The organism is Streptomyces viridifaciens (assembly GCF_001888885.2).
Taxonomy (GTDB): domain Bacteria; phylum Actinomycetota; class Actinomycetes; order Streptomycetales; family Streptomycetaceae; genus Kitasatospora; species Kitasatospora aureofaciens.
Window position 1 is genome coordinate 6,158,365 of sequence record NZ_CP090841.1, and the last position, 112,066, is coordinate 6,270,430.

At 72.6% G+C, this 112,066-nt stretch carries 106 protein-coding genes, 1 pseudogene and 1 riboswitch (2 of these 108 running past the window's edge); of the genes and pseudogenes, 64 read left to right on the forward strand and 43 right to left on the reverse strand.

Annotated features, from left to right (window positions below; translation table 11 throughout):
• Positions 1-28: the 5' end (the start) of an alpha/beta hydrolase gene (locus BOQ63_RS34955; protein ID WP_150476226.1), read on the reverse strand. The gene continues 1,676 nt to the left of window position 1, outside the view; the window shows 28 of its 1,704 coding nt (coding positions 1-28); its start codon is at positions 26-28; its stop codon lies beyond the left edge, outside the window.
• Positions 29-31: 3 nt separating this feature from the next.
• Positions 32-439, reverse strand: coding sequence for a hypothetical protein (locus tag BOQ63_RS34960; RefSeq protein WP_141763880.1), 408 nt, complete (start codon positions 437-439; stop codon positions 32-34).
• A 286-nt stretch (positions 440-725) separates the two neighbouring features.
• On the opposite strand from BOQ63_RS34960, the gene BOQ63_RS34965 reads away from it, so the two are divergent.
• From BOQ63_RS34965 to BOQ63_RS34975, 3 genes are all read left to right on the forward strand, one after another.
• On the forward strand, positions 726-1,136 hold the full coding sequence (locus BOQ63_RS34965) for a DUF6153 family protein (protein WP_072655584.1): 411 nt from the start codon (positions 726-728) through the stop codon (positions 1,134-1,136).
• Positions 1,137-1,222: 86 nt separating this feature from the next.
• Complete coding sequence (locus BOQ63_RS34970) at positions 1,223-2,818, forward strand: multicopper oxidase family protein (protein WP_072655585.1); 1,596 nt, start codon at positions 1,223-1,225, stop codon at positions 2,816-2,818.
• A gap of 315 nt (positions 2,819-3,133) precedes the next feature.
• Complete coding sequence (locus BOQ63_RS34975) at positions 3,134-5,074, forward strand: APC family permease (protein ID WP_223886124.1); 1,941 nt, start codon at positions 3,134-3,136, stop codon at positions 5,072-5,074.
• A 328-nt stretch (positions 5,075-5,402) separates the two neighbouring features.
• Here BOQ63_RS34975 and BOQ63_RS34980 read toward each other — a convergent pair whose 3' ends face one another.
• Positions 5,403-6,059, reverse strand: coding sequence for a LysM peptidoglycan-binding domain-containing protein (locus BOQ63_RS34980; protein WP_030552565.1), 657 nt, complete (start codon positions 6,057-6,059; stop codon positions 5,403-5,405).
• 223 nt (positions 6,060-6,282) lie between these two features.
• On the opposite strand from BOQ63_RS34980, the gene BOQ63_RS34985 reads away from it, so the two are divergent.
• The 3 genes from BOQ63_RS34985 (at position 6,283) to BOQ63_RS34995 (ending at position 9,274) form a co-directional block, all read left to right on the forward strand.
• A complete protein-coding gene (locus BOQ63_RS34985; RefSeq protein WP_072655586.1) occupies positions 6,283-7,158 on the forward strand; it encodes an S-methyl-5'-thioadenosine phosphorylase in 876 nt (291 codons plus the stop codon).
• Positions 7,159-7,276: 118 nt separating this feature from the next.
• Positions 7,277-8,869: a purple acid phosphatase family protein gene (locus BOQ63_RS34990; protein WP_072655587.1), complete on the forward strand. Its 1,593-nt coding sequence runs from the start codon at positions 7,277-7,279 to the stop codon at positions 8,867-8,869.
• 171 nt (positions 8,870-9,040) lie between these two features.
• Positions 9,041-9,274: a hypothetical protein gene (locus BOQ63_RS34995; protein ID WP_030552559.1), complete on the forward strand. Its 234-nt coding sequence runs from the start codon at positions 9,041-9,043 to the stop codon at positions 9,272-9,274.
• 68 nt (positions 9,275-9,342) lie between these two features.
• Here the strand turns inward: BOQ63_RS34995 and BOQ63_RS35000 are convergent, their stop codons facing one another.
• Both BOQ63_RS35000 and BOQ63_RS35005 read right to left on the reverse strand, forming a co-directional pair.
• Complete coding sequence (locus BOQ63_RS35000) at positions 9,343-9,852, reverse strand: hypothetical protein (RefSeq protein ID WP_143174825.1); 510 nt, start codon at positions 9,850-9,852, stop codon at positions 9,343-9,345.
• Positions 9,853-10,139: 287 nt separating this feature from the next.
• Positions 10,140-10,466 carry a hypothetical protein gene (locus BOQ63_RS35005; protein WP_072655589.1) on the reverse strand — a complete coding sequence of 109 codons (327 nt, stop codon included), beginning with the start codon at positions 10,464-10,466 and terminating at the stop codon, positions 10,140-10,142.
• A 159-nt stretch (positions 10,467-10,625) separates the two neighbouring features.
• Here BOQ63_RS35005 and BOQ63_RS35010 point away from each other — a divergent pair, with 159 nt between their 5' ends.
• Together BOQ63_RS35010 and BOQ63_RS35015 are read left to right on the forward strand one after the other, a co-directional pair.
• Positions 10,626-11,477 carry a helix-turn-helix domain-containing protein gene (locus BOQ63_RS35010; RefSeq protein ID WP_030279998.1) on the forward strand — a complete coding sequence of 284 codons (852 nt, stop codon included), beginning with the start codon at positions 10,626-10,628 and terminating at the stop codon, positions 11,475-11,477.
• Positions 11,478-11,490: 13 nt separating this feature from the next.
• Positions 11,491-11,688, forward strand: coding sequence for a DUF397 domain-containing protein (locus BOQ63_RS35015; protein ID WP_030552550.1), 198 nt, complete (start codon positions 11,491-11,493; stop codon positions 11,686-11,688).
• Here the strand turns inward: BOQ63_RS35015 and BOQ63_RS35020 are convergent.
• Positions 11,632-12,921: an MFS transporter gene (locus tag BOQ63_RS35020; protein WP_072655590.1), complete on the reverse strand. Its 1,290-nt coding sequence runs from the start codon at positions 12,919-12,921 to the stop codon at positions 11,632-11,634. The two genes, BOQ63_RS35015 and BOQ63_RS35020, sit on opposite strands and share 57 nt — an antisense overlap.
• Between BOQ63_RS35020 and BOQ63_RS35025 the strand changes: the two genes are divergently transcribed.
• Complete coding sequence (locus tag BOQ63_RS35025; protein WP_072655591.1) at positions 12,920-13,831, forward strand: phosphorothioated DNA-binding restriction endonuclease; 912 nt, start codon at positions 12,920-12,922, stop codon at positions 13,829-13,831. The two genes, BOQ63_RS35020 and BOQ63_RS35025, sit on opposite strands and share 2 nt — an antisense overlap.
• A gap of 57 nt (positions 13,832-13,888) precedes the next feature.
• Here the strand turns inward: BOQ63_RS35025 and BOQ63_RS35030 are convergent, their stop codons facing one another.
• Positions 13,889-14,431: a hypothetical protein gene (locus BOQ63_RS35030; protein ID WP_072655592.1), complete on the reverse strand. Its 543-nt coding sequence runs from the start codon at positions 14,429-14,431 to the stop codon at positions 13,889-13,891.
• Positions 14,432-14,448: 17 nt separating this feature from the next.
• On the reverse strand, positions 14,449-16,200 hold the full coding sequence (locus BOQ63_RS35035) for an alpha/beta hydrolase (RefSeq protein WP_150476227.1): 1,752 nt from the start codon (positions 16,198-16,200) through the stop codon (positions 14,449-14,451).
• Positions 16,201-16,459: 259 nt separating this feature from the next.
• On the opposite strand from BOQ63_RS35035, the gene BOQ63_RS35040 reads away from it, so the two are divergent.
• Positions 16,460-17,092 (forward strand): ClpP family protease, encoded by a 633-nt coding sequence (locus tag BOQ63_RS35040; protein WP_030279992.1) that lies wholly within the window; start codon positions 16,460-16,462, stop codon positions 17,090-17,092.
• Position 17,093: 1 nt separating this feature from the next.
• Complete coding sequence (locus BOQ63_RS35045) at positions 17,094-17,696, forward strand: ClpP family protease (RefSeq protein WP_030279990.1); 603 nt, start codon at positions 17,094-17,096, stop codon at positions 17,694-17,696.
• 52 nt (positions 17,697-17,748) lie between these two features.
• Here the strand turns inward: BOQ63_RS35045 and BOQ63_RS35050 are convergent, their stop codons facing one another.
• The 3 genes from BOQ63_RS35050 to BOQ63_RS35060 form a co-directional block, all read right to left on the reverse strand.
• The gene (locus BOQ63_RS35050; protein WP_030279987.1) at positions 17,749-18,162 is read right to left on the reverse strand and encodes a helix-turn-helix domain-containing protein; all 414 of its coding nucleotides are present in this window, start codon (positions 18,160-18,162) and stop codon (positions 17,749-17,751) included.
• Positions 18,163-18,253: 91 nt separating this feature from the next.
• Positions 18,254-19,069 (reverse strand): hypothetical protein, encoded by an 816-nt coding sequence (locus BOQ63_RS35055; RefSeq protein ID WP_150476228.1) that lies wholly within the window; start codon positions 19,067-19,069, stop codon positions 18,254-18,256.
• Between the two features lie 92 nt (positions 19,070-19,161).
• A complete protein-coding gene (locus BOQ63_RS35060) occupies positions 19,162-21,417 on the reverse strand; it encodes an MMPL family transporter (protein WP_150476229.1) in 2,256 nt (751 codons plus the stop codon).
• Positions 21,418-21,547: 130 nt separating this feature from the next.
• On the opposite strand from BOQ63_RS35060, the gene BOQ63_RS35065 reads away from it, so the two are divergent.
• Positions 21,548-22,183: a TetR/AcrR family transcriptional regulator gene (locus BOQ63_RS35065; protein WP_072655596.1), complete on the forward strand. Its 636-nt coding sequence runs from the start codon at positions 21,548-21,550 to the stop codon at positions 22,181-22,183.
• 162 nt (positions 22,184-22,345) lie between these two features.
• On the opposite strand, the gene BOQ63_RS35070 is transcribed toward BOQ63_RS35065, so the two are convergent.
• The gene (locus BOQ63_RS35070; protein WP_072655597.1) at positions 22,346-22,948 is read right to left on the reverse strand and encodes a TetR/AcrR family transcriptional regulator; all 603 of its coding nucleotides are present in this window, start codon (positions 22,946-22,948) and stop codon (positions 22,346-22,348) included.
• Between the two features lie 57 nt (positions 22,949-23,005).
• Between BOQ63_RS35070 and BOQ63_RS35075 the strand changes: the two genes are divergently transcribed.
• Both BOQ63_RS35075 and BOQ63_RS35080 read left to right on the forward strand, forming a co-directional pair.
• Positions 23,006-23,923 (forward strand): alpha/beta fold hydrolase, encoded by a 918-nt coding sequence (locus BOQ63_RS35075; RefSeq protein ID WP_072655598.1) that lies wholly within the window; start codon positions 23,006-23,008, stop codon positions 23,921-23,923.
• Between the two features lie 151 nt (positions 23,924-24,074).
• Entirely contained in the window at positions 24,075-26,141 is a 2,067-nt protein-coding gene (locus BOQ63_RS35080) for a phosphocholine-specific phospholipase C (RefSeq protein WP_030279974.1), read from the forward strand.
• Between the two features lie 45 nt (positions 26,142-26,186).
• Here BOQ63_RS35080 and BOQ63_RS35085 read toward each other — a convergent pair whose 3' ends face one another.
• Positions 26,187-26,660, reverse strand: coding sequence for an SLATT domain-containing protein (locus BOQ63_RS35085; protein WP_072655599.1), 474 nt, complete (start codon positions 26,658-26,660; stop codon positions 26,187-26,189).
• Between the two features lie 71 nt (positions 26,661-26,731).
• On the opposite strand from BOQ63_RS35085, the gene BOQ63_RS35090 reads away from it, so the two are divergent.
• Complete coding sequence (locus BOQ63_RS35090) at positions 26,732-27,160, forward strand: hypothetical protein (protein ID WP_072655600.1); 429 nt, start codon at positions 26,732-26,734, stop codon at positions 27,158-27,160.
• Positions 27,161-27,414: 254 nt separating this feature from the next.
• On the forward strand, positions 27,415-29,424 hold the full coding sequence (locus tag BOQ63_RS35095; RefSeq protein WP_072655601.1) for an Ig domain-containing protein: 2,010 nt from the start codon (positions 27,415-27,417) through the stop codon (positions 29,422-29,424).
• A gap of 60 nt (positions 29,425-29,484) precedes the next feature.
• On the opposite strand, the gene BOQ63_RS35100 is transcribed toward BOQ63_RS35095, so the two are convergent.
• Complete coding sequence (locus tag BOQ63_RS35100) at positions 29,485-29,943, reverse strand: hypothetical protein (protein ID WP_050366913.1); 459 nt, start codon at positions 29,941-29,943, stop codon at positions 29,485-29,487.
• Between the two features lie 534 nt (positions 29,944-30,477).
• Here BOQ63_RS35100 and BOQ63_RS35105 point away from each other — a divergent pair.
• Entirely contained in the window at positions 30,478-31,662 is a 1,185-nt protein-coding gene (locus tag BOQ63_RS35105) for an alpha/beta hydrolase (RefSeq protein ID WP_072655602.1), read from the forward strand.
• A gap of 9 nt (positions 31,663-31,671) precedes the next feature.
• Here BOQ63_RS35105 and BOQ63_RS35110 read toward each other — a convergent pair whose 3' ends face one another.
• Positions 31,672-32,217 (reverse strand): universal stress protein, encoded by a 546-nt coding sequence (locus BOQ63_RS35110; RefSeq protein WP_157846528.1) that lies wholly within the window; start codon positions 32,215-32,217, stop codon positions 31,672-31,674.
• A 429-nt stretch (positions 32,218-32,646) separates the two neighbouring features.
• Between BOQ63_RS35110 and BOQ63_RS35115 the strand changes: the two genes are divergently transcribed.
• Together BOQ63_RS35115 and lysA are read left to right on the forward strand one after the other, a co-directional pair.
• Entirely contained in the window at positions 32,647-32,814 is a 168-nt protein-coding gene (locus tag BOQ63_RS35115) for a hypothetical protein (protein WP_167395817.1), read from the forward strand.
• Between the two features lie 30 nt (positions 32,815-32,844).
• A complete protein-coding gene (gene lysA / locus BOQ63_RS35120; protein ID WP_078958617.1) occupies positions 32,845-34,242 on the forward strand; it encodes a diaminopimelate decarboxylase in 1,398 nt (465 codons plus the stop codon).
• A gap of 226 nt (positions 34,243-34,468) precedes the next feature.
• Here lysA and BOQ63_RS35125 read toward each other — a convergent pair whose 3' ends face one another.
• On the reverse strand, positions 34,469-35,977 hold the full coding sequence (locus tag BOQ63_RS35125) for an extracellular catalytic domain type 1 short-chain-length polyhydroxyalkanoate depolymerase (RefSeq protein WP_150476231.1): 1,509 nt from the start codon (positions 35,975-35,977) through the stop codon (positions 34,469-34,471).
• A 217-nt stretch (positions 35,978-36,194) separates the two neighbouring features.
• Complete coding sequence (locus tag BOQ63_RS35130) at positions 36,195-37,691, reverse strand: S53 family peptidase (RefSeq protein ID WP_143174827.1); 1,497 nt, start codon at positions 37,689-37,691, stop codon at positions 36,195-36,197.
• A 497-nt stretch (positions 37,692-38,188) separates the two neighbouring features.
• Here BOQ63_RS35130 and BOQ63_RS35135 point away from each other — a divergent pair, with 497 nt between their 5' ends.
• From BOQ63_RS35135 to BOQ63_RS35155, 5 genes are all read left to right on the forward strand, one after another.
• Positions 38,189-39,532 (forward strand): extracellular solute-binding protein, encoded by a 1,344-nt coding sequence (locus tag BOQ63_RS35135; RefSeq protein WP_030279956.1) that lies wholly within the window; start codon positions 38,189-38,191, stop codon positions 39,530-39,532.
• Positions 39,529-40,470, forward strand: coding sequence for a carbohydrate ABC transporter permease (locus BOQ63_RS35140; RefSeq protein ID WP_030279954.1), 942 nt, complete (start codon positions 39,529-39,531; stop codon positions 40,468-40,470). The genes BOQ63_RS35135 and BOQ63_RS35140 overlap by 4 nt, the downstream gene beginning before the upstream one ends.
• A complete protein-coding gene (locus tag BOQ63_RS35145) occupies positions 40,467-41,294 on the forward strand; it encodes a carbohydrate ABC transporter permease (RefSeq protein WP_030279952.1) in 828 nt (275 codons plus the stop codon). Before BOQ63_RS35140 ends, BOQ63_RS35145 begins: the two co-directional genes overlap by 4 nt.
• 5 nt (positions 41,295-41,299) lie before the next feature.
• On the forward strand, positions 41,300-43,042 hold the full coding sequence (locus tag BOQ63_RS35150; protein WP_046386889.1) for a glycoside hydrolase family 36 protein: 1,743 nt from the start codon (positions 41,300-41,302) through the stop codon (positions 43,040-43,042).
• Between the two features lie 87 nt (positions 43,043-43,129).
• The gene (locus BOQ63_RS35155) at positions 43,130-44,212 is read left to right on the forward strand and encodes a LacI family DNA-binding transcriptional regulator (protein ID WP_046386890.1); all 1,083 of its coding nucleotides are present in this window, start codon (positions 43,130-43,132) and stop codon (positions 44,210-44,212) included.
• Between the two features lie 37 nt (positions 44,213-44,249).
• Here the strand turns inward: BOQ63_RS35155 and BOQ63_RS35160 are convergent, their stop codons facing one another.
• On the reverse strand, positions 44,250-44,912 hold the full coding sequence (locus BOQ63_RS35160) for an NADPH-dependent F420 reductase (RefSeq protein ID WP_030279946.1): 663 nt from the start codon (positions 44,910-44,912) through the stop codon (positions 44,250-44,252).
• Positions 44,913-45,132: 220 nt separating this feature from the next.
• Between BOQ63_RS35160 and BOQ63_RS35165 the strand changes: the two are divergent.
• The 6 genes and pseudogenes from BOQ63_RS35165 to BOQ63_RS35190 all read left to right on the forward strand — a co-directional run.
• A pseudogene (locus tag BOQ63_RS35165) lies at positions 45,133-45,288 on the forward strand (hypothetical protein); the annotation flags it as partial.
• Positions 45,266-45,544, forward strand: coding sequence for an SDR family oxidoreductase (locus tag BOQ63_RS35170; protein WP_318299388.1), 279 nt, complete (start codon positions 45,266-45,268; stop codon positions 45,542-45,544). The pseudogene BOQ63_RS35165 and the gene BOQ63_RS35170, both read left to right, overlap by 23 nt.
• Positions 45,545-45,696: 152 nt before the next feature.
• Positions 45,697-46,491 carry a helix-turn-helix domain-containing protein gene (locus BOQ63_RS35175; RefSeq protein WP_223886125.1) on the forward strand — a complete coding sequence of 265 codons (795 nt, stop codon included), beginning with the start codon at positions 45,697-45,699 and terminating at the stop codon, positions 46,489-46,491.
• 23 nt (positions 46,492-46,514) lie between these two features.
• A complete protein-coding gene (locus BOQ63_RS35180; RefSeq protein ID WP_143174828.1) occupies positions 46,515-46,763 on the forward strand; it encodes a hypothetical protein in 249 nt (82 codons plus the stop codon).
• A 29-nt stretch (positions 46,764-46,792) separates the two neighbouring features.
• Positions 46,793-47,212: a hypothetical protein gene (locus BOQ63_RS35185; RefSeq protein WP_072655608.1), complete on the forward strand. Its 420-nt coding sequence runs from the start codon at positions 46,793-46,795 to the stop codon at positions 47,210-47,212.
• Positions 47,209-47,466 (forward strand): hypothetical protein, encoded by a 258-nt coding sequence (locus BOQ63_RS35190; protein WP_030279941.1) that lies wholly within the window; start codon positions 47,209-47,211, stop codon positions 47,464-47,466. Before BOQ63_RS35185 ends, BOQ63_RS35190 begins: the two co-directional genes overlap by 4 nt.
• Positions 47,467-47,522: 56 nt before the next feature.
• Here BOQ63_RS35190 and BOQ63_RS35195 read toward each other — a convergent pair whose 3' ends face one another.
• Positions 47,523-48,143 carry an L-threonylcarbamoyladenylate synthase gene (locus BOQ63_RS35195; RefSeq protein WP_030552509.1) on the reverse strand — a complete coding sequence of 207 codons (621 nt, stop codon included), beginning with the start codon at positions 48,141-48,143 and terminating at the stop codon, positions 47,523-47,525.
• 94 nt (positions 48,144-48,237) lie between these two features.
• Here BOQ63_RS35195 and BOQ63_RS35200 point away from each other — a divergent pair, with 94 nt between their 5' ends.
• Complete coding sequence (locus BOQ63_RS35200; protein WP_030279939.1) at positions 48,238-48,459, forward strand: hypothetical protein; 222 nt, start codon at positions 48,238-48,240, stop codon at positions 48,457-48,459.
• A 214-nt stretch (positions 48,460-48,673) separates the two neighbouring features.
• Entirely contained in the window at positions 48,674-50,170 is a 1,497-nt protein-coding gene (locus BOQ63_RS35205) for an IMP dehydrogenase (RefSeq protein ID WP_030279937.1), read from the forward strand.
• A gap of 86 nt (positions 50,171-50,256) precedes the next feature.
• Here the strand turns inward: BOQ63_RS35205 and BOQ63_RS35210 are convergent, their stop codons facing one another.
• The gene (locus BOQ63_RS35210; protein ID WP_030279935.1) at positions 50,257-50,907 is read right to left on the reverse strand and encodes an HAD family hydrolase; all 651 of its coding nucleotides are present in this window, start codon (positions 50,905-50,907) and stop codon (positions 50,257-50,259) included.
• A 90-nt stretch (positions 50,908-50,997) separates the two neighbouring features.
• Here BOQ63_RS35210 and BOQ63_RS35215 point away from each other — a divergent pair, with 90 nt between their 5' ends.
• The 11 genes from BOQ63_RS35215 to BOQ63_RS35265 all read left to right on the forward strand — a co-directional run bounded on the left by BOQ63_RS35215 (position 50,998) and on the right by BOQ63_RS35265 (position 61,929).
• Entirely contained in the window at positions 50,998-51,141 is a 144-nt protein-coding gene (locus BOQ63_RS35215) for a hypothetical protein (protein WP_157846525.1), read from the forward strand.
• 372 nt (positions 51,142-51,513) lie between these two features.
• A complete protein-coding gene (locus BOQ63_RS35220; protein WP_046386169.1) occupies positions 51,514-52,044 on the forward strand; it encodes an adenine phosphoribosyltransferase in 531 nt (176 codons plus the stop codon).
• Positions 52,045-52,055: 11 nt separating this feature from the next.
• Positions 52,056-52,349 carry an acyl carrier protein gene (locus BOQ63_RS35225; protein ID WP_167395818.1) on the forward strand — a complete coding sequence of 98 codons (294 nt, stop codon included), beginning with the start codon at positions 52,056-52,058 and terminating at the stop codon, positions 52,347-52,349.
• Positions 52,346-53,572 (forward strand): cytochrome P450, encoded by a 1,227-nt coding sequence (locus BOQ63_RS35230; RefSeq protein WP_030279929.1) that lies wholly within the window; start codon positions 52,346-52,348, stop codon positions 53,570-53,572. Before BOQ63_RS35225 ends, BOQ63_RS35230 begins: the two co-directional genes overlap by 4 nt.
• A gap of 35 nt (positions 53,573-53,607) precedes the next feature.
• Positions 53,608-55,035: an amino acid adenylation domain-containing protein gene (locus BOQ63_RS35235; RefSeq protein WP_167395819.1), complete on the forward strand. Its 1,428-nt coding sequence runs from the start codon at positions 53,608-53,610 to the stop codon at positions 55,033-55,035.
• Between the two features lie 19 nt (positions 55,036-55,054).
• Positions 55,055-55,843, forward strand: coding sequence for a thioesterase II family protein (locus tag BOQ63_RS35240; protein WP_078867101.1), 789 nt, complete (start codon positions 55,055-55,057; stop codon positions 55,841-55,843).
• Entirely contained in the window at positions 55,840-56,874 is a 1,035-nt protein-coding gene (locus BOQ63_RS35245; protein ID WP_072655611.1) for a threonine aldolase family protein, read from the forward strand. The genes BOQ63_RS35240 and BOQ63_RS35245 overlap by 4 nt, the downstream gene beginning before the upstream one ends.
• Before the next feature lie 22 nt (positions 56,875-56,896).
• Complete coding sequence (locus BOQ63_RS35250; protein ID WP_079183884.1) at positions 56,897-58,057, forward strand: MFS transporter; 1,161 nt, start codon at positions 56,897-56,899, stop codon at positions 58,055-58,057.
• 240 nt (positions 58,058-58,297) lie between these two features.
• Positions 58,298-58,858: a hemerythrin domain-containing protein gene (locus BOQ63_RS35255; protein WP_030279918.1), complete on the forward strand. Its 561-nt coding sequence runs from the start codon at positions 58,298-58,300 to the stop codon at positions 58,856-58,858.
• Between the two features lie 193 nt (positions 58,859-59,051).
• Entirely contained in the window at positions 59,052-59,567 is a 516-nt protein-coding gene (locus BOQ63_RS35260) for a hypothetical protein (protein ID WP_030279916.1), read from the forward strand.
• Between the two features lie 313 nt (positions 59,568-59,880).
• On the forward strand, positions 59,881-61,929 hold the full coding sequence (locus tag BOQ63_RS35265; protein ID WP_079184135.1) for a SpoIIE family protein phosphatase: 2,049 nt from the start codon (positions 59,881-59,883) through the stop codon (positions 61,927-61,929).
• Between the two features lie 63 nt (positions 61,930-61,992).
• Here BOQ63_RS35265 and BOQ63_RS35270 read toward each other — a convergent pair whose 3' ends face one another.
• Entirely contained in the window at positions 61,993-62,406 is a 414-nt protein-coding gene (locus tag BOQ63_RS35270; protein WP_030279912.1) for a Fur family transcriptional regulator, read from the reverse strand.
• A 211-nt stretch (positions 62,407-62,617) separates the two neighbouring features.
• Between BOQ63_RS35270 and katG the strand changes: the two genes are divergently transcribed.
• Positions 62,618-64,834, forward strand: a complete 2,217-nt coding sequence (katG, locus tag BOQ63_RS35275) for a catalase/peroxidase HPI (protein ID WP_030279910.1) — start codon at positions 62,618-62,620, stop codon at positions 64,832-64,834.
• Positions 64,835-64,897: 63 nt separating this feature from the next.
• Here the strand turns inward: katG and BOQ63_RS35280 are convergent, their stop codons facing one another.
• Positions 64,898-65,602, reverse strand: coding sequence for a response regulator transcription factor (locus BOQ63_RS35280; protein WP_030279908.1), 705 nt, complete (start codon positions 65,600-65,602; stop codon positions 64,898-64,900).
• Positions 65,599-66,852 (reverse strand): sensor histidine kinase, encoded by a 1,254-nt coding sequence (locus tag BOQ63_RS35285; protein ID WP_063738002.1) that lies wholly within the window; start codon positions 66,850-66,852, stop codon positions 65,599-65,601. Before BOQ63_RS35285 ends, BOQ63_RS35280 begins: the two co-directional genes overlap by 4 nt.
• A gap of 440 nt (positions 66,853-67,292) precedes the next feature.
• Between BOQ63_RS35285 and BOQ63_RS35290 the strand changes: the two genes are divergently transcribed.
• A complete protein-coding gene (locus tag BOQ63_RS35290) occupies positions 67,293-67,970 on the forward strand; it encodes an ABC transporter permease (protein ID WP_072655614.1) in 678 nt (225 codons plus the stop codon).
• A 59-nt stretch (positions 67,971-68,029) separates the two neighbouring features.
• Here the strand turns inward: BOQ63_RS35290 and BOQ63_RS35295 are convergent, their stop codons facing one another.
• Positions 68,030-68,521: a hypothetical protein gene (locus BOQ63_RS35295; protein ID WP_072655615.1), complete on the reverse strand. Its 492-nt coding sequence runs from the start codon at positions 68,519-68,521 to the stop codon at positions 68,030-68,032.
• A gap of 336 nt (positions 68,522-68,857) precedes the next feature.
• Between BOQ63_RS35295 and BOQ63_RS35300 the strand changes: the two genes are divergently transcribed.
• Together BOQ63_RS35300 and BOQ63_RS35305 are read left to right on the forward strand one after the other, a co-directional pair.
• The gene (locus BOQ63_RS35300) at positions 68,858-69,037 is read left to right on the forward strand and encodes a hypothetical protein (RefSeq protein ID WP_030279901.1); all 180 of its coding nucleotides are present in this window, start codon (positions 68,858-68,860) and stop codon (positions 69,035-69,037) included.
• A 110-nt stretch (positions 69,038-69,147) separates the two neighbouring features.
• Positions 69,148-72,351 (forward strand): type 2 lanthipeptide synthetase LanM family protein, encoded by a 3,204-nt coding sequence (locus BOQ63_RS35305; protein ID WP_150476232.1) that lies wholly within the window; start codon positions 69,148-69,150, stop codon positions 72,349-72,351.
• A 75-nt stretch (positions 72,352-72,426) separates the two neighbouring features.
• Here the strand turns inward: BOQ63_RS35305 and tsaD are convergent, their stop codons facing one another.
• The gene (gene tsaD / locus BOQ63_RS35310) at positions 72,427-73,506 is read right to left on the reverse strand and encodes a tRNA (adenosine(37)-N6)-threonylcarbamoyltransferase complex transferase subunit TsaD (RefSeq protein ID WP_435821419.1); all 1,080 of its coding nucleotides are present in this window, start codon (positions 73,504-73,506) and stop codon (positions 72,427-72,429) included.
• Between the two features lie 172 nt (positions 73,507-73,678).
• Between tsaD and BOQ63_RS35315 the strand changes: the two genes are divergently transcribed.
• Together BOQ63_RS35315 and BOQ63_RS35320 are read left to right on the forward strand one after the other, a co-directional pair.
• Positions 73,679-74,281, forward strand: coding sequence for a superoxide dismutase (locus BOQ63_RS35315; RefSeq protein WP_030279897.1), 603 nt, complete (start codon positions 73,679-73,681; stop codon positions 74,279-74,281).
• Between the two features lie 269 nt (positions 74,282-74,550).
• A complete protein-coding gene (locus tag BOQ63_RS35320) occupies positions 74,551-75,600 on the forward strand; it encodes a glycosyltransferase family 2 protein (protein ID WP_030279895.1) in 1,050 nt (349 codons plus the stop codon).
• Between the two features lie 11 nt (positions 75,601-75,611).
• Here BOQ63_RS35320 and BOQ63_RS35325 read toward each other — a convergent pair whose 3' ends face one another.
• From BOQ63_RS35325 to BOQ63_RS35340, 4 genes are all read right to left on the reverse strand, one after another.
• Positions 75,612-76,472: a 5-oxoprolinase subunit C family protein gene (locus BOQ63_RS35325; protein ID WP_030279893.1), complete on the reverse strand. Its 861-nt coding sequence runs from the start codon at positions 76,470-76,472 to the stop codon at positions 75,612-75,614.
• 68 nt (positions 76,473-76,540) lie between these two features.
• Positions 76,541-77,164: a 5-oxoprolinase subunit B family protein gene (locus BOQ63_RS35330; protein ID WP_030279890.1), complete on the reverse strand. Its 624-nt coding sequence runs from the start codon at positions 77,162-77,164 to the stop codon at positions 76,541-76,543.
• Positions 77,165-77,204: 40 nt separating this feature from the next.
• Complete coding sequence (locus tag BOQ63_RS35335; RefSeq protein ID WP_030279889.1) at positions 77,205-77,978, reverse strand: LamB/YcsF family protein; 774 nt, start codon at positions 77,976-77,978, stop codon at positions 77,205-77,207.
• Positions 77,975-78,724 carry a GntR family transcriptional regulator gene (locus BOQ63_RS35340; protein ID WP_063737997.1) on the reverse strand — a complete coding sequence of 250 codons (750 nt, stop codon included), beginning with the start codon at positions 78,722-78,724 and terminating at the stop codon, positions 77,975-77,977. The genes BOQ63_RS35335 and BOQ63_RS35340 overlap by 4 nt, the downstream gene beginning before the upstream one ends.
• 157 nt (positions 78,725-78,881) lie before the next feature.
• On the opposite strand from BOQ63_RS35340, the gene BOQ63_RS35345 reads away from it, so the two are divergent.
• The 5 genes from BOQ63_RS35345 to BOQ63_RS35365 all read left to right on the forward strand — a co-directional run bounded on the left by BOQ63_RS35345 (position 78,882) and on the right by BOQ63_RS35365 (position 82,133).
• Positions 78,882-79,601, forward strand: a complete 720-nt coding sequence (locus BOQ63_RS35345) for a DUF969 domain-containing protein (protein WP_030279885.1) — start codon at positions 78,882-78,884, stop codon at positions 79,599-79,601.
• Positions 79,598-80,572, forward strand: a complete 975-nt coding sequence (locus BOQ63_RS35350) for a DUF979 domain-containing protein (RefSeq protein WP_030279883.1) — start codon at positions 79,598-79,600, stop codon at positions 80,570-80,572. Before BOQ63_RS35345 ends, BOQ63_RS35350 begins: the two co-directional genes overlap by 4 nt.
• A gap of 22 nt (positions 80,573-80,594) precedes the next feature.
• Positions 80,595-81,239 carry a pyroglutamyl-peptidase I gene (gene pcp / locus BOQ63_RS35355; RefSeq protein WP_072655617.1) on the forward strand — a complete coding sequence of 215 codons (645 nt, stop codon included), beginning with the start codon at positions 80,595-80,597 and terminating at the stop codon, positions 81,237-81,239.
• A 218-nt stretch (positions 81,240-81,457) separates the two neighbouring features.
• Positions 81,458-81,610 (forward strand): hypothetical protein, encoded by a 153-nt coding sequence (locus BOQ63_RS35360; protein WP_167395820.1) that lies wholly within the window; start codon positions 81,458-81,460, stop codon positions 81,608-81,610.
• 310 nt (positions 81,611-81,920) lie between these two features.
• A complete protein-coding gene (locus tag BOQ63_RS35365; RefSeq protein WP_030279880.1) occupies positions 81,921-82,133 on the forward strand; it encodes a hypothetical protein in 213 nt (70 codons plus the stop codon).
• A gap of 296 nt (positions 82,134-82,429) precedes the next feature.
• Here BOQ63_RS35365 and meaB read toward each other — a convergent pair whose 3' ends face one another.
• Genes meaB through BOQ63_RS35380 form a run of 3 tightly spaced genes read right to left on the reverse strand, consistent with a single transcriptional unit; the run spans position 82,430 to position 87,501 of the window.
• On the reverse strand, positions 82,430-83,422 hold the full coding sequence (gene meaB, locus BOQ63_RS35370) for a methylmalonyl Co-A mutase-associated GTPase MeaB (RefSeq protein ID WP_033347238.1): 993 nt from the start codon (positions 83,420-83,422) through the stop codon (positions 82,430-82,432).
• A gap of 12 nt (positions 83,423-83,434) precedes the next feature.
• Positions 83,435-85,636 carry a methylmalonyl-CoA mutase gene (scpA, locus tag BOQ63_RS35375; RefSeq protein ID WP_030279876.1) on the reverse strand — a complete coding sequence of 734 codons (2,202 nt, stop codon included), beginning with the start codon at positions 85,634-85,636 and terminating at the stop codon, positions 83,435-83,437.
• Positions 85,633-87,501: a methylmalonyl-CoA mutase subunit beta gene (locus BOQ63_RS35380; RefSeq protein ID WP_072655618.1), complete on the reverse strand. Its 1,869-nt coding sequence runs from the start codon at positions 87,499-87,501 to the stop codon at positions 85,633-85,635. Before BOQ63_RS35380 ends, scpA begins: the two co-directional genes overlap by 4 nt.
• A 356-nt stretch (positions 87,502-87,857) precedes the next feature.
• On the opposite strand from BOQ63_RS35380, the gene BOQ63_RS35385 reads away from it, so the two are divergent.
• Positions 87,858-88,928, forward strand: a complete 1,071-nt coding sequence (locus tag BOQ63_RS35385; protein ID WP_030279872.1) for a C40 family peptidase — start codon at positions 87,858-87,860, stop codon at positions 88,926-88,928.
• Between the two features lie 240 nt (positions 88,929-89,168).
• Here BOQ63_RS35385 and BOQ63_RS35390 read toward each other — a convergent pair whose 3' ends face one another.
• The 4 genes from BOQ63_RS35390 to BOQ63_RS35405 form a co-directional block, all read right to left on the reverse strand.
• The gene (locus BOQ63_RS35390; protein WP_030279870.1) at positions 89,169-90,071 is read right to left on the reverse strand and encodes a M56 family metallopeptidase; all 903 of its coding nucleotides are present in this window, start codon (positions 90,069-90,071) and stop codon (positions 89,169-89,171) included.
• Positions 90,068-90,403: a BlaI/MecI/CopY family transcriptional regulator gene (locus tag BOQ63_RS35395; RefSeq protein ID WP_030279869.1), complete on the reverse strand. Its 336-nt coding sequence runs from the start codon at positions 90,401-90,403 to the stop codon at positions 90,068-90,070. The genes BOQ63_RS35390 and BOQ63_RS35395 overlap by 4 nt, the downstream gene beginning before the upstream one ends.
• A 234-nt stretch (positions 90,404-90,637) precedes the next feature.
• Positions 90,638-93,379 (reverse strand): FtsX-like permease family protein, encoded by a 2,742-nt coding sequence (locus tag BOQ63_RS35400; RefSeq protein WP_150476233.1) that lies wholly within the window; start codon positions 93,377-93,379, stop codon positions 90,638-90,640.
• Entirely contained in the window at positions 93,376-94,137 is a 762-nt protein-coding gene (locus BOQ63_RS35405; RefSeq protein ID WP_370863334.1) for an ABC transporter ATP-binding protein, read from the reverse strand. Before BOQ63_RS35405 ends, BOQ63_RS35400 begins: the two co-directional genes overlap by 4 nt.
• 177 nt (positions 94,138-94,314) lie before the next feature.
• Positions 94,315-94,491: riboswitch (M-box (ykoK) riboswitch) on the forward strand.
• A 358-nt stretch (positions 94,492-94,849) separates the two neighbouring features.
• On the opposite strand from BOQ63_RS35405, the gene BOQ63_RS35410 reads away from it, so the two are divergent.
• The 3 genes from BOQ63_RS35410 (at position 94,850) to BOQ63_RS35420 (ending at position 98,164) form a co-directional block, all read left to right on the forward strand.
• Positions 94,850-96,517, forward strand: coding sequence for an NRAMP family divalent metal transporter (locus BOQ63_RS35410; protein WP_030279866.1), 1,668 nt, complete (start codon positions 94,850-94,852; stop codon positions 96,515-96,517).
• Positions 96,518-96,638: 121 nt separating this feature from the next.
• Positions 96,639-97,373, forward strand: coding sequence for an MgtC/SapB family protein (locus BOQ63_RS35415; protein ID WP_030279865.1), 735 nt, complete (start codon positions 96,639-96,641; stop codon positions 97,371-97,373).
• Positions 97,374-97,486: 113 nt separating this feature from the next.
• A complete protein-coding gene (locus tag BOQ63_RS35420) occupies positions 97,487-98,164 on the forward strand; it encodes a YoaK family protein (RefSeq protein WP_072655624.1) in 678 nt (225 codons plus the stop codon).
• Positions 98,165-98,167: 3 nt separating this feature from the next.
• Here BOQ63_RS35420 and BOQ63_RS35425 read toward each other — a convergent pair whose 3' ends face one another.
• On the reverse strand, positions 98,168-98,824 hold the full coding sequence (locus BOQ63_RS35425) for an Rv1733c family protein (protein WP_141763883.1): 657 nt from the start codon (positions 98,822-98,824) through the stop codon (positions 98,168-98,170).
• Positions 98,825-99,185: 361 nt separating this feature from the next.
• Here BOQ63_RS35425 and BOQ63_RS35430 point away from each other — a divergent pair, with 361 nt between their 5' ends.
• From BOQ63_RS35430 to BOQ63_RS35440, 3 genes are read left to right on the forward strand one after another with little or no spacing between them, the layout of a single operon-like run.
• Complete coding sequence (locus BOQ63_RS35430) at positions 99,186-99,710, forward strand: PadR family transcriptional regulator (protein WP_030279862.1); 525 nt, start codon at positions 99,186-99,188, stop codon at positions 99,708-99,710.
• Positions 99,707-100,393: an ABC transporter ATP-binding protein gene (locus tag BOQ63_RS35435; RefSeq protein WP_030279861.1), complete on the forward strand. Its 687-nt coding sequence runs from the start codon at positions 99,707-99,709 to the stop codon at positions 100,391-100,393. The genes BOQ63_RS35430 and BOQ63_RS35435 overlap by 4 nt, the downstream gene beginning before the upstream one ends.
• Complete coding sequence (locus tag BOQ63_RS35440) at positions 100,390-102,624, forward strand: FtsX-like permease family protein (protein WP_072655625.1); 2,235 nt, start codon at positions 100,390-100,392, stop codon at positions 102,622-102,624. Before BOQ63_RS35435 ends, BOQ63_RS35440 begins: the two co-directional genes overlap by 4 nt.
• Before the next feature lie 45 nt (positions 102,625-102,669).
• Here BOQ63_RS35440 and BOQ63_RS35445 read toward each other — a convergent pair whose 3' ends face one another.
• Positions 102,670-103,122 carry a nucleotide triphosphate diphosphatase NUDT15 gene (locus BOQ63_RS35445; protein ID WP_046385422.1) on the reverse strand — a complete coding sequence of 151 codons (453 nt, stop codon included), beginning with the start codon at positions 103,120-103,122 and terminating at the stop codon, positions 102,670-102,672.
• Positions 103,123-103,146: 24 nt separating this feature from the next.
• On the reverse strand, positions 103,147-104,640 hold the full coding sequence (locus BOQ63_RS35450) for an SDR family NAD(P)-dependent oxidoreductase (protein ID WP_094742915.1): 1,494 nt from the start codon (positions 104,638-104,640) through the stop codon (positions 103,147-103,149).
• Between the two features lie 305 nt (positions 104,641-104,945).
• On the opposite strand from BOQ63_RS35450, the gene BOQ63_RS35455 reads away from it, so the two are divergent.
• The gene (locus BOQ63_RS35455) at positions 104,946-106,385 is read left to right on the forward strand and encodes a GuaB1 family IMP dehydrogenase-related protein (RefSeq protein ID WP_030279857.1); all 1,440 of its coding nucleotides are present in this window, start codon (positions 104,946-104,948) and stop codon (positions 106,383-106,385) included.
• Here the strand turns inward: BOQ63_RS35455 and BOQ63_RS35460 are convergent.
• Positions 106,346-107,176 carry a DUF5995 family protein gene (locus BOQ63_RS35460; protein WP_063737998.1) on the reverse strand — a complete coding sequence of 277 codons (831 nt, stop codon included), beginning with the start codon at positions 107,174-107,176 and terminating at the stop codon, positions 106,346-106,348. The two genes, BOQ63_RS35455 and BOQ63_RS35460, sit on opposite strands and share 40 nt — an antisense overlap.
• A gap of 275 nt (positions 107,177-107,451) precedes the next feature.
• Between BOQ63_RS35460 and BOQ63_RS35465 the strand changes: the two genes are divergently transcribed.
• Positions 107,452-108,231: a poly-gamma-glutamate hydrolase family protein gene (locus tag BOQ63_RS35465; RefSeq protein ID WP_051746632.1), complete on the forward strand. Its 780-nt coding sequence runs from the start codon at positions 107,452-107,454 to the stop codon at positions 108,229-108,231.
• A 27-nt stretch (positions 108,232-108,258) separates the two neighbouring features.
• Here BOQ63_RS35465 and BOQ63_RS35470 read toward each other — a convergent pair whose 3' ends face one another.
• On the reverse strand, positions 108,259-108,648 hold the full coding sequence (locus BOQ63_RS35470) for a DUF3224 domain-containing protein (protein WP_030279854.1): 390 nt from the start codon (positions 108,646-108,648) through the stop codon (positions 108,259-108,261).
• A 134-nt stretch (positions 108,649-108,782) separates the two neighbouring features.
• On the reverse strand, positions 108,783-109,874 hold the full coding sequence (locus BOQ63_RS35475; RefSeq protein WP_072655626.1) for a PP2C family protein-serine/threonine phosphatase: 1,092 nt from the start codon (positions 109,872-109,874) through the stop codon (positions 108,783-108,785).
• A gap of 108 nt (positions 109,875-109,982) precedes the next feature.
• Here BOQ63_RS35475 and BOQ63_RS35480 point away from each other — a divergent pair, with 108 nt between their 5' ends.
• The gene (locus BOQ63_RS35480) at positions 109,983-110,933 is read left to right on the forward strand and encodes a pseudouridine synthase (protein ID WP_072655627.1); all 951 of its coding nucleotides are present in this window, start codon (positions 109,983-109,985) and stop codon (positions 110,931-110,933) included.
• A 270-nt stretch (positions 110,934-111,203) separates the two neighbouring features.
• On the opposite strand, the gene BOQ63_RS35485 is transcribed toward BOQ63_RS35480, so the two are convergent.
• Positions 111,204-112,066, reverse strand: partial view of a multicopper oxidase family protein gene (locus BOQ63_RS35485; protein WP_030279851.1) — the 3' portion only. It continues 607 nt past the right edge of the window; 863 of the gene's 1,470 nt are visible here — the last part of the coding sequence; its start codon lies beyond the right edge, outside the window; the stop codon is at positions 111,204-111,206.

Consider the following 112,066-nt stretch of genomic DNA (forward strand, 5'->3'; position numbering starts at 1 on the left):
CGGCGTCGTGGAGGGTCTTGATGTCCATCGCTTACTCGGCCGCCTTCGCGCTGCGCGGCTTCACCGGACCGGGCGTGAAGTCGGTGCCGAAGGGGTCCGGTTCCGACCCGTTCGCGGCGGGCGCGCTCGGGTTCTTCATGCTGTTGTGGGCGTTCTGCTCGGCCTGCCGGTAGTAGGTGGCCGAGGTGCCGAGCTTGGTGCCCACGTCACCCATGTCGGTTCCGAGCTTGTCCAGCAGGGTCTTCCAGTTGGTGCCGCAGTTCTGGATGGCGCCGGCGGTGAGCCAGCCCTTCAGCCCCCCGGCGGCCTGGTTGCACGGGTCGCTGATCTTCGAGGTCTCACCCGGTATCAGGCCGCCGATGTGCTGCGCGCTCTGCCCGCAGCCGTCCAACTCGCCCGGCTTGACCTTGAACTCCAAGCCCGCGTCAGGATCTGCCATTTTCTTTCGTTCCCCCGTTGGATCCGGACCGGTAGGTCGCTCAGTCGGTCCGTAGTGATCAAAAACTGACGCGCATGCTAGCCGATCGCTCAGGCGCAACACGGGGAATGCGGACCGGCCGGATGCGGAGGGGCCGCACCGGCAGGAAGGTGCGGCCCCGAACGGGATGCCGGCTCAGGTGGGCGGGGTGCGGTCGGACCAGACACAGGGGAAAAGACCTCCAGGTGGGAGGTCGGATACCCTGTAGGGGTAAGCGGAGGATCGAGGCGGGCGCGGGAGGCGGGTCATGGCGCAGCAGCGCTCGTACGGTTCGTCGCCGGCGCGGCTGGTGATCCTCGCGGCCCTGTTGTTCGGGATCGTGGCGATGCACACGCTCGGCCACCCGGGCAGGGGGCACGGCGGGCACGGCCCGCAGTTGACGGCTGGGCAGCCGATGGCGGGGCACCATGCGGTGGCCGCCGGGTCGGCGCACGCGACCGTGGACCCCGTCGCCGCGGAGGGCATGGACCCGATGGCGGTCTGCCTCGCCGTGCTGGTCGGCTGGACGCTGGTGCTCCTGCTGGTCGGGGCGCTGCTGCGCCGCAGTGGTGACGCCGCCGCCGAGCTGCGGGCGCGGTTGCTGCGGGCCGTTCGGGCGCAGCCGCCGCCCGGGGGCGGGCGGATACTCCTCGGCAGACTTTCGGTGCTGCGTCAGTAGGCGCGCGTCCGCCGTCCCGTGCCCGAGTACGGGGCGGCCGACGCGATGTCCTGCACGCCCACACCACCGCACGAGGTGCACCCGTCATGCGCACACCCACCCGTCGTACCGTCCTGGTCTCCGCGCTCGCCACCGCCGGGACCGGAATGCTCGCCGCCTGCTCCAACGACGCCGGCCCGGACCCGATGAAGGGCATGGACCACTCGGCCGTGAACCACGGGCCGACCGGCCAGGCCATCGCGCCCGCCGGCTTCGTCTCCCCGAACGGCCCCGAGGTCGCGGCCGCCGAGGCCAGGCGCAGGCCCGGCCCCGAGCGCAAGGTCGCGCTCACCGCCACCGAAACCACCCTCGACCTCGGTGGACGCACCGTCCGCAGCTGGGCGTACGGCGACCGCCTGCCCGGTCAGGAGGTCCGCGCCACCCTCGGCGACACGCTCGCCCTCACCCTCGCCAACCACCTGCCCCAGCCCACCTCGCTGCACTGGCACGGCCTCGCGCTGCGCAACGACATGGACGGCGTGCCGGGCGTCACCCAGGAGGCGGTCCGGCCCGGCGCCTCCTTCGACCACCGCTTCGCGCTCTCCCACCCCGGCACCTACTGGCTCCACCCGCACTCCGGCGTCCAGCAGGACCGGGGCCTGTACGCGCCGCTGATCGTCGAGGACCCGAAGGAGCCCCTGCGCTACGACCGGGAGTGGGTCGTCGTCCTGGACGACTGGCTGGACGGGGTCGACGGCAGCACCCCGGACGCCGTGCTCGCCGAACTCGCCAAGGGCATGGGCGGGATGGACCACTCCTCGCACGGCATGCCCGGGATGGACATGGGAGGCGGCACGCCCACGCCGGCCACCGGCCCCTCCCGGATGCTGATGGGCGCCACGAGCCCGCTGCTCGGCGGCGACGCGGGCGACGTCGCCCACCCCTTCCACCTGGTCAACGGCCGCCTGCCGAGCGCCCCCGAGACCTTCACCGCCAAGCCCGGCGACCGGATCCGGATCCGGCTGGTCAACGCGGGCGGCGACACCGCCTACCGGGTCGCCCTCGGCGGCCACGAGCTGACCGTCACCCACACCGACGGCTTCCCGGTCGAACAGGCCACCACCCAGGCGCTGTTGCTCGGCATGGGCGAGCGCTACGACGTGCTGGTCACCGTCAAGGACGGCGTCTTCCCGCTCACCGCCCTCGCCGAGGGCAAGAACGCCGCCGCGCTGGCCGTACTGCGCACCGGCGGCGGCGCCGCGCCCGACGCCTCGGTGCGCCCGGCCGAGCTGGACGGCCGGCTGCTCACCGCCGGGCAGCTGAAGGCCGACGCGAGCGTGCGGCTGCCCGCCAAGGCGCCGGACCGCACCGTCCGGCTGGAGCTCACCGGCGGCATGGCGAAGGCCGACTGGGCGTTCAACGGCCGCAGGTACGACCCGGCGCAGCGCTACCCGGTCGCGGCGGGCGAGCGGGTGCGGCTGGAGTTCCGCAACAGCACGAGCATGTGGCACCCCGTCCACCTGCACGGGCACAGCTTCGCGCTCGGCGCCGACGGCCCGCGCAAGGACACCGCGATCGTGCTGCCGGGCACGACCCTGGCGGTCGACTTCGACGCCGACAACCCGGGGCTGTGGATGGTGCACTGCCACAACGTGTACCACTCCGAGACCGGCATGATGACCGTTCTCGGTTACCAGGCGTAACCCCGTCCGGGATCCGAGACGCCGGGGCGGCGGGACTCCCCGTCGCCCCGGCGCGGGCCCGCCCGGTGCCCGCCCCGCGCCCGGCCGCACCGCGGTACCCGCCCCGACCTGCGCATCCATGACGTTTTCTTAACGCGGGCCGATGACGTGTCCTTAACGCCCGTCGCATAGCCTGGCGCACTGCCGTCGCCCGACGGCGCTTTTACGGGGTCTTTAAACAAGAGGTGCAAGGTGGTTTCGTCGGGTTCGACGGAGACGACGACGGAGGACCCGTCGTCGGCGCGAATACGGCTCCGCAGCTGGCTCCTGGAGGACATGTCCCCGGAGAAGGCCGCAGCCAGGAAGGCCGAGGCGGAGCGGGCGCAGCAGGGCGGTGAGGAGCCGGGGGACTCCGCCGCCGACGCTGGTCACGCTGCGCACACGGGCCAGCCGTGGTGGCGCGTGATGTGCCTCACCGGCCTGGACTACTTCTCGACGCTCGGCTACCAGCCGGGCATCGCCGCCCTCGCGGCCGGCCTGCTGTCGCCGATCGCCACGATCGTGCTGGTGCTCGTCACCCTGCTGGGCGCGCTGCCCGTCTACCGGCGGGTGGCCCAGGAGAGCCCGCGCGGCGAGGGCTCGATCGCGATGCTGGAGCGGCTGCTGTCGTTCTGGAAGGGCAAGCTGTTCGTCCTCGCCCTGCTCGGCTTCGCGGCGACGGACTTCATCATCACGATCACGCTCTCGGCCGCCGACGCCAGCGCCCACCTGGTCGAGAACCCGCACCTCACCAGCGTCCTCGGCGGCAAGCAGATGCTGATCACGCTGATCCTGGTCGCCCTGCTCGGCGCGGTCTTCCTCAAGGGCTTCAGCGAGGCGATCGGCCTGGCCGTGGGGCTGGTCGGGGTCTACCTGGCGCTCAACGTGGTGGTCGTCGCGGTCGGCATCTGGAAGATCATCCAGGCGCCGCACGTCGTCACCGACTGGTCCAGCGCCCTGACCGCCCAGCACGGCAACATCTTCGTGATGATCGGCGTCTCGCTCGTCGTCTTCCCCAAGCTCGCGCTCGGCATGTCCGGCTTCGAGACCGGCGTCGCCGTGATGCCGCACATCAAGGGCGACGCCGACGACACCGAGGCGAACCCGGTCGGCCGGATCCGCGGCACCCGCAAGCTGCTCACCACCGCCGCCGTGATCATGAGCACCTTCCTGATCGCGACCAGCTTCATCTGCACCCTGCTCATCCCGGCCCAGGAGTTCGAGAGCGGTGGCCAGGCCAACGGCCGCGCCCTGGCCTACCTGGCGCACGAGTACCTGGGCGGCGCCTTCGGCAGCGTCTACGACCTGTCGACCATCGCCATCCTGTGGTTCGCCGGCGCCTCCGCCATGGCGGGCATGCTCAACCTGCTGCCCCGCTACCTGCCGCGCTACGGCATGGCCCCGCACTGGGCCCGCGCCGTGCGCCCGATGGTGATCGTCCTGACCGTCGTCGGCTTCCTGATCACCTGGCTGTTCGACGCCAACGTCGACGCCCAGGGCGGGGCCTACGCCACCGGCGTACTGGTCCTGATCAGCTCGGCGGCCATCGCCGTCACCATCGCCGCCTACAAGAAGCGCCAGCGCGGCTGGACCGTCGGCTTCGGGGTCATCGCCGCGGTCTTCCTGTACACCACCGTGGTGAACACCATGGAGCGCCCGGACGGCGTCAAGATCGGTGCCTGCTTCATCGCCGGCATCATCCTGGTCTCGCTGCTCTCCCGCCTGAAGCGCGCCTTCGAGCTGCGCGTCACGGAGGTCGTGCTGGACGAGACGGCGGAGCGCTTCATCCGCGACTACGCCCACCGGCCGCTGCGCCTGATCGCCAACGAGCCGACCAACCGCGACAACGCCGAGTACCGCGACAAGATCCGGCAGATCCGCGCCGACAACGACATCCCCGGCGAGGACGACCTGGTCTTCGTCGAGGTGACGGTCCGCGACGCGTCGGACTTCGAGTCCGAGCTGACCGTGCGCGGCGAGGTGCTGCACGGCCGGTACCGGGTGCTCACCCTGGAGAGCTCCAGCATCCCGAACGCGATCGCCGCCCTGGCGCTCACCGTCCGGGACCGCACCGGGCAGCGGCCGCACCTGTACTTCGAGTGGACCGAAGGCAACCCCTTCGCCCAGTTCCTGCGGTTCTTCCTGTTCGGGCAGGGCGAGGTCGCCCCGGTCACCCGTGAGGTGCTCCGCGAGGCGGAGCCGGACCGGACCAAGCGTCCGCGCGTCCACGTCGGCTGAGCCGCGCGTCCGTCCGACGCCCCGGCCCGTCCGGTCCACCAGGACCGGGCGGGCCGTCGACGTTCCGGTAGGTGCTCATAGAGTGCGGTCGGATCATCAGAACGCCGGACGGCGCGAGAGAGGGCCCAGCCCGCACGAGTACCGCACCCGAGCACTACGACCGTCTCCTCGCCCGGGCCGGGCGTACGCCCGGCCGTGGTGCGGCGGGGCGCGGGGCGCCATGAGGACGCCGCCCACGCCGGACGGGGCACGGCGTGGGCGGCGAGTTCGGGTGTCCCGGCGGGCCGCTGCCGGGCGGGTGCCGGGCGGGTGCCGAGCTGGGCCGGGGTCAGGAGGGCAGGCGCAGCACCAGGCCCGGCTGGATGAGGTCCGGGTCGTCGCCGATCGTGGAGCGGTTGAGGGCGTAGAGCGCGGGCCAGCCGCCGGGGATGTTCAGGGCCGCGGCGAGCCCGTCCAGGGTGTCGTCCTCCCGGACGGTCCACCGGCCGTCCCCGCGGGCCGGGCCGGCGGCGGGCGGCGGCAGGACGCTGTCGCGCTCGTGGTCGCGGTTGGCGGCCTCCTGGTCGGGCCCGCTCCCCTGGCCGCGGGCGGCGCCGTGGCCGTGGCCGTCGAGGGCGCGGGAGCCGCAGACCGGCCAGGGGGAGAGGCCGCGGCGCTCGGCCAGGTGCTGGGCGACGGCCATCTGCTCCTCGCGGCCGGCCAGGTCGGCGCGCGGGGCGTAGGCCAGGCCGCCGTTGTCCCGCCAGGTGGGCTGGTCGAACTGGAGGCCGCCGTAGTAGCCGTTGCCGGAGTTGATGTGCCAGTTGCCGCTGCTCTCGCAGGCCGCCACGCGCTCCCAGTCGTACCGGCCGCCGTCCCTCCCGCCGGGGTCGGTTCCGCTGTCGCCGCCCGGGGGTGCGGCGTGGGCCGCGGGTGCGGCGAGGGCGACAGCGAGGGCGCAGAGCGCGGTCGGGACGACGCTGCGGAGACAGGCGGTGGAAGGCATGGGCGGCTCTCAGGTCCGGGGACAGGGCGTGCGCCGCCCGGAGGAGGCGCGTTCCCACCCAGGCACGCCGAGTGGGGCGCGCGGCCGCCGACACGTCGGAGAGGTCACCCGGCCGGCGGTCACGGACCACCCCGGCGGCCCGCGGCCATCCGGCCGTCACCCCCTCCGCGCTCGGCTCCTAGAGTGGCCGGGACCGCCTCTCGACGAAGGGTGTGAACGGGCGATGACGATCGATCAGGGAACGGCACGGGCCGAACTGGGCGTGATCGGCGGCTCGGGGCTGTACGCGCTGCTGGACGAGGTGACCGAGGTGCGGGTCGACACGCCGTACGGGCCGCCCAGCGACGCGCTGTTCGTGGGTGAGGCGGCCGGCCGCCGGGTCGCGTTCCTGCCCCGGCACGGGCGTGGTCACGGGCTGCCGCCGCACCGGATCAACTACCGGGCCAACCTGTGGGCGCTGCACTCCCTCGGCGTGCGGCAGGTGCTGGGCCCGTGCGCGGTGGGCGGGTTGAGGGAGGAGTACGGGCCGGGCACGCTGCTGGTGCCCGACCAGTTCGTGGACCGCACCGCGGGCCGGGTGCAGACCTACTACGACGGGCAGCCGCTGCCGGACGGCTCGGTGCCCGGAGTGGTGCACGTGCCGATGGCCGACCCGTACTGTCCGGCCGGTCGGCGGGCCGTGCTGGAGGCGGCGCGCGAGTCGGCCTGGGAGCCGGTGGACGGCGGGGCGCTGGTGGTGATCGAGGGCCCGCGCTTCTCCACCCGGGCGGAGTCCCGCTGGTTCACCGCCAACGGCTGGTCCGCGGTCGGCATGACCGGGCACCCGGAGGCCGTGCTGGCGCGCGAACTCGGCCTCTGCTACACCTCGTCGGCGCTGGTCACGGACCACGACGCCGGGGTGGAGGCCGGGGACGGGGTGACCCACGCCGAGGTGCTGGAGGTCTTCGCGGGCAACGTCGGCCGGCTGCGCACGGTGCTCTTCAAGGCGCTGGAGCGGCTGCCCGCCGAGCGGGACTGCGTCTGCTCGCACGCCCTCGACGGAGTGGCCACCGGACTGCCGGGGGTGGGGGAGGGCCTGCCGGGGGTGGCCGCCCGCTGACTCCGGGCTCGGACCAGCGTTCAGCTTCCGTTCCCCGCGCGCACGTTCGAACGTGGTTCGGACGTACCGTCCGGCTGGGAACCTCCTCGGCGTTTCCCGAAGCCCAGGAGGTTCCGGCATGGTGGCACAACCCTCGCGTAGAACGATCCTTCGGACGGGTACGGCGGTCGGCGCGCTGACCGCCCTGCCCGCGTCCACCCTGCTGTGGACCCAGCCGGCCGTCGCCGGCACCCCCGGACCGGAGCAGATCCACCTCCAGTGGGGCAACGAGCCTTCCCGGGAGATGACCGTCTCCTGGGCGACGGCCGCCTCCGTCAGCCGCCCCAGGGTGCGGATCGGCACCCCGCGCGGCGGCGCGGACCGCAGCGTCGACGCGTCCAGCCGCAGCTACGTCGACGGGCTCAACAAGGTCGAGACGTACACCCACCACGCCCGCCTGAACGGGCTGCGCCCCGACACCACCTACGTCTACGAGGTGCTGCACGACGGTGCCCGGCCGGTGCGCGGGACCTTCCGCACCGCCCCCGCCCGCGGCCGCGCCGCCTTCCGGTTCACCAGCTTCGGCGACCTCGGCACCGGCGACAACGTGTTCAAGAAGTCGTCCGTCCACGGCGCAGCCGCCGTCCGCCAGGTCGAGCAGTTCGGCCCGCTGTTCCACCTGCTCAACGGCGACCTCGCGTACGCCAACAACAACGAGCAGCTCCAGCCGCAGGCCTGGAACGCGTTCATGAACAACATGGCCAAGTCGGCCGCCAACCGCCCCTGGATGCCCGCGCCCGGCAACCACGAGGTCGAGGCAGGGGGAGGCGACCTCGGGTACGCCTCCTACCTGACCCGCTTCGAACTGCCCGACAACGGCACCCGCGACCACTGCGGCAACTGGTACAGCTTCCAGATCGGCTCCGTGCTGTTCGCCAGCCTGGACGGCAACGAGATCGCCGTCGAGGACGACGCCAGCCTCGACCCGGCCACCGGCCGGTCCATCTACATCAGCGACTACAGCGAGGGCGCCCAACTCCGTTGGCTGGAACGGGTGCTGTCGCGCGCCCGGGCCGGACGGTCGGTCGACTGGATCGTCGTCAACCTGCACCAGTTCGCGATGTCCTCCTCCGCAGCCAGCCACGGCGGCGACATGGGCATCCGCGAGAAGCTGCTGCCACTGCTCGACCGCTACTCCGTCGACCTCGTCCTGGCCGGGCACGACCACGACTACGAGCGCACCCACCCCGTCCGCGGCACCGAACCCGGCGGCCTGCTCACCCCGGCCGTCGTCGACGACGACCTCCGGCAGATCGACACCTCCCAGGGCACCGTCCACCTCATCCTGGGCGGCGGCGGCACCGCAGGGCACGACGACGTCTACCTCCCGGCCGACGGCGACGGCGTCCGCGAGGCCTCCGTCCGCACCCAGCGCCTCACCTTCAAGGCCGACCCGGACGCCAAGGAGAAGGCCCACTGGTCCGCCGTCACCGACCCCGACACCACCCACCCCTACGGCGTCGCCGTCTTCGACGTCGACCCGGGGCTCGCCCCGGGCGGCCGCACCACCATCACCGTCTCCTACTACCACTCCGTCCCGGCCACCGCCGCGAACCCGCTTCCGACGCCGGTGCTGTACGACCGTTTCACCCTCTACCGCGACCGCAGCGACGGCTGGGACGAGGACGACGAGGACTCCGACTCCCGGGGCGAGCGCGCCGCCGCCCGGTAGCCGCACCTGTCGGGCAGGGCCGCCGCGCCGTCTCGGCGCGGCGGCCGCCATACAGCTGCCATGAACCACGCGTCCCACCCGGTCGTCCGGCACGCACCCTTTCCGTTCCCGGACGGTCGGTTTCCACCCGATCTGGGCGCCGTGGTGCAGCGGACCGTCGCGGAGGGGCGCATGCCGGCCCTCGTCGTGATCCATGACGGCGAGGGCGACTGGCTGATCGGGGACGGCGTGAACGATCCGAACCTCCCCGGCTCCAGCGACGTGTACTGCATCGCCTGCACGACGGAGAACGATCCCTCCCTCTCCGAGCTGGCCGGCCTCCCGCCGGGTTTCGCCGCCTTCCGGGACGGGCCGGGGCTGCCCTGGACCGTCGAACCGTTCAGTTACGAAGGCGAGCAGGGGTAGCGGTCGCGTTCAAGCCTGCGCAGGAAGCCGGTCCGGCCGACTTCCTGCGCGGAGGACCGGGAGCCCTTTCATCTGCCGGTGGCCCGGACGTAGACGTCGCCCGCACCCTCCACGTCGGAAGGCCGCATCACCACGAAGATCTGCCGCCCGGCCTGCCCTACCGGTAGCAGCAGGCCCTCGGCCGGCTCGTCGCCGGGCAGCGCCGCGCGCAGGTCCTGCGGCAGCGGGGCGACGGAGCCGGGCTTCGGCAGGTCGTAGGTGTGGAGGAAGTCGTCGATGTTGGCGGAGTCGCCGCCGGCTATCCCGAAGTGCAGGTAGGCGACCGGCGACCCGTCGGCTGCCCGGGACAGCGCAGCGGCCGTTGGGATGTAGTACCGCCCCTTGCCGGGGTGCTGCTTGTAGTGCAGTCCCGCCAGCCGCTCCGCGCGGTCGTAGTCGGTCTCGGGCCGGTCGAAGGACCGGCGCATTTCGACCACGCCCCACCACACGCACCCCACCGTGACCAGCACGCAGGCCGTGAGGAAGACCCCCAGGAGCCAACGCGTCCACGCCCTGCCATCCGTAGTGCCGGGCGCCACGTCAGAGCTTCCTGTTCCTGGTCCTGCTGGCGCCCCCCATGTCGAATTCCCGGGCCAGACCGGTTCGGTGGAGGCGCTGGGGCGCCGATATGTAGCCACCCACCCCATGCCTCCCCGTGCTTGGGCTCGCTCTTGGTCCTCACACTGACGAGTGAACAGACAGGGGCGCAGTCGATCCGGGAAAGGCAGGTGGACCGCGAGCTGAGTGATGCCGAGTGCCGGCGTGTGAGTCATCGTCTGCGCAGAAAGTCGGACTGGTCGACTTCCTGCGCAGAGGGGACGGGTTGTCAGGCGGCCGCGGGGCGGTCGATGGCGGCGGCGTCCGGCTGGGCGAGCCAGACCAGGCGCGCGGTGATGCCGGGCTGGTTGGTGAAGTGGCGCAGGGCGCGCTCGGGGGAGGGGAGGGTCATGCGGGCCCGCCCGTCGAGGCTGATCACGTGCGTCGGCCCGGCGTGGTCGGCGAGCCCCCAGGCCGCGACCCAGCCGTCGGCATCCGCGTGGCCCTCGTCGCACACCTGGACGACGGCGAACAGCCGGGGAGCGGTGTCGAGGACGAGCCCGCACAGCTCCTGGTCGAACGGGATGCGGGGGTTTGGCGAGGGCGCAGCAGTCATGGAAGTCTCCTACGTACACGGGAGTTGAGCGCCACAGCGAGGAGGACCTGACGCAGGATCAAAGTAGCCAGTCGGTAGTATGTAGTCCACCGCTCTTGGGTAATTCATGGCACTGCCACTCCATAGAGTGAATGGCGAGCAGGGAAAGGGGACAAGCGGATGCCGCCCAGCAAGATCCCGCCGAGCATCCGGCAGCGGCGACTCGGCACGGAGCTGCGCCGGCTGCGCGAGCAGGCTGGGCTGTCGGTCACGCGGGCCGGGGAGTTGCACGGTACTCAGCAGTCCCGGATCAGCAACATCGAATCCGGCGGATACCCGGTGAGCGCGGACCGGGTGCGGAGCCTGGCGCGTCTCTACGGCTGCGCGGATGAGGCCCTGATCGAGGCGCTGACCCGCATGACCGGTGGCCGCACCCGGGGCTGGTGGGACGAGTACCGCGAGATCCTCCCGGCCGGGGCGCTCGACCTGGCGGAGGTCGAGCACCATGCGCAATCGATGCGGATCGCCACGGTGATTCACATCCCCGGCCTGCTTCAGACACCTGAGCACGCTCGTGCACTCTTCCGGGATGTGGTCCCTCCCTTGTCGCCACCCGAAGTGGAGCACCTTGTCTCTCATCGCATCAAGCGCCAGGCGGTGCTGTACAGGGAACAGCCGATCCCGCTGTCGGCCGTCGTCCATGAGACCGCCCTGCGGATGGGATTCGGAGGCCCGGACGTTGTCCGGGATCAGCTGGAATACCTGCTGACCGTGAGCGAGTACCCGCACATCGACCTGCGCGTGATCCCGTTCGGCACCGGCAGCTTCCCGAGTTCCGGTGCTGGGGTCGTGTACTTCGCCGCCGAAGTCGCGCGGTTGGACAGTGTGCAGGTCGACGGCGACCGGTTCGAGTTCATTGACACCGAGCCGCAGCTGATCAAGTATCGAGCCGTGTTGGACCGGTTGGAGGCGAGCGCGCTCAAGCCTGACGCTTCCCGCGACCTCATCCGCCGGATCGCCCAGAGCATTTGAGACGGGAACAATCGTGGCCGATCAGAGCTGGCAGAAATCCTCTTTCAGCGGCGACACCGCCAACTGCATCTACCTTGCCGAAGCGTCCGGCGATGGCATCAGGATTCGTGAGAGTGATGCCCCCGGCATCATCATCTCGACCTCACTCGACGTGCTACGTGCCCTGCTGCTCGGCGTCAAGGCGGGGGAGTTCGACCACCTGACGACCTAGCCGGGTGCGCTCGGCCCAGGCGGCCACCGGGGGGCCTGCTGCGCCCACGGCCGCGAACAGGGCGCCGAGGAGGAGCCAGCCGGTGTGTCCGAGGGCGAGTACCGCCCCGGTGAGGATCAGTGGGGCGAGGGCCTGGCCCGCATTGAAGCCGATGCCGAGGAAGCCCTGGTACTGGCCCTGCGCGTGGTCGGGGGCAAGTCCGTACCCGAGCGCGTAGCCGCCGGAGGACTCCCACACCTCTCCGACGCTGTGGATGCACACCGCGAGCACCGTGAGCACCGGTGCGACCCACGCGGGGACATCGGTGGTGAGCGCCATCAGCGGGCAGCTGAGCAGGAACAGGAGCCCCGCGAGGCGGAACGCACGGCCACCCTGCTGCGGGGTCTCCACCTTCGATCCGAGCCTGCTCTGCAGCAGCACGCACACCCCGCTGTTGATCGCGTACACCGCCGCCACCGTCCAGCGGGGAGCATCGGTGTGCGTGCTGAGCCAGATCGGCAGGAGCAAAGAGATGACCTGGTACTGCAGGCCCATCGCACTGTAGAGCGCCACGAAGGTGACGTACGGCCGGTCGGCCAGAACGGACCACTGGCGGTGTTCTGTCGGCCGGGGCAGGGGTCGGTAGTTGGGAACGCCCAGGAACGCGATCAGTGCGGCCCCGGCGAAGCTGGCGGCGTTGGCGAGGATCAGTCCGGTGTAGGCGGGGCGGGTGTTGATCTGGAGGGCGACGGCCGCGCCCAGAGTCCCCACGACCACACCGAGGTTGACGAAGGTGCGCAGCCGGGCCCGGAAGGCGGCCGGGCGCTCGCCGCCGACCCGTGCGACGAGCGCACCGCCCGCCGCGCCGGCGGCGGTGGCGGCGAGCCGGTCCAGGGTGGCGACGAGGGTGAACGCGAGCCAGCTGTCGATGAGGACGAAGGCTGCCATGGTGACCGTCTGCACGACGAGGGCCGACAGCCAGACCGTGCGCGGCCCGTACCGGTCGGCCAGGTTCCCCGCCGGTAGGCCGGCCGCCAGGCCGCAGAGGCCGGCGACCGTCAGCCCCGCTCCCACCTGGGTGGCGGGCAGGTGCACGACCAGCGTGAAGTACAGGACGGCCGCGGTGTTGAAGAGGCCGTTCCCGACCCTGCTGACGAAACTGGCGGTGATCAGGGCCAGTTGGGGACGGGAATCCGCACTTCTCCTCAACATGATGATCAGGCTAACAAGGGCCGCCACTACGCTGGCCGGCATGGACTGGCTGGATCGGGTGGCAGGGCTGAGGCGTTGGACGAACAACGGCGTCCGCGCGCCGCACAAACCGCTGTTGCTGCTCTACGCCCTGGGCAGCTACCAGCGGGACGCGGACGGGGAGTTGCGCTACAGCGTGGTCGAGGAAGAGCTGAAGCGGCTGCTCGTCGAGTACGGGCCGTCGCACGCGACCACACCCGCGTACCCGTTCCACCACCTGGTCAGCGACGGCGTCTGGGAGGTCCGCACCGACCGGGGACCGGGGAGCCCCGGCACCGGCATCGGGCTGCTGCGGTCGAGCGGGGCCACCGGGCGGCTCGCGGCCGAGTTGCGGGCAGCGCTCCGCCGGGAGCCGGCGCTGCTGGGCCGGATGGCCCGGGTGCTGCTGGACGCCCACTTCCCGCCCTCGCTGCACGACGACCTCTGCGAGGCCGTCGGCCTCGATCTGGAGGAGGCCGGGACCGAAATCGCGCGGGGTGCGGCCCGGCGGCAGCGGGACCGGCGGATGCGTGAACTGATACTCACCGCCTACGAGTTCCAGTGCGCGTTCTGCGGCTACGACGGCGCCCTCGGCGCGAGCACGGTCGGTCTGGAGGCCGCCCACGTGCGCTGGTGGTCGCACGACGGGCCGGACGCGGTCGACAACGGGCTGTGCCTGTGCTCGCTGCACCACAAGCTCTTCGACAAGGGCGTGCTGGGGGTGGGGGAGGGGCACCGGATCCTGGTCTCCCAACGGTTCGTCGGCCGCAGCGAGGCCAGCCGCCAGCACGTGCTCGCGCTCGCCGGACGGACCGTCATCGGTCCACAGCCAGGCAATCCGCCGGTCGCGGACCGCCATCGAGAGTGGCACGTCCGGGAGGTGTTCCACGGCGCCCCGCGTGAATCAGCGCAGTGCCGGGCAACGGTCGGTTAGCGGGGAGACCGCCGGCCCACCCGACCCGATTTCCCTGGCCGGGCGGGCTCAGCGGTGTCAGTGCGACCAGTAGGGGTCGTCGACCGTCGCGCACTGGTCGGCGTAGTTCAACGGTCCACGGAGGAACCCGCCGTTGCCGTTGTTATCGGTGGTGTCGGTGACATCGGTCAGGGTGGCTCGGACCTTGGCGCAGCCGTTCACACCCACGGCGAACCAGAGGGTGAACCCCGAGCCCCTCACTTCCACCGCGCCCTCGTTGCGCTCGACCGGGTAGCCCTTGCCTGTCCAGAGCGCCTGGACGAGGTCGAGCGGCTCCTGACCCCGCCTGGAGGCGATCCGGACTCGGGCCGCCTGTTCGGCGATCATCTCCGTGCGACCCGTCTTCCTGCACCCGGACGTTCCGCAGAACCCGGTCAGGTCGGGGTTGCTCTCGAACTTCGACTCGGCCCACTGGAGCCCCGGGTGGAAGACCCCAGCGACATCGGCGAGTTCGCCCTCGACCCGGTGCTGTGCCTGCTCGACCGGAATGGTGGGTTCCTTCTGCTCCGGCCAGGCGAGCCAGCCGATGAGCAGGGCCAGCACGACCCCCGGCACGGTCACGCGCCATGTTGGGGCCCTCACCGCGGGTCCTGCCGGGTGATCGCGTTCCCGTGGCCGCTCACGATCTTCCCGATGTTGGGGAGCGAGTCGCCGCCCGCGCCGTGCTTCCCGAAGTAGTCGTCGTGGGAGTCGGTGATGGTCCCGTCCGCCACCGAGAAGCGCTGCCCGCCGAAGTCCTCGCTGGCCGGGTCCGTGCCGAACCACGCCTGCTTGCCCGGGTGATTGATCTGCTCGTAGATCAACTCGCCCAAACCGCCGAGCATCCCGGGACTCGGCGCGTTGGCCACAGGGTCGTTCTTGGCAGCGCCGACGTACACGTGATCAGCGCCGACCCCGAGTTGCGACGCCTTGTCCACCCCGACGCCTGGGCTGCCGACCAGGATGATGTCGTCAGCGGCCAAGCCTCCTGGGTGCTGGGTCGCCTGTCCAACCACCAAGGATCCATAACTGTGCCCCTGCGCGGTCATGTGCGCCGGCGCCCCCTCGTGGGTGGCTCGGAGCCCGGCGAGGAACTTGTTGTAGTCAGCCCCGCCCGCGACCGCCCGGTCCTTGGCGGCAACGGAATCACCGTCCAGCTGCGGGGCGTCGTACCCCAACCAGAACACGGACGCGACGCTCGGCGTCTCATTCTTCCCCGCGCTGCTCACCGCGGAATCGTAGATGCGCTTCGCGGTCATGGCGTCGCCGCCTCCGACGCCCGCCATGGTGCTGTTCAGCCCGGGTACCAGGGACGAGACGTTGCGCGCCTTGTCCGGGTCACCCCAGGACACGATCGCACGGCCCTGCCCCTGATCACCGATCCCCAGCAACAGCAGCGGCGGGTCGGAGTTCGGCCCGCCCAGACCACCGTCCTTCTTGCCGTCGAGCCGGTCCTGAATGGACTGGAAGCCGTCGAGCTTCTCCTTCAGGGCGTCGTGCTTGGCCTTCCACTTTTCGTACTCGGGGTTCGTGACGGGCTCGCCCTTGACGTACCCCAGGTACTGCTTGGGCGCGGGACCGAGGTCGTTGAGCTGTCGATTGCGGTCCTGGATTAGGTTCTTCAGGTTGGTCCGGTTGGCATCGTTGCGGGCGGCGGCGGGGATGCCGTCGAGGTTGCCGATCTGGTCGGGGTGGTTGAGGATCATCCGGTGCTGCTGCTCGTCGGTCAGGCCGTTCCACCAGGCCTTGACGCTGTTCGGGTCGGTGCCGGCGGCGGGGACCTGCTCCAGCGCGTTGGCGGCGTCGGTGTCGGCCTTGGCGGTGGCGGAGTCCAGGCCGGTGCCGTTGCTCGCGTTGGTGGCGAGGTGGCCGAGCCTGGTGTTGATGGTCTGGTCGGCGTGGTCGGCCTCGTTGAGGGCGGCGGTGATCCGGGCCTGGATCTGCTTGGCCTGGTTCTCGGCGTCGTTGCCCGCGAAGTTCGGGGAGTTGGGGTCCTTGTCCCAGGTGATCCCGCCGTCGGCGGCGACGGTGAGTTTGTGGGTCTTGGCGTCGTCGAGGGCGCTGATCAGGTGGGCCTGGGCGGCGGCGAAGCCGTCGTAGGCGTCCTGGAGGGCGCGGCTGACCAGCCCCAGTTCCTGTTTGGCGGACTGGAGTTCGGTGCCCAGGTTCGAGATCCGGGTGTTGGCGTGCCCGGCGGCCGTCCCGGTCCACTCGGAGTGGCCCAGCCGGTCGACGACGTCGTGCTGCCAGGACTCGATGTGCTGGCCGAAGGCGGTGGCCAGGGTGTCGAAGGCGCTCTTCGCGGTGGAGATGCCGATGATGTCGGCGTCGTGGAGGGTCTTGATGTCCATCGCCTACTCGGTCCCCCGCCGGCAGCGCCCGGTCGTCGCCGACGTCGCATCAGTGCTCGTCATGTTCGTCCCCCCTGTTCGGCCCCGGCGGACTGCTCGGTTCCGTGATCATTCGTCCGAAAATAGTAATGGACTATGAATTGGGGTCGGGGGGCTCTGCCCGTGGCGAATCTGCGGCGGGCAGAGAAGACCGCCAGGACGCCCGATCGGGGGTGAGAGTGGGGTCGACGGCATCTTCGCCTCGACCAGGAGGGACCAGATGAAACCATTCGACGCGCCCCGCGCGGAGCAGGGCGACACTCCGCCCAGCGCCTTCGACGACCACCTCGCGGCGCAGCTGCTCGCGCAGCGGATCGTGCTGCTCGGCACGCAGGTCGACGACGTGTCGGCGAACCGGGTGTGCGCGCAGCTGTTGCTGCTGTCGGCTGAGGACCCGCGCAGCGACATCGGCCTGTACATCAACAGCCCGGGCGGGTCGGTCACGGCCGGGCTCGCGATCTACGACACCATGCGGCTGATCCCGAACGACGTGTCCACGCTGGCCATGGGGTTCGCGGCCAGCATGGGGCAGTTCCTGCTCACCGTGGGGGCGCGCGGCAAGCGGTTCGCGCTGCCGAACGCGCGGATCATGATGCACCAGCCATCGGCGGGCATCGGCGGGACGGCCGCGGACATCGAGATCCAGGCGGAGAACCTGGAGTTCACCAAGCGGTCCATCGAGCGGATCACCGCCGAGCACACCGGACAGAGCGAGGAGACGATCCGGCGGGACGGCGACCGGGACCGCTGGTTCACGGCGGAGCAGGCCGTGGAGTACGGGCTGGTGGACCGGGTGGTGGAGTCGGTGGCCGACATTCGTCCGGCCACCTCGCGTCGACGGATGGGGTTGTGACATGGGGTCCTACACGGTTCCGTACGTCATCGAGAGGACCGCGAAGGGCGAGCGGACGTACGACGTCTTCAGCCGGCTGCTGAACGAGCGGATCATCTTCCTCGGCACCGAGATCGACGACGGCGTCGCCAACGTGGTCATCGCGCAGCTGCTGCACCTGGAGTCGGAGAACCCGGAGCGGGAGATCTCGATCTACCTCAACTCGCCCGGTGGATCGTTCACTTCGCTGATGGCGATCTACGACACGATGACCTTCGTGCAGGCGCCGATCTCCACCTTCTGCGTCGGCCAGGCGGCCTCCACGGCGGCGGTGCTGCTGGCGGGCGGCGATCCCGGGCGGCGGTTCGTGCTCCAGCACGCGCGGGTGCTGCTCGGCCAGCCGGCCAGCGGCGGGCGGCGGGGGATGGTCTCCGACCTCAGTCTCGCGGCCAAGGAGATGGTCCGGATCCGCTCCCAGGTGGAGGAGGTGCTGTCCCGGCACACCGGGCACGACGTGGCGACGCTGCGCGCGGACATGGACCGGGAGAAGGTGCTCACCGCCGAGGAAGCCGTCGCGTACGGGCTGGCGGACGAGGTGCTGAGCCGGCGGCTCGCGTTCGCCTGACCCGAGCACGGTGGGCCGGTACCACGGGGGTGTACCGGCCCACCGGTGTCGGTCAGGCGGCCAGGCAGAGGCCGTTGGTCCGTGCTGACGGTGCCGACCGGCGGTGGGCCGACCGGCTGCGGGTGCTGTGCCGGACCAGTTCGTCCTGGGCGAGGGAGAGCAGGTCGCCGAGTCCGAGCCCGAGGGCCTTGGCGGCGGCCGCGAGCACCTCGGAGGAGGCCTCCTTGCGGCCCCGCTCCAGCTCGGACAGGTACGGCATCGAGATCCGGGCCTCCTCCGCGACGTCCTTCAACGTGCGCTCCTGGGCGAGCCGTTCGCGCCGCAGGACGTCACCTATGAGGTCGCGCCAGAGGGGTTCCTTCGGCGCGGGTGCCTGGGGCGTACCGTTCGTCCCACCGGAACCGGGCGGCGAGGTCTGCGGACGCAGCGGAATGACGCGGGCTTCGTTCGGCGCTTGAGTGCTCACCCCTTCAGCCTAGGGATTCGGGGCGCCGGGGGAAGGGCGCGGCGTTCTGCCGTGGGAGAAGCCGTGCGGACGAGCCGCAGATGTCGTGCCGTCAGCGTCGTCGGCCGAGGCGCAACGCGACGCCGCCAGCGGCGATCAGCGCTGCTGCGGCGACGCCGGCGGCGGTCAGGAGGCCGTCGTCGCTGCCGGTGGCGGCCAGCGTCGGAGCTGAGGTGGCCGGCGTCGTCGTGGCCGGGGTCCGCGGGGTGGCCCGCGGTGAGGCGGTCGGTGCGCCCGGGACCGGCGTGGGGGCCGGCGCGGTGGTGACCGGCGCGGTGGCGGACGTCGGCGTGGGCGTGGGTGTGGCAGCGGACGTGGGCGTCGGGGCGGGGGTCGTGGGACTGCCGGTGGGCGTCGGGGCGCAGGCGGTGCCGCCGTTCCAGGAGGCGATCACCAGGCCGGAGAACGGCTCGTCCGGGTAGTGCGGCAGCGGGTGGTCGCTGTCGCTCCCGTCGTACTTCTCGCCGACCGAGTAGAGGGCCAACTCGCCGTAGCACCGCGGCAGGTGGCCGGTGACGTCGAGGGTGTCCCGGTAGTGCTCGCGGGTGAGGGTCGTGGTCGCCCAGCCGAGGAAGGTCTGCTGACCGGAGGTGGCCCAGGTCGTGCCCTGCGTCGCGTACGAGCCCAGCGAGACGTGGTAGTCGCAGCCCGCGGTGGGCACCCCGGCCAGCCGGACCTGGACGCTGCCGGACTCGGCCGGCATGGTGGCGTCGTTCGTCCAGTGCGCGCCGCCGTCGACGGAGTACTGGACCGGGGCGCGCCCGCAGTCGGGCTCGGCGTGGGCGGCGGGCGCCGCGAGGGCGGTGACCCCGACGGTCAGGCCGACGGCCGTGAGCATCGGAAGACCGCGGCGGACGTGGCTGTGCATGGGGACGTGCTCCTGATGGGTGGTTCGGGTGTGAGCGTGGGTGTGGGTTCGGGAGTGGGTTCGAGGCGGGCGGGGCTCGGGATCCGCGGGGCTCACCGGGTCTGGAGCACGGGAGCCGGCTCGCCGGACTCGCCGGGCTGCGGGGTGTGGCCGTCGCCCTCGATGTCGACGTGGGGGAGTAGGCGGTCGAGCCAGCGGGGCAGCCACCAGTTGCCGTCGCCGAGCAGGACCATGGTGGCGGGGACGAGCAGGCCGCGGACGACGGTGGCGTCCAGGGCGACGGCGCTCGCCAGGCCGATGCCGAACATCTTGACGACGGGGTCGTCGGAGAGCAGGTAGCTGAGGAAGACGGCGACCATGATCAGGGCCGCCGAGCTGATGATCCGTCCGGTACCGCTGAGGCCCGCGACCACGGCGCGGCGGTTGTCCCGCTCCCGCAGGAAGCCCTCGCGCACGGCGCTGAGCAGGAAGACCTCGTAGTCCATGGACAGGCCGAAGAGCACGGCGAACATCAGCAGGGGCACGTACCCGGGGATCGGGACGGCGCCGTCCAGGCCGATCAGCCGGGCGCCCGTGCCGTGCTGGAAGACCGCGGTGAGCACGCCGTAGGCGGCGGCCACCGACACCAGGTTCATCACGGCGGCCTTCACGGCGACGACGGGCGAGCGGAAGGCCAGGAGCAGGAGCAGTCCGGCGACGGTCAGGACGAAGCCGACGACGACCGGCATGCGCTGGGCGATCCGCGCGTTGAGGTCCGCCTGGGCGGCCGGGGTGCCGCCGACGTGCAGCTGCTGGCCGGTCCCGGCGGTGGCCCGGGGCAGTACGTCCGCGCGCAGGCGGTGGACGAGAGCGGTGGTGGCGGGGTCGGACGGCGACGTGGTGGGGGTGACCTGCCAGCGGACGGTGCGTCCGTCGGTGGCGAGCGCGGGCGGGCTGACGGAGGCGACGCCCTCGGCTCCGCGCAGTGCGGTGGTCACGGCCGCCAGGCGCGGGTCGGTGGGGCCGGCGGCGGGCACGGCGGTGTTCCCCGCACCTGGCTGGGCGGTGTTCCCCGGGGCCGGCTGGGCGGGGGAGGGCAGGACGTCGACGACCTGGAGCACGCCGTTGGAACCCGGGCCGAAGGCCGCGGCCATCCGGTCGTACGAGGTGCGGCTCATGCTGCCGGAAGCCTTGCTCCCGGCGTCCAGCTGGCCCAGGTGGAGGTGCGCCGCAGGGACGGCGAGGGCACCGAGCAGGGCGAGGCCGGCCAGCAGCAGGGGCCAGGGCCTGGCCGCGACCAGGGCGGCGACCCGTCCCCAGCCGCGCGGGCGTCCGGCCGGGGCGGAGGCCGCGGACCCCTTGGGCGTCAGCCGGCCGCCCAGCAGCACCAGGGCCGCGGGCAGGAGCGTGAGGTTCACGCCCAGCGCCGTCACCACGGCGATCGCCGGGGCGAGGGCCAGCGCGTACAGCAGGGGAAGCCCGCCCAGCGCCAGCCCGGCGAGGGCCGCGACGACGGCGCTGCCGGCGAAGGCGACGGACTTGCCGGAGCCTGCGGTGGTGCGCACGGCCGCTTCCTCGATCCCGACCCCGGCGGCTCGCAGTTCCCGGAAGCGGGTGAGACCGAAGAGGGTGTAGTCGATGCCGACACCCAGCCCGATCATGGCGGCGATGGTCTCGCCGGCCTCGGGCACGTCCATCAGGTGGCCGACGAGGCCGAGGACGGGCAGGGCGATGCCGAGGCCGATCACTCCGGCGAGCAGCGGCAGTCCGGCGGCGAGGAGGCTGCCGAGGGAGAGGGTGAGGATCACCAGGGCGGTGCCGAGTCCGATGGCCTCGCTGCGGCCGGTGTTGCCCCGGTCGACCGCGGCGGCCAGGGAGCCGCCCGGGGTCACCTCGATGCCGGCGGCCGTGGCCGGCGCCGCCGCGGCGAGCACGGCGTCCGTCATCGACGGCGTCACGTCCCGCCCGGAGACGTCTAGTTCGACCGAGAGGTACGCGGTGTGGCCGTCGCTGCTCATGGCCGTGGCGCCGGCCGGGTCGTAGGGCGTGGTGACGGCGACCACGTGCGGCACCGCGGCGATGGCCGCCGCCGCGCCCCGGACCGCCGCGGCGGTGTCGGAGGCGGTCAGCGGGGCCGCGCCGGCCGGGGTGTGCAGCAGGACGGGCTGCTTGCCGGAGGCGGAGGCGGGAAACGCGCGGTCGGCGATGTCCCGTGCGGCCTGGCTGTCACTGCCGGGGATGGAGACGGCCTCGCTGGTGACGCGCCCGAACGTCGCGACGGCGCTGAGCGCGGCGGCCGCCAGCAGCAGCCAGGCGGCGATGACCCGCCTGGGTCTGCGGGCGCACCAGCGCCCCACAGTGGTGAACATCGGCGGTGGACAGCCCTTCCTCGCGCGGCGGGCAGGCTGCGGGCCCGCCCAAACTAGTTGCACTCACCGTGCAATGCGTACACTTGCACTCGCGGTGCAAGAATGTCAACGAGAGGGCGGAGGAGCCCACGTGAAGCGGACCGAAGCCGCCGTGCCCGTCACCGACGGGCGGACGGAACGCGGGCGGCAGACCCGCGAGAAGATCGCCGACGCGATGCTGTCGCTGATCGACGAGAACCAGGCGCACTTCCCCGCCGACAAGGTGGCCGAGCGGGCGGGGGTGTCGCGCCGGCTGGTGTTCCACCACTTCGCGGACATGGCCGAACTGGCCGAAGTCGCCGTCAATCGCCGCCTGGAGCAGCTCGCGGCCCAGATCAGGCCGCTTCCCACCGAAGGGCCGCGCGAGCTGCGGGTGGCCGCCCTCACGGAACAGCGGGCGCGCATCCTGGAGGGCGTCACCCCGGCCAGGCTGGCCGTCATGCGGCTGGAGAACCCGTCCCCGCGGATCCAGGAGGCAGTCCAGCAGATGCTGGACTTCGCCCGCCTGCGGCTCACCCAGATCTTCGCCGCGGAGCTCGACGCGCTGCCGGAGTCCGCACGTACGGACCTGCTCCACGGGCTGGATGCGGTGACCACGTGGAGCGCCTGGTACCACTGGCGCAGCGGCGGGCTGAGCACCGAGCAGGCGCGCCGCACCATGGCCGCCGCCGTGCACGCGCTCCTCGCCGGGGCAGGGGCAGGGGCGGGGGCCGAGGCCGGGGACTGAGTGGACGCCAGGGCCTGTATCTGAGCAGACCCGGCGTCCGTGGCTGCGCTGTCCGCAGGACCCGGCCACGAGCCGATGGCCGGAAGGCGTCGTGGCGGGGAGTGTGCCGCAACGGGCTCCGCCGTTGCCCGTCCGCCGTTCTCCTGGGGAGCCCGGTCGCCGTCAGTGGGGAAAGACCCGGCCGAGGTGGTAGTGGAGCACGGCGGTGGCCTCGTCCGCCGTGCGCTGGCCGAGCAGGACGCTCAGCCCGAGGCCGGCGGAGACGGCGAGCAGGACGACGGCCTCCTGACGGGCGTCCAGTCGGGGATCGGCGGTGCCGGCCCGCTGGGCGGCCGTCAGCTGGGTGGCCAGGAAGGCTTCCATCTCGTCGGGGGCGGCGAGGAAGGCCTGTCCGGCGAGCACGGGGTCGGTGACGGAGAGGACGGCGTACTCGGTGTAGATGAGGTGGAAGGCCCGGCTCTCCTCGTCGGTGGGGACACCTTCGAGCAGCACGGCCTCGACGATGCCGCGCGGGTCGGTGCCGACGCCCATGGCGCGGACGCGGCGCTGGACCCGCTCTCCCATACGGGCGGCCAGGCGGGTCATGGCGGCGAGGAGCAGCTGTTCCTTGGTGTCGAAGTAGTACTGGACCAGCCGCACCGAGACGCCCGCCTCGACCGCCACCGAGCGCATGGTGACGGAGTGCAGGCCGCTGCTCGCCGCCGAGCGGAGCAGGGCGTCGATGATGTGGGTACGCCGCTCCTCGTGATCCACCAGCTTCGGCATCGGGTTCCTTCCGGATGTTTTTGTGGTACAACCATACCATCAAATCCGGGAGGGATCATGACCAGGACCAGCGTCGGACACTTCACCAGCGAGGCGGCGAGGGCGAGGTTCCTCGACGCCTACGACCGGGCGATGGAGCTGTGGCCGGGCCCGCGCCGGGAGCTCGACGTCGAGACCGGCTACGGCACCGTCCACGTCCACCACTACGGCGCGACGACCGGCGAGCCGATCGTGCTGCTGCACGGCCACGCCGGGCACCCGTCCAACTGGTACCCGCAGATCGCCGCGCTCGGCGAACACCACCCCGTGTACGCGATCGACACCCTCGACGACCCCGGCCGCAGCGTGCAGCGGGCCGTCGCGGCCGGGTCGGCGGAGAACGCGGCCTGGCTCGGGGAGGTCCTCGCCGGGCTCGGACCGGACCGGATCCACCTGGTCGGCGTCTCGTACGGCGGCTGGCTGGCGCTCAACCAGGCCGTCCACGCGCCCGAACGGCTCGCCTCCGTCACCGCGCTGGACCCGGGCGGGATCGAGAAGGTGCCCGCGCGGTTCTACGCCCACATGATCGGTGGCCTGTTCGGGATGCTCGCCCCGCCGCCGCTGCGCCCGGCCGTCGGCCGGCTGCTGGCCAACCCGGCGCTCAGCGCGCCCCGGGAGATGATCGCGCCGCTGATGCTCGCGATGCGCAGCTACAAGCCGGGCAGCCGCCCGCCAGCCCGGCCGTTCACGGACGAGGAGTTGGCCTCCGTCCGGCTGCCCGCGCTGGTGCTGGTGGGCAGGCGCAGCGCGCTGCTGCGGCCACGGCAGGTGGTGGAGCGAGTGACGTCGCTGATCCCGGGCGTGCGCGCGGAGATCGTGGAACGGGCCGGGCACGGACTGAACCTGGAGCGGCCCGAGGTGGTGAACGCGCGGCTGCTGGAGTTCATCGGCGGCGTCGGGCAGGAGCCGCGGGAGCTGCCGCACGGCGGTCGGTGACCGGGCACGCCGGGCACACGGGCCGGGCCGCGGCCCGCCGCCCACGGCCCGTCCGGTATAACTTCTCAGCCACCCGGCTGCCGGGCGGTAGTCGTCCCGCTACCGAACGGTCGCAGGCGCTGGAGCTGTCCACACCTCCCGGAGGCCTCACGTGTCACCCGTCACCCGTCGCACCTTCCTCGGCTCGGCCGCCGCCCTCGGCGCGGCCATCGGCCTTGACACCGCCCTGCCCGGAGCGCTGTCCAGCGCGTCCGCCACCACGACGGGGACGATCCGCGACGTCAAGCACGTCGTGGTGCTGATGCAGGAGAACCGCAGCTTCGACCACTACTTCGGCACGCTGAAGGGCGTGCGCGGATTCGGCGACCGCACCGCCCTCCAGATCGCGGGCGGCACCAGCGTGTTCGAGCAGCCGAACGGCAGCGGGCGGCAGTACCCGTGGCAGCTCAGCAAGACCAGGACCTGGTGGTGGGGCGTCAGCGCCGAGCAGCTGGCGCAGTGCGACGGCTCGCTCGACCACTCGTGGTCCACCCAGCACAAGGCGTGGAACAACGGGAGGATGGACTCCTGGATCGCCGCCAAGGGCTCGGACCGGACCATGGGGTTCATGGCCCGCGAGGACATACCGTTCCACTACGCGCTGGCCGACGCCTACACCATCTGCGACGCGTACCACTGCTCGATCCTCTCGGCCACCGGCCCCAACCGCACCTACCTGTGGTCCGGCACGATCGACCCGGGCGCCACCGCGGGCGGCCCGGCCTACGACGGCGGCTCCGAGTCCGGCCTGCACTGGCAGACCTACGCGGAGACCCTGCAGAACGCGGGCGTCAGCTGGAAGGTCTACCAGAACGCCCACGACAACTTCGGCGACAACGGCCTCGCCTACTTCAACCAGTTCACCGGCGCGCCGAGTTCGAGCCCGCTCGCCCAGCGCGGCATGGGCTCCGTGCCCAGCACCGGCTCGACCCCGGACGACATCGCCGCCGCGATCAGGGCCGACGCGCTCGCCGGCACGCTGCCCCAGGTCTCCTGGGTGGTGGCCAGCCAGCTGTTCTCCGAGCACCCGGACAGCCCGCCGGAGAACGGCGCCCACTTCGTCAACCTGGTGATCCAGGCGCTGGCGGCCGACCCGGAGGTCTTCAACTCCACCGCCCTGTTCCTCAACTACGACGAGAACGACGGCTTCTTCGACCACGTGCCCCCGCCGGTCGCCCCGGCCGGCACCGCCGGGGAGTTCTGCAAGGGCACCAACATCGGCCTCGGCTTCCGCGTCCCGATGATCGTGGTCTCGCCGTGGACCCGCGGCGGCTGGGTCGACTCCCAGGTCTACGACCACACCAGCGTCATCCGCTTCCTGGAGACCTGGACGGCCGCCCTGGGCACCCCCGCCCGCTGCCCCAACATCAGCGACTGGCGCCGCCGGGTCTGCGGGGACCTCACCGGCGCCTTCGACTTCACCAGCCCGGTCTACGGCCTGCCCGCGCTGCCGGACACCAGCGCCACCCTCAGCCAGGCCGCCGCCAACGTGCAGATCAACCCGAGCCCCGGCACCAACGCCATGCCCACCCAGGAGCCCGGCACCAAGCCCGCCCGCGCGCTGCCCTACCAGCCCAACGCCTGGGTCGACCGGATCGAGACCGGCACCGACGGCCGGACCCGGCTCTGGATCGACCTGGCCAACCAGGGCCCGCAGGCCACCGCGTGGGCGCACTACTCGGTCCACGCCAACGCCTACCGCAGCGGCGGCCCCTGGCAGTACACCGTCGCCCCGTACGACGCCGCCACCGGCACCGACGGCAGCGCCCGCGACTCCTTCGACATCGGCGCGGGCTACGGCAACGGGCAGTACGACTTCACCGTGCTCGGCCCCAACCGCACCCTGCGCCGTTTCGCCGGGAACGCGACCGCGGCCGGCCGCACGGCGGAGGCCACCACCTCCTACGCGCCGGCGCCGGACACCGGTGACCCGGCGGTCTGGTTCACCATGACCAACAGCGGGACCAGCGCCGTCACCTTCACCATCACCGCGGGCAACTACCGTACGGGCAGCTGGACCTACCAGGTCGCCCCGGGCGCCACCGTGAAGGACTTCTTCAACGCCGTCACCATCGCGCAGGGCTGGTACGACTTCACGGTCACCGTCAGCAGTGACCCGGCCTGGATCCGCCGCGCCACCGGTCACATCGAGACGGGCTCCGCCAGCGTCACCGGCTGACCGGCCGACCGGCCTCCAGCCCGTCCGGGCCGGGGGCCGGGACGATCAGGCGCTGGACGACGGTACGGCTTCGCGGCGCTGCTCCAGCCACGTGCGGCTCAGGTCCTCCCAGACCGCCTGGTACCGGTCGAAGACGCCGTCGAGCTGGCGACGTGCCAGGTCGGCGGGGTCCGTCGACGCCACCAGGTACTCCAGGTCGTCGGCGAGCCGCCGGAAGCGGTACTGCGCCTCCTCCATCAGCACCCACCGGGAGCGCCAGTTGAAGAACGGCTCGGCGGCGGCCAGGGCCGTCACCAGGGCCACCAGCGCGAAGGCCAGATCCGTCCACCGGTGCAGGCCCAGCAGGATGGTGGAGGCGGCGGACAGCGCGAGCGTCAGCATCTTGATCACGGACGCGCGCCGACGGAACTTCTCCTTCTTCCCGCGGGCGTAGTCCTGACCCTGGCGGATCTTGTCCAGCAGGAGAGCAGCCGTCTCCGTCGGCGTGAGCCCCGCGCCCGGTCCAGTGTTCGGATGCACCTTGTCCCCTCGTCTTCTTCCCGTGGCGCGCCTTGAGCCGCGTGCGGGATCAACCAGACGGTAACCGAGGTGTGGCGTGCGGTTGCTTCCGGCCGGCCAGCACGTACGCGGCGCGGGCGGACGCCGACGCGGAGGCGCGGCTGCCGGTGGACGAGCCGTCACGGGAGCGGGTGTCGGGGTGGTGGGGCGTGCTGGGGGTGATCGTGCCGATCGTTGCGGTGGCGGCGGCGGTGGTGTTCCTGTTGCTCGGGTACGTGCTGGGGAACGCCCTGGTGGTGGCCGGCTGGGTGGCGGCCGCAGTGGGCGCGGTGTCGCTGCTGGTGGGCGGGGCGGGCCTGCTGGGGGCGGCGGCCCGGGGCCGAGGAGGAGGCGGACGGGCCGGGGGAGCTGGGGCGGGCCCGGGACGCGTGGCGGGCGGCGCTGGCCGAACGCGGGCTGGTGCCGTTCCTGGTGGCGCAGGCGAACATGCGGCAGGTGTGACGGGGCGGCTCGTCATGTGACGGGGCGGCTCGTCCGCGTGCGGAATGCCAAGGCGAAGCCGGGTCGGGTAAGGGGCGGTTAAAATCCGTGCCCCTGTGCGAGCTTGGGCCTTGTGTGCGCCAGTCAGTGAAATATCATATGGCGCATTGCACAGCGGTCCCGGCGAGATCCGGTTCCCATCCCCCGCCGCATCCGGTTGACGAGCTGTCAGCTCCGTACGCGTACCGCAATCCGTGCACCCTTCCCCCATGTCACGAGAGACGGAACCCGACCCGTGTTCAGATTCCGATCCCGCACCTCCCCACCCGGCCGACGCGCCCCGCGCACCGCGCTGGTGGCACTGGCCGCCGCCCTGGCCGGGGCCGCGCTCAGCAGTCCGCTGTCCGCGATGGCCGACTCCCACGCGCCGCGGGCCGCCACCGTCGCGGCCGAGCCGGGCACCCCGAAGACCGCCGCGGCCCCGCAGAAGGCCGGTCCGCGCCGGGCCAAGGCGGCCAGGACCGGCCCGGTCGCCACCGCGAACACCGGCGCCGCGAACGGCGGCGTCAAGAAGACGCCCCAGCTGGTGGACGGTGCCGACCCGGGCACCGGCGGCAAGGACGGCGACGGCAACGTCGCGAACCAGTACGACCTCCAGGTCACCTACAAGGGCGGCCAGGAGTCGACCGGTGTGGTGATCGGCGCACCGAAGGTCTACCTGGTGCTCTGGGGCTCCCAGTGGGGGACTCCGTCCACCAACGCGTCCGGCGACACCGTGGTGAGCGGCGACCCGGACCAGGCCGCCCCGTACCAGCAGGACTTCTTCAAGGGCCTCGGCAGCTCCGGGGACGGCTGGAGCGCCGTCCTGACCCAGTACTGCGAGGGCATCGCCGCCGGTTCCGTCCAGTGCCCGGCCGGCTCCGCGCACATCCCGTACCCGCAGCAGGGCAGCGTGCTCGCGGGCGTCTGGGTGGACAACGGCGCCCCCGCGCCGCAGGCCGCGACCGAGCCGCAGCTCGGCGCCGAGGCGCTGGCCGCCGCGAAACACTTCGGCAACCTGACCGAGGCGCAGAACCGCAACGTCCAGTACGTCATCGACTCGCCGCAGGGCACCGACCCGGACAAGTGGAAGGAACTGGGCTACTGCGCCTGGCACGACTTCCAGCGCTCACCGTACGGCCAGCTCGCCTACACCAACATGCCGTACCTGACGGACGTGGCCGGCTGCGGCACCAACTGGTTCGGTGAGAACACCCCGAGGGGCCGGCTGGACGGCTACGGGATCATCGGCGGCCACGAGTACGCGGAGACGGTGACCGACCCGAACACCCCGGGCGGCTGGACGGACGCCACCGGCCAGGAGATCGGCGACAAGTGCGCCTGGATCCCCAAGGGTTCCAACGGCGGGCTGTTCTTCGAGGACCTGGCGACGGGCAGCTTCCCGCTGCAGACCCTGTGGTCCAACGCCGACCACCTGTGCATGGCCTCGGACCCGGTGGTGGCCAGCCCGCCGGTATCGGTGAGCACGATGTGCGACCGGACCGACAAGGCCGGGCAGCCGTTGTCGATCCCGGCGGTGGGCGTGTCCAGCACCGGTGCCGCCCTCAGCTACAGCGCCACCGGGCTGCCGCAGGGGCTCTCGATCGACGCCAGGAGCGGGGTGATCTCCGGCACCGCGGCCGCGACCAACGGCTACCAGCGGATCAACGTGACGGCGACGGACCCGGCGGGCAGGACGGCGTCCAGCGGCTTCTGGGAGAGCGTCAGCGCCGGCGGCGGGTCGGGCTGCGGCGGGATCGAGCAGCTCATCGACCCCGGCTTCGAGAACGGCTCGGCGGACGTCAACCACACGGTGATGACGGACTCCTGGGGCCCGTCGGGGTACAACATCATCACCCCGTCCAGCCTGCACGCGCCGCACTCGGGCTCCTGGTACGCCTGGCTCGGCCAGAACACCGGGACGGACGACTCCATCACCACCTACCTGAACACCTACCCCGGCTACGGGCGGGCGACCTTCTCCTTCTGGCTCGACACCGAGTCGACCAACACCTCGGCCGCCGCGCCCGACACGCTGTCGCTGGTGGCGATCGACCAGTACACCGGGCAGCCGCTCGGCACGGTGAAGACCTGGACCAGCCAGAACGCGACCGGCGGCTACCAGTACCAGTCGGTGGACCTGTCCCCGTTCATCGGGCAGGTCGGCTGGGGGACCACCATCGGCCTCAAGCTGGTCTCCCACGAGACCGGCGCGACTCCGGGCACCGCGTTCCTGATCGACGACGCCTCGGCCCGCGAGAGCTGACCGAACGACCGGACTCCGGCCCCGGAACCGAACGGTGCGGTTCCGGGGCCGGAGTCGTTCCTAGCAGGTTCCGGTGTCCGGCCGGGCGGCGTCGACCAGCAGTTGGACGGCTTCGAGCGGGAGGCCGAGCCGGCGGGCGATCCAGGCGGCCGGGCGGCCGGCCCTGGCGAGCATCCAGGCCGAGTACAACTGGCCCAGCTGCGGCGCGTGTTCGGTGAGCAGCAGGGGGCGGACGGCCTCCATCGGGAAGCCCTCCAGTGCGCGGGCGCTGTACTCGCGCCCGTGGGGACCGGGCGGGGGCAGCGGGAGCGGGCGGCGGGCGTCCAGCCAGCGGCTGAACAGGACCGCTCCGACGACCAGCAGTCCGGAGCAGGAGACGCCGATCAGGGCGCCGCCGATGACCGGGCGGTCCTCCTCCTCGGCCAGGCCGAGGGCGACCTCCTCCAGGACGAGCAGGCCGAGGGCGGTGAGCAGCACCGCTGCCCGGCCGGGGCGAGGGAGGAGCCGGGACGTCGTCATGGGAAACCTCTTCCTCGGCGGGGATACCGGGGGGCTGGGGCGGGCGCGGCGACTCACCTTCCGTACAACGGCGGCGGGCGGACAGGGGCACGCCCGGACGGGCCGGACGGTGAAGGCTCACGCACCGGGTTGACGCGCCGTCAAAAACTCAACCAAGTGCGGGAGTTCTGTTAACGGGGGCCGAATTCCACCCTCGGACCTGTTGACAGCATAACCCGGTCATGTCAACTTCGACACGCTTGTCGAAGTTCGCCCGCGGAGCGGTCGACCGTCCGGCGGCTCCTGGAGGACCAACCGGCGCCGAGCCGGTACCGAAACGCACGGAGGTGCACTTCAGCACCGGCTCGGACGCGATCGACCCGCTCGGCGCCAAGTCGGTCGGCGCTGCGCGACCTCACCGGCATCCGCTTCACCGACCCCCCGTTCCTGCGCGACCAGGGGTGGCAGGCGCTGGAGGAACGGCGACGGCTACGGTGGGTGAGGTGCGTCGCTTCCCCGGCCGGTGGTCCACAGTGGTAGGGGAGGCGGGAACCGATGGGACTCACCAGTCACAAGCTGCTGGCGCTGGCGGCGCTGCTGGCGGTGTTCACGGTGCTCGGCACGCTCTGGGTCTGGCCGAAGCTCGCCGTCCGCAGCTGGCCGGCGATGTTCCTGCGGCTCGGCACCATCGCCGTCACCCAGCTGTCGCTGCTCGTCGTGTTCGGGCTCGCCGTCAACGACTACTTCGTCTTCTACAGCAGCTGGTCCGACCTGCTCGGGCACGAGCACGGCGCCGGTGTCATCCAGGGCGCCGGCGGAACCCCGAGGGCCACCACCCCGAGCGGCGGACCGGCGGCACCGAGCGGACCGGCGGCACCGACCGGACCGGCCGGGGTGCAGGTGCTCGGTACGGCCAAGATCACCGGCGCCGGGTCGGTCAGCCGGGACCCGGCCCGGATCGGCCGGCTCGACAGGGTCCGGCTGCCCGGCGGCACCACCGGCCTGAGCACCGACGGGTACGTCTACCTGCCCCCGCAGTACTTCCAGCCCGGCAACGAGACCGAACACTTCCCCGCCGTGCTGGTGATGACCGGCTTCCCCGGGGACGCCGCCAACCTGGTCACCAAACTGCGCTACCCGGCCACCGAACTCGACCTGCTGGACAAGGGCACGATGAAACCGACCGTCCTGGTCCTGATGCGGCCCTCGCCCAGCATGCCCCGGGACAGCGAGTGCGAGGATGTCCCGCACGGCCCTCAGGCGCAGACGTACTTCAGCACCGACGTGCCCGCCGACCTGCGCGCCGGCTACCGGGTGCTCGGCGGCGCCGGCAGCCTCGGCGTCATGGGCGACTCCACCGGCGGCTACTGCGCCGTCAAGCTCGGCATGGCGCACCCCGGCACCTTCCCGGCCGCGGTCTCGCTCTCCGGCTACTTCAAGGCCGCGGAGGACGTGACCACCGGCGACCTCTTCGGCGGCAGCCAACAGCGCCGGAGCGAGGCCGACCTCAACTGGCGCCTGACCCACCTGCCGGTGCCCGCACTCGCCGTCCTGCTCGCCGACAGCAAGCAGGACGGCCGCACGTACGCCGACTCCACCGCCTTCGCGGCGGCGGCCCGGCCGCCGCTGGTGGTGGCCCAGGCGACGGTGGGCACCGGCGGCCACAACTTCACCACCTGGGACCGGCTGATCCCGCCCTCGCTCAGCTGGCTCAGCGCCCGCCTGCCGGCTCCGGGATAGCCCGGTGGCTCAGCGGGCCAGCAGCGGCAGCGGTGCCCCCGTACGGGCGGGCAGCTCCAGTCGGGTCAGCAGCGCCGACGGCGAGACCTCGACCACCCGGCAGCCCGCCCGGTGCCGGCAGTACCGGGCCACCGACGTGCCACGCAGCCGGTCGAAGCGGCGCCGGGTGGGGGCGCCGAGGACCAGCAGGTCTTCCGGGCCGGTGACGGCGGCGACCAGGGCGGGCCCCGGCTCGGAGTTCACCACCAGCGGGCGGATGACCAGGCCGGACGGGTAACCGCCGTAGGCCTGCCCGAAGGCGACGTCCAGGCGCCGCCGGGCGGCGTGCTCCAGCTCGGACCGCGGGCGCAGCCCGTCCCGGTCGCCCACCGTCCAGGCGGCGACGGGCACCAGTACGGCCCCGTGCCGGGCCGCCTCGCCGACGGAGTGGTAGAGGGCGGCCAGGCTGCTCAGCGATCCGCTCAGACCGACGATCACCCTTGCGGCTCCGCTCGCGCTCCCGCTCGTGTTGCCGCTCGTGTTCCCGGTGGTGGTCGCGGTGGTGGTCCCGGTCATGACCGTTCGCCTCCGTCTCTCCGGTAGCTCACTCCGGTCGAGTCCTGCGGTTAGGTGCTCCTTGCTTCGGATGCCTCCAGTGAACCGCGGAACCATTCCGTCCGTACCGGTACTGACGTCACCATGACGCCGGTCACACGCTTCTTGACGGCTCCCTGACAGCCGCCGCCGGCGGACAGCCCACCACCGGATACCGCCGCGCCGTACGGCCGTTGACGCGGGCTCGGCGGCGAAGCGGCCGTTCCCGACAGCTCCCGGGCACGGCGGGCGATCGGCTCGAACGCCCGTTCCGGGGGGTGCGTCAGGAGGGTGTCAAGGTCGGCCACCGGGGCGTACGGCCTGCGTCAAGGGAGGGTGCGGTCGGTGAGCGGAGGGCTTCCACTGGTAGGTGCCCGGGCCGAGCGGCCCACCGTCCGAAGGGATCCCGCCGTGAACGACACCGCCCTCGCCGTCGAACCTCCGCTACGCCGGGTGGTCCGGCTCGTCGACCGTCCGGCCGAGCAGCCGGAACCCGGACTGCGGACCCCGGAGCCGGCCGCCGCCCACGACCGCAGCCGCCCGGCGCACTGCCGCATCGCGATGCAGTTCGAAGACTGACGCGGAGGACCGACCCGGAGGAGTGCCACCATGACCCAGCTCATCGCCCGTTCCGCCGCCTTCGCCCCCGGCCGTGCCTCCGCCCCTGCCCCCGCCCCAGCCCCCGGCCCTGCGTCCGCGACCGCCGACGTGCTCGGCGGCCCCTGGCCGGCCTCGGCGCGGCCAGGCCCGGGAGCCGACCTGCTGGTCGGCGGAGTGGGGCTGGCCGAGGCGGCCGAGCGGTTCGGCACCCCGCTGTACGTGCTGGACGAGGGCGAGGTGCGCAGCCGCGCGCGGGCCTACCGGCAGGCTCTGCCGCACGCCGAGGTGCTGTACGCGGCCAAGGCCTTCCTGTGCAGCGCGATGGCCGACTGGGTCGCGGAGGAGGGGCTCGGCCTGGACGTCTGCTCCTCCGGCGAACTGTGGCTCGCGGTCTCGGCGGGCTTCCCGGCCCAGCGCATCCTGCTGCACGGCAACGCCAAGTCCCCGGCGGAGCTGCGGCTGGCGCGCCGGCTGCGGGTCGGGCGGATCGTGATCGACGGCCCGGCGGAGATCGCCCGGCTGGCCGCGCTGGTGGCCGCCGACACCCCGCAGAAGGTGCTGGTCCGGGTCGTCCCCGGGATCGCCGCCGGGCACCATGCGGCGGTGCGGACCGGGGTCGGCGGGCAGAAGTTCGGCTTCCCGATCGAGGGCGGCGACGCGGCGGACGCGATCGCCCGGGTGCTGGACCAGCCAGGGCTGGAACTGGCCGGACTGCACTGCCACTTGGGCTCGCAGATCACCGAGGTGGAGCCGTACCTGCGGGCGCTGGACGCGCTGGTGCGGCTGCTGGCCCAGGTGCGCGAACGGCACGGTGTCGAGCTGCCCGAACTGGACCTCGGCGGCGGGCACGGGATCAAGTACCTGCCGTCCGATGCGGAGTTCGACCTCGCCGAGTTCGCGGTCCGGCTGACCGACCGGCTGGCCGTGCGCTGCGCGGAGGCCGGGCTGGAGGTGCCGCACCTGATCGTCGAGCCGGGCCGCGCGATCGCCGGACCGGCGGGAGTGGCGGTCTACCGGGTGCTGTCCGTCAAGCACGGCGCCGACGGCCACTGCTTCGCGGCGGTGGACGGCGGGATGGGCGACAACCCGCGCCCGGCCCTGTACGGATCGCAGTACAGCGTGCGGCTGGTGGGCCGGCGCTCGGACGCGGACGCGATGCGGGCCGACGTGGTCGGCCGCCACTGCGAGGCCGGGGACGTGCTGGTGAGGGACGCGGCCCTGCCCGCCGATCTGCGCCCGGGCGACCTGCTGGCGGTCCCGGCCGCAGGCGCGTACCAGCTGTCGATGGCCTCCGGCTACAACCTGGTCGGCCGCCCCGCCGTGGCGGCGGTACGCGACGGCCGCGCCCGCCTGCTGATCCGGAGGGAGACGGTGGAGGACTTCCGCCTGCGCGAAGTCGGCCGCTGAAACGACGGCCTGCGCCCTCACTCCCGATCTCCGTCAACCGCCCGGTGAGGACAAGGCCCGTGGCGGGTCCGACCCCGAACCGGCACCAGCTCCGGACCTTCCCCCGCGCGGGCCCTCCCGCCACCGAGCAGGGGCCGGACTCCCGACTGACCGCACCCCCGACGCCGCTGCGCGAGAAGTCGGCCGGTCCGACTTCTCGCGCGGTCCGGTCAACGGGTGAGGGCGCTCACGCCGGGCAGCCCGAGTCGGCGATCACGTAGTAGCCGGGGGAGGTCTCCTCCAGGGTGTGGGTGACGAGGAGGTTCCACAGGCCCATGTTCTGGCCGGAGCCGTTGGCGTACGTGTAGCCGCCGCTCTGGTGGGCCCGCCCGGCCAGGGTCTGGTGGTAGTTGTCGGTGGTGTAGCAGGCCGGTGCCCGGCCGCTGGTGGTGGCCCGGACGGCGGCGGAGCGGGCGCCGACGGTGCCGGAGGAGTCGACGGCCGCGACGGTGTAGTCGTACGGGGTGCCGGCGGTCAGGCCGGTGTCGGTGTAGGTGGTGCCGGTGACGGCCCCGGTGCCGGCCCTCGTGCCGCCCCGGTAGACCTCGTAGGAGGCCGCGCCGCCGACGGGGTTCCAGGAGAGCGAGACCGAGTCGGCCGTGGTACCGGTGACGGTGAGCCCGCTCGGGGCCGGGAGCCCGCTTCCGCTCACCGGGGTGGCGAGGCCCCAGAACTGGGCGGTGTAGTAGCTGGAGCAGATCGTGTTCAGGAAGTACGCGCCCGCCGTGCCGCACTGGTCGGGGCCGGAGCCCGGGGCGACGGCCAGGCCGTGGCCCATGCCGGACACGGAGTACAGCTCGACGGCCGGGTTGCCGTTACCGTCGTCGTAGGTGGTCAGGGTGGTGCCGCCGGGAAGGCTCCGGGTGGTGGACGGGGTCCGGCCGATGCCCCATACGTCGGTCCACTGGTCGCGCAGCTCGGTGCCGTTGACCGGCCGGACGGTGTAGTCGGCGGTGCCCTGCCAGATCGCCACCCGCGGCCACGGGCCGGTGTACCCCGGATCGGAACTGCGGACCTTGTCGCCCCACTGGGCCGGGGTGAGGTTCTGGCTGCCGTTCTGACAGCCGGACGCGGCGGCCTGGGTGCCGGCGCACTGGGCCGGGAGGCCCGAGTCGACGGCGCCGCCGGCGAACACGTCGGGGTAGTCGGCCAGCAGGTCGGCGGTCAGGCCGCCGCCCGCGGACAGGCCGGTGACGAACACCCGGCGCGAGTCCGAGCCGTAGAGCGACTCGGCCCTGCTCACCATCTGCACGACGGACGCGGCCTCGCCGTTGCCGCGGGTGTCCTTGGACGAGTCGAACCAGCTGAAACAGGACAGCGGGTTGTTGCCGGGGTCGGTCTGCGGGAGGACCACGGCGAAGCGGTACGCGTCCGCGTACTTCGGCCAGCCGGAGCCGGTGTAGTAGTCGTTCGCGCTCTGGCCGCAACCGTGCAGGGCGACCACCAGGGGTGCTCCGGTCGGCAGGCCGGCCGGGACGTAGGTGTACATCGCGAGGTTGCCGGGGTTAGAGCCGAAGTCGCTCACCTGCTGGTACGTCCCGCCGGTGGCGGTGGCGGTGGCGGTGGCGGTGGCGGTGGCGGCTGCGGCCGGGGCGGCGCCGAGCGCGGCGGGAATGCCGATGGCGGAAGCGAGGGCGAGGGTGAGGGCGAGCACGGCGCGGGCCACCAGGCTGCGCCTGCGTGCGGGTCGGTCCATGGCGGGGCTCCAGGGTGGGTGGGGGCGGAGACCGTGAGGTGAAGCATGAAGTGCCCGGTCGGGCCGGGGACATGGACCGGATCCCCACGCTTCGCCCCTGCGGCATGTGCCGCACCGCCACCGGTCGCGGCCGACTCCCCTGCCAACGACGTCGCCCCGCCGAGCAGCGGCTCGGCGGGGCGACGTCCTCAGTGCGACGTCCTCGAGGGTGTCGGGCTCACCCCGCGTGGGCCGCGCTGACCAGGTCGGGCAGCAGCTTCGCCGCGTTGGGCGTGCCGAGGCCGGTGATCGGGTCCCATCCGGTGGTGGCCGAGTAGCCGGGCACCGTGGGGTCGGTGGTGTTGTTGCCGAGGGTCACGTCGTCGAAGTCGGCCGCGTACGCGGCCGGGTCGGTGGCCAGCTTGTACAGGGCCGGGTTGATCTGGCCGAGGCCGCCGCCGTTGATCTGGTCCGCGATCGACACCAGGCCGGCCCACTGCGGGCAGGACAGCGAGGTGCCGCCGATGTCGTACCAGCCCGTGCTGCACGGCGTGGCACCGCACTTGAGGCCGGAGGAGCCGTCCGGCGGCAGCGACAGGTAGACCAGTGCGCCGGTGCCGGGCGAGGCCTGGAGGGCCACGTCCGGAACGCCGCGCTTGGCGCCGATCGCGGTGGAGCCGGCGGGCAGCGCCGACTGGTAGCCGGGCTTGTCGAAGACCTGGCTGAACCCGCCGCCCGATCCGCTCCAACCGACCTCGGCCGCACCGGCGTTGGTCCGGCAGGCGGCCGGGTTGTCGGTGCTGTCCACGGTCCGGCCGGCGGTCGCGCCGGGGTCGGTGCACAGGAAGGTGCCGCCGACGCCGGTCACCAGCGGGTCGGAGGCCGGCCACTCGACGGACGGGTAGGGGAGGGTCGAGCCGCCCGACTTCACCGGGGTCTTCACCGAGCCGGCCGTGCCGTTGTCGCCGGACGAGCCGAGCACCGTGACCCCGTTCAGCGCCGCCGACTTGAAGGCGTGCCGCAGCGGCTCGATCGACTGGCTGCTGGCGAACGCGCCCTCGGCGGAGGCGAAGGACTGGGAGATGACGTTCGCCAGGTGGTGGTCGACCACGTACTGCTCGGCGTTCATCAGAGCGGGCAGGCCCTGGACGCCGAGCGTCTCGGCGGTGGGGGTGCTGACCAGCAGGATGTTGGCGCCGGGGGCCATGGCGTGCGCCGTCTCGACGTCGAGCGCGACCTCCAGCGCCCAGGCGGCCTTGCTCTCCTGGCCGGTGCCCCGGCTGGTGGACGGCGGCGCGGTGGTGCCCGGGTCGCCCTGGACGTGCAGCTCGCTGAAGGTCGGCATGCCGGGCTGGCAGGCCACGCCCTCCTCGCCGCACATCGCGTTGACACCGAAGGCCTGGTCGAACACGTGCAGGTCGTGCGCCATGGTGTCGCTGCCGTACGAGTCGAAGATCGCGATCGTCTGGCCCCGGCCGTCGAAACCGTTGGCGTACAGCGGGCCCAGGTTGTAGGCGGCCCGGATGCCCTGCGGACTGAAGCAACGGCGGCCCGCCGACGCGCACTGCGCCGGGGTGGGGGGAGTGGTGCCGGTCGAGACCTGGCTGTAGTCGGCCACCGCGGGGTGCACCACCGGGTAGCCGACGGCGGCGGCACTGGTGACCGTCGGCACGGCGAGCGCGCCGGAGGCCGCGAGGGCCAGGCCGCTCACCCCTGCCAGGAGTGTTCGACGCATGCTTGGAGCCTTCAAGTGGTCCTCCACGAGGGTGGGTTGGGGGACAAAGGCCGGTACCCGGGCCGGATCGTGCGACACCGGGTACGCGAGGGGGCTCCGGGACACAAGGTCACGGCCGGGCGAGTGTAGGCGCGGGGCCGGCCCGGCCTCAATGGCTCGTCAGAAGTTCAGAACGATCTCTAACCCGCGCCTCGCAGCACGCCGGTACCTCGAACCCGTCCGAGCGAACGGCCGCCTGCCCCCTTCGTTTACGGCCCGTCAAACCTCCGAGTCCGCCGCGCTCGACCGAGCGACTCATAACGGAACGGTTGCGGAGACGGGGCTTCCGGGGCGGAGGGGTTGACGGGGTGGGGAGGGTGGGCGTTTGCTGGCTGCCGCTCGTGTGAACCTGTTGGGTTGTGGTCTATTTTGTGGGTTTGAACGTTCAAGCCGACGGCCTTCGAGCGCACTGCCCCTGCCCCGTCTTCGTCCGGCGCCATCCCATCAGGAGGAATGCAATGTCACACCTTTCCCGTCGCGACCTGCTCCGTGCCTCCGGAGCCGGACTGCTCGCGCTGGCCGCCGGTGGTGGCCTCGCGGCCTGTGGCGGCGCCGATCCGGGCGGGGGTTCGGGCGGGGACGCGGAGACCGGGACGGTCACCGTCTGGTCCTGGGCCACCGCCGCCGCCGCGCTGCGCGGAGTGGTCCCGGCGTTCGAGAAGGACAACCCCGGCATCAAGGTCGACGTCCAGGACATCGGCAACCCGGCCATCTGGGACAAGATCACCGTCGGTCTCGCGGCCGGCGGCCAGGGGCTCGGCGACGTGCTGCACATCGGCTGCGACTACCTGCCCGGCTACGTGGACAAGTTCCCCGGCGGCCTCGCCGACCTCTCGCAGTTCGGCGCGACGGCCCACCAGGACGCGTTCGCCAAGGGCCTGTGGCCGGTCGTCACCGGCGAGGACGGCCATGTCCACGCCCTGCCCTGGGAAGTCAACCCGCTCGGCTTCTTCTACCGCCAGGACTGCTTCGACAAGGCGGGCATCGACCCGACCACCCTCGCCACCTGGGACGACCTGATCGCCGTCGCCGACCGCTTCAAGGCCGCCAACCCCGGCATCTCCCTCATCGGCATCAACAAGGCCGCCAACCCCGACCCCGACCTCGACTTCCTGCAGTCCCTCATGCAGCTCCAGGGTGCCTTCTACTTCGACCTCCAGGGGAGGATCACCCTCGGTTCCGAGCCGGACGTCCGCGCCCTGGCCATCGTCCGGCGCCTGGACGCGGCCGGGCTGGTCGCCGACGCCCCCGGCGACCAGGGCTGGGCCACCCTGATGAAGGCGGGCAAGCTCGCCGTCGCCCCGATGCCCGCCTGGGCCGCGCACTACCTGGAGGCCAAGTTCCCCGGCCAGAGCGGCAACTGGCGCCTCGCCAAGCCCCCGGCCGTCACCCCCGGCGGCAAGCGCACCGCCCTGGTGAACTCCACCCACCTGGCCGTCTCGGCCTCCAGCCCGCGCCGCCGCGCCGCCTGGAAGTTCGTCGAGTACGCGCTCACCCGCCCGGCCTCCGTCAACGCCATGTTCGCCGCCGGCGGTGTCTTCCCCGCGCTCACCGCGGCCTACTCCGACCCGTTGTACTCCGCGCCCCGCCCGTACTTCGGCGGCCAGCCCGTCCTGAAGACCTTCGCGGACCTCGCCGTCGACGGCGGAGACCCGACCAACTACTCCGGCGACTACGCCCGCGCCCTCAAGGTCGTCGGCGACGCCCAGACCAAGGTCTTCCTCGAGTCCGGCGACCCGGCCGCCGTCCTCCAGGACGCCGCCGGGCGGCTCGCCCAGCAGACCGGACGCACGATCGCATGACGACCACCGCCACCGCCCCGGCCGTGACGCCGACCGCGAAACCCGCCAGGATGACCTTACGGACGAGCCGGAGCGCCCGCCGCCGCCGTGCCGCGCTGCCGTACCTGCTGCTCGCCCCGGCCCTGGTCACCTTCGGCGTGTTCAAGGCCTACCCGATCGTCGACTCCCTGCTGCTCTCCTTCACCACCGGCGCCGGCAGCGCCACCCGCGCCGCCGGACTCGCCAACTACCGCCGCCTGCTGGACGATCCGCTGTTCTGGACGGCCCTGCGCAACACCGCCGAGATCCTCGTCGTCCAGGTCCCGCTGATGCTGGCGCTCGCCCTGCTGACGGCCGTCGGCATCAACTCCGTCCTGGTGCGCTGGCGGGCGGTCTGGCGGCTGGGTGTCTTCATGCCCGCCGTCACCGGCCTGGTCGCCACCGGCGTGATGTTCGCCTTCCTGCTCAGGACGGACGACGGCGCGGTGAACCGGCTGCTGGAGACCGTCGGCCTGCCCGCCGTCGACTGGCTCGGCCAGCCGTTCTGGGCGCGGATGGCCGTCGTCCTGGTGCTCACCTGGCACTACACCGGCTACAACGCCGTCATCTACCTGGCCGGCCTCCAGGGCATCCCGAAGGACCTGTACGAGGCCGCGATGGTCGACGGCGCCGGACCGGTCCGCCGCTTCACCGCGATCACCGTTCCCGCGCTGCGCCCCGTCCTGCTGTTCACCGTCGTGCTGTCCACCATCGGCACGCTCCAACTCTTCGACGAGCCGTACGTGCTGACCGGCGGCGGCCCGGACAACGCGAGCCTGACCGTCTCCATGTACCTGTACCAGAACGGCTTCCGGTACTTCGACTTCGGCTACGCCTCCGCCATCGCCTACGCGCTCACGCTGCTGGTGTCGGTGCTCGGCGCGGTCCAGATGCGCCTGATGGGGGAGAAGGACCGATGAACCGCGTGAAGCTCCGCGGCTGGCCGCTGACCTTCCTCCTCGCCGGCCTCACCGGCCTCTCCGTCGCCCCCTTCTACTGGCTGCTGATCTCCACCACCCGCAAGGACACCGAGATCTTCGACTGGCCGCCGCACCTGCTGCCCGGCGGGGGTCTCGGCGCCAACCTGCACCGCCTCGACGAGAGGATCGGCCTGCTCCGGGCGATCGCCAACTCCCTGCTGGTGGCCGGGATCCAGACCGTCGGCGCGCTGGTCGTCGCCCTGCTGGCCGGCTACGCCTTCGCCAAGTTCCGCTTCCGCGGCCGCACCCTGCTGTTCGCGCTGCTGCTCTCCACCCTCGTGGTGCCCGAACAGGTCATGCTGGTACCGCTGTTCAAGATGATGACGAGCTTCGGCCTGCTCGACTCCTACCAGGCGATCATCCTGCCCGGACTGTGCGTGCCCTTCGCCGTCTTCCTGATGCGCCAGTCGCTGGCCGGCCTGCCGGACGAACTCCTGGACGCCGCGAGGGTCGACGGCGCGGGCGAGTTCCGGGTGCTGTGGAACGTCGTCGTCCCGGTCATGCGACCGGTGCTCGCCGCGCTCTCGATCTTCCTCTTCCTGGGCTCCTGGAACCAGTTCGTCTGGCCGCTGATCGCACTGCGCAGTCCGGACATGCACACCCTGCCGGTCGCCCTCGCGACGCTGTACGGCAACAAGGCCACCACCGACTACGGCGCGATCCTCTCCGGCACCGCCCTGTCCACCCTGCCGATGATGGTCCTCTTCCTGGTCCTCCAGCGGCAGTTCATCTCCGGCCTGCTGGCCGGCGCCACGAAAGGCTGAGCAGCATGACCGGGACCGACATCTGGGAGCCGCACGCCCCCGCCGCTGCCGGCGGCCTGCGCCCGTTGCACGCCGAGGGCCCGGACCTCGGGGCGAGCCTCGGGGCGAGCCTCGCAGCGAGCGGAGCGGCCACCGCCCGGCCGGTCGCGGACGGGGTGGTCGAGGTGACCGCGCGCGACGCCGGGCCGGTACGGATCGAGTGGCGGGTGCCCTGCGTGGACGCCACCGCCTTCTGGACCCCGGAGCCGCGCGGCACCGGCTGGCTGCCCGCCGCCTGGAGCGCGCCGCGCCGCACCGGCCTCGCCGCGGGCGCACCGATCGCCGCGCTGGTCGGCACCGGGGACGTCGCGCTGTGCGCCTTCGCCGCCGGGCGCCCCGACGTGCTGGCGGGGGCGGGAGTGGTCGAGGAGACCGGCGAGTTCCGGTTCTGGGCCCAGGCCGACGGCGAACTCACCGTACGGATCGACACCTCGGGGCGGCACTTCGCCCGCTGCCTGGCCGACCTCGCCGCCTGGTGGGGGGAGGGCCGAACCGTGGACATCCCCGACGCCGCCCGCCGGCCCGCCTACTCGACCTGGTACTCGATGCACCAGGACGTCACGCCGGAGCGCGTCGAGGCCCAGGCGGCGCTCGGCAAGGCGCTCGGCCTGGACGTGATCATCGTGGACGACGGCTGGATGACCGCCGACCGCACCCGCGGCTACGCCCACTGCGGCGACTGGGAGCCGGTGTCACTGCCCGACACCGCCGCCCACGTCGCCCGGGTGAACGGGCTCGGCGTGCGCTACCTGCTCTGGTACGCCCTGCCGTTCATCGGCAAGGACAGCGCCGCTTTCGGGAAGCTCGGCCGCCACGCCCTCGCCGACGCCGCCCACCTGGGCGCGGTCGTGGCCGACCCGCGCTACCCGGAGGTCCGCGACTTCCTCACCGACCGGCTCGCCCGGGCCGTCGAGGAGTGGGGCACGGACGGGCTCAAGGTCGACTTCGTCGACTGGTTCTCCCGCGGGCCGGCCCCCGCCGCCGGTCCCGAGGCGGACTGCGCGAGCGTGGACGAGGGCGTGCAGCGACTGCTCGCCGCCATCCGCCACCGGATCACCGCGGCGGACCCGCAGGCGATGGTCGAGTACCGCCAGCCGTACGTGAGCCCGGCGCTGTGGCCGTACGTCACCATGATCCGCGCCACCGACTGCCCGCTCGGCCCCCAGGAGAACCGGCAGCGGACGGTCGACCTGCGGCTCGCCGCCGGGCCCGTCCCGGTCCACTCCGACATGCTGATGTGGCACCCGGCCGAGCCGCCCGAGCAGATCGCCTGCCACCTGATCAACGTGCTGTTCTCGGTGCCGCAGGTCTCCGTCGACCTCGCCGCGCAGAGCCCGGCCCAGCGCGAGGCGATCGCCTTCTGGCTCGGCGTCTTCCGCACCCACCTGGACACCCTGCAGCTCGGCGAGCTGCGACCGTCCCGCCCGGACCTCGGATACCCGCTGGTGACGGCACTGGGCGGGGACACCGTCGCGGTCGCCCGGTACGCCGCCCTGCCGGTGGACGCCTCCGGCGACGGCTGGCGGACCCTGCTGGTGGCCAACGCCGACGCCGACCCGGACGTGCGGCTGACCGGCGGCAGCGGGACGGCCGTGGCGACCGTGCGGGACGCCAGGGGGCGTATCGTCCGCGAGGGCGAGGTCGAACTCGGCCTCGCCGCCCCGATCCCCGTGCCGCGCGGCGGTCTGCTGACGCTGCGCCGCGCCTGACCGTGCTGCTCCGATCGAGCCCTCCGCCCGGATCACACGCCTGACCGAGCAGCACGCCCGACCGAGCCGCACCGCCTGGAGGACCGCATGCCGCCCGAGGGAGCACACCGGCCGCGCCGCGGCGCCACCACCATCGAGGATGTCGCGAGAGCGGCCGGGGTCTCCAGGCAGACCGTGTCCAACGCGCTCAACGCCCCGCACCGGGTCCGCCCGGAGACGCTGGAGCGGGTGACCGCGATGATCCGTGAACTCGGCTACCAGCCCGACCAGTCGGCCCGCTCGCTGCGCAGCGGCGCCCGCCGCACCATCGGCTACCTCGCCCCGGCGGACGACCCCCACGACCCCAACCCGCTGATGGCCGGGTTCCTGGAGGCCCTGGTCGACGCCGCCGGGGAGCAGGGCTGGCGGGTGCTGCTGTTCCGCCGGGCCCGGGGCGCGGCGGACCCGACGGCCGCCATCGACGAACTGGTGGCGGCCCGCCAGGTGGACGGACTGGTGCTGGCGGACGTGCTCGCCGAGGACGCCCGGGTCGAGCACGTCGCCCGGCTCGGCGTACCGTTCGTCACCTTCGGGCGGACCGGGCCCGCGCAGCCGCAGCACTGGGTGGACATCGCCAACGACGCGGCGACGGCCGCCGTGGTGCGCCACCTCGCGGCGCTCGGCCACCGGCGGATCGGGTACCTCGGCGGCTCCGAGGACCTGCCGTGGATGGCGGCGCGCCGGGCGGGCTTCCTGGCCGAGTCGCGCCGGCTGGGGCTGGCCGCCGTCACCGCCCCCGGTCCGGAGGCGGCGGGCGTACGGGAGTTGCTGCGCGGGCCGGAGCCGCCGACGGCCGTCGCGGCGGGCAGCGACCTGCTGGCGCTGGACGTGTACGAGGCGGTGCGGGCGGAGGGACTGGCGGTCGGGCCGCGCGGGATCGCGGTCACCGGCTTCCACGACACTCCGCTCTGCCGCCATCTGCACCCGGCGCTGACCTCGGTGCGGCTGCCGCTGGGGGCGATCGCCGCCGCGCTGGTCGAGCGGCTGCTCGACCAGGTGCGCGGAGCCGGGCCGCCCCCGGCGGGGGTGGAACTGGCCGCCGAGCTGGTGGTGCGGGGGAGTACGGCCGGTCCCGCCGAGCCGCGCGCCCTCACCGCCGTACCGGCCGAGGGGGCGCGCCGACTCCGCTGACCGAGTCCCTGTCCGGGCGGATCCGCCGGACGGGGGCTCAGGCCCGGTGGGCCGCCGGGCGCTCCGGGGACGCCTCCGCGAGCGCCCGCTTCACGGCCTCGACCCCGGCGCGCAGCCCGTACACCGGGGTGGCCGGCTGCTGGCGCCAGGAATCGTCGATGCCGCCCGCGTCCACGGTGTCGAAGCCCAACTCGTCGACCAGTGCCCGCACGACCTGCTTCGCGGCCTCGTCGTCCGAGGCGACCGGTACGGCCAGCCGCTCCGGGTCACCCGCCGGGCGGGGCCGCTCCAGCAGGTCCTGCGCGTAGGTGCCGTTGAACACCTTGACCACCCGGTGGCCGAGGTGCTGCTCCGTCCAGCGGCTCTCCGTCAGCCCGCCGTCCTCGATCGCGTCGATCCGGCCGTCCCGCTCCTTGGGGTAGTAGTTGCCGGTGTCGATCACCGCCACGTCCTCGGCGGCGCCGTCGAGCAGCCCGGCGGGCAGGTCCGGCACGTTCTTCAGCGGCACCGTCACCACCACGACCTGCGCGCCCTTCGCCGCCTCGGTGGCCGTCACCGCCTTAGCGCCCGTCTCCTCCACGAGCGCCTTCAGCGACTCCGGACCGCGCGAGTTCGCCACCGAGACGTCGTGCCCGAGCGCGGTCAGACGCCGCGTCAGGTTGCCGCCGATGTTGCCCGCACCGATGATGCCGATCTTCATGGGAAAGCCCTCGCTGTTCGGGTGTGCTGCAAGCTCGTCGCCATGCCCCAACCCGGCGGTGAACGGATCTGTTCCCGACCCGTTCCCGAGGGTGGTCCCGGCGCACCCGGGGTCGGGCGGGGCCTGGTACCGTGCCGGCGCCCGCCGTGAGGGTGGGGCCATGAACGCCACCGATCCCACCTCCCACGCCACTGTCCTCGTCACCGGCGGCACCAGCGGCATGGGCCTCGCCACCGCCCGCCTCCTCCTCGCCTCCGGCGCCCGGGTCGTGATCACCGGCCGCGACGACGCCCGCCTGGCCCGTGCCGCCGAGGAACTCGCCGCCGGGGGCCGCGATGCCGCCGGGAGCCGCGATGCCGCCGAGCGACCCGAGGAGCGCCTGCTCACCGTCCGCGCCGACGTCACGATGCCCGCCGACCTCGCCCGCCTCGCCGACGTTCCACGCCGCCGTCCCCGACCCGGCCGACCACGAGCCGATCCGCGCCCAGGTCCCGCTCGGCCGGCTCGGGCGGCCCGAGGACGTCGCGGAGACCGTGGCGTTCCTGCTCTCCGAGCGGTCCTCGTACATCACCGGGCAGGACCTCGTGATCGACGGCGGCCTCGTCCCCGCCTTCCCGTCGCTCACCGGCTGAGGCCGCGGTCGTACCGGTACCCGGGTCCGTACCGGTACCCGTGCCCGTGCCCGTGCCTGGTCCTGCCGGGGCCAGGCACGGGGGCGCCCGACGGGTCAGAATCGTCTCCGTGAACCCGACCACCGCCCTCAGCGACTTCCTCCGCACCCGCCGTGCCGCCCTCCGGCCCGCCGGTCGACCTCCCCGACTACGGCGGCCGGCGCCGGGTCGCCGGCCTGCGCCGAGAGGAACTCGCCCACCTGGCCGGGGTCAGCGTCGACTACTACACCCGCCTCGAACAGGGCCGCGTCGGCAACCCCTCCGAAGCCGTCCTCGACGCCGTCGCCCGAGCCCTGCGCCTGGCCCCCGACGAGTCCGGCCACCTCCACCGCCTCGCCCGCCCGTCCGGCCGCGTGCGCCGCCGCCCCACCGCGCGCCAGCAGCCCCGCCCCTCCCTGCTGCGCCTGCTCGACCGACTCGACGGCACACCGGCCGTGGTGATGGGCCACCGGATGGACATCCTGGCCTGGAACCGGGCCGCGGCAGCCGTCTTCGGCGACTACGGAGCCCTCCCGCCCGAACACCGCAACATCGCCCGCATCACCTTCCTCGACCCGGCCTCCCGCGACCTCTTCGCCGACTGGTCCACCTGCGCCCGGGAGAACGTCGCCTTCCTCCACCTGGAGGCCGGCCGCCGCCCCGACGACCCCCGCCTCGCCGAGCTCATCGGCCAACTCTGCCTCGGCAGTCCGGAGTTCAACGCCTTCTGGGCCGAACACCCGGTCGCCGACAAGACCTCCGGCCGCAAACGCTTCCACCACCCCGTCGCCGGCCTCCTCGACCTCACCTACGACACCCTCCGCCCCGCCGACGACCCCGACCAGGCCCTCGTCACCTACACCGCCGACCCCGGCACCCCCTCCGACGACGCCCTCCGCCTGCTGCTCAACTTGTCGGCCAGTCGCTGAGGGCGCGTCCAATGGTGTCCATCATGGACGGCACCGCACTGCAGGACCTCGTCAACGGGCTCCCCGCCGCGTTCGCAACGGCCCCGCGCCGCACCGGCATCGACGCCTGCCCGTGCTGCAACGCGCCGGCCGGGATCGAGACCCTGCTCCGTACCCCGCGCGAGCGGCTGGGGCCGGACGAGCTGACGCACTACGCCACCTCGGCGCTGAGCACCGTCGGCTCGCCCGGCTACTTCCGCTACTTCGCCCCCGCATCCTCCAACTCGTTCTGACCGGCGAACTCACCGTCCCCGACCTGGAAGTGGTCGGCGTCAAGCTCGCCCGGGCCGGCTGGTACCACTGGCCGGAGGCCGGGTACCTGCGCCGGCTCCTGGACGCACTCTGGTCGGACGCCCTCCACAACGCCGAGGAGTGGTGGGACGCCGAGTCCGTCCTCTGTGCCCTCGCCGCCGCCGACCCGGACCGCACCGGTGACCGGCTAGCAGAATGGGCCCGCCTGGCGACCCCGACGGCCGTGGAGCGGCTGCACGAGCTCGCCCTCGCCGGGTGGCTCGAACCCTCGAACGCCTTCTGGGACAAACAGAGCTCCGCGTACCGTGCCCTCGCCGAATGGCTGCACGGCCCTGACCTCCAACTCGCCGTGGAAGCGGCCGTGTTCCGGACCGACGACCCCGCCCAACTCGAACAACTCTTCACCGTCCATGACATCCTGGCGCCATGACCCACGACATGGCGCCGCCGCTGCTCGCGGTCGCAGTACTCCTGCTCATCATCAAACTGGCCCGACAACGGCGAAACGGCAAGCCCTTACCGCTGGTGCCGCGCTCGGTCCCGGCACGGGTGACGGGCGTCGCCGTCCTCGCCCTGGTGGTGGTCTCGGGAGTGGCGGGCGGTCAGCCCTGGGACGCGTCGCTCGTCCCGGCCGTCTCGCTCGGCGGCCTGGCGGGGGCCTTCGTGGACCTCCGCCACCGCTGAGACCGGCGCCGCAGCCTCACCCGAGAGCCCTCACCCGACACCGCCCCCGTCAGCGCTCACTCGAAGCGTGCCGGGTCGCCCGCCCCGCGCCGGACGATCTCCGCCTCCCCGTCGGAGAAGTCGATCACCGTGGTCGGTTCGGTTCCGCATTCGCCGGAGTCCACCACGGCGTCCAGCACGTGGTCCAGCCGCTCCTTGATCTCCCACCCCTGGGTCATCGGCTCGTCCTCGCCGGGCAGGATCAGGGTGCTGGAGACCAGCGGCTCGCCGAGTTCGGCGAGCAGCGCCCGGGTGACGGCGTGGTCGGGGATCCGGACGCCCACCGTCTTCTTCTTCGGGTGCAGCAGCCGGCGCGGAACCTCCTTGGTGGCGGGGAGGATGAAGGTGTAGCTGCCCGGGGTCGCCGCCTTGACGGCCCGGAAGACGTAGTTGTCGAGCTGGACGAACTGCCCGAGCTGCGCGAAGTCCTCGCACATCAGGGTGAAGTGGTGCCGCTCGCCGAGGCGCCGGATCGAGCGGATCCGCTCCAGGCCCTCGTGGTTGTCCAGTCGGCAGCCCAGGGCGAAACAGGAGTCGGTCGGGTACGCGATGAGAGCCCCGGACCGGACGCTGTCGGCCACGGTGCTGATGGTGCGCGGCTGGGGGGACTCTGGGTGCACGTCGAAGTACTTCGCCATTGGCCGACCCTACGGGATGTCGGCCGCCGATCGCTGCAACCGTGACGCCCCGGGTTCTGGCGGGCCGCCGACTTGCCGCGTACGGTCGGTCGGCATGGGCTTCGACCAGGCGCGGGTGAACCGGATCTTCCGGCCGGAGACGTACGCTGAGGACGTGCCGTACGGGCTCTTCCGCGAGCTGCGGGCCGAGGCGCCGGACCGGTGGGTGGAGGAGCCGGCGCGCGGGGTCGGCCCCGAATATCCTGACCCTGGATCAACTGGCCTGCAGCGCGCCGTCCGGGTTCTCGCCCAGGGGCTGCTGTCGGGTGTCAGCTGACGATATGACGATGATTCGTCAACAGGGCGGGCAGTCGATAGGGTGCGGGATCAACTACCGCGCCTCACTTGTGAGATCCGGTCAGGATGCACGCCCTGGGGAGGCGGAGCTCCGCCACGCCCTTCCGCGCACCCGACCGGCCGAGCCATCGAACATGGGCGCGGGCTTCACGGTTGGGCCGACCGGCGCCGGCCGATGGGATCAGGAGGAATGCATGGCACAGATCATCGCCGAGGTGTCGCGGACGTTCAACGAGTATCTGCTCCTTCCGAATCGGACTCGAACCGATTGCAGGCCCGCGGCCGTCGATCTGCGTACGCCCCTGGTGCGGCACCGCGCGGGCGAGGCGTCGGCGATCGAGCTGCACGCCCCGTTCGCGTCGGCGATCATGCAGGCGGTCAGCTCTCCGGAGCTCGCGATCGCGCTCGCCCGCAACGGCGGTCTGAGCTTCATCCACCACAACCAGTCGATCGAGGAACAGGCAGCGGCCGTCCGGAAGGTGAAGAACTTCAAGGCCGGGTTCGTCACCAGTGACACGAACGTCCGGCCCGACGACAGCCTTCGCGACCTGGTCGGGCTCATGGGCCGAACCGGCCACAGCACCGCCGCCGTCACCCACGACGGGAGCGCCACCGGACGCCTGCTCGGACTCGTGACCTCGCGCGACTTCCATCCCCAGCGGCACGACCTCGAAGGACCTGTCAGTGGCCGGATGACCGCCGTCGGCGACCTGCCGCATGCCGGCGTCGACGTCACCCTCTCCGAGGCGAACGCGCGGCTGTGGGAGGAGCGACTGGACTGCCTTCCGGTGCTGGACGACGAGGGGCACCTGCAGCATCTGGTGTTCCGGTCCGACTACGCGGACAACAAGCGCTTCCCGAACCAGGTCGTGGACGCAGACAAGCGCCTGCGCGTGGGTGCGGGCGTCAACACCCACGACTACCGCGATCGTGTCCCGGCCTTGCTGGAGGCGGGCGCGGACGTCCTGTGCTTCGACTCGTCCGACGGCTACAGCGACTGGCAGGCCGAGGCACTGACCTGGACGAAGAAGCACTATCCGGAGATCCCGATCGGCGGCGGCAACGTGGTCGACGGCGAGGCGTTCACCTTCCTCGCCGAGGCCGGTGCCGACTTCGTGAAGATCGGGGTGGGCGGCGGATCCATCTGCATCACGCGCGATCAGAAGGGCATCGGCCGGGGCCAGGCGAGCGCCGTCCTCGACGTCGCCGCGGCCCGCGACGCCTTCCTCGAGCGCACCGGCGACTACGTGCCGCTCTGCTCGGACGGTGGTCTGGTGGAGGACTACCACGTGGCGCTGGCGCTGGCGATGGGTGCGGACTTCGTCATGATGGGGCGGTACTTCGCCCGGTTCGACCAGGCGCCCGGTGCGAAGATCCCCACCCGGGACGGTTTCGTCAAGGAGTACTGGGGCGAGGGCTCCAACCGTGCCCGGAACTGGCAGCGCTACGGCCAGGGCGGCCAGGGACTGGTCTTCGAGGAGGGTGTCGACGGCTACGTTCCCTATGCCGGCGATCTCAACGAGGGTCTGGCCACCACCATTGCGAAGATCAAGTCCACCATGGTCTCCTGTGGCTCGGTGACGCTGCCGGAGTTCCAGTCCTCGGCGCGACTGACCTTGGTGTCCGAGCAGAGCCTTCAGGAGAGTCACGCGAGCGTCGCCCTCCGGGACACCTCCGGGACGGTCGCCTGAGACCAGGCTCCGCGGGCCCGCCCGCGATGACCGGACCCGCAGGTGACGGGAGTCGATGACTCGATCACCTGCGGGTCCGGTCCGGTTCAAGCCGCGAGGTGGGTGTCGAGCCAGCCCGGGAATTCGGTCAGGTCGTTCAGTACGACATCGGCACCGGCCTCGCGCAGTTCGTCCGCGGTGTACGGCCCGGTGGCCACTGCCACCGCGAGTGCGCCGCCTGTCCGTGCCCCGGTGATGTCGCCGAGGTGGTCACCGACGTAGACGCTGGCACCCTGCTCCCGCAGAACGGAACCCTTGCGGTCGGCGAAGACCGAGCCGAAGACGTCGTCGACCTTGATGTCGAGCGCGGCGAGGTTCAGTCGGGCATTGGGCTCGAACTTGCCGGTGACGACGATCGGTCGACCTCCGTGCCGGTAGACGGCGGCGATCGCCTCGAGCGCACCGGGCAGCAACTTGCCCACCGGGGCGCCGTGTTCGGGGAACAGTGCCCGATACCGGTCGGCAGCCGCGTCCACCTGATCGGCGGGGAACCAGTAGGCCATCTCCTCCTCGATCGGCGGGCCGACGCGGGTGATCGCCAGGTCGCTGTCGATGGCGACCCCCGTCTCGGCCGCCACCATGTCCAGCACCGCCTTGATGCCCGGTCGGCCGTCGGCCAGCGTCATGTCGAGGTCGAAACCTATGGTCAGTGCCGGTGCGGGGGACGCATTGATCTCGGTCGTGTTCATGGCAGCCATGATCCAACCAACCTTTCTGCGAAGCAACCCTGAGGATCAGTCAGCAGCGCGGGCTACGGCGGTGGGCTGGGGCGGTGTGGAGCGGGCGCGGTGCCCGAGTTCCTGTCGGGCGCCGCGGGAGCGTCGTCGAACGGCCGACTCCGGCAAATCGGTCTCAACCCGGTGGTTCTGATGATTTCGACGCCAATGCTGGCACGGGCGGAGCTTTCCGACCCGACCGACCGTCAATTGTGAGTTCTCGGTGGATGAAAGTCCAAGCGATCTTGCCGAGGGGGCGCCTGCGATGTAGCTTCGTCCACAGCGTCATGGACACGTCCAGCTAGCGGTTCGGAGTCAACCGGGGGGCTGTGTTTGCCGATGAAGTTCTTGTGTTGAACGATGATCCGGCTGTTATGGCTGCGATCACGCTCGGGGGCCCCGGGCGCCGGAACGGTCCGTCCGAGTTTTCCGGCGCAGCCGAATCGGTTTCCCGGACAGGCGCATCGGCCACTGCGACACGGTGCCGGACTGTTACCGCACTATCGAAATCCGGAATTCCTTCAGGGTAGGCCTTTCCTGGCGCGCTCGTCAGGATCTTTCACTGCCGTGCGGCAGTAAGGAGGACTCATGAAAACCGGTCAACAGCGGGACGGCGAATCAAGGGTTCCAGTGTTCAAGGATTTCCGGGCTGGCGTTGCATTTCGCGACGTCATGCCGGTGCTGGCCAATCGAGACTCCTTCAGTTCGGCGCTCGAGGACCTCACAGAGTGGTCAACTCCGCTCACTCCGGACTACGTTGCCGGCATAGACGCGCGAGGTTTCATCCTCGGCGGGGCTTTGGCGGATCGCTTGGACTGCGGCTTCCTGGCCATTCGCAAAGAGGGGAAGCTGCCGGGCGAGACGGTGAGCCGGACATTCTCCGGTGAATACTCGACCGATCGGATCGAGGTTCGCAAGGATCTGGTGCAGCCCGGTTCCCGAGTCCTCATTCATGATGACATCGTTGCCACCGGAAACTCGGTGGCGGCCGCCGTGGAAATGCTCGAGGAGCTTGGTGCCACGGTGGTCGGAATCACCTGCCTGATCGAGAAGTCGTTCCTGAAGGGAAGGTCGCGGGTGAGCGTGCCACTCTTCTCGGTCTATTCGTTCGACGCGTAAGGGAGTTGCTCGTGGCAGTGGAAGCAGCACAGCAGACATCAGTGCAGGAGCGGCTCGCGCAGTTATGGACCGCCCGGCTGGAGATATCGCCGATCGGACTGGACGACGATTTCTTCGAGCTCGGTGGCGACTCGCTGACCGCAGCGGAACTGCAGGGCGATATCGACAAGGAATTCGGGGTGGAGGTTTCGGCCACGACCCTCTTCCTGTCGCCCACGATCACGGAGTTGACGCAGGTGATCGAGGAGGCCGTGGCGGCCGCTCCGTCCGGGACGATCGGCGCGCACCCGGGAGGCCGTCAGTGAGCACCGGTACGGCAAGAGACCTCACCGATCCCGGGCTCTACTCCCAGGGCGAACCACACGAGGTCTGGCGTCACCTTCGCGAACACGACCCGGTCCATTGGCAACCGAACTCCGGCCGTGGCGGCGGCTACTGGGTCGTCACCCGGTATGCCGATGTCGAGCGGGTGCTGCACGACTACTCCGCCTTCACCTCGGAACGAGGCACGCTGCTCAACCTGCTCGGCCGCGGTGACCCGGCAGCCGGGAAGCAACTGGCGGCGACCGACCCACCGCACCACGACCGAGCGCGGATCCCGCTCAAGCAGGCACTCGCCGTCAAGCCGCTCGCATCGTTCTCCGACCGGATCCAGGCCGGCATCCGTGACCTGCTCGCCCCCGGTGCCGACGGGCAGCCCTTCGACTTCGCGGTCGCGATGTCCCAGCTGCCGCTGGTCGCCCTCGGCCCCATCCTGGGGCTGCCCACCGAGGACTATCCGCGTCTCATCCGACTGGCCATGATGTCGACGGCGGAGGAGGATCCCGAGTTCCAGCTGCCGGGCGGAGTGGAGCCGACGCTGAAGCGCGGTCATCGTGAGATCTTCGCCTACTTCTCGGACCTGGTCCGGGCACGGCTGCGGAATCCCGGTGACGACCTGATCAGTGTGCTGGCCGAGACCGAAGTGGACGGCGAGCGCATCTCGACCGGTTCGGTGATCTCCAACTGCTACAGCATGCTGCTGGGTTCGGCCGGGACTCTGCCGCACGTCCCGATCGCCGCGATCGTCGAACTGGCCGGGAGCCCGACTTACGGGGACTGGGCCGCGCACCCGGAGCTGCTGGACTCCGGTATCGAGGAGGCCCTGCGCTGGGCCACGCCGGCCAGCAACTTCATGCGCTACGCACTCCACCCGGTCGAACTCTCCGGCGTGCCGATCGCGGAGGGCGACGCCGTGGTCGCCTACCTGGCCTCGGCCAACCGGGACGCCAAGGTCTTCCCCGATCCCGACGTGTTCGACATCCGGCGACGCCCCAACCGGCACCTCGCCTTCGGCGTCGGCCATCACTACTGCGTCGGCTCGCACCTCGCCCGGCTGGCCCTGCGCCTGCTGTTCACCGAACTGTTCGCGACGTTCTCCTCGATCGAGGTGGTCGGCGAGATCGAGCGGATGCACTCGACGTTCCTGGCCGGCTTCAAGCGGGTCCCAGTCGCAGGAGTACCCCGCAGGGCCACGGTGGAGGGCTGACTCAGATGACCCACTGGGTACCAGACCTGCCAGTCGTGCCACTCTACGCCCCGCCGCACATCCTCGACCTGATCGAGCCATTCCGGGCCCAGGGCACGGCAGTTGTCGACGGTGAGGGATCACTCGGCTACGCGGAGCTGGACGAGCGGTCCGCCGTGATCGCCACCGCGCTGCGGGCCGCTGGGGTGGAGCCGGACAGCCCGGTCGTCGTGCACGCGCGGCTGTCCCGTTGGGCGGTCGTCGGCATGCTCGGGGTGCTGCGTGCGGGAGCGCGATACGTCCCTGTGGACGCCGGGTTCCCGGTCGCCAGGCAGCGCTACATCGCGGAGGCGAGCGGCGCGAGGTTCTCGGTGTCGGAGCCTGGTCTGGGCATCCGGCTCGACAACCTCCGGACGGTGCAAGCCGATGCCGAGGGTTTCCGGGGTGAAACGGTCCGCGGCACCCTGGCGTACACCTGCTTCACCAGCGGGTCGACCGGGCGGCCGAAGGGCGTCACGATCTCCGCCTCCGCGCTGGCGGCCTCGACCGCGGCCAGACTCGAGTACTACCCCACGCCGGTCTCCACCTTCCTGCTCTGTTCGTCGATCTCGTTCGACAGTTCGGTCGCCGGCATCTACTGGACCCTGGCCTGCGGCGGCCGACTGGTCATCCCGAGCGACCGCCCGGCGGACCTGCTGGCGGTCGGCCGGGCCGCGCAGGAGTACCGCGCGTCGCACCTGCTCATGCTTCCGTCGCTCTACGACATCGCCCTGCGCGGTGGCCTCGCCGAGCGGGCCGGCGCGCTGTCGACGGTGATCGTCGCGGGGGAGGCATGCCCTCCGGACTTGGTCCAGCGGCACTTCGACGCGCTCCCCCGTACCCGGCTCTACAACGAATACGGTCCGACGGAGTGCACGGTGTGGAGCGCGGTCCATGAGTGCACCCGGGCGGATGCGGACCTTTCCGACGTACCCATCGGGCGCGCTGTTCCCGGGACCCGCCTCTACGTCCGGTCCGCCGATGGTGCCGCCGTACCGACCGGGGAACCCGGGGAGCTCCACATCGGCGGACCGGGCCTCGCCGAGCTCGGTTCGGACCTTTACCGCACGGGTGACATCGTGTCCGTCACCGCCGAGGCCGAACTGCGCTTCCACGGCCGGGCCGATCACCAGCTCAAGCTCGGTGGGATGCGCGTCGACCGCTCCGAAATCGAACAGGCACTGCGCACCCACCCGGACGTGGAGGCCGCCGCAGTCGGTGTCTGCAGCGTCCAGGGACGGAAGAAGCTGGTCGGCTTCGTGAGCCCGACGAACGGAGAAGTCGACCAGCGCACCCTCCGGGCGCACCTCATCGAGCGCCTGCCGGCCGTCGCCGTGCCGAGCCGCATCGTGCCGCTGTCCCGGCTTCCGGTGCTGCCCAACGGCAAGCTGGACCACGGTGCGATCGACCAACTGGCTTACGACGCAATGCCGCAGAAGAACTGACCGACCGAAGGAGGTGGCGATGACAGCCGCACCACCCCGATGGCTGATGTGCCGTCAGCGGCGAGCCGGCGCCGCCCTGCGCCTCTACTGCTTCCCGCACAGCGGTGGCTCGCCCGGTGAGTACCAGCGCTGGGCGGACCGGCTCCCCGCCGAGGTCGAGGTGTGGGGGGTCCAACTCCCGGGCCGCGGAAGCAGGATGCGCGAGTCGGCCATGACCGACATGCGAGAACTGGTCGGCGCGCTGACGGAACAGGCCGAGTTCTCGGGCCCGTACGCCTTCATCGGGCACAGTCTCGGTGCGATCGTCGCCTATGAGACAGCTGTCGCGCTGCGCGACCGCGGGCGCCCGGAGCCGCAGCAGCTCATCGTGTCCGTGAACGGCCCCCCGCACCTGCACCGCCCCGGACTGCCGCTCCACCTCCTCGACGGCGCCGACTTCGTCCCCCGGGTCGAGGAGCGGTACGGACCACTGCCGGAACTCGGGAGCGACGCGCGGATGCGTGAGCTGTACCTGGCCAACCTGCATGCGGACCTGACCATCGTCGCGACCTACCAGTATGTCCCGACAGCCCCGCTGAGCTGCCCCATCCTCGCTCTCGGCGCCACGGACGACTGGGAGGACGAAAGCCGGCTCGGCGAGTGGCGCCGGCACACCACGGGTCCGTCCGCCGTCCGGCTCTTTCCCGGCGGCCACTTCTACTTCCGAGACCACCCCGACCTCTTCTTCGACTGCCTCACGGACAGCCTGACCGCCCTCACCAAGGGCTCGGCCGTCCCCTCGGCACCCGATATCAAGGGAGCACCGTGACAGACCAGACCATCGATCTGCGGAGCGACACCGTCACCAAGCCCACTGCGGCCATGCGAGCCGCCATGGCCGCCGCCGAGGTCGGTGACGACACCCTCGGTGACGACCCCACGGTGATCCGGCTGGAACGGATGCTCGCCGACGCCTTCGGGTTCACCGGAGCACTGTTCCTGCCCAGCGGCGTCATGGCCAATCAGCTCGCGCTCCGTCTGCTGGTACCGCCGGGGCAGGAGCTGCTGGCTGACGCGGGTGCGCACTTCCTCCTCTACGAGGACGGGGGAGTCGCCTGGCACGGCGGGATCCTGACCCGGACGACGGTCTCCGACGACGGCCTCATCGACCCGGAGGTGCTCGCCCGGATGATCCGTCCGGCTACCGCCTACGGCAGCGGGACGCGGGCGGTGGCGGTGGAGAACACCCACAACGCGGCCGGCGGCGTGGTGTACCCCCTGGCCGCGCTGCGGGAGATCCGGCGGATCACCCGCGAGGCCGGGGTCGCGGTGCACTGCGACGGCGCCCGGCTCTGGAACGCCCATGTCGCCAGCGGCGTTTCCTTCGAGGCTTACGGAGCCTGTTTCGACACCCTGTCCCTCTGCGTCTCCAAGGGGCTCGGCGCGCCCGCCGGGACCGTGCTGCTCCTCGATGCCGACCGTCTGGAGGAGGCCCGGGTCATGCGGCACCGGATGGGCGGCTCCATGCGGCAGACCGGGATCCTGGCGGCCGCTGCCATCTACGCCTTCGAGCACAACATCGGGCGGATGGCCGAGGACCACTCGAACGCGGCCCTCATCGCCGGTCTGCTGCGCGACAGTGGACTGGAGGTTCGGGAACCCCAGACCAACCTCGTGTTCGTGGAGGTGCCCGATGCGGCCAAGGTGCAGGAGCTCTGCGCGACGGCCGGCGTGCGGGTCTCGGTCATGGGACCGCGGACGGTCCGGCTGGTGGCCCACTTGGACGTCGACAAGCATCAGTGCGAGCGGGCGGCGCTGACGGTAGCCAAGGCGGTCGCCCAACTGGCCACGAGCAGCTGAGTACGTGTAGGAAGATATTGAGATGTCATTCCGAGTGTGGCTGTCGGCCCGGTTCTTCCTCTTCTTCCTGACCTGGAGCTCCTACCTCTCCTACTGGGGGGTCTGGCTGCTCGCGTCAGGCTTCGGGCCAACAGAAGTGACCGCGATCATCACCGCCGGTCTGGTGTCACGCTCGATCTCCATAGCCGTCGTCTTCCCGATGCTCTGCCGAACGATCCCGCTTCGGAGACTGTCGCAACTGCTCGCCTGGACGGCGACGGCACTCAGCCCGCTCTACCTGACTTACCCTCAGTTCGGCTCCATGCTGGCCGTATCGGTTCTGGTCGGCATCAGCTATCCCCTGCTGATGCCGCTCAGCGAGACCCTGGCGACCATCGGCGCAGCGAACGGGCAGGTCGACTACGGGAGCGTCCGCTACTTCGGCTCGGCAGGGTTCCTCTTCGGTCTGTGCGTGTCCGGCGTGGTCGGGCGGTTGGCCGGCAGCGGCGCACTGGTCGGGGTGTTCGTCGTGGGCTGCCTGCTGCTCGCGGTGGCGGACGTGGTGAGCCCGGTCGGATTCCCGACGGTGACGACCGTGGCCAGTGGCGGCCGTGTTCGGCTGCTGCGCAACCGCGTCTACACCCTCGGCCTGGGCAGTTCCGTGCTGCTCCAGGGTGCGCACGCGGCGTACTACGCCTTCGGCGCCGAATACTTCAGCCGGCTCGGCGTGTCGAGCATCAACGTCAGCCTCATGCTGGCGCTGGCCGTCGGGTGCGAACTGCTCCTGTTCAAGTACGCGGGACCGCTGCTCGGCGGCTATCCGGTCCCTGTTCTCTTCGCGGCCGCCGCGGCGATCTCCGTTCTGCGCTGGGGTTTGCTCGCGGTACCGATGCCACTGGCCTTCGTGGTGCTCACGCAGACGCTCCACGCGGGCACCTTCGCGCTGACCCACCTCGCGCACGCGCGCTGTGTGCAGAGCCATGTCCCCGAGGACCTCTGGCCCAACGCCCAGGCGCTCTACGCCGGGCTGGCCATCGGCCTCGGGGTCGCCGCCGTCACCGCCGTCACCGGCCCGCTCTACACGGCCTCCCCGCATTGGGCGTTCCTGGCGATGGCGGTGGTCTGCCTGCCCTGCTTCCTGCTGGTCAGGTTGCAGGTCAAGGTGCTGCGCGACGAAGCGGCGGTTCCCGACAGCGTCTCGTGAACTACCCCGCGCGCCGACCAGGTCCGTCCGGGCGCCGTCGCCCGGTCAGCCAGACGTAGACCAGGTTCGGCGGTGGAGGACTCGGGCGGGTGCGCGGGCACTGCAGGCTGCGCGGCCGTGCCCCCGTGCGCGCGTCCGATCGGATGAGACCCGCCCAGCGCCGGGGCGCGGACCCGCCGGGCGGGGAACCCCTCCCGAACCCGGGCGGGAAGGGCCCGCCCGCGGACGCGTGGAGGCGACATGGGGCACGGCGGAAACGTGATCGACGAGTTGACGACCGACCACCGGGAGGTGGAGCGGATGTTCGGTCGCATCCAGGCGATGAGCGGCGGCGGACAGGAGCTGCGGGACCTCGTGGACGAGGTCACCATCGAGCTGGTGCGGCACTCGGTCGCCGAGGAGCAGTACCTCTACCCGGCGGTGCGCGAGCACGTCGAAGGCGGGGCGCGGCTCGCGGACAAGGAGATCGAGGAGCACAACCGGGTCGAGAAGCTCCTCAAGGAACTGGAGAAGACGAGGGCCGACGACCCGGAGATGACCTCGCTGCTGCGGCGGCTGATGGACGAGGTCGCCGCACACCTCCAGGACGAGGAGAACAACCTCTTCCCCATGCTGCGGCAGGCCTGTACGCCCGAGCAGCTGAACGATCTCGGGGACAAGATCCGCCGGGCCAAGGCCATGGCACCCACCCGCCCCCACCCGTCCACTCCCAGCACCCCGATGGCCAGCAAGCTGCTCGCACCGGGCGCAGGCCTGGTGGACCGGGCACGCGACTTCGTCACCGGGCGCGGCAAGTCCTGAGCTGGTCCCGACAGGCCCGGTGGGTGCGGACCCGGCAGCCGGCCTCCGCACCCACCCGGCCGGAAGTGACGGGCATCATGCCGTTGCCGGGCCGAGCCCGCCTACACTGGCGGCCACGAGCGGAGCAGTGCGGCTTCGCGCCGTAACTCGCGGAACCCGGCCGGGCAAGCGAGCTTGCCCCGAGGAGGACGCCCTGTCCGCCGATCTCACCCCCGTCATAGCCGCCGGCACCCGCTGGCTGCTGACCGCCTTCCCGCCGGCACCCGGCGCGTTCAGCCGGGCCCTGGCCGAGGCCCAGGCGGGCCAGGCCGTCACCCTCGCCGCCGTGCTGCGCTACCCCACCGACCTCGACGCGCAACTGCTGCACCTCCTGGGCCCGGGCGGCAGCGCCCGACTGGACTGGCTCACCGGCGCCGAACACGACCGGCCCGCCGAGGACACCGCCTGGCGGACCTGGGTGGACGAGACCGTCGTCAGCTGGGCGGCCTGCCTCCTGGCTGACCCCGCCCTCGTCCCACTCGCCCAGGCCGCCGCGGCCGCCGCGGGCGCCGGTGCGACCGGCGCCGTGACCCGCCTCCTGCGCCCCGGCGACCACGAGCACCAGGCGGCGCCCCTGCTGCGCCACCCCGACCTCCTCGAGCCGATCGCCGCCCTGCACCGGGAGATGCTGCTGCACCGGCTCCAGGAGGAGAACCTTCCCCTGCGGTAGACGGGACCCGATTCGACCGGCCCACGCCGGGGCCCCGTGCAGGAGGCCGGGGCTCGTCACGTTCGGCGGACCGCCTGGAGACCGCGCACGCGACAGCCCTTCCGGTAGCGCTGCGTGACCGTTTCGGTTCGGGGGGTCGAGGCTCCGCCGGTGGGCGGCTGCTGCTGGACTGGCGGGTTCGGGCCGGGGCGGGACGATGGAGTGAACCGACGCCGTCGTTGCAGCTGGGTGGGCGTCGGCGGGAGGAGGTGGCCGAGTGGACGCCGGGCACGCGACGCCGTCGGGTGCCGCCCAGCCGGGCCGGGATCCCGCGATGGAGCCGGGCGGGCTGCTGGACGTGCTGGGCGTCGCCGCGGTGGTGCTGGACGCGCAGGGGCGGATCGTGCTGTGGAGCCCGCAGGCCGAGGACCTGTTCGGCTACCGGGCGGCCGAGGCGCTGGGCCGTCCTGCCGCCCAGGTGCTGGTCGAGGAGCAGCACCTGGAGCTGGTGCTGTCGCTGTTCGCGAAGGTGATGCTCGGTGGCGGGGCGTGGGCCGGGGTCTTCCCGGTGCGGCACAAGGACGGGTCCACGCTGCTGGCCGAGTTCCGCAACATGCGCCTGGAGGACGAGCACGGCCAGTACTACGCGCTCGGCCTGGCCACCGACCAGGCCACACTGCGCCGCCTGGAACGGGACCTCGCACTGTCCCTGCGGCTGGTGGAGCAGTCCCCGATCGGGCTGTCGGTGATGGACACCGACCTGCGGTACGTCCTGATCAACCCGGCGCTGGAGCGCATCAACGGCATGTCGGCCGCCGAGTGCCTGGGCCGCACCGTCCGGGAGGCGCTGCCGTTCCTGGACGCCGACACGATCGAGGCGGCGATGCGGAAGGTGCTGGACACCGGCACCCCGCTGTTGAACCAGTTCACCACGGGCCGCACCCGTCTCGACCCCGGGACCGAACACGCCTGGTCCGTGTCCTTCTACCGCCTGGAGGATCCCGCCCACCGGGTGATCGGCGTCGCCGTCACGGTCATCGACGTCACCGAGCAGCACCGGGCCTCCACCGCCGCGGCAGCGGCCCGCCGACGCCTCACCGTCGTCGCCGAGGCGTCCGAACGCATCGGCACCACCCTGGACCTCGACACCACCACCCGCGAACTCGCCGACGTCCTCGTCCCGGAGTTCGCCGACATCGCCGCCGTCGACATCCTGGAAAGCGTCCTCACCGACACCCTGCCCCCGACCGGCACGGACGACCCGGTCCTGATCCGGGCCCTGGCCGTCAAAGCCGCCTATCCCACCCCCGCCGCCGACGCCGCCGACCCCGTCGGCGAGATAGCCAGTTACGACGCCACCCGTCTGATCACCCGCTGTGCCCGTACGGGTCGCCCGGTCCTGCTGGCCCACGTCACCGACCGTGACGTGCCGCGTATCGCCAAGGACGACCGGGCCGCCGAACTGCTGAGGCAGGCCCGGGTCCACTCCTACCTGGCCGTACCGCTGCGCGCCCGGGGTCAGGTGCTGGGCGCCCTCGACCTCAAACGCGCCCGCAACGACCAGCCCTTCGACCACGACGACCTGGTACTGGCCGGTGAACTCGCCGCCCGTGCCGCCGTCGCCATCGACAACGCCCGCTGGTACCAGCGCCAGCGGCACGCCGCCCTCGCCCTCCAGCGGCACCTGCTGCCCGGCTCGCCCCCGCAACCCCCCGGGCTGGAAGTCGCCTACCGCTACCAGCCGACGGCGAGCGTCGGCGAGGTCGGCGGCGACTGGTTCGACGTCATCCCCCTGGGCGACGACATGACGGCTCTGGTAGTCGGGGACGTCATGGGCAGCGGCATCAACGCCGCCGCCACCATGGGCCAACTCCGCACTGCGGCAAGGACACTGGCCGGTCTCGACCTGGCGCCGGCCGCCGTCCTCACCCAGCTCGACCGGATCGCCGCCGACCTCGGCGAGGTTATCGCCACCTGCGTCTACGCGGTGCACGACCCCCGTCGGCGCCGTGGCCGCATCGCCAGCGCCGGCCACCTCCCCCCGGTCCACACCCGCCCCGGGCGCCCCCCGGTCCTCCTCGAGCTACCCACCGGCGCGCCCCTCGGCGTCGGCGGCGTCACCTTCCGGGACGCCCCCCTCGACCTCGCGGTCGACGACGAACTGGTGCTCTACACGGACGGGTTGGTGGAGACCCGCGACCACGACATCGACACCCGCCTCGCGGCCCTCACCGACCTCCTCGGACGGCCCCGCCGCTCCCCGGAGGAGACCTGCGACCTCCTCCTCGGCGGCCTGCGCCACCGGAGCGGAAACGACGACATCGCCCTGCTCGTCGCCCGCGCCAGAGCTCTGCCGCGCGCGGACGGAACCGCGCGTTCGTGAGCGGAACCCGTCCCGGGCCCACCGCCGCAGCGCCTGGTCTCCGGCTTCCGGAACGGCGGGCGGTCAGCCCGCGCAGGCCGGGCAGAGCCCCCGGTAGGTGACCTCGGCCCCCGAAAGGGTGAAGCCGAAGCGCTGCTCGGCCGGGAGATCGGCGAGCGGATTGCCGACGGGGTGGACGTCGCGGATGGCGCCGCAGCCGGTGCAGACCAGGTGCTGGTGCGGCCGGTGGGCGTTGGGGTCGTAACGCTTGGCGCGCCCGTCCGTGGACACCTCGATGACCTCGCCGAGGGTGACCAGCTCGCCGAGGGTGTTGTAGACCGTCGCGCGGGAGATCTCCGGCAGGCGGTCGGCCGCGCGGGCGTGCACCTCGTCGGCGGTCAGGTGCACGTGCTCGCCGTCCAGGACCTCGGCCACGACACGCCGCTGGGAGGTGAGGCGCCAGCCGCGCTCGCGCAGTCGTTCCAGCAGGTCACTCATCACGGTTCACCTATTCAGGTCACGGGGAGGACCGGAGTTTACCAACCGGCGTCCGCTGCGGTCCGTTTCCCGACCGGATACGGGTTTGGTGTCGTTCTTGACTTGGATTCCGTCCATCGTAGGATCGGCTCCGGCGCTAGCCTGGGCAATAGCAGTAGGTGCCGTAGGTAGCAGAAAGACACCGTGATCCGCCTTGTAGGGAAGGATTCCCATGTCTGAGAACCACGATGCAACCGGCGTAGAGGCGAGCGCGGGCGGCTGCCCGGTCAACCACGGGCGCGCGCTCCACCCCACCCAGGGCGGCGGGAACCGCCAGTGGTGGCCGGAGCGGCTGAACCTGAAGATCCTCGCCAAGAACCCCGCCGTGGCCAACCCCTTCGGCGAGGCCTTCGACTACGCGAAGGCGTTCAACGCCCTCGACCTCCCGGCCGTCAAGCGGGACATCCAGGAGGTGCTCTCCACCTCGCAGCCCTGGTGGCCGGCCGACTTCGGCTACTACGGCCCCTTCATCATCCGCATGGCCTGGCACAGCGCCGGCACCTACCGGATCAGCGACGGCCGCGGCGGCGCCGACGGCGGTCAGCAGCGCTTCGCCCCGCTCAACAGCTGGCCCGACAACGCCAGCCTGGACAAGGCCCGCCGACTGCTCTGGCCGGTGAAGAAGAAGTACGGGCGCAGCATCTCCTGGGCCGACCTGATCGTGCTGGCCGGCAACGTCGCCCTGGAAGGCATGGGCTTCGAGACCTTCGGCTTCGGCGGCGGCAGGGTCGACGACTGGGAGCCGGACGAGGACGTCTACTGGGGCCCGGAGACCACCTGGCTGGGCGACGAGCGCTACACCGGCGACCGCGAGCTGGAGAGCCCGCTGGCGGCCGTCCAGATGGGCCTGATCTACGTCAACCCCGAAGGCCCCAACGGCAACCCGGACCCGATCGCCGCCGCCCGCGACATCCGCGAGACCTTCTACCGGATGGCGATGAACGACGAGGAGACCGTCGCGCTGATCGCCGGTGGCCACACCTTCGGCAAGACCCACGGAGCCGGCCCGGCGGACAACGTCGGCCCGGACCCGGAGGCCGCGCCGATGGAGCAGATGGGCCTCGGCTGGAAGAGCGGCTTCGGCACCGGCGTCGGCGGCGACGCGATCACCAGTGGCCTGGAGGGCATCTGGACCGCCACCCCGATCACCTGGGACAACAGCTTCTTCGAGACGCTGTTCGGCTACGAGTGGGAGCTCACCAAGAGCCCGGCCGGTGCCCACCAGTGGAAGCCGAAGGACGGCGCCGGCGAGGGCACCGTGCCGGACGCCCACGACCCGGACAAGCGGCACGTCCCGATCATGCTCACCACCGACCTGTCGCTGCGCTTCGACCCGGTGTACGAGCCGATCTCGCGGCGCTTCCTGGAGAACCCGGCGGAGTTCGCCGACGCCTTCGCCCGCGCCTGGTTCAAGCTGACCCACCGCGACATGGGCCCGGTGGTGCGCTACCTCGGCCCCGAGGTGCCGAGCGAGCAGCTGCTCTGGCAGGACCCGCTGCCGACCGTCTCGTACCAGCGAATCGACGCGGCGGACGTCGCCGACCTCAAGCGGCGGATCGCCGCCACCGGCCTCTCGGTCTCCGAGCTGGTCTCCACCGCCTGGGCCGCCGCCTCCTCCTACCGCAACAGTGACAAGCGCGGCGGCGCCAACGGTGGCCGGATCCGGCTGCAGCCGCAGGCTGGCTGGGAGGTCAACGAGCCGGACCGGCTGGCCGGCGTGCTGCGGGCCCTGGAGGGCGTGCAGCGGGACTTCAACGCGCAGGCGGGCGACAAGCAGGTCTCGCTGGCCGACCTGGTGGTGCTGGCCGGCGGCGTCGGCATCGAGCAGGCCGCCAAGGCGGGCGGCCTGGCCGTCGAGGTGCCGTTCGCGCCCGGCCGGGTGGACGCGCCGCAGGAGCTGACCGACACCGAGTCCTTCGCCGCGATGGAGCCCAGGGCGGACGGCTTCCGCAACTGGGTCGGCAAGGGAAACCGGCTGCCGGCCGAGTTCCTGCTGCTCGACAAGGCCAACCTGCTGGGCCTCAGCGCTCCCGAACTGACCGTACTGGTCGGCGGGTTGCGCGTGCTGGGCGCCAACTACCAGCAGTCCTCGTACGGCGTGCTCACCGAGACCCCGGGCGTGCTGACGAACGACTTCTTCGTCAACCTGCTGGACCTGGGTACCAGTTGGCGGTCCACCTCGGAGGACGCCCACACCTTCGAGGGCCGGGACGCCTCGGGCCAGGTCAAGTGGACCGGCACCCGGGCCGACCTGGTCTTCGGCTCCAACTCCGAACTGCGCGCCGTCGCCGAGGTGTACGCGGCCGACGACGCCAAGGAGAAGTTCGTGGAGGACTTCGTCGCGGCCTGGGTCAAGGTCATGAACGCGGACCGCTTCGACCTGGTGTGACGCTTCACCGGTGACCGGGAGCCCGGGGGTGCGGACCCCCGGGCTCCCGGTCGTCGTTGAGTCCTACGGCGTTCCTGGGCTTCCGGGCGTTCCGGGCGTCCCCGCGCTGACCAGGCCCGTCTCGTACGCCGCGACCACCACCTGGGCCCGGTCCCGCAGCCCCAACTTGCCCAGGATCCGCGCCACATGGGTCTTCACCGTCGCCTCGGACAGCTGCAGCCGGGCGGCCAGTTCGGCGTTGCTGAGGCCGCGGGCGAGCAGCGACATCACCTCCAGCTCGCGCGGGGTGAGGGTGGCCAGTTCCCGGTGCGGGGCGGCCGCGTGCGGGGCGGCCGGGCGGGCGAAGCGCTCGACCAGGCGGCGGGTGATCGCGGGAGCGAGCAGCGCGTCGCCGGTGCGGACCAGCCGGACGGCGGCGGCCAGGTGCTCCGGAGTGACGTCCTTGAGCAGGAAGCCGCTGGCCCCGGCGGCCATCGCGGCGTAGACGTAGTGGTCCAGGTCGAAGGTGGTCAGCATGATGATCCGGGGCGCGTTCTCCGGCCCACCGGCGAGGATCCGCCGGGTGGCCTCCAGCCCGTCCAGGCCGGGCATCCGGATGTCCATCAGCACCACGTCCGGTCTGCTCCGGCGGACGGCGGCGACGGCCTGCTCGCCGTCCTCGGCCTCGGCGACCACCTCGATGCCCTCGGACTCCAGGATCAGCCGGAACCCGATCCGGACCAGTGCCTGGTCGTCGGCGACCACCACGCGCAGGGGCTGCTCGTTCATCGACTCTCCAACGGTATCGAGGCCGTGACGCGGTAGCCGCCGCGCGGCCGGGGGCCGGTGTGCAGGGTGCCGCCGTAGACGGCGAGGCGTTCGCGCAGCCCGAGCAGGCCGCGCCCGTTGCCGGTGGCGGCCGCGCCGGTGGGGCGGCCGCCGGTGTCGGTGACCTCCACCCGCAGCCCGTCCGGGGCGTAGTCGACGGTCACCTCGGCGTCGGCACCGCCCGCGTGCTTGACGGTGTTGGTGAGCGCCTCCTGGACGACCCGGTAGGCAGCGAGTTCGACCCCGGGCGGGACCGCCCGGCGCTCCCCGCGCACGGTCAGCTCCACCGGCAGTCCGGCCCGGCGGACGCCGTCGACCAGGGCGTCCAGCCTTCCGAGGCCGGGCTGCGGGCTCAGGTCGGCGCTCGCCGCGGGATCGTCCCCGGTGTCCGAGTCCATGGTCAACAGGCCCATCACGTGCCGCAGTTCGGTCATCGCCGCCCGGCCGCCGGACTCCACCGCGGCCATCGCCTCCCGGGCCCGGTCCGGGGCGGTGTCCAGGATCTTGCGGGCGGCCCCGGCCTGGATCGTCATCATGCTCACGTTGTGGGTCACCACGTCGTGCAACTCCCGGGCGATGCGGGCCCGTTCGTGTTCCACCGCGCGCTGCAGCGCGGCCAGCCGGTCGCGTTCCAGAGCGGACAGCCGCTCCCGCCCCTCCTCCACCCGGCGGCGCCACATCCGCAGTTCGTAGGCGACCGCGAACACCGGCACCAGGACGAGCAGGGCGACCACCGAGTTCGGGAAGTGCGGCAGCAGGGCGTCGTCGAAGAGCACCGCCAGCGCGCCGGTGGCGGCCGACAGGCTCAGCAGGAGGGCGTTCGGATGGCGCCCGTACGCCGCCGCGCTGTAGGCGGCGACGATCACCACCACGCCCTCCCAGAACGCGATATCCGGGTGCTGCGACCGCACCAGCAGCGCGGCCGGCAGCACCGTCCACAGCGCGGCGAGCGGGTGGCGCCGACGCAGCACCAGCGGCAGCGGGACGAGCGGCACCAGTAGCAACAGCTCGTTCCAGGTGGTGCCGTGGGCGTCGTGGGTGCGGTGCGCGACGATGGCGTAGCGTCCGCAGGTGTACGAGAGGAACAGGGCCAGGGCCAGGTCGAAGGCCTGGCCGCGCCGGGTCGTCCGGGGCGGGGGAGCCGCACCCGGGCCGCTCCCCAGCCGGGTCGCTGCCGTGCGCAGCCGCTGCACCGTCGGGTGGTTGATCACCGGGACATTGTGGCGGTCGGCCCGCGCCCGGGACAGCCCCGCGGTCGGCGGCAACCGGTACACCGGGTGACTACATCGCAAGGATGACGCCGCGCCGGGTCCACCGGACGCGGTACGGAACCTGCCGCCGTCGGCGGACGCGGGGGTGCGCCGCCCGTCCGTACCTTCGTCGTCACCAGGCAGGAAGACCACGAGGAGCGGGGACATGAGCGGCGCGGACAAGGGCGGCGGGGACGTGAGCAGGGAACCGGTGATCGGGCTGAGCGGTGTGAGCCGGCACTACGAGGGCGCGCGGGCGGCACTGGACGGGGTGACGCTGAGCGTGCGGGCGGGGGAGTCGGTGGCCGTGCTCGGTTTTCGGCCGCTGGTACCGAGGCCCGGGCGAGGCCGTCGCGCCCAGCACCTTCCTGACCGAGGCCTCGGTCGGGCTCGGCGACCAGGTGACCTTCACGACCCACGGCCGGCCGGTCACCGTCCGGATCGTCGGAGAGGTCTTCGACCCCCACGTGCAGACCAACGAGCTGCTGACCGACGCCGCGACCTTCCCGTCCGGCACGGCCCCGGAGCCCGACACCTGGTTCGTCAAATTGAAGCCCGGCACCGACCACGCCGCCTACGCCACCGCCCTCGGCGGCGCGCTCGCCCCGCTGCACCTGGCCGCCGCGGCCGGGGCGGAACACGGCTCCAGCGACTCGATCACGGCCCTGAACTCGCTCACCGCCACCCTGACCGTGCTGCTGGTCGTGGTCGCCGGGCTCGGGGTGTTCAACACCGTCGTCCTGGAGATCCGCGAACGCACCCGGGACATGGGCGTCACCAAGGCGGTCGGCATGACCCCGGCGCAGACGGCGGGCGTGGTGCTGGCCTCGGTGCTGCTGGTCGGGGCGGTCGGCGGCACGATCGGCCTGCCGGTCGGACTGCTGCTTCACGGCCTGACGGTGCCCGCGATGGCCCACAGCGCCGGGCTGAACTTCCCGTCCTCCGCGCTGGACGTCTTCGGCACGCCGACGCTCATCCTGCTCGGCCTCGGCGGGGTGCTGATCGCCCTGCTCGGCGCCCTGCTCCCGGCCGTACGGGCGACGCGGGCGCGGACGGTGGACGCGCTACGGGCGGAGTGAGCCCGTAGCCGGTTCCGCGGGCAGGACGGACGGGCTCGGGTGGGCCTGCGCAGTGCGCCTCAGCGTTCCTCGGCCTTCTTCTCGGCCGCCCGGACCTGCTCGGTGAAGGTGTGCTCGTCGATCCGCTCGACCGCCGCCCCGTGCTTCGCGGCCAGCTCGTCCGCCGGGCCGGGTGAGGACTCCCGGACGTCCAGGGCGAGCAGCGCCCCGCCGTCCGGCACCCGGGGCGAGAGCACGATCATCGCGGCGCCGGCCTCCGTCGCGTACCGCTCCTCCGCCGCGTTGCCCAGCGCGGCGCCCGCGGCGAAGCCCAGCAGCATCCCGATCGGCCCGCCGAGCAGGCCCACCAGGCCGCCCAGCACTCCGGAGCCGACGGTGGCCACGCCGGCGCCCCGGGTGAAGGTGTCCCGCACCTCCAGCACACCGTCGGAGCTGCGCTCCAGAGCTGCCACCGCGTGCAGGCCCGGCAGGTGCTGGGCCTCGTCGAACGCGGATCGCCAGGCGGTGGTGTCGAGGAAGGTCAGCAGGACGAGGTTGCGCTGCTCGCTCATCGCACTCCGATCGGGCTGGGGGCGTTCGGCCTCCATCGTGACCCTCGGTGCGGGGCCCTGCCACAGGAGCGACCGGTTCAAACCAGGAACTCGGCCCCGCGCCCGCATTCCGGCCACGTGGGAGCACCGTCCGAACGATCGGACGGCGGTCGGAGGAGGGTCGGGACGAGGCTCTGCCTGGGCGAACGGCGGACGGGGCGGTCGGGCGGCCACTACTTCGACCCTGGCCGAAACAAGGACCGGTGGTGCGCATGCCTATGGTGTGCCGCGGGGAGGCGCTGCCAAGATCCGGAACCGGCACACCCGTGCCAGACCCGAACGCTTGGAGGAGGCAGCATGCAGCCCACGGCTGAGCAGGTTCGCGCACTCAAGGACGAGGACTTCCGGCTCACCCTCGGCCAGGGCCACCAGGTCCACCCGGCCGGGGAGCTCGCGGACGAGCTCTACGTCACCGCCGCAGTGCTGAACAGCACCTGTGACGGCTGGTCCAGCTGCGGTCGCGTCTGCAGCTACTGAGCCCGGGTGCGGCACGCGCTCCGGACCGGCCGTACGACCGGTCCGGAGCCCGTGCCGCACGTCGCCGAGCAAGCAGTGCAACCGTGCAACAAGAGAGGCGGCACCGCCCCGTGGCCGACGCGTCCGAACTCCTGCGGGCTGCCGCCCGAGCCGTCCCGCTGAACGCCCGCGGCCGGGTGCCGGAAGGGCTCGACCGGGAGGGTGCCGGCGACGAGGAGCGCGCCGAGCGCACCGACCGGGCCGCCCGTGCCGAGCGCGCCGACCGGAAACTGGAGCGCTGGCGGGCCCAGGCGCCGTTCGACCGCGCCGACTGGTTCGCCCGCCGCCTCGCGTCCGACGCCCTCGACCCGGACGCCGTGCACGCCCTCCTCGCCGAGCACCCCGACGCGCTCGCCGCCCGCCTGGGCACCCCGGCGTGGGCCGAGCGGCTCGCCGCCGCGTTCGACGGCCCGGCCACCCTGGACGTCCCAGAGGAGCACGACTTCGCCCGGCTCGTCGCCCCGCTGCTCGCCGCCGCCCGCGACCGCCTGTGCGCCGGACTCGCCGCGCTGGACGCACCGTCCCTCGGCACCCCCGAGGAACTGGCCGCGCTCGCCCTGCCCGCGCTCACCGCCACCGCCCACGGGATGGCCACCCGGACCGTCATCACCGAACTCCATGTTGCCCGGCTCAGCGGCGAGTTGACCGCCGGCACCCCCGAGCGGCGCTACCGCGACTTCCTCGACCGGCTCGCCCGACCCGAGCAGGCGCTCCGCCTCCTCGCCGAGTACCCGGTCCTGGCCCTGCGCCTCACCACCCTCGCCGAACAGTGGACGAGCACCACCCTCACCCTGTTCCGCCGCCTCGCCGCCGACCTGCCCGCCCTCGCCCGCACCTTCGCCGAGGACCGCCCGCTCGGCCGGCTCACCGAACTCGCCACCGGCCTCGGCGACCCGCACCGCGGCGGCGCCACGGTCAGCTCGCTGCGCTTCGAGCACGGCGTCCGACTCGTCTACAAGCCCCGGCCGCTCGGCGCCGAGACCCACTTCCAACAGCTCCTGCACTGGCTCAACCCCCAGCTGCGGCTGCCCCTGCGCGACCTCGCCCACCTGGCCGGCGACGGTTACGGCTGGGTCGCCCACGTCACCGCCGAACCGGCCGCGGACGAGCGGGAGTTGAGTGCCTTCTACCGCCGGGCCGGCGCCCTCGCCGCGCTGATGTACGTCCTCGACGCGGTCGACTGTCACGCCCAGAACCTGCTCGCCGTCCGGGACCAGCCCGTCCTGATCGACCTGGAGGCCCTCCTCCACCCCGATCTCCACGAGCCCGCCAAGGACCTGTCCGAATCCGAACGGCTCGCCCGCCACCAGGCCCGCCACTCGGTGCTGCGCTCCGGCCTCCTCCCGGAACGCATGTGGGACGAGGGCAACGGCGGCGCCGACATCTCCGCCCTCGGCTGGGACCCGGCCAACCTCCCGCCCCGCCCCGTGCCCGTCCTGGTCAACCAGGGCACGGACGAACTCCGGCTGGAGTACCGGCGGATGCCCGTCGAGGCGCCCGGCAGCCGGCCCGTCCCGGCCGGGCAGCCGCTGCGACCGGCCGACCACTTGGCGGAGCTGGAGGCCGGCTTCACCGAGGCCTACCGGCTGCTCGCCGCCGACAAACCGCAACTCCGCACGCTGCTCCACGCGTTCGCGGCCGACGAGACGCGACTGCTGCGCCGCGACACCTTCGAGTACCGCACCCTGCTCAACACCGCCTGCCATCCCGACCTGCTCCGCGACGCCCTCGACCAGGACCGCCACCTCGACCGGCTCTGGGCGCTGGTCGGCTGGGAGGAGCAGACGCTCGCCTTCGTCGAACACGAACGCGCCGACCTGTGGCGCGGCGACGTGCCCGTCTTCACCATCCGCCCCGACGGCGTCGACGCCCGCTCGTCCACCGGCGCACTGATCCCGGGCGTCACCGACCGGCCCGCCCTCGAACTCGCGCTCGCCAAGGCGGACTCCCTCGGAGAGGAGGACCTCGCCCGCCAACTCCAGCTGCTGCGGCTCTCGGTGACGACGGCGGACGGGGCGCGCGAGCCGGACCGGGCTGTTGTTCGCGCCTCGAGTGCACCCGTCACGCCGGGCGAGGACCCGGCCGGCCGCGCCCTCGCCAAGGCCGTCGAAGTCGGTGAACAACTGCTCCGCGAGGCCTACCGCGGCAACGCCGACCTCGCCTGGGCCGGCCCCAACTGGGCGCCGCCCGGCCGCTGGGCCCCCGCCGAACTCGGTCCCGACCTGTACAGCGGCACCGCGGGCATCACGCTCTTCCTCCACCAGCTCGCCCTGGCCACCGGCGACCGTTCGCACCACCGAGCCGCCCGTGCAGCCGAGCTGACGCTACGTCATCAGATCCGACGGCGGGTCGACCGGCTCGGCGGCGGACTGTCCGGCACCGGCGGGGTGCTCTACGCGCTCGCCCAGTTCACCGCCCACCACCCGGACGCCGAACTCGACTCCCTCGGCGCCCTCGTGCTCGACCGCGTCACCGCGGCCGCCGCCGAGGACACCCAGTACGACCTGCTCGCCGGAAGCGCCGGCACCATCGGCGGCCTGCTCGCCTGGGAGGCCGTCCGCCCCGGGCCCGCCGTCACCGACGCGCTGGCGGCCTGCGCCGAACGGCTCCTCCAGGCCGCCGCCCCGCACCCCGAAGGCGGCGCCGGCTGGCTGCCCGCCTCCCTCGCCGCGGCCGCGACCCGTCCCCTGGCCGGCTTCGCCCACGGCGCTTCCGGCATCGCCTGGGCCCTGGCCCGCGCCGGACACCGCCTCGGCGACCCCCGGCTTCCCCGACTCGCCCTCGCCGCCGTCGAGTACGAGCGAACGCTCTTCGACGCCACCGAGGCCAACTGGCGCGACGTCCGCGAGGACGGCGGCGCCCCCTCCTTCCCCGCGCTGTGGTGCCACGGCGCCTCGGGCATCGCCCTGGCCCGCACCACCCTCGCCGAACTCCTCCCCGAAGCGCGGAACGCTCTCCTCGCCGAACGCGACACCGCCCTCGGCACCGTCCTGCGGGAGGGCTTCGGCCACAACTCCTCACTCTGCCACGGCGACCTCGGCAACCTGGAAGCCCTCCACCAGGCCGGCAGCCCCTGGCGGACCGCTGCCCGTCAACAGGCGCACGCCGCCCTGGACGCCCTGGCCGACCGGGGCTGGGCCTGCGGCCTGCCACACGGGGTCCACAGCCCCTCCCTGATGGTCGGCCTGGCCGGCATCGGCCACGGCCTTCTCCGCCTCGCCGCCCCGGAGACCACCCCCGCCGTCCTCACCCTCGAATTCCCGAAGCAGCCGTGACCCCGCGACCCGTTCGCGCGAGCGCCGGCCCTGATGCCCCCACCACTGCGTCCGCCCTCACCTGGACGGCAGTGGCTACGACAACGGCGCCGGCACGGGTACGGGACTGAGCGCCGCGAACTCCAGCGGCGCGGACGGGTCCACCGACAGCCGGGCGGGCGCCGGCTCGGCCCCCGAGCGGACCAGCAGGTCGCCGATCGCCGCGACCATCGCGCCGTTGTCGGTGCACAGCCGCAGTGGCGGCACCCGTAGGGTGATCCCGGCCGCGGCGCAGCGCTGTTCGGCGAGCGCCCGCAGCCGGGAGTTGGCCGCGACGCCGCCGACCACCACCAGGGTGCCGATCCCGTGGTCGGTGCAGGCCCGTACCGCCTTGCGGGTCAGCACGTCCGCGACCGCCTCCTGCAGTGCGGCCGCCGCGTCCGGGACGTGCGGCTCGGGCTGGGCCTCGACCCAGCGGGCGGCGGCGGTCTTGAGGCCGGAGAAGGAGAAGGCGTACGGGTCGTCGCGCGGTCCGGTGAGCGGGCGCGGCAGACGTACCGCCGTCGGGTCGCCGGTGCGGGCGGCGCGGTCGATGGCCGGCCCGCCCGGGTAGGGGAGGCCCAGGATCCGGGCGACCTTGTCGAAGCACTCACCGGCCGCGTCGTCCAGGGTGTCGCCGAGGTGGAGGATCGGGTCCCGGGCGAGGTCGCGGACCAGCAGGAGCGAGGTGTGCCCACCGGAGACGATCAGCACGACGCAGGGGTCGGGCAGCGGCCCGCCGTCGAGGGTCGCGGCGGCGACGTGCCCGGCGAGGTGGTGCACCCCGTACAGCGGGACGCCGAGCGAGAAGGCGTAGGCCTTGGCGGCGGCGACCCCCACCTGCAGGGCCCCGGCCAGCCCCGGACCGGTCGTCACCGCGACGGCCCCGACGTCCGCCAGGGCCAGTCCGGCCCGGTCCAGGGCCACCCGGACCACCGGGGCCACCGCGTGCACGTGCGCCCGGGCGGCGATCTCCGGCACCACCCCGCCGTAGCGGGCGTGCTCGTCCATCGAGGACGCCACCGCCTGCCCGAGCAGCACACCGCCCCGGACCAGCCCCGCGCCGGTCTCGTCGCACGAGGACTCGATGCCCAGCACCACCACCGGCGCCCCGGAGGATCCCGGCGTCCCCGTCACTCCTGTCACGGTCACTCACCCTTATCGGCCATTACGCGTTCGGCTGATCATTGTGCCCGACGGCATGTGAGGAATAAGCAGGAGCCCATAGCTCGTTCCTGCAACCCATACGCAATAGTGTTGTCCCGGCACGATCGTCATCGCTCAACCCGCCGAAAGGAGCAGTGTCCTGATGGGCACCTACCAGCTTCCCGACCTGCCGTACGACTACTCCGCGCTCGAGCGGGCCATGTCCGCCGAGATCCTGGAGCTGCACCACTCCAAGCACCACGCCGCGTACGTGAAGGGCGCGAACGACACCCTGGAGCAGCTCGCCGAGGCGCGCGACAAGGAGCAGTTCGGCGGCCTGGTCGGGCTGCAGAAGACCTTCGCGTTCCACCTGTCCGGCCACGTGCTGCACTCGCTGTTCTGGCAGAACCTCTCCCCGGAGGGCGGCGACCGCCCCGAGGGCGAGCTGGCCGACGCCATCACCGAGCACTTCGGCAGCTTCGAGGCCTTCAAGAAGCAGCTCTCGACCGCCACCACCGGTGTCCAGGGCTCCGGTTGGGGCATCCTCTCCTGGGAGCCGCTCGGGCAGCGCCTGATCGTCGAGCAGGTCTACGACCACCACGGCAACGTGGGCCAGAACACCACCCCGCTGCTGGCCTTCGACGCCTGGGAGCACGCGTACTACCTGCAGTACCGCAACGTCCGCCCCGACTACGTCACCCGTCTGTGGGACGTCGTCAACTGGCAGGACGTCTCGGCCCGCTTCGCCGCCGTCAAGGGCGCCTGAGCACCGATCGAGCGGGAGTGCCCCGGGCCGGTCGGGCGGTCCGGGGCACTCCCCCTGCGGTTCCCACCGCGGCTGCCCGTCACAGCCGTTGACACCGGGCAGGGCCGTTGACTCCGGGCACGGCAGTCACACCGAACCGAAGACTCGCCGCCACCCGCTGTTCGCCCGGGATCGCCGCCCGGTCGCTACGCTCGGACCACCGCCGGTCACCGGCGGTCGGCGGCCGACCGGCCGACCGGCCCGCCCGCTCCTGAGCGAAAGGTCGTTCGATGGCTCCGCGCCTGTCCGTCGTGGTCCCGATCTACAACGTCGAGCGCTACCTCGGCGAGTGCCTGGACTCGATCGCGGCACAGACCTTCGAGGACTTCGAGTGCGTCATGGTCGACGACGGCTCGACCGACGACGGCCCCGTCGTCGCCAAGGCGTACGCGGCCCGGGACGGGCGCTTCCGGCTCGTCCAGCAGGAGAACAAGGGCCTCGGCGCCGCCCGCAACACCGGCTGGCGCCACCTCACCCCCGGCACCGAGTACCTGGCCTTCGTCGACAGCGACGACACCCTGCCGCCGCACGCCTACCAGCTGATGATCAGCACGCTCGACGAGACCGGCTCCGACTTCGCCGCCGGCAACGCGATGCGCCTGCGCACCACCGGCCTCAGCCCCTCGCACGCCCACCGCCGCCCGTTCCGCGAGACCCGGCTGCGCACCCACGTCAGCGAACTGCCCGCCCTGGTGACCGACCGCACCGCCTGGAACAAGGTCTACCGGCGCTCCTTCTTCGACGCCGCGGGCATCCAGTACCCCGAGGGCATCCTGTACGAGGACGCCCCGGTCAGCGTCCCCCACCACTTCCTCGCCGAGCGGGTCGACGTCCTCGCCGAGCCGATCTACCACTGGCGGGTCCGCGAGGACGGCGCCCTCTCGATCACCCAGAAGAAGACCGATCCGCGCGGCCTGATCGACCGGGTCCGCTCGATGGAACTCGTCCGCGAGTGGCTCCTCGCCCGTCCCGAGCCGCAGTTCGCCGGGTACCTGAGCGCCTACGACCGCAACTGCCTGGTCGAGGAGATCCCGATGTTCTTCTGGTCCATCCCGGACGGCGACCGCAACTACTGGGAGGTCTACCAGCGGCACGTCAGCCGGCTCCTGAACGCCATCGGCCCCGAGCGGGTGGCCGAGCTCAACGCCCAGCTCCGGCTCAAGTACCGCCTCACCCTCACCGACGCGATGAACCGCTTCATCGCCGTCCAGCGCCTCCACCGAGCCGTCCGCCGCACCCGCCAGGCCGCGGCGCGCCGCGCCGGGGCGATCCGTCGCTGAGCCGAGGGGCGTTACCGCCGTCCCCTCGGGGTGAAACGGACCGGCGTGCCGGGTGCCGCCTGGGCGACGGCCGGGAGGGCGCTGGAGGGGATGACGCCGATGACCGGGTAGCCGCCCGTGGTGGGGTGGTCGGCGAGGAAGACCACTGGACGGCCGTCGGGCGGCACCTGCACCGCGCCCAGGACCATGCCCTCGCTGGGGAGTTCGCCCTCGCGGGCGCGCTCCAGCGGCGGGCCGTCCAGGCGCAGGCCGATCCGGTTGCTGGTGGGCGAGACGCGGTACCCGGGGCCGGTCAGGACGGCGAGCGAACGAGCGGTGAACCAGTCGTCCCGCGGCCCGAACAGTACGGGCAGGAGCAGCGGGTCGGGCGGCGCGGGCGCCGGCACCACGTCCGCCCCGGCGGCCGGGCCGACCGGCTCGCCGAGCGGCAGCGCCTCCCCGGGGGTCAGGGGAGCGGGGCCCAGCCCCGAGAGCAGGTCCGTCGAGCGGCTGCCGAGGACGGGCGCGGCGGCGATCCCGCCCGCGAAGGCGACGTAGCTGCGCACGCCCCTGGTCGCCGGCCCCACCTCCAGCAGCGCTCCGGCGGGCAGCCGCACCGGGGCGGCCCAGGCGGCGGGCCGCCCGTCGACCCGCACGGAGCACGGTGCGCCGGCCACGGCGACCGTCACCGCGCGGTCCACCCGCACCGCGCAACCGAGCACGGTGGTCTCCAGGGTGGCCGCCGTGGCGGGGTTGCCGACCAGGCGGTTGGCCAGCCGGTGGGCGGGCTGGTCGAGCGCCCCTGAGCGCGGCACGCCCAGGTGCGCGTGCCCGGGCCGGCCGAGGTCCTGGACGGTCGTCAGCAGGCCTGCGTTGATCACGGTGACGGTCATGCGCTCTCGATCACGCTCCCTTCGAGCAGGTCTTCCTGGCTCGGGCTTCCTGGCTCGGGCTTCCTGGCTCAGGCTTCCTCGATCACGAACCGGACCCGGGTCCCCGGGCTGAACAGGGCCGCGGGTTCGCGGGACGGGTCCCACAGCACGGCGTCGGTGTGCCCGATCAGCTGCCAGCCGCCCGGGGAGGAGCGCGGGTAGGCGCCGGTGTACGGGCCGGCGAGGGCGATCGCGCCGGCCGGGACGGCGGGACGCGGGACGGCCCGCCGGGGCACCCGGTAGCGCTCGGGCAGGCCGGTCAGGTAGCCGAAGCCGGGGGCGAAGCCGCTGAAGGCGACCCGAAACTCGGTCGCCGAGTGGATGCGCCCGACGTCCTCCTCGGCGACACCCCACAGCGCGGCGACCTCCGCGACGTCGGCGCCGTCGTAGCGCACCGGGACGGTCACGGTCTCCTCGCTGGTCGCCCGCAGCGGCGGTACGCGCCAGCCGGCCAGTTCGGCGGCCAGGGCCGAGGGGTCGGCCACGCCGTCGAGCAGGACGGTCCGTTCGGCGGGCACGACCTCGGCGACGGAGGGGAGTCGGCACGCCGCACGCCGGCGCTGGAGCTCGGCGTGGAAGGCCATCGCCTCGTCGGCGCCGTCGAGCTCGACCAGCAGCGCGTCGAGGCCGACCCGCAGGACCCGGATGTTCATCCCGTCCACCCCGTCCGTCTCCCGCTGTTCCCGGTGCTGCTCACGCGAACGCCTCGACCCGGACTCCGGCCGCCCGCAGGGCCGTTCGGACCCGGCGCGCCAGGTCCGGGGCCCCGGAGGTGTCACCGTGCACGCACAGCGAGCGGGCGCGCAGCCGGATCCGGTCGCCGGTGCGCGCGGTGACCTCGCCGTCCCGGGCGATGGTGACCGAGCGGCGGACGACGGCCTCGGGGTCGTGGACGACGGCGTCGGGCTCGCGGCGGGGGACGAGCGTGCCGTGCGGGGTGTAGGCGCGATCGGCGAACGCCTCGGCGACCACCGGCAGTTCGGCCCGCCCGGCGGCCTCGTGCAGCCGCGAACCGGGCAGTCCGAGGACGGGAAGGCCCGGTGCGGCCAGCCCGACGCCGCGGACCACCGCCTCCGCCTGCTCCTCGTCGTGCACTGTCCGGTTGTACAGCGCGCCGTGCGGCTTGACGTACGCCACCCGCGCTCCGGCGCCCCGCGCGAATGCCTGCAACGCGCCGATCTGGTAGGCGACTTCGTCCGCGAGCTCGTCGGGCGGGACGTCCATCGCGCGCCGCCCGAACCCGGCGAGGTCCCGGTAGGAGACCTGCGCGCCGATCCGCACGCCGCGCTCGGCGGCCAGCTCGCAGACCCGCCGCATGGTGCTCGGGTCCCCGGCGTGGAAGCCGCAGGCGATGTTGGCGCTGGTGACCACCGACAGCAGGGCGTCGTCGTCGGTGAGCGTCCAGCGGCCGAAGCCCTCGCCGAGGTCGGCGTTGAGGTCGATCGTCATCGCAGCGGACGGCGTCATCTCGCGCCGTCCGTCATCGGGCGCTGCGCTGTGGCGCCCTCCCCCATCGCGCTCTCCGTTGTCGCGTTCTCCGTCATCGCCCGGACGATCACCGCGCGCGCGTCGTTCAGATAGCTGGTCAGCTCCACCTCGGCGTCGTCGATCTCGCCCGACTCCAGCAGCCCGGTGAGGGTCTGGTTGCGGCGCAGGAACGGCGCGTGGAGCGCGCGGGCGGACGGGACGGCGGCGAAGGCCAGGCGCAGCTCGGCCATCAGCCGGGCCATGCACTCGTCGATCCGACGGCTGCCGGCGATCCCCGCGACGGCCTGGTGGAAGTGCAGGTCGGCGGTGCCGACGGTGACCCAGTCGCCGATCGCCTCGGCGGCCTCCGCACGGTCCAGCGCGGCCCGCAGGGCGGCCAGGCGCTCGGGTGCGGCGCTGTGCAGGGCGCGCACCCCGGCCGTCTCCAGGGCGAGGCGCAGGGTGTAGATGTCGGCGACGTCGGCCGGTTCGAGGATCCGGACGAACACGCCGCGGTTCAGCTCGTGCACGACCAACCGCTCGTCGGCCAGCAGCCGGAACGCCTCGCGGAGCGTGTTGCGCGAGACGGTGAGCGCCTCGCCGAGTGCCTCCTCCGACAGTCGGGTGCCGGGGGCGAGCCGGCCCTCGGTGATGTGGTCGCGCAGCACCTCGGCCACGCGTTGGGCGGCGCTGGCGCGTTCGAGCCGGCCACGGTCGGCCGCGAGCGCGTCGAAAACCCCGGTCACGTTCCACCTCCTGAACTCTTGTCGGATTGTTCCACAATCCCCTAGCCTCTCGGCAACCCCCGCAGGGTCGCGGCCCACCCGGTCGCGACCTCCTCCGCCCGTGGTGCCCCAGACGGCCGTACTCGGAGCGGAGGCCCTTCGAAAGGCGGTCAGGAACGTGATCGTTCTGCTCGGCATCCTCGTCGTGGTGGCCGGGTTCGCCACCCGGCGGAATCCGCTCCTCGTCGTCGGCGCTGCCGGCGTCCTCACCGGACTGCTCGGCGGGATGAGCCCGCTGAAGGTCCTGGAGGCCTTCGGCACCGGCTTCGCCTCCAGCCGCTCGGTGACGGTCTTCGCCGTCGCCCTGCCGGTGATCGGCCTGCTGGAGCGCCACGGCCTGCAGGAACAGGCCCGCACCCTGATGAACAGGCTCGCCAGGGCCAGCGCCGGACGCGTCCTCGCCGTGTACCTGGTGTTCCGCCAGCTCAGCGCCGCCTTCGGCCTCACCGGCCTGGGCGGCCCGGCCCAGGCGGTGCGGCCCATGGTCGTACCGATGGCCGAGGCCGCCGCCGAGCGCCGCCACGGCACGCTGACCGACAGGGCCCGCGAACGTCTGCGCTCCTTCGCCGCGAGCGCCGACAACGTCGGCCTGTTCTTCGGTGAGGACTGCTTCCTCGCCGTCGGCTCGATCCTCCTGATCACCGGCTTCGTCAACGCGACCTACCACGCCGACCTGGAGCCGGTGCAGCTCGCGCTGTGGGCCATCCCGACCGCGGTCTGCGCCACCCTCATCCACGGCGCGCGCCTGCTGCGCCTGGACCACACCCTCGCCCGGGACCTGTCCGCCCCCGCCGGCCGGGCCACCGCTGCCGTCCGCATCGAGGAGCCGAGCAAGTGATCAAGGTCGAGTGGCTGTACTGGCTGGTCGGAGCCATGTTCGTCGCGATGGCCGCACAGATGGCGGTGGACCGCGGCAACCCCAGGCGTTACGGCAGCGCCGCCTTCTGGGGCCTGCTCGGCGCGAGCTTCGTCTACGGCACCTGGGTCGCCGACAAGAGCGCCCCCGCCGCACCGCTGGGCGTCGCCGTGCTGCTGATGATCTGTCTGGCCGGCTTCGGCTTCACCGGCCGGGGCGCCTCCACGGCCGCCGCCCCCGAACGGCGGGTCGCCTCCGCCGGGCGCCTGGGCAGCCGGCTGTTCATCCCCGCGCTGGCGCTCCCGCTGGTCGCACTGGCCTGCGGGACCCTGCTCAAGGGCGTGCACCTGGGCACCGGCGGTCCGCTGCTGCTGCAGACCGGCAGCGAGACGCTCCTCGGGCTGGGCATCGGCACGATCGTCGCCCTCGGCATCGGACTGCTGCTCACCCGCGAGCGCAACCCGGCGGTCGCCCTGCGGTCCGGCCGCGGGCTGCTGGAGGCGATGGGCTGGGCACTGCTGCTGCCCCAACTGCTCGCCGTCCTGGGCTCGATCTTCCAGAGCGCCGGCGTCGGCACCCAGGTCGGCAAGATCACCACCCACTTCCTGCCGGACGGAAGCACGTACGCGGCGGTGGCGGTCTACTGCCTGGGCATGGCGCTCTTCACCATCATCATGGGCAACGCCTTCGCCGCCTTCCCGGTGATGACCGCCGCGATCGGCTGGCCGATCCTGATCACCCAACTGCACGGCAACCCGGCCGTGGTCCTCGCGGTGGGCATGCTGGCCGGCTTCTGCGGCACGCTGGTCACGCCGATGGCGGCCAACTTCAACCTCGTCCCGGCGGCACTGCTCGAACTCAAGGACCAGTACGGGCCGATCAAGGCCCAAGTGCCAACTGCCGGCGCGCTGTTGGTCTGCAACATCGTCATCATGTCGCTCTTCGCGTTCTGACCATTCCTGGAAAGGCGGTCCCGTGGCCAGGGTCCTGATCACCGGCTTCGAACCCTTCGACGGCGCCGACGTCAACCCGTCCTGGGAGGTCGCCCGCCTCGTCGCCGACACCCCGCCTGACGGGCTCCTGGTCACCCCCATCCGCCTGAGCTGCGTCTTCGGCCAGGCCGCCGAGGAACTACGCGCCGCTGTACGGGAGTTCACTCCCGACCTGGTGGTCTGCCTCGGCCAGGCCGCCGGCCGCCCGGACGTCACCGTCGAGCGCGTCGCCATCAACGTCGACGACGCCCGCATCCCCGACAACGCGGGCCGCCAACCGGTCGACCAGCCCGTCGCCCCCGGCGGCCCGGCGGCCTACTTCTCCACCCTGCCCGTCAAGGCCTGCGTCGCCGCCGTCCGGCAGGCCGGCGTCCCCGCCTCCCTCTCCCACACCGCCGGGACCTTCGTCTGCAACCACGTCTTCTACGCCCTGATGCACCTGCTGGCCACCGAACTACCCACCGTCCGAGGCGGTTTCGTCCACATTCCCGCCCTCCCCGAACAGGCCCTCGACGGCTCCAAGCCCTCCCTCCCGGCCGACGCCGCCGCCCACGCCCTTCGCGCCCTCCTCACCGCCGCCGCGACCCACACCGCCGACCTCCGCGTCCCGGAGGGCGCGACCCACTGAGACCGGAGCCGGGCTGTCCGAGGCGGAGAAACCTCTACCTCGGGTACGCCAAGGCATGCCAATGTGCCCGAACGGCACCGCTCCTACCGTCGATACCAGTTCGCGCGAGGTGCGCGACCGATCGGGGGAGACCCAGTGCAGACCCGAGGGAACGACCGGCGGGCGGTGGCCGTCCGGCTGGAAGCGGTCGAGAAGACTACGGCAGGGGCGACAACGAGGTGGCCGCGCTCAGGAATCCGAGCCTGGCCTTCGGCACCGGCAGCTTCACCCTGGAAGCTCTGCATTGGCAGGAGTATTTCGCCGCATTGCTAAACCAAACGGAATCCACCGCCGAGAAGCGGATCAAACGGTCACGCGGGTTGACGCTCTAAACGCCCATTGAGTGGGCGGTCAGTAAGGCGATTTCCGTTTCGCGCTTTCGATCGGGGTACGTGGGCTGGTCGCGGGCTCGCCTGGCTCCTGTAGCCGCCGCTGGGTGAACAAACCTTTTGCTCGGGGTCGACCACCTGCACCGCTTGACAAAATGTCCTATACGCAAGGTCCTGTCCGACGGGTCGCGTCACTGGCCCCGCATCCGACGGCGCCGTCACCCGAATGGCGCAACATGTCGTGCCGTCCACAGGGATGAAGATCAAGCTGATTAGTGGCCCCAACCGAGGAAATCCGTGAAAGGGGAACCAAATGCGCATTCGACGAATCCTCGCCGCCGTCATCGCCACGGCAGCCCTCGCCGGACTCGGCCTCACGGGCGCCGCCACCGCCACCGCCGCCACCACCGCAAAGGGTGCCCCGTCCTACGTCACCCCTTCTCAGTGCACGCAGGGCGGTGGAACGGCCGATCTGATGGCCAACCTCTGCAAGGGCGGTACGCACAACGGGGAGAAGATCGACTGAACCCCACAAGGCGCCCCGCAGCCACGCGCCGCGGGGCGCTCCCGCGCGAGCGTGGCAGGGAGAGTCGCAGGGACTGTGCCGACCTGTCGGGCTCGCTGATGTCTTTCTGGCCACCGATCTCCCCCGACCGGCTGCGGAACGCGACAGGAGGGACACCGATCTGACCCGGGGCTGCCAGCGACGTCGATGAGGCGCCGGTGCACGGCGCCCACATCCCGTACGGCGTCCCAGACTTCATCCAGGTCGGCCTCGACGGCGACGTCCTCGACGATGGTGGCGACGGCTGGTGACTCCCCTCAGGGCGTACCGAAGAAGCTGTCCAGGATCTGTTGCGCGGCCAGCCCCGCCGGCAGCGTGCCGGCGCGGACCTCGGCCTCCAGCGACGGGGCCAGCCGCCGCACCTCCGGGTGCTCGTGCAGTCGCGCGTACAGCTGGTCGTGGACCATCGACCACGTCCACTCGACCTGCTGCTCCCGCCGCTTGGCCGCCAGCGCACCCGTCGCGTCGAGCACCTTGCGGTGCTGCTGCAGTCGCTCCCACAGCACGTCGAGCCCGGCCCCGTCGAGCCCGCTGCAGGTCAGTACCGGCGGCGTCCAGGCCGCGTCCGGCGCCTGCAACAACCGCAGCGCGCCCGCGAGTTCACGGGCCGCCGCCCTCGCGTCCCGCTCGTGCGGCCCGTCGGCCTTGTTGACGGCGATGACGTCCGCGAGCTCCAGCACGCCCTTCTTGATGCCCTGCAACTGGTCGCCCGTGCGGGCGAGGCTGAGCAGCAGGAAGGTGTCCACCATCCCGGCCACCGCCGTCTCCGACTGCCCGACGCCCACCGTCTCGATCAGGACGACGTCGTACCCGGCCGCCTCCATCACCACCATCGACTCGCGAGTGGCCTTGGCGACCCCGCCCAGCGTCCCCGAGGTCGGCGACGGCCGGACGAAGGCGGCAGGATCCACCGCCAGCCGCTCCATCCGGGTCTTGTCGCCCAGGATCGACCCGCCCGTCCGGCTCGACGTCGGGTCGACGGCGAGCACCGCGACCCGGTGGCCGAGCCCCGTCAGCATCGTCCCGAAGGAGTCGATGAAGGTGGACTTGCCGACCCCGGGCACCCCCGTGATGCCCACCCGGACCGCCCCGCCCGCGTGCGGCAGCAGCCGCTGGAGCAGCTGCTGCGCGAGCACACGATGGTCGGGCCGGGTGGACTCAACGAGGGTGACGGCGCGCGCGATCCAGGCGCGCGAGCCGTCGAGGACACCCGTCACGTAGCTGTCGAGATCGATCGTCCGCGGAGCCATACGATCAGGCAATCACAGCTCGTGGCCGAGATCGGCCGCCAGCGCCGTCAGCAGGTCGTACGCCGCGTCCGGGATGACCGTGCCCGGGCCGAACACCGCCGCCGCGCCCGCCTCGTACAGCGCGTCGAAGTCCTGCGGGGGGATGACGCCGCCGACCACGATGGTGATGTCCTCGCGCCCCGCCTCCGCCAGCTCGGCGCGCAGTGCGGGCACCAGGGTGAGGTGACCGGCGGCCAGCGACGAGACACCCACGATGTGCACGTCCGCCTCGACAGCCTGGCGGGCGACCTCGGCCGGGGTCTGGAACAGCGGGCCGACGTCGACCGTGAAGCCGAGGTCCGCGAAGGCGGTGGCGATGACCTTCTGGCCGCGGTCGTGGCCGTCCTGGCCCATCTTGGCGACCAGGATGCGCGGACGGCGGCCCTCGGCCTGCTCGAACCGCTCGACCAGGTCGCGGGTGCGCTGGAGGGGAGCCGACGGGCCCGCTTCGTCTCGGTACACACCGGAGATGGTACGGATCTGGCCGGAGTGGCGGCCGTACACCTTCTCCAGGGCGTCCGAGATCTCGCCGACGGTGGCCTTGGCCCGGGCCGCGTTGACGGCCAGGTGCAGCAGGTTGCCGTCCAGCGAGCCGCCGCGCTGCGGACCGGCCTCGGCGGCCGCCGTCAGCGCGCGCAGCGCGTCCTGGGTCACGGCCTCGTCGCGCTCCTCGCGGAGGCGCCGGAGCTTCTCGATCTGCCGGGCGCGCACCGCGGAGTTGTCGACCTTGAGGACGTCGATCTGCTCGTCGCTCTCCACCCGGTACTTGTTGACGCCGATCACCGGCTGGCGGCCGGAGTCGATCCGCGCCTGGGTGCGGGCGGCGGCCTCCTCGACGCGCATCTTCGGGATGCCCGCGTCGATCGCCTTGGCCATGCCGCCGGCCGCCTCGACCTCCTGGATGTGCTGCCAGGCCCGGGATGCGAGGTCGTGCGTCAGCTTCTCGACGTACGCCGAGCCGCCCCACGGGTCGATCACCCGGCAGGTGCCGGACTCCTGCTGCAGCAGCAGCTGGGTGTTGCGGGCGATGCGGGCGGAGAAGTCGGTGGGCAGCGCCAGCGCCTCGTCGAGGGCGTTGGTGTGCAGCGACTGGGTGTGGCCCTGGGTGGCGGCCATCGCCTCGACGCAGGTCCGGGTGACGTTGTTGAACACGTCCTGGGCGGTGAGCGACCAGCCCGAGGTCTGCGAATGGGTGCGCAGCGAAAGGGACTTGGTGTTCTTCGGGTCGAACTGCCTGACCAGCTTGGCCCACAGCAGCCGGGCCGCGCGCAGCTTGGCGACCTCCATGAAGAAGTTCATGCCGATCGCCCAGAAGAACGACAGCCGCGGCGCGAAGGCGTCCACGTCCAGCCCCACGTCCAGGCCCGCGCGCAGGTACTCCACCCCGTCGGCCAGGGTGTAGGCCAGCTCCAGGTCGGCCGTGGCCCCGGCCTCCTGGATGTGGTAGCCGGAGATGGAGATCGAGTTGTACCGGGGCATCTTCTGCGAGGTGTACGCGAAGATGTCCGAGATGATCCGCATCGACGGCTGCGGCGGGTAGATGTACGTGTTGCGGACCATGAACTCCTTGAGGATGTCGTTCTGGATGGTCCCCGCGAGCTTCTCGGGCGGTACGCCCTGCTCCTCGGCCGCGACGATGTACAGCGCCAGGACGGGCAGCACCGCGCCGTTCATGGTCATCGACACCGACATCCTGTCCAGCGGGATGCCGTCGAACAGCTGGCGCATGTCGTAGATCGAGTCGATGGCGACGCCCGCCATGCCGACGTCGCCGGTGACGCGCGGGTGGTCGCTGTCGTAGCCGCGGTGGGTCGGCAGGTCGAAGGCGACCGAGAGGCCCTTCTGGCCGGCCGCCAGGTTGCGACGGTAGAAGGCGTTGGACTCCTCGGCGGTGGAGAAGCCCGCGTACTGGCGGACGGTCCACGGCTGGTTGACGTACATGGTGGGGTACGGCCCGCGCAGGTACGGGGCGATGCCGGGGTACGTCTCCAGGAAGTCGAGTCCGGCCAGGTCGGCCGCGGTGTACAGCGGCTTGACGCCGATGCCCTCGGGGGTTTCCCAGACCTGCTCGTCGGCGTCCTTGCCGGTGGACCGGCGCCAGGCGGCCTGCCACTGGGCCTCGGAAACCCCGGCGGCATCGCCGTCCAGCCCGATTCCGGTGAAGTCGGGGATCATCGCGCCACTCCAATGAGGTCCAGCAGGGAGGTCAGGACGGCGATCGCGTCCCCGCCCGCGTAGATGAACTCGTCCACTCCGGCGGGCAGTTCGCCGAGCCGCCCGGCCAGCAGCACCCGCTGGGCGCCGGCCGCCTTCAGGGCCTCGGCCACGGACGAGGCGTGCTCGCCGTACAGGGCGTCGCTGGAGCACAGGCAGGCGACGGTAGCGCCGGAGTCGGCGAAGGCCGAGGCGAACGCGGCCGGGTCGAGGCCCTCGGCGGAGACGGTCGCGATGCCGCCGGCCTGGAACAGGTTGGCCGCGAAGGTGGTGCGCGCGGTGTGCGCGGCGGCGGTGCCGACCGAGGCCAGGAACAGCTTCGGACGGGCACCGGTCTCCGCCAGGAAGGCGTCCGAGCGGTCCCGCAGCGCCTCGTAGGCCTCGGCGCGGCGCACCCGGGGCAGGCCGCCGCTCGGCGACGCCGGGGCCGGCTCGCGGACCAGCGGCTGCTCGTCCAGGTGGGGGAACTCGCTGACGCCGGTGACCGGTTCGCGCCGCTTGGCGAGCTTCCCGGACCGCTCCGCCCAGGTCGCGGCGATCCGCTCGCCGACCAGGCCGGACCGGAGGGCGGCCTGCTGGCCGCCGGCCCGCTCGATCTCCTGGAACCAGGCCCAGGCGGCCTGCGCCAGCTCCTCGCCCAGCTGCTCGACGTACCAGGAGCCGCCGGCCGGGTCGATCACCCGGGCCAGGTGGGACTCCTCCAGCAGGATCGACTGGGTGTTGCGGGCGATCCGGCGGGCGAAGGCGTCGGGCAGGCCGAGCGCGCTGTCGAAGGGCAGCACGGTGACGGCGTCGGCGCCGCCGACCCCGGCGGCCAGGCAGGCCACCGTGGTGCGGAGCATGTTCACCCACGGGTCGCGGGCGGTCATCATCACCCGGGAGGTGACGGCGTGCTGGCGCTGGGCCGAGGCCTCGGCGGAGGCACCGGACACCTCGGCGACCCGGGCCCACAGACGGCGTGCGGCGCGGAACTTGGCGATGGTCAGGAACTGGTCGGCGTCCGCGGCGAGGCGGAACTCCAGCTGGCCGAGCGCGACGTCCACGGACAGCCCGGCGGCGGTCAACGCGCGCAGGTAGGCGACGCCGGTGGCGAGCGCGCAGCCCAGTTCCTGGGCGGGCGAGGCGCCGGCCTCGTGGTAGGGCAGGGCGTCCACCGTGAGCGCCCTGACGTTCGGGTAGTCGGCGGCGCAGTGGGCGGCCAGCGCGGTGGCCCCGGCGAGCAGTGCGTCGGTGCGGTCAGCGTCGCCGGTGCGGGCCTGGAGGCCGAGCGGGTCGGCGCCGAGGTTGCCGGCGGCGGAGCCGGGGGAGACCTCGCGCTCCTCGTACAGCCTGAACAACTGCTCGGCGGCGTCGGCGAATTCGGCCCCGGCGTCGAGCGCGACGGCGGCCAGGTCCAGGTACACGCCGCTGAGCGCCTCGGGCAGGTCGGCGATCGGAAGGCCCGTGCCGCCCAGCTCCAGCCAGAGCGAGCCGACGCCGTTCTCCAGGTCGGCGAGCACCGCCTCGTTGGTGCGCCGCCGGTCCGGGTCGGCGTGTCGCTGGCGTACGTCCCACCCGGAGACGGCGGAGCCCTGGGGGCGGCCGCCGCGCACGAACGGCGGGAAGCCGGGGTAGCCGGGCTCGGCCGAGGTGTTCTCGGCGGTGTACAGCGGACGGGCGCGAAGCCCGTCCGGGAGCGCGGTGGTGAGCGCCTGCTCGGCGGCGGCGCCGTCCTCGGGCTGGGCACCGGACTTGCGCAGCACGCCCTCGACGAGCTGCTGCCACTGCTCACGGTGCGCGGCCGGGAACTCGGCGGCGAGGGGGAGCCTTTCGGGCGGGACCTTCATGTGCGCAGGTTAGCGCCCGTTTGCATGCTCGCAGGAGGGGCGGCGCGTGTGAGCTTGTTCTCGCTTTGGCGAACCTTTTGCACTCGCTCCGCCGTGGAGTGTCAAGAGGGGCGACGCGCGGGATGCCGGGCGAGGGTCAAAGGGGGTTGCCGGGAGGGGGATTGCGGGACCCGGCCACTCATCTATTAAGTTACTTCGAAGAAGGCGGGCGGGGACGGCATCCCCGTACGGCCCCGCCCGTCCTTCGCCGTCCCCCGACGCTGCCCGAAGACGTCCCCGACGCCGTCCGAAGACGCCCCCGGGCCACCCCGGACGTCCCCGACGCAGTCCGAAGCCCCTCGAAGGAGCCCACCGCGATGGGAAAGCGCCGCAAGCCCAGCCCCCCGAGCCGGGCCCGCATGGCGGTCCTCACCACGGCGATGGCCGGCGGCGCGGTGCTCGCCGCCGGTACCGCCCACGCCGAGCCGACCCCGACCCTCGCCTCCGTCAAGGAGCAGGTGGACAAGCTCAACGAGGAGGCCGAGCAGTCCGTCGAGCAGTACAACGGCTTCCAGGACAAGCAGCAGAAGCTGCAGGGCGAGGCCAACAAGATCCAGGAGAAGGTCGCACGCGGCCAGGATGCGATGAACGAGCTGCGCACCCGGCTCGGCGCGGTCGCCGCCGACCAGTACCGCAACAACGGCATCGACCCGTCCGTCCAGCTGATGCTCGACTCCGACCCGGCCGCCTACCTGGAGCGCGCCGCGGTGCAGAACCAGGTCACCGACGGCCAGGCGGCCCTGCTCAGGCAGGCCCAGGACGAGCAGCGCAAGCTCGACCAGGACCGCGCCGAGGCCACCGCCACGCTCGCCCAGCTCGACTCGGTCGGCGCCGAACTGGTGGCCAAGAAGCGGGAGATCCAGACCAAGCTGTCCCAGGCGCAGGCCGTGCTCAACAAGCTGGGCGCCGAGGACCGCGCCAAGGTCAACGCCCAGCAGGCCGCCGACAAGGCCAAGGCCGAGGCCCAGCAGGCCGCCGCCGCCGACCGCGCCTCCCGCTCCTCGGCCCGCCAGGACCTGAACACCCCGGCCCCGCCCGCCAGCGGCCGCGCCGCCGCCATCATCGCGTTCGCCCAGGCCCAGCTCGGCAAGCCGTACGGCTGGAGCAAGAGCGGCCCGGACAGCTTCGACTGCTCCGGCCTCACCAGCCAGGCGTACAAGGCGGCCGGCGTCAGGATCTCCCGGATGTCGCAGGACCAGTGGAACGACGGCCCGCGCATCTCCCGCGACGCCCTCCAGCCCGGCGACCTGGTCTTCTTCTACAACGACATCCACCACGTCGGCATCTACATCGGCGACGGCAAGATGATCCACGCCCCGCGCACCGGCAAGAACGTCGAGGTCCTCCCGATCTCCGCGATGCCCTACATGGGTGCCGTCCGGCCGTAGCCGTCGCCGCGGGGTGACCGCCCGTCAGCGGACGCCCTCAGCCACCCGGTACGGGACGGGCATGCGCATCTCGGCCTCGCCCAATGGGTCTGCCCCGTACGGTTGAACGGCCCTCAAGGCCCTTCAACCGTACGGGGCATCGGCTCGGCCTCCCCGCACAGCCCAGGGTTGTCACGGAGAGAGCGCCATGGCCGACACACCCGCCCCGGAGCATCGAAAGCCCGGCGTCGGCCGGGCGGTTCACGGATGCGGCGCGCAGGCCAGCAGGTACGGCAGCGCGGGCAGCGTCAACAGCCCGAGCCACCAGACCGGTCGGCGCCGCCGGCCGCTGCCGGGCCGGGCCAGCCGGCGGACCCGGGCGAGCACCCCGGTGGAGGCGACCGCGAGCGTGCCGCCCGGAGTGCCCCCGGAGGTGGCCAGCGCGCAGAGCGCCGAGGCCAGTTCGCCCCGGGACACCTTCGCCAGCGCCGCGTCGTCCGCCGCCATCTCCAGCAGCAGTGCCACCTCCGAACGTCCCAGCCGGGCCAGCGGCAGCGGCCCGAACAGCAGGGCGAAGGTGTCGGCGGGCAACCGGAAGAGGTGGTGGCGGCCGCGAATGTGCCCGTGCTCGTGGGCGACGGCCGCGGCCAGCTGCCGTTCGTCCAGCAGCCGCAGCGCCCCGCGCGACAGCACGACCCGGGAGCGGCGCCCGGGCAGGCAGTAGACGGTCGGGTGGGCGTGCTCCAGTACCAGCGCGCCCCAGCGCCGGTCCCGTACGGCGACCACGTCCAGCACCGCCCGGTGCCGCCGCCGGGCCCGTCCGGCCCGGACGCCGACGGCGGCCACCAGCGCGGCGAGCACCGCCCCGGCGGCGGCCAGCAGCCACCAGTCGTGGGTGTGGGGCAGCACCGGCCCGGTCGTTTCGAGGTGGGGGAGCAGGCCGATCGGCCCGAGCAGCCCGAGCAGGCCGGCCGGCTCGTGTGCGGCGGGCTCGACGGCGTGGTGCCCGGCGAGCACCAGGGCGACGGTGAAGGAGGCCATCAGCGCCAGCCACAGGGCCGCGCCGAGGGCCGGGCGGGCCTGGAGCCGGGCCGAGCCGGCCAGCAGGCGGGGCAGCAGCACGCCGGTCACGGCCAGGTGGAGGCCGAGCAGGGCGAGCGTCACCCGACGTCCCGGGCCTTCACCTGTTCGAGGGCGGCGAGCAGCGCGGACGCCTCGTCCCCGCTGATCCGGTCGACGAAGTGCAGCAGCGCGCCGGCCCGGTCCGGGCTGGTCTCCAGCGCCTGGTGCATCAGCTGGGCGGTGTACGCCTCCCGGGTGCAGGTCGGCTCGTACACCCAGGCGCGGCCGACCTTGTCCCGGCGCAGCCAGCCCTTGGTGTGCAGGATGTCGGCGACGGTGGTGACGGTGGTGTAGGCGACCGCCCGCTGCTGCTGGAGGTCGTCGACCACCTCGCGCACCGTGGCCGGACGGCCCCAGGACCACAGCCGGTCCATGATCTCGGCTTCGAGATCGCCGAAACCCCGTAGCACCGCCCTCGTCTCCCTCGCCGAACCGTTCGCCGGCGCCCTTCGCCCGCTGGAACGCGGCCCATGCTACGGCGCGCGCCGGGCGCCCGCTCCCGGGTGACGGGAACGGGCGCCCACGGCGCCCGGAGGGTGCCCGATCGGTGCTCAGCGCGTGCCGGACGTGCTCAAGCGGTGATCAGGACGACCGGTCAGCACTACCGATCAGGACAGCCGCCGCCCCAGTGCCACCCGGGAGCGGGTGAACAGGGCCGCGAGCAGCCCCGCCACCACCGGCAGCACCAGCACGACCAGCAGTAGCTCTCCCCAGGGCGCGGTGATCAGCGCCGGCTGCGAACCGGCCCCACTGGCCCGGGACTTCAGCAGCCCCACCGCCGGGACGAACCCGTTGGCCGCCCCGAGCACCGCCCCGAGCAGGGCGATCAGCGCGCACTGCAGGCCGGCCATGGTCCGGCGGATCCGCGGCGGAGCGCCGACGGCGGCCAGGGTGGCCTGGTCCTGCCGGGAGTCGGCGGCCGCGAGCCCGGTGGCGATCCCGGCCGCACCGAGCACGACCAGTGCGGCGAAGCCGGTGAGGGCGAGGGTGATCGCGTCGCTCTTGGGCTGGTAGCCGCGCTCGACGGTCAGCTCGGCGTAGTGGTCCAGCCGGACGGCGGCGGCCGCGGCCCGCTGCTGCGCCTTGCGGTCGGGCGGGGTGGTCGGGCGCCACACCGCGCCCTGGGGTGCCGAGGCGAGGCCGAGCCCGGTCAGCGCGGTGGTCGGCATGAGCCCCTGGGCGAAGCGGGCGGCGGCCGGGTCGTCGACCAGCACCGCGTCGACCGGGACTTCCTGGAGGTCGGTCCTGGGGATCTGCCCGGGCTGCAGCGGCGCACCGCCGCCGCCGCGCAGCAGCAGCACGGCCTTGCCGTCGGCACCGATCAGCGAGCGGTCGAAGACCAGCAACTTCCCGGCCGCCAGGGCCTTTTCGGCCGCGGCGTCGCGGACGTCGAACAGGTTGTGCAGCACGGCGACGTCCCCGGTGGCGACGTGCGGCAGGTCGGCGAGCCTGCGCACGTCGGCCGGGCCCTTGAGCACGACGGTGCTGGAGCAGTTGTCGCAGAACCGGTAGACCAGCTGGCCGACGTCGGCCAGCCCGCCGAGCCCGGTCAGCTGCTTCTCCACCTCGGCCGGCAGCTGGGCGGCCTTCGGCCCGTCGTTGTGGCTGATCAGCTGGACGGCGCCGTACGGGGCCTGCGGCCGGTAGTCGCGCCGGTTCTCGGCGTCGGTGCTGGTGCTGTACACCCCGATGGCGACGGCCCCGGCCACCGCCGCCATCACCGCGGCGACGGCCGGGGCGGTGCGCGAGCGGTTGCGGGCGGAGTCCCGCAGCGCCAGTCGGGGGCCGAGCGGCAGCCGTCCGGCCAACCGGCCGAACAGCGCGACCAGCAGCGGGGTGCAGGCGAGCAGGCCGAGTTCGGCGGTGACCGAGCCGCCGAGCACGGTGAGCGTACGGGTGTCGTAGGTGCTCACCACGGGCAGTCCGCGCCGCACCGCGCCGGCGCCGTACACCGCGATCGCGCCGCCGCCGAGGATCAGTGCCACGCCGAGCACGGTGACCAGGCGGTTGGGCGCCCGGACGGTGTCCCGCCCGGTGAGCCCGGCGGTGACGCTGCGCCGGGCGGCCTGCCACGCCGGCAGCGCGGCCGCGAGCAGCGCGGTGAGCAGGCCGATCCCGGCGATCGCCAGCAGGTCCGGCACCGGCAGCGCGAAGTGGCCGAAGCGCGCGCCGCCGACCTCCTCGATCACCGGCCGCAGCGCTGCGACCAGCCCGGTGCCGAGGGTCACTCCGAGCGCCGCGCCGGCCAGGCCGAGCACCAGGCCGCCGCCGAGCACGACCGCGCCGATGTGTGTGCGCCGGCCGCCGGCCGCGCCCAGCAGGGCGAGCCGGCGGCGGGAGCGCCGGGCGCCGACCGCGAAGGCCGGCCCGGCGAGCAGGGCGACCTCGAGCAGCGCCATCCCGGTCACGGTGGCGACCACGACCCTGGTGCTGTTGCCGGCGGCGGGATCGCGGTAGGTGGCGGAGTCCCTGAAGTAGGGGACGGCCCCGTACGGCGGCGGGTCGAGCGCGACCGAACGCGCGGTGAGGGTGTAGCCGTGGGCGTTGAACAGCTGGACCTTCGCCCAGTCGAGGGCGGCCCCGCCCGGCAGGTGCACCAGCCAGGACGGGTGTGCGCTCTGCGCCCGCTCGGCGGCGGGGCGTCCGGGCTCCGCGGCGGCGGCCAGCTGGTCGAGCAACTCGCCGGGCCTGGCGACGAGTTCGACCCGGCCGAGCTCGCCCGGGTGCTCCACGACGCCGGTGAGGGTGTACGGGGTCCCCTCCAGCCCCTGGACCGTGGTGGTGCTTCCGAGCGAGAGCCCGGCGTGGTCCAGGAAGGCCTGGGTGGCGGCCAGTTCGTGCGGTGTGGTCGGGGCGCGGCCCTTGACCAGGTCCAGCCGGCCGCGCCAGACCGGGTCGCCGAGGTCGGCCTCGGTGGTGAGGGTGCGGACCAGCCCCTCGGGCGAGCTCGCGCCGGTCTCCGGGCCGGTCCGGGCGGGGGTGAGCGTGCTGCCGGGCGGCAGCAGCGAGGTGACCAGGGCGGCCGGATCGGCGCCCGCGGCCTTCAGCTGCTCGGGCGTCGGCTGCCGGCCCGGGCGGGGCTGGACGGCGAAGGCGCCGTCCTCGGCGACCGGGGCCTGTTCGACGCTCTGGCCCGGGCTGAGCGCGGTGACCAGCGCGTCCGCGCCGCCCACCACCCGCTCGACCCGTTCGGCCGGGGTCAGTTGACCGCTGCGGTGGACCACGTCGGCGCCGGTGACCCCGAGGACGGGCAGTGCCACCATGGCCAGGATGAGGGCGCTGCGTCCCTTGGCCCGCAGCGCGTCGCGCCGGGCGAGCCGCAGTGCGACCTTCCACGCTCCGAACCTCACCGGACCACCTCGTCCAGAGAGTTGGGCCGGTGGACGGCGGCCCGGCAGCCGCCGGAGCGGCGTCCGACGCTCTCCGAGGCGACCGCTCCGTCCCGCAGGTGAACCACCCGGTCCGCCCAACTGGCGTGCGAGGCCTCGTGGGTGACCATCATGGCGGCGGCGCCGGCGTCGCAGCGGGCGCGCAGGACGGCGAGCACGGCGTCGCCGGTGGCGGAGTCGAGGGCGCCGGTCGGTTCGTCGGCGAGGACGAGCCGGCGCTCGCCGATCAGGGCGCGGGCGATGGCGACGCGCTGCTGCTGACCGCCGGACATGTCGTCGGGGAAGCGGTCGGCGAGTTCGCCGATGCCGAGTTCCTCCAGGGCGGCGAGGGCCTCCCGGCGGGCGGTGCGGCCGGAGACGCCGTCGAGTTCGCGGGGCAGGGCGATGTTCTCGGCGGCGGTGAGCGCCGGGATCAGGTTGTAGTCCTGGAAGACGTACCCGACGGAGCGCCGCCGCAGGTCGGCGAGGCGGCCCCGGCTGAGTCCGCGGAGGGCCACGCCCTCGACCAGCACCTGGCCGTCGCTGGGCAGGTCCAGCCCGCCGGCCAGGGTCAGCAGGGTCGACTTCCCGGAGCCGGACGGCCCCATCACGGCGACGAACTCGCCCGCGTGAACGGTCAGGTCGACTCCGCGCAGGGCGTGCACCTCTGCGGCGCCGTGCCCGTGCACCCGGGAGACCCCGGACAGCTGCAGGACGGGTGCGGGCCGGCTCGGATCGATGTGGGACACAGTTCCCCCTCGTGAGCTGTTCAGCTGCATATGTCGGTGAACTATATATGTCGCGAGCGGATGCGCAAGCCGGCCCGGGTTTGGTCAAGCTTCTACAAAGCTGTCGAAGATCAGCCGAAAAGGTGACACCGCGTGGCCGTGGCGGGTCTATGCTTTTGGAGGTTTGAAAAGGCACCTCGTTCGGTGAGGCGTCTTCACGGACACAGGCCACTGACCCGACGACGTCGAGAGACGCCCAGGTTCAGGACAGGTCTTCCCGAGTTAAGGGTTGACCCCAAGTGGCTTCCGGCCGATCCGGCTGGACACGCCGTGGAGTGCCAAAGCTCTGACGAGTTGGGGTGTACCGGTCCATCGTCGGCCGGTGTGCTCCTTGCCGTGTCGCGACGCGGCGCACAGTCGGTGCGCCCCCGACCGGGAGGAGGGGAGAGAAATGGACTGCAATAGTCCGGGCCACAGTAGCCCCTGCCCCCGCATGCTCTCGAACACCTCCGGCACGCGGTAACAACCTTCCCTGCGCGTTCACCCGGCGCTTCGTCCCGCGCTCAACCATGCCCGGACGTAAGCCGCCTGACGCTTCGTCATGCCCGCACGGCCGCCGCCGCTCAGCGTCGCCGTACGGAGCGGACGTCGTGCGCCCGCAGGGAGGATCGCTGCTGCGTGCCCCCTGTCGCCCTCTCTAGGAAGAGGGCAGGGAGGCCCCGCCATGACCAACGTGATGCTGGACCCGAAGGTTCCCACGGTCCCCACCGCTCCCACCGCTGCCCGGGCCGCCGTGCTCGACGACGCCCACGTCGGCGACATCAAGGGCGCGCTCGGCACCATCCGGCTCGACGACACCACCCCCCGCAGCGGACTCTCCGCCCGGCTCAAGACCCTGCTGGCGATCGTCGGCCCCGGCCTGATCGTGATGGTCGGCGACAACGACGCCGGCGCCTTCTCCACCTACGGCCAGGCCGGGCAGAACTACGGCACCCAGCTGCTGTGGACCCTGCTGATGCTGGTCCCGGTGCTGTACGTCAACCAGGAGATGGTGTTGCGCCTGGGCGCCGTCACCGGCGTCGGCCACGCCCGCCTCATCCTGGAGCGGTTCGGGAAGTTCTGGGGCGCGTTCAGCGTCATCGACCTCTTCCTGCTCAACGCCCTCACCCTGGTCACCGAGTTCATCGGCGTCACCATGGCGGCCGGGTACCTGGGCCTGCCGAAGGCCGTCTCGGTGGTGCTGGCGGCGGCGATCATCATCGCCTCGGCCTTCACCGGCTCCTTCCAGCGCTTCGAGCGCGTGGCCATCACGCTGTGCGTGGGCTCGCTGCTGCTGGTGCCGATCTACTTCATGGTCCACCCCAGGACCTCGCAGATGGCCCACGACTTCGTGACGCCGACCATGCCGGGCGGCGCCGGCCGGCTGGCCGCCGTGATGCTGGTCATCATCTCGATCGTCGGCACCACCGTCGCCCCCTGGCAGCTGTTCTTCCAGCAGTCGTACGTCATCGACAAGCGGATCACCCCGCGTTTCATGAAGTACGAGAAGGTCGACCTGTGGATCGGGATCGTCGTGGTCATCGTCGGCGCGGCGGCGCTGATCGGCCTCACGGCGGCGGCCTTCGCGGGCACCGACGGCTTCGGGCAGTTCTCCGACACCGCCGCCGTGGCCAAGGGCATCGAGGACAAGGCGGGCCACCTCGCGGGCGTGCTGTTCGCCATCGCCCTGCTGGACGCCTCGATCATCGGCGCCTTCGCCGTCTCCCTCTCGACCGCCTACGCGATAGGCGACGTGTTCGGCATCAAGCACTCGCTGCACCGGGGCGTCAAGGGTGCCAAGGGCTTCTACGCGGTGTACGCGGGCCTGGTGGTGGTCGCGGCGGCGATCACCCTGCTGTCCGACGACTACACCCAGGGCCTGATCACCCAGTTCGTCCAGGTGCTGGCCGGAGTGCTGCTGCCCTCCGCCACCGTGTTCCTGCTGCTGCTCTGCAACGACCGGGCCGTGCTCGGCCCCTGGGTCAACGGGCCGAGGACCAACGCCTTCACCTCGACGGTGGTCGGCGTGCTGGTGATGCTCTCGCTGATCCTGACCGCCTCGGTGGTCTGGCCGGACATCAGCTCCGACGCGATCCTGTGGATCATGGGCGGCTGCGGTGTCGTGGGCGTCCTGGTCGCCGGGTACTTCTTCACGGCCGGCCGCACCGCCGCCAAGGAGGACCCGATCGACCGCACCGGCCGCGAGGACTGGCGGATGCCCCCGCTGGAGACGCTGAGCCGTCCGGTGATGTCCACCGCCCGCAAGGTCGGCATGGGCGCCCTGCGCGCCTACCTGCTGATCGCGATGATCATGGTCATCATCAAGATCGTGCAGACCGCGCTGAACCACTGAGCCACCGGTCACGGTTCCCACGGACGGGTGGTGAGCGGCGGCTCGCCACCCGTCCGTTCCCTTTCCGCGGTCCCCGCGACCTCCGCGAGTCCTTCGCGGCCCACCTGGAGGAGGTGCCGTCGTGCACACCCTGACCACCGTCGAGTTCCTGGTCCGGCTCGCCACCGGCGTCGCCTGCGGCGCGCTGATCGGCGTCGAACGCCAGTGGCGCGCCCGGATGGCCGGCCTGCGCACCAACGCCCTGGTCGCCGCCGGCGCCACCCTGTTCGTCCTGTACAGCGAGGCCGTCGGCGACACCGGCAGCCCCACCCGGGTCGCCTCCTACGTCGTCTCCGGCATCGGCTTCCTCGGCGGTGGCGTCATCCTGCGCGACGGCGCCGGCGTGCGCGGCCTCAACACCGCCGCGACCCTGTGGTGCTCGGCCGCCGTCGGGGTGCTGGCCGCCTCCGGCAAGCTGGACCTCGCCGTCCTCGGCACCCTCGCCGTGCTGGCCGTCCACCTGGTGCTGCGCCCCGCCGGGCGGCTGCTCGACCGGGCCCCGCAGGCCGGCAGTGACCCGGACTCCACCTCCCGGGCCACCGTCCACCTGGAGTGCGACCGCAAGTCCGAGACCCACATCCGCGCCCTGCTGCTCCAGGCCCTGGCCGCCTCCGGCCTCGCCCCCACCGGCCTGCGCGCCCGCCGCACCGACCAGGGTGACGCCACCAGCCTGCGGGCCACCGTGGCGATCAACGGCCAGGTCGCCCCGGCCCTCGAACAGGTCGTCACCCGGCTGTCCCTGGAGCCCGGCGTACGGGACCTCCACTGGCACCTGGACGACGAGTCGGACGAGCCGGGCAACCCGGCGCTGGCGTAGGGCCCGCCTTCGAACTCGCGTCCGCGGGGCGGACGACAGGAGTTCGGAGACGGGCCCCAGGGCCTGTCGGTGTAGAACGGAAGGACCGTCACACGAACCTTCCGGGAGGCCCGATGCTGAAAGTCGACCCCGAGCACGGGCCGCTGGTGCCGATGCTGCTGGTGCTGACCGTGATCACCGGGGTGGTGGACGCGGTCAGCTACCTGGCGCTGGGGCACGTCTTCGTCGCCAACATGACCGGCAACGTGGTGTTCCTCGGCTTCGCCCTGGCCGGCGCCCCCGGACTGTCCGCCACCGCCTCGCTGGCCGCCCTGGCCGCGTTCCTGCTCGGCGCCCTGGCCGGCGGCCACCTCTCCCGGCACCTGCCCGGCCACCGGGGCCGCCTGCTGACCGTCGCCATCGCCGTCCAGGCGGTCTTCGTCGCCGTGAGCGTCCTCCTGGCGGCCGCGGTCGGCCACAGTTCCGAGTCGGCCCGCTACACCCTGATCGGGCTGCTGGCCCTCGCCATGGGCGGGCAGAACGCGGTGGCCCGCTCGCTCAAGGTCCCGGACCTGCCCACCACCGTGCTCACCATGACCCTCACCGCCCTCGCCGCGGACCTCACCGGCTCCCGCCGCCTGGCCTCGGCGGTCTGGATGTTCGCCGGCGCCCTCCTCGGCGCCCTGCTCGTCCTCCACGCCTCCGTCCCCGTCGCGTTGGCCCTGGCCTTCGCCCTGCTGGTCGCCGTCGCCGCCCTCACCCACCACGCGGCCAGGCCGAACCCGGCGCCGGCCTGGACGCGACGGCGCTGAGGTTCAGTCCTCCAGGCGGTTGCCCGCACGGCCGCTCCAGAGCGGTTCCAGGCGGGCCCAGCCGGCGGTCCACTCCGCCTCGGCGCGGTGGTCGAGCACGTTCAGGCGCAGGCGCAGGGCGAAGGCGAGGAAGGCGAACAGGGTGAGGAGGGCGCCGGTGCCGGTACAGGCGGCGGAGACGGCGAGGGCGCCGCGGTCGACCGGGGGAGTGCTGGCGTTCCCGGCGGGGTCGACCCAGATGGGGACGACGGTTCCGGTGGTTGCCGCACGCGGGGCCTGGACGATGCCGGTGTGCCGGGTGGCTCCGGGGTAGGTCCAGGAGGCCTCGGCGTCGACCCGGCTGCCGTAGCCGCCGGAGAAGCGACTGCCGGTGGTGACGCCGTGTTCGGTTGCCGCCGTCACCACGGCGTCGACCCGGTGCAGCCGGGCCCGGTCGGCGTCCGCCTGCGGCGCGGTGGAGCGGTAGAACAGCAGCGCTCCGCCGACGGCGAGGGCGGTGGCGAGGAAGCCGCCGAGGACGGTGAGCAGCCAGGCGCGGGCGCGGGCCCGGTCGAGGGGGCGGGCCAACGGTTCGTGCCGGGCACCGAAGGCCCGCCGCAGCCCTCGGCCGGTTCGCCGCGGGAGCGACGCGGGCCTGGCCGGGCGGGATGTGCTGGACACGCTGAGGTCTCCTCAAGGACGCGGGCGCGTACGGGGTTTCGTCACCCAATTTCCACCCGAGCGCCCCCCTCGCACAAGAGTGGTGCGCGTTCGTAGCACCTCGGGCCCTGATCACCCGGGACGTTCGGCCCTCGGCAGCCGCCCCCAGGGCGGGCAGGCTGGGGTCCGGTCGCGCCCCCGTGCCTGGGCGCGGCGTCGGCCCGGTCGGACCGTGGGGGTTCCGGCCGGTGGTGCGGAGCAGGGGGCGGTCGTGCGGCCGCCTCCTGCCCTCCGCTTGCAGCGAGTTGACGTTTCGCCAGGTCGGCTCCGTACCCTTCGCAGATATACACTCGGTGTATATCCCTGGTGTATGGTCCTCCCCATGAGTGTTCCTTTGACCCTCCTCGGGCTGCTGGAGCGGGAGCCGAGTCACGGCTACGACCTCAAGCGCGACTACGACTCCCTCTTCGGCCGGGGCAAGCCCCTCCCGTACGGCCAGGTGTACGCGACCCTCGGCCGGCTGGCCCGCGACGGCAAGGTGATGGCCGGTGAGGCCGAACCCGGCGACGGGCCCGAGCGCAAGCGCTACGTCATCACCGAGACGGGGGCGACCGAGTTCGAGACCTGGCTCCGGGACCCGGTCGCGCCCGAACCCAACCTGCAGTCCGTGCTGTTCACCAAGGTGGTGCTGGCCCTCATGCTCGGCCGCGACGCCGAGCAGTACCTGGACACCCAGCGCGCCGCCCACCTGCGCCGGATGCGCGAACTCACCGAACTGCGCCGCGGCGGACCGCTGGTGGACGCCCTGCTCGCCGACCACGGCCTGTTCCACCTGGAGGCCGACCTGCGCTGGATCGACCTCACGGTCGCCCGGCTCGACGCGCTCGCCGCGGAGGTGCGCGCATGACCCCGGTGATCGAGGCCCGCGACCTCGCCCTCGCCTTCGGCGAGACGCCCGCTCTGCGCGGGGCCAGCCTGTCCGTCGGAGCCGGCGAGGTGCTCGCCATCATGGGCCCCAGCGGCTCCGGCAAGTCGACGTTACTGCACTGCCTGGCGGGCATCCTGGTGCCCGACGCGGGCGAGGTGCTGTTCAACGGGCAGCGCCTGGACAGCATGAGCGAGGCGCGACGCAGCGCCCTGCGCCGGGACCAGTTCGGCTTCGTCTTCCAGTTCGGCCAGCTGGTTCCGGAGTTGACGGCCGAGGAGAACGTCGCCCTGCCGCTGCTGCTGAACGGCGTGCGCCGGGGCGCCGCGCTGGCCCAGGCCCGCCCCTGGTTCGCCCGGCTCGGTCTGGACGGCATGGAGAACCGCCGCTCCGGTGAGCTGTCCGGCGGTCAGGCCCAACGCGTCGCGCTCGCCCGCGGCCTGGTGGCCCGTCCGCAGGTGCTGTTCGCCGACGAGCCGACCGGCGCGCTGGACTCGCTGACCGGCGAGCAGGTGATGGAGCTGATGGTCGCCGCGGCCAGGGAGCAGGGCACCACCGTCATCCTGGTCACCCACGAGCCGAGGGTCGCCGCCTACGCCGACCGCGAGGCGATCGTCCGCGACGGCCAGGCCCGTACGCTCTCCGCCGGACCGGTGGCCCCGTGATCCCCTTCGCGCTCAGGCTCGCCTTCAGCGGCGGCCGGGAGGCCGTGGCCCGGCTACTGATGATCGCGGCGGCGGTCGCGATCGGGGTCGGGCTGCTGCTGTCCACCTTCTCCAGCATGAACGCGATCGACCGCGCCAACGAGCGGCAGGTCTGGATGAACACGGGCGTCCAGGGCGCGACGGCGGCCACCTCGGCGGACCCGCTCTGGTGGGGCGCCCGGGTGGACTACTACCGGGGTAAGACCGTCTTCCGGGCCGATCTCGCCCCGACCGGGCCCAACTCGCCGGTGGTGCCCGGCCTGGGCCGACTGCCCGCGCCCGGCGAGTACTACGCCTCGCCCGCGCTGGAGAAGCTGATGCGCGACACCCCGGCCGTGGAGCTCGGGGACCGCTTCCCCGGGCGGCTCGCCGGGACCCTCGGCGACGACGGGCTGCCCTCCCCGGACAGCCTGGCCGTGGTCGTCGGCCGGACCGTGGAGGAGGTCGGGGCGCTGCCGCGGGCCACCACCGTCACCGGCGTCGCCACCGCGCTGCCCACCGACTGCGAGTCCGCCTGCTACGGCGCGGGCGTGCACGGGGACCGGATGGTCCTGGTGCTCACCGTGGTGGCCGCCGCGCTGATCTTCCCGGTGCTGATCTTCATCGGTACCGCGACCCGGCTGTCCGCAGCCACCCGGGAGCAGCGCTACGCCGCGATGCGCCTGGTCGGCGCGACGCCGGGACAGGTGTCGGTGATGTCGGCCGTCGAGTCCACCGTGGCCGCGGTGATCGGCACGGCCGTCGGCTTCGGTCTGTACTTCGCGCTGAAACCGGTGGTGGCCGAGGTGCCGTTCACCGGCGACCGCTTCTTCGCCTCCGACCTGAGCCTGACCCTGCCGCAGGTCGCGGTGACGGTGCTGGGCGTGCCTGCGGCGGCGGCCCTCGCGGCCCGGTTCGCCCTGCGCCGGGTCACCATCTCGCCGCTCGGGGTCTCCCGCCGGGTCACCCCGAAGCCGCCGAGCCCCTGGCGGCTGATCCCGCTGGTGGCCGGCCTCGCCGAGCTCGGCTACTTCGTCGGCAGCAAGCCGGCGACCACCAACGGGCAGTCCGCGGCGTACCTGACCGGCTTCGTGCTGGTGATGCTCGGCCTGATGACCGCCGGTCCGTGGCTCACCATGGCGACCGCCCAGGCGGTGGCCCGGCGGACCGGCCGGCCGGCCTCACTGATCGCGACGCGCCGCCTCTCGGACGACCCGAGGGCAGGCTTCCGCTCGGTCTCCGGCCTGGTGCTGGCGCTGTTCGTGACCACCGGAACCCTGGCCATCATGGGCACCATCAACGCCAACCAGAGCACGCTGAACGGCGCCCCCGAGGTGCGCAAGGCGATCGTGGACGTCCCGTTCGGCAACAAGGAGGACGCGGTCACGCTGCCCTCCGTGCCCGACCGGGTGCTGGCCCGGGCCCGGGCCGTTCCCGGGTTCCAGGGGATCGCCCTGATCCACGACAACCCGGCCCGGATCGGCGCGTTCCAGCAGGGCGAGCGGCGGATGGTGCCCAGCCTGGTCGACTGCGCGGAACTCGCGCGGATCCCCGTGATCGGCCACTGTGCGCCCGGAGCCGCCGTCGCGGCGGTCGACCCCTACCAGCTGGTCGACCTGACGGACAGCAGCGGGCACGAGTGGCCGGCCGCGGCGATCTCCGGGGCCGAGGTGGCCGAGCTCCCGGTGCGGATGCTCTACGCGACCACCGACGGCTCCGAGGCGGCCAAGGAACAGCTGCGGACCCTGTTCATGAAGGACTTTCCCACCTACGAGCCCCGCTTGGCCGAGGACTGGGCCTCCGAGGGGCAGAAGAAGCTCCAGAGCTGGCGGCAGCTGGCGAACGTGGTGCTGCTGACCACCCTGCCGATCGCCGGGTGCAGCCTCGCGGTGAGCGTGGTGGCCGGACTGTCCGACCGCAGGCGCCCGTTCGCGATGCTGCGACTGACCGGCGCGCCACTGCAACTGCTGCGCAGGGTGGTCGGACTGGAGAGCGCGCTGCCACTGCTGGCGGTGTCGGCGCTCGCGATCGGGACGGGCTTCGCTGCGGCGGCGATGTTCCTCAAAGCCCAGATGAGCTACGACCTGGTGTCGCCCGGCCTGACGTACTTCGGGCTGGTCGGCTTCGGGCTGGCCGCATCGCTGGCGATCATCGCCTCCACGCTGCCGCTTCTCGGGCGGATCACCGGGCCGGAGTCGGCCCGCAACGGCTGAACTCCGCACCGGAGTTGGTGACGCGGTGACCTCGCCGCCCGCGGATCAGCGGGCGACGGGGTAGCCGTGCGTCCCCTCCCGCCGCACGCCGTCGAGCCCGGGCAGCCAGCTGCCGAGGACCAGCGCGGACGGGTAGAACATCGGCTCCGGCAGGGCGTCCACCGGGAAGCGCTCCCAGCCGGCGCAGGCGTGCGGCTCGGTGACCACCGCCTCGGCCAGGCTGGGCGGCGCCAGTACGGCGGCGGTCAGCCGTGGCCGGCCGAGCTCGTGGTCCAGGTGCACGGCGAGCACCCGCATCGCCTCGGCGGGCAGCACGATGCCGGTCTCCTCGGCGAGTTCACGGGCCGCGGTCCGCTCGAAGGACTCGCCCGGGTCGACCTTGCCGCCGGGCAGGCTCCAGGTCGGCGGCTCGCCGGTCGTGGTGCGCCGGCCGACCAGCACCCGGCCGTCCCCGGTGGGCACGATGATCCCGGCGCCGAGCACCGGTGCGGTCGTCACTTCGCCGTCATCTCCTTCGGGCGGTCACCAGTTGCCGCGCTCGTAGTCCTTGAGGAAGCAGCCGTACAGGTCCTCGCCGGCCTCGCCGCGCACGATCGGGTCGTACACCCGGGCCGCGCCGTCGACCAGGTCCAGCGGGGCGTGGAAGCCCTCGTCGGCCAGCCGCATCTTGTCCGGGTGCGGCCGCTCGTCGGTGATCCAGCCGGTGTCGACGGCGGTCATCAGGATGCCGTCGGTCTCGAACATCTCCTGCGCGCTGGTGCGGGTCAGCATGTTGAGCGCGGCCTTGGCCATGTTGGTGTGGGGGTGGCCGGCGCCCTTGTAGCCGCGCTGGAACACGCCCTCCATCGCGGAGACGTTGACCACGTACTTGCGGCGCGACGCGGACGCCGCCATCGCCGGGCGCAGTCGGCTGATCAGGATGAACGGCGCGGTGGAGTTGCAGAGTTGGACCTCCAGCAGCTCGACCGGGCCGACCTCGCTCACGGTCTGCACCCAGCTGTTGGTGGGCGCGAGGTCGGGCACCAGGCCGCCGGCGTCGATCGCGGTGCCGGCCTCGATCCGGGCCGGGGTGGCGGAGCCGGTGACGAGGGCGAGCGAGGTGACGTCCTCGGCGGCCAGCCGCTGCTCGCCGCCGCTCGCCTGGCGGGGGAGGGCGGGCAGGTCGACGGTTCCGCTGTTGAAGCGGCCGATCGTGGTGGCCTGCGGCAGCTCGCCGGCCGGCAGCGGGGCCGACTCGGCGTTGACCAGCTCGCGGTAGGACTCCGGCGGGCGGCGCACGGTCTGCGCGGCGTTGTTGATCAGGATGTCCAGCGGGCCGTCCGCGGCGACCTCGTCCGCCAGGGCCATCACCTGCGCCGGGTCGCGCAGGTCGATGCCGACGATCTTGAGGCGGTGGATCCACTCGGCGCTGTCCGGCATCGCCTTGAACCGGCGGATCGCGTCGTTGGGGAACCGGGTGGTGATGGTGGTGTGGGCGCCGTCGCGCAGCAGCATCAGCGCGATGTACATCCCGATCTTCGCCCGGCCGCCGGTCAGCAGCGCGCGCTTGCCGGTGAGGTCGGCCCGGGCGTCCCGGCGGGAGCGGTTCAGGACAGCGCACTTCTGGCACAGGTTGTGGTAGAAGGCGTCGACCTCGACGTAGCGGGTCTTGCAGGTGTAGCAGGAGCGCGGCCGCTCCAGGATGCCGGCGATCTCGGTGGTGGTGACGGTGGTCAGGCCGAAGGCGCCGGCCGTCTCGTCGTCGATCCGGGTCGGGGCGCCGGTGGCGGTGCGGGCGGTGACCTCGCGGTCGTTCGCCGTCTTGCGGGCCCGGGTCTCCTGGCGGCGGCGCTGCTTGAGCGTCCGGAATATGCCGCCGACCGCCTTGCGGACGGTGATCGCGTCCGGGTGGTCGACGTGCAGCTCGTCGAGGTCCGCGAGCACCTCCAGGCAGAGCCGCAGCCGCTCGGGGTCGAGGCCGGGACCGTAGTCGATCTCCTCCTCGTTCTGACCCTGTTCGATGTCCGTCTGCTCGATGCTCACGCCCGCTGCCGCTTCCCAGTCGCCTCGCCGTTACCGCGTGAATGCTACGGGAGCGGCCCGGTCCGGGGCGAAAGGCCGACGTGGGCGAGGGCGGGCCAGGGCGTTTGGAGGTTCGTCCATGTCTACACGCGAAGCATTGATCATGGTTTGTGCACACCCCCAGCAATGCTCCTCGAACTGGCTTTTGAGCCGGTGCTCACGGAGAATCGAATGCTGGGTGCAGGGCGCCCGAGTGCGCCCCGGCGGCCCTGCCGCACCCGCACCCGAGGTGTAATTTCTCCCAGCCAGAGAGCCCATTCATGCGTTTCCTGAACGACCTCAAGCCCTCGTACGACTTGACGTACGACGACGTCTTCATGGTCCCCAGCCGTTCCGCCGTGGGCTCCCGGCAGGGTGTCGACCTCTCCTCGAACGACGGCACCGGCACCACCATCCCGCTGGTCGTCGCCAACATGACCGCCATAGCCGGCCGCCGGATGGCCGAGACCGTCGCCCGCCGCGGCGGCCTGGTCGCCATCCCGCAGGACATCCCGACCGAGGTCATCGCCGACGTCATCTCCTGGGTCAAGCGGCGCCACCTGGTGGTCGACACCGCGATCACCCTGACCCCCGGCGCCACCGTCGCCGAGGCGCTCTCGCTGCTGCACAAGCGCGCCCACGGGGCCCTCGTGGTGGTCGAGGACGACAAGCCGGTCGGCGTGGTCTCCGAGTCCGACTGCCAGGGCGTCGACCGCTTCACCGGCCTCGCCGACATCATGTCCCGCGACCTGCTGGTGCTGGACGAGGACATCGACCCGCGCGCGGCCTTCGACAAGCTCACCGAGGCCCACCGCAAGCTCGCCCCGGTCGTCGACCGCGAGGGCAAGCTGGTCGGCCTCCTCACCCGCAAGGGCGCGCTGCGCGCGACCCTGTACACCCCGGCCGTGGACGCGAACGGCAAGCTGCGGATCGCCGCCACCGTCGGCATCAACGGTGACGTCGCGGGCAAGGCCAAGGCGCTGATCGAGGCCGGCGCGGACGTGCTGGTCGTCGACACCGCGCACGGCCACCAGGAGAGCATGATCAGCGCGCTGCGCGCGGTGCGGGGCCTGGACCCGCAGATCCCGATCGTGGCCGGCAACGTGGTCTCCGCCGCCGGTGTCCGCGACCTCGTCGAGGCGGGCGCCGACATCCTCAAGGTCGGCGTCGGCCCGGGCGCCATGTGCACCACCCGGATGATGACCGGCGTCGGCCGCCCGCAGTTCTCCGCCGTCCTGGAGTGCGCCGCCGAGGCCCGCCGGCTCGGCAAGCACGTCTGGGCCGACGGCGGTGTGCGCCACCCGCGTGACGTCGCCATGGCGCTGGCCGCCGGCGCCTCCAACGTGATGATCGGTTCCTGGTTCGCCGGGACCTACGAGTCCCCGGGCGACCTGCAGACCACCGCCGACGGCCGCCAGTACAAGGAGAGCTTCGGCATGGCCTCGGCCCGTGCCGTGAGCAACCGCACCGCCCAGGACTCCTCGTACGACCGGGCCCGCAAGGCGCTGTTCGAGGAGGGCATCTCGCACTCCCGGATGTTCCTCGACCCGGCCCGCCCGGGCGTGGAGGACCTGATCGACTCGATCGTGGCCGGTGTGCGCAGCTCCTGCACCTACGCGGGCGCCAGCAGCCTCGAGGAGTTCCACGAGAAGGCGATCGTGGGCATCCAGAGCGCGGCCGGCTACGCCGAGGGCAAGCCGCTGCACTCCAGCTGGGCCTGATCGCCCGCGCCCGTCCCGGCGGCCGCCCGGCACCCCGCTTCGGGGAGCCGGGCGGCCGCGGTCGTGCCGGGGGCGTCGTCGCTCCTGCCGTGCTGCTCGTTCTGCCCGGTTCTCCCGGCGCAGCGCTCGTACGGCACCAGCGGCAGCAGCAGGGCGTGGCCGAGCAGGCCGACCGAGCCGTCCAGCGCCGCGGTGAAAGCCCCGGTGGCGGCCGGGAGCCCGCGCAGCTCCCAGAGGGCCCGGACGGCGGACCAGGCCCCCTCCCGGGCGGCCTCGACCGACCAGGCCCCCAGCAGGTGGGTCAGCGGCTCGGCGCAGTCCAGCAACTCGGGCCCGGGCAGCAACTGCTCCCGGACGACCGACTCCACCTCGGCCAGCACCCCGTTGATCCGGTGGTAGTCCCGCTCGACGTCGGCGGGCTCACAGCCCCGCCGGCGGCAGAGGTCCACCACCGCCAGCGGCAGGTCGTGCTGGATGTGGGCGTTCATCCCGGCCAGCGCGAACTGCAGCGGATGTACGCCCGGGTGGGCGCGCAGCGCGAACAGCGGCCGCCAGCAGGCGGGCGGCTGCTGCCCGGCCCCGTCGGCGGCCACGGCCAGCAGGTACCGCCCGGCGAACACCGCGTCCAGCTCGGCCATCGCCGGCGGGTCGGCGAAGTACCCGTCCGCGAGCCGGTCACGGACCGCTTCGGTGACGGTGAGGTAGAGCCGGTTGAAGACCGCCACCCCGTCGGCGAGGGGCAGGGCCGCCGCGATCTCCCGCAGCCGGTCGACCACCTCCTCGATCGTCACCGGTGTCCGTGCCGTGGCTGTACGGGTTGTCACCGCCCGGGCCGTCACCGCTCGGGCCGTCGCTGTACCGGGCATACGCCACCCTCCGAGGCTGATCGTGCACTGATCGCATCATCGTGGCAGCGTGGAGATATGCCTGTCGGCGCGGCGCGCGTTCGTCGAGCCGCTGTCACACGATCAGGCCGACCGACGCCGCTTCGAAGCGGCGTGAACCTGAACCCGGGCGGCGCTCCGCGGTTGTGCCTCGCCTGCTCCGTACATCCCCACCTCCTGCCATGGTTCCGATCCCGATCACCCGCCGTACCCGGATCGCCGCCGACCTGTACCCCTCCAACGCGGCTCTGTACGCCGACCCGACCCTGGTCGAGGGCGTGGACTACGGTCTCCGCTACCGCCGGCACCTGGACAACCAGTGCCCGCAGGGCCGTACGGCCTTCGTCCGCACCACCGTCGTCGCCCCGCACGGCGGCGGAATCGAGGGCGGCACCTCCCAGCTGTGCCTGGCCGTCGCCGGTTACCACCCCGCCGACCTCGCCCCGACCCCGGCCACCGGGCCGGTGCACGACTACTGGATGTTCGAGGGTCTGCGCTCCTCCGGCAACCGCGCGCTGCACGTCAGCTCGAACCACTGCGACGACACCGTCGCCCGCGCGATGTGCTCCGACAGCCTCAACGTGCTGTCGCTGCACGGCTGCACCACCGCCACGGCCGGCCTGGAGGCCGGTACCCGGGCGGTGCTGCTCGGCGGCCTGAACCACGGCCTCCGCCTGTACCTGATGGAGGAGTTCGCCGCAGCGGGCATCCGGGCCGTGAACGTCTCCGGTGGGCAGCAGCTCGCCGGAGACGACCCACAGAACATCTGCAACCGCACACTGCTCGGCACGGGCGCCCAGCTGGAGCTGACCACCGAGCTGCGGACCGCGATGTTCGCCCCGACCAGGAACGCCCGGGCCGACGCGGGAGCCAACACGCTGCCGCTGTTCTGGAGCTTCGTCACGGCCGTCCGGACCGCGATCCAGCGCCAGGAGGCGACCCAGCCGATCCGGTACGCGTGAGCCACCGCCCGCCCGCCGCGGCGGACGTCAGCCCAGCTCGTACTCCAGCACGTAGGTGTGGGTGCCGGACTCGTCGACGGCCAACCGGAACTCGCCGGTGATTCCGGCCAGCCCGCCCGCCCCCGTGCCCGGCACCACGCGTATCGTCACCCCGGTGGTGTCCCAGGCCGCGTGCTGGAGCACGAACGAGCCGGCGCGCCCGTCCAGTTCGCCCGTCACGTGCTCCACCGCGACGTACGAGGCGGGCCCGCCCGACGCGCCGCCGACGGACAGCATCCGCACCTCGCTGCGCCCGTTCAGCCCGCCGGTGAAGGTCTTGGCGATCCTGACGCGCCCGAAGGAGGCGCCCTCGTGCTCCTCCGTCTCCACCGGCTCGAACGCCGTCAGCTCGAACGACCCGCTCGCCACCGCACCCATGACACGCTCCCCTCGTCGGCCCGTACGTCCGCACCGTCGCGGCGGACGGTCGCCAGATCGTCGACCTGCGTGAAGCCTGGCACACGGTACTGACAGTCGCGCCCCAGCCCGTCGCCCGCCGCCGGTGCGGGGCCTCACTGCTCCCAGAGCAGCGCCAGCAGGGCCGCGTCGTCGGCCAGTCCGGCCTCCCCGACCCAGCCGCGGACATCCGCGAGCAGGGCGTCCAGCAGGTCCTGCGGGTTTCCCGCGGGCAGGCAGGGCAGACGTTCCGCCAGCGGGTAGAACCGGCCCTCGGCGTCCCGGGCCTCGGACACGCCGTCGGTGTGCAGGAGCAGCAGGTCGCCGAGCCGCGGCTCGAAGCGGCCCGCCGGGTAGCCGCTGCCGGTCAGACCGAGCAGGCCCAGCGGCGGCGTAGGGAATGGCGGCTCCAGATCGCTCACCCTGCCCCCGCGGCGCAGCAGCGGGTCGGGATGGCCGCAGTTCACGATCGTCACCGTGTCCCGGTCAGGCGCCACGTCCAGCAGCAGCGCGGTGGTGAACCGCCCGTCCTCAGACCGCGCGGCGAGCGCCGCGTCCATCCGCTCCGCCACTCGGGTGAGGTCGGGCTCGGTCCGTGCCGCCTCCCGGAACACGCCCAGCACGTCCGCCGCCGTCTCCACCGCCGGCAGCCCGTGTCCCTGCACGTCCCCCAGCAGGATCCGCACCCCGAAACGCGTCTCCACCACGGCGTACAGGTCCCCGCCGATCCGTGCCTCCGCGGCCGCCGCGACGTACCGCACGGCCAGTCTCAGCGGTCCGATCCGCCCGGCGGGCGGTCGCAGCAGGGCCCGCTGCGCCGCCTCGGCCACCGTCCGGACCTGGTACAACTGCCGCTCCCGGGCCGCCACCAGGACGACGTTGGCGGCGCTGGCCAACGTCGCGGCGAGCACCGTGATCAGCGCGGTGACGTGCACCTCGGTCGGTAGGTCGGTGTTGGTGGTCTCCAGCAGCCCGACCGCGAGGACGGCGATCGCCCCGGCGATCAGCGGCACCCGGGCCGTCCGGGTGGTCGCTCCGGCCAGCACCGGCGCTACCGCGAGGACGGGGGAGAGCGTAGTGCCGGGGCCGGTCACCAGATCGGCCACGACGGCGCCGACCAGCAGCGCGATGGCGCCGTACAGGAGCAGCCGGGTGCGTCGCGGCAGATGGAGCGGCGGCACACCGGCCGGGCCGTCGTCGGCGGTCACGCGTCCTCCAGGGCAGAGCGGTCCTAGGGTCCACTCTGGTCCGTGCCCCCGCAGGCGGCACCTCGGACGGGAGACGGCCGGGCGTACCCGACTAGGCTGGGCGGCGAGATGAGACGCAAGAGCCGCCGCCCGGCCTCCCCCCTCCCGCAGCGCAACGGCGTGGACCCGGTGCACCTGCGGCTCCCGGCCGAGGGGCCCTGGCCGACCGTTCGTGCCCATCTGGTCGAGCGGCTGCCCACGGTGGCGGCCGAGCGGATCGACGCGGCGTTGCACGGGCGGGAGATCGTCGGCGAGGACGGGCCGGTCGCGCCCGACGCGCCCTTCCGGCCCGGCGCGCACCTGTGGTTCTACCGGGACCTGCCGGACGAGGTCCGCGTCCCGTTCGAGCTGGAGGTACTGCACCGGGACGAGCACCTGGTCGTCGTCGACAAGCCGCACTTCCTGGCCACCACCCCGCGCGGCAGGCACGTCGTCGAGACGGCGCTGTCCCGGCTGCGGCACACCCTCGACCTGCCCGCGCTCAGCCCCGCCCACCGGCTCGACCGGCTCACCGCCGGCCTGGCCATGTTCGTGGTCCGGCCGCAGGACCGCGGCGCCTACCAGACGCTCTTCCGCGATCGGCTGGTCCGCAAGGAGTACCAGGCCGTCGCCCGCTACGACCCGGCGCTGCGCCTGCCACGCACCGTCCGCAGCCACATCGTCAAGGAACGGGGCGTGATCGCCGCCCGTGAGGTCGACGCCCCGCCGAACAGCGAGAGCGGGATCGACCTGCTCGAACACCGCGACAACCTCGCCCGTTACCGCCTCCGCCCGCTCAGCGGACGCACCCACCAGCTGCGGCTGCACATGTGCGGCCTCGGCGTGCCGATCCTCGGTGACCCGGTCTACCCGGTGGTGCTGACCGAACCGGCCCCGGACGACTTCCGTCGGCCGCTCCAGCTGCTCTCCTCCGTCGTCGAGTTCACCGACCCCCTGACCGGCCGCGAGCGCCGCTTCGAGAGCCGCCGCACCCTGGCCGCCTGGACCGACCCCGAGGGCTGGGCCCTCGGCGCGTCCTAGGGTCCGTCCTCGAACTCCTCCCGACCGCCCGGGGACGGGAGTTCGATCACGGACCCCGGATTCGGCGAACGACGGGGCCACCGTGATCACGGGCAGCTAAGGGGGATCCCGGACGGGGGCTGACCCGGAGGGCGACGCGGTGCCGGTGGTGGTGCCGGCTGTGGCACCGCGTTGCCGCCGGCCGGTCCCGGACGCCGGGGCGTCCGGGGACGAGGACGGGGATGCGCCGGCGAAGGACTCGTCCGACTCCTCGGCGCGGCCTCCCGGTGCTCAGGGCAGCACGTCGATCCGGCCCATCTGGCCGTGCGAGGAGTGCACCAGGTGGTGGCAGTGATAGACGTACTCGCCCGGGTACTCGCCCCAGGTCATGGCGATCCGGACGCTCTCGCCCGGATGGATCGCGACGGTGTCCTTCAGCCCTGCCTCGGCCGGGCCGACCGGCTCCCCGTCACGGTCCAGGACGCGGAACCGCACCAGGTGGGTGTGGAAGGAGTGAGGGGCGTGGAAGACCCCGGCCGGCCGGCGGGTGAGGTGGTTGTGGATCGTCCAGATCTCGCTGGTGCCGACGGTGGTCCGCACGTCGGTCCGGTCCGGGTCGTACTTGCGCCCGTTGATCCTGGTGTCAGGGAAGGTCGTCAGCCAGAAGTCCCGGTGCACCGTCGCCTCCGGGATCGGCGGCAGGGTCGCCAGGACGTCCGGTACCCGGCTGCGGTCCTCGGCCGTCCGGGTGATGTCGAAGCGCAGCACCTCGGGCCGCTCGGTCTCCAGCGCGGCCGTGTTCTCCAGCACCACCGATTCACCGACCGGGTAGCGGGCGAAGTCGACCACGATCTCGGCGCGTTCGGCGCCGGCCAGGGTCAGCTCGTGCAACTCCACCGGGCCGGCGAGAAGTCCGCCGTCGGAGGCTATCTGGGTGAACGGCGCGCCGTCGGCGAAGCGCAGCGATACGTGGCGGTTGGGCGAGACGTTGAAGACCCGCAGCCGGTACTTGCGCGCCGCCACCTCGAAGTAGGGCCGCTCCTTGCCGTTGACCAGCATGTGCGGGCACTCGTACGGGTCGGTGTAGACCAGCCTGCCGTCCGTCTCGATCCGGGCGTCCCGGATCAGCAGCGGGATGTCGTACTCGCCGCCCG

What these genes read in the sequence shown, in the direction of transcription:
- BOQ63_RS34960 (WP_141763880.1), bottom strand. Translation starts at nt 439, where the DNA reads ATGGCAGATCCTGACGCGGGCTTGGAGTTCAAGGTCAAGCCGGGCGAG.
- BOQ63_RS34965 (WP_072655584.1), top strand. Translation starts at nt 726, where the DNA reads ATGGCGCAGCAGCGCTCGTACGGTTCGTCGCCGGCGCGGCTGGTGATC.
- BOQ63_RS34970 (WP_072655585.1), top strand. Translation starts at nt 1,223, where the DNA reads ATGCGCACACCCACCCGTCGTACCGTCCTGGTCTCCGCGCTCGCCACC.
- BOQ63_RS34975 (WP_223886124.1), top strand. Translation starts at nt 3,134, where the DNA reads ATGTCCCCGGAGAAGGCCGCAGCCAGGAAGGCCGAGGCGGAGCGGGCG.
- BOQ63_RS34980 (WP_030552565.1), bottom strand. Translation starts at nt 6,059, where the DNA reads ATGCCTTCCACCGCCTGTCTCCGCAGCGTCGTCCCGACCGCGCTCTGC.
- BOQ63_RS34985 (WP_072655586.1), top strand. Translation starts at nt 6,283, where the DNA reads ATGACGATCGATCAGGGAACGGCACGGGCCGAACTGGGCGTGATCGGC.
- BOQ63_RS34990 (WP_072655587.1), top strand. Translation starts at nt 7,277, where the DNA reads ATGGTGGCACAACCCTCGCGTAGAACGATCCTTCGGACGGGTACGGCG.
- BOQ63_RS34995 (WP_030552559.1), top strand. Translation starts at nt 9,041, where the DNA reads ATGCCGGCCCTCGTCGTGATCCATGACGGCGAGGGCGACTGGCTGATC.
- BOQ63_RS35005 (WP_072655589.1), bottom strand. Translation starts at nt 10,466, where the DNA reads ATGACTGCTGCGCCCTCGCCAAACCCCCGCATCCCGTTCGACCAGGAG.
- BOQ63_RS35010 (WP_030279998.1), top strand. Translation starts at nt 10,626, where the DNA reads ATGCCGCCCAGCAAGATCCCGCCGAGCATCCGGCAGCGGCGACTCGGC.
- BOQ63_RS35025 (WP_072655591.1), top strand. Translation starts at nt 12,920, where the DNA reads ATGGACTGGCTGGATCGGGTGGCAGGGCTGAGGCGTTGGACGAACAAC.
- BOQ63_RS35020 (WP_072655590.1), bottom strand. Translation starts at nt 12,921, where the DNA reads ATGCCGGCCAGCGTAGTGGCGGCCCTTGTTAGCCTGATCATCATGTTG.
- BOQ63_RS35035 (WP_150476227.1), bottom strand. Translation starts at nt 16,200, where the DNA reads ATGGACATCAAGACCCTCCACGACGCCGACATCATCGGCATCTCCACC.
- BOQ63_RS35040 (WP_030279992.1), top strand. Translation starts at nt 16,460, where the DNA reads ATGAAACCATTCGACGCGCCCCGCGCGGAGCAGGGCGACACTCCGCCC.
- BOQ63_RS35045 (WP_030279990.1), top strand. Translation starts at nt 17,094, where the DNA reads ATGGGGTCCTACACGGTTCCGTACGTCATCGAGAGGACCGCGAAGGGC.
- BOQ63_RS35055 (WP_150476228.1), bottom strand. Translation starts at nt 19,069, where the DNA reads ATGCACAGCCACGTCCGCCGCGGTCTTCCGATGCTCACGGCCGTCGGC.
- BOQ63_RS35060 (WP_150476229.1), bottom strand. Translation starts at nt 21,417, where the DNA reads ATGTTCACCACTGTGGGGCGCTGGTGCGCCCGCAGACCCAGGCGGGTC.
- BOQ63_RS35070 (WP_072655597.1), bottom strand. Translation starts at nt 22,948, where the DNA reads ATGCCGAAGCTGGTGGATCACGAGGAGCGGCGTACCCACATCATCGAC.
- BOQ63_RS35075 (WP_072655598.1), top strand. Translation starts at nt 23,006, where the DNA reads ATGACCAGGACCAGCGTCGGACACTTCACCAGCGAGGCGGCGAGGGCG.
- BOQ63_RS35100 (WP_050366913.1), bottom strand. Translation starts at nt 29,943, where the DNA reads ATGACGACGTCCCGGCTCCTCCCTCGCCCCGGCCGGGCAGCGGTGCTG.
- BOQ63_RS35105 (WP_072655602.1), top strand. Translation starts at nt 30,478, where the DNA reads ATGGGACTCACCAGTCACAAGCTGCTGGCGCTGGCGGCGCTGCTGGCG.
- BOQ63_RS35110 (WP_157846528.1), bottom strand. Translation starts at nt 32,217, where the DNA reads ATGACCGGGACCACCACCGCGACCACCACCGGGAACACGAGCGGCAAC.
- lysA (WP_078958617.1), top strand. Translation starts at nt 32,845, where the DNA reads ATGACCCAGCTCATCGCCCGTTCCGCCGCCTTCGCCCCCGGCCGTGCC.
- BOQ63_RS35125 (WP_150476231.1), bottom strand. Translation starts at nt 35,977, where the DNA reads ATGGACCGACCCGCACGCAGGCGCAGCCTGGTGGCCCGCGCCGTGCTC.
- BOQ63_RS35130 (WP_143174827.1), bottom strand. Translation starts at nt 37,691, where the DNA reads ATGCGTCGAACACTCCTGGCAGGGGTGAGCGGCCTGGCCCTCGCGGCC.
- BOQ63_RS35135 (WP_030279956.1), top strand. Translation starts at nt 38,189, where the DNA reads ATGTCACACCTTTCCCGTCGCGACCTGCTCCGTGCCTCCGGAGCCGGA.
- BOQ63_RS35140 (WP_030279954.1), top strand. Translation starts at nt 39,529, where the DNA reads ATGACGACCACCGCCACCGCCCCGGCCGTGACGCCGACCGCGAAACCC.
- BOQ63_RS35145 (WP_030279952.1), top strand. Translation starts at nt 40,467, where the DNA reads ATGAACCGCGTGAAGCTCCGCGGCTGGCCGCTGACCTTCCTCCTCGCC.
- BOQ63_RS35150 (WP_046386889.1), top strand. Translation starts at nt 41,300, where the DNA reads ATGACCGGGACCGACATCTGGGAGCCGCACGCCCCCGCCGCTGCCGGC.
- BOQ63_RS35155 (WP_046386890.1), top strand. Translation starts at nt 43,130, where the DNA reads ATGCCGCCCGAGGGAGCACACCGGCCGCGCCGCGGCGCCACCACCATC.
- BOQ63_RS35160 (WP_030279946.1), bottom strand. Translation starts at nt 44,912, where the DNA reads ATGAAGATCGGCATCATCGGTGCGGGCAACATCGGCGGCAACCTGACG.
- BOQ63_RS35170 (WP_318299388.1), top strand. Translation starts at nt 45,266, where the DNA reads ATGCCGCCGAGCGACCCGAGGAGCGCCTGCTCACCGTCCGCGCCGACG.
- BOQ63_RS35180 (WP_143174828.1), top strand. Translation starts at nt 46,515, where the DNA reads ATGGACGGCACCGCACTGCAGGACCTCGTCAACGGGCTCCCCGCCGCG.
- BOQ63_RS35190 (WP_030279941.1), top strand. Translation starts at nt 47,209, where the DNA reads ATGACCCACGACATGGCGCCGCCGCTGCTCGCGGTCGCAGTACTCCTG.
- BOQ63_RS35195 (WP_030552509.1), bottom strand. Translation starts at nt 48,143, where the DNA reads ATGGCGAAGTACTTCGACGTGCACCCAGAGTCCCCCCAGCCGCGCACC.
- BOQ63_RS35200 (WP_030279939.1), top strand. Translation starts at nt 48,238, where the DNA reads ATGGGCTTCGACCAGGCGCGGGTGAACCGGATCTTCCGGCCGGAGACG.
- BOQ63_RS35205 (WP_030279937.1), top strand. Translation starts at nt 48,674, where the DNA reads ATGGCACAGATCATCGCCGAGGTGTCGCGGACGTTCAACGAGTATCTG.
- BOQ63_RS35210 (WP_030279935.1), bottom strand. Translation starts at nt 50,907, where the DNA reads ATGGCTGCCATGAACACGACCGAGATCAATGCGTCCCCCGCACCGGCA.
- BOQ63_RS35220 (WP_046386169.1), top strand. Translation starts at nt 51,514, where the DNA reads ATGAAAACCGGTCAACAGCGGGACGGCGAATCAAGGGTTCCAGTGTTC.
- BOQ63_RS35240 (WP_078867101.1), top strand. Translation starts at nt 55,055, where the DNA reads ATGACAGCCGCACCACCCCGATGGCTGATGTGCCGTCAGCGGCGAGCC.
- BOQ63_RS35250 (WP_079183884.1), top strand. Translation starts at nt 56,897, where the DNA reads ATGTCATTCCGAGTGTGGCTGTCGGCCCGGTTCTTCCTCTTCTTCCTG.
- BOQ63_RS35255 (WP_030279918.1), top strand. Translation starts at nt 58,298, where the DNA reads ATGGGGCACGGCGGAAACGTGATCGACGAGTTGACGACCGACCACCGG.
- BOQ63_RS35265 (WP_079184135.1), top strand. Translation starts at nt 59,881, where the DNA reads ATGGAGCCGGGCGGGCTGCTGGACGTGCTGGGCGTCGCCGCGGTGGTG.
- BOQ63_RS35270 (WP_030279912.1), bottom strand. Translation starts at nt 62,406, where the DNA reads ATGAGTGACCTGCTGGAACGACTGCGCGAGCGCGGCTGGCGCCTCACC.
- katG (WP_030279910.1), top strand. Translation starts at nt 62,618, where the DNA reads ATGTCTGAGAACCACGATGCAACCGGCGTAGAGGCGAGCGCGGGCGGC.
- BOQ63_RS35280 (WP_030279908.1), bottom strand. Translation starts at nt 65,602, where the DNA reads ATGAACGAGCAGCCCCTGCGCGTGGTGGTCGCCGACGACCAGGCACTG.
- BOQ63_RS35295 (WP_072655615.1), bottom strand. Translation starts at nt 68,521, where the DNA reads ATGAGCGAGCAGCGCAACCTCGTCCTGCTGACCTTCCTCGACACCACC.
- BOQ63_RS35300 (WP_030279901.1), top strand. Translation starts at nt 68,858, where the DNA reads ATGCAGCCCACGGCTGAGCAGGTTCGCGCACTCAAGGACGAGGACTTC.
- BOQ63_RS35315 (WP_030279897.1), top strand. Translation starts at nt 73,679, where the DNA reads ATGGGCACCTACCAGCTTCCCGACCTGCCGTACGACTACTCCGCGCTC.
- BOQ63_RS35320 (WP_030279895.1), top strand. Translation starts at nt 74,551, where the DNA reads ATGGCTCCGCGCCTGTCCGTCGTGGTCCCGATCTACAACGTCGAGCGC.
- BOQ63_RS35325 (WP_030279893.1), bottom strand. Translation starts at nt 76,472, where the DNA reads ATGACCGTCACCGTGATCAACGCAGGCCTGCTGACGACCGTCCAGGAC.
- BOQ63_RS35330 (WP_030279890.1), bottom strand. Translation starts at nt 77,164, where the DNA reads ATGAACATCCGGGTCCTGCGGGTCGGCCTCGACGCGCTGCTGGTCGAG.
- BOQ63_RS35335 (WP_030279889.1), bottom strand. Translation starts at nt 77,978, where the DNA reads ATGACGCCGTCCGCTGCGATGACGATCGACCTCAACGCCGACCTCGGC.
- BOQ63_RS35365 (WP_030279880.1), top strand. Translation starts at nt 81,921, where the DNA reads ATGCGCATTCGACGAATCCTCGCCGCCGTCATCGCCACGGCAGCCCTC.
- meaB (WP_033347238.1), bottom strand. Translation starts at nt 83,422, where the DNA reads ATGGCTCCGCGGACGATCGATCTCGACAGCTACGTGACGGGTGTCCTC.
- scpA (WP_030279876.1), bottom strand. Translation starts at nt 85,636, where the DNA reads ATGATCCCCGACTTCACCGGAATCGGGCTGGACGGCGATGCCGCCGGG.
- BOQ63_RS35380 (WP_072655618.1), bottom strand. Translation starts at nt 87,501, where the DNA reads ATGAAGGTCCCGCCCGAAAGGCTCCCCCTCGCCGCCGAGTTCCCGGCC.
- BOQ63_RS35385 (WP_030279872.1), top strand. Translation starts at nt 87,858, where the DNA reads ATGGGAAAGCGCCGCAAGCCCAGCCCCCCGAGCCGGGCCCGCATGGCG.
- BOQ63_RS35395 (WP_030279869.1), bottom strand. Translation starts at nt 90,403, where the DNA reads ATGGACCGGCTGTGGTCCTGGGGCCGTCCGGCCACGGTGCGCGAGGTG.
- BOQ63_RS35410 (WP_030279866.1), top strand. Translation starts at nt 94,850, where the DNA reads ATGACCAACGTGATGCTGGACCCGAAGGTTCCCACGGTCCCCACCGCT.
- BOQ63_RS35420 (WP_072655624.1), top strand. Translation starts at nt 97,487, where the DNA reads ATGCTGAAAGTCGACCCCGAGCACGGGCCGCTGGTGCCGATGCTGCTG.
- BOQ63_RS35430 (WP_030279862.1), top strand. Translation starts at nt 99,186, where the DNA reads ATGAGTGTTCCTTTGACCCTCCTCGGGCTGCTGGAGCGGGAGCCGAGT.
- BOQ63_RS35435 (WP_030279861.1), top strand. Translation starts at nt 99,707, where the DNA reads ATGACCCCGGTGATCGAGGCCCGCGACCTCGCCCTCGCCTTCGGCGAG.
- BOQ63_RS35455 (WP_030279857.1), top strand. Translation starts at nt 104,946, where the DNA reads ATGCGTTTCCTGAACGACCTCAAGCCCTCGTACGACTTGACGTACGAC.
- BOQ63_RS35465 (WP_051746632.1), top strand. Translation starts at nt 107,452, where the DNA reads ATGGTTCCGATCCCGATCACCCGCCGTACCCGGATCGCCGCCGACCTG.
- BOQ63_RS35470 (WP_030279854.1), bottom strand. Translation starts at nt 108,648, where the DNA reads ATGGGTGCGGTGGCGAGCGGGTCGTTCGAGCTGACGGCGTTCGAGCCG.
- BOQ63_RS35480 (WP_072655627.1), top strand. Translation starts at nt 109,983, where the DNA reads ATGAGACGCAAGAGCCGCCGCCCGGCCTCCCCCCTCCCGCAGCGCAAC.